This is a genomic window from Gilliamella sp. B3464 (genome assembly GCF_026536145.1).
Classification (GTDB): domain Bacteria; phylum Pseudomonadota; class Gammaproteobacteria; order Enterobacterales; family Orbaceae; genus Gilliamella.
The window spans coordinates 1-101985 of sequence record NZ_JAFNOQ010000010.1 but is presented as its reverse complement, the minus strand read 5'-3'; the positions used below and the strand labels follow the sequence as shown (position 1 = coordinate 101985).

Annotated in this window: 90 protein-coding genes, 5 tRNA genes, 1 other RNA gene and 1 pseudogene; 59 read left to right on the top strand and 38 right to left on the bottom strand. The window is 36.0% G+C overall.

All coding sequences use genetic code 11. The annotated features are described in order from the left end of the window. Window positions 1-200 precede the first annotated feature (200 nt). The 11 genes and pseudogenes from J3U57_RS10745 to gltP all read left to right on the top strand — a co-directional run. Window positions 201-578: pseudogene (locus tag J3U57_RS10745) on the top strand (pseudouridine synthase); the annotation flags it as partial. A 295-nt stretch (window positions 579-873) separates the two neighbouring features. Next, window positions 874-1446 (top strand): RNA pyrophosphohydrolase, encoded by a 573-nt coding sequence (gene rppH, locus J3U57_RS10740; RefSeq protein ID WP_065633973.1) that lies wholly within the window; start codon window positions 874-876, stop codon window positions 1444-1446. Next, the gene (lgt, locus tag J3U57_RS10735) at window positions 1443-2312 is read left to right on the top strand and encodes a prolipoprotein diacylglyceryl transferase (RefSeq protein ID WP_267344697.1); all 870 of its coding nucleotides are present in this window, start codon (window positions 1443-1445) and stop codon (window positions 2310-2312) included. Before rppH ends, lgt begins: the two co-directional genes overlap by 4 nt. Then, window positions 2309-3103: a thymidylate synthase gene (thyA, locus tag J3U57_RS10730; protein WP_267334264.1), complete on the top strand. Its 795-nt coding sequence runs from the start codon at window positions 2309-2311 to the stop codon at window positions 3101-3103. Before lgt ends, thyA begins: the two co-directional genes overlap by 4 nt. A 244-nt stretch (window positions 3104-3347) precedes the next feature. Then, a complete protein-coding gene (lpxL, locus tag J3U57_RS10725; RefSeq protein WP_267344696.1) occupies window positions 3348-4298 on the top strand; it encodes an LpxL/LpxP family Kdo(2)-lipid IV(A) lauroyl/palmitoleoyl acyltransferase in 951 nt (316 codons plus the stop codon). Window positions 4299-4344: 46 nt separating this feature from the next. Then, on the top strand, window positions 4345-5427 hold the full coding sequence (gene rlmM, locus J3U57_RS10720) for a 23S rRNA (cytidine(2498)-2'-O)-methyltransferase RlmM (RefSeq protein ID WP_267344695.1): 1083 nt from the start codon (window positions 4345-4347) through the stop codon (window positions 5425-5427). Window positions 5428-5449: 22 nt separating this feature from the next. Then, window positions 5450-7312 (top strand): penicillin-binding protein activator, encoded by a 1863-nt coding sequence (locus J3U57_RS10715; protein WP_267344694.1) that lies wholly within the window; start codon window positions 5450-5452, stop codon window positions 7310-7312. Then, window positions 7275-7646 carry a YraN family protein gene (locus J3U57_RS10710; protein ID WP_267344693.1) on the top strand — a complete coding sequence of 124 codons (372 nt, stop codon included), beginning with the start codon at window positions 7275-7277 and terminating at the stop codon, window positions 7644-7646. Before J3U57_RS10715 ends, J3U57_RS10710 begins: the two co-directional genes overlap by 38 nt. A 16-nt stretch (window positions 7647-7662) precedes the next feature. Then, complete coding sequence (locus tag J3U57_RS10705; RefSeq protein ID WP_267334269.1) at window positions 7663-8241, top strand: SIS domain-containing protein; 579 nt, start codon at window positions 7663-7665, stop codon at window positions 8239-8241. A 97-nt stretch (window positions 8242-8338) separates the two neighbouring features. Further along, window positions 8339-11038, top strand: coding sequence for a DNA topoisomerase (ATP-hydrolyzing) subunit A (gyrA, locus tag J3U57_RS10700; RefSeq protein WP_267344691.1), 2700 nt, complete (start codon window positions 8339-8341; stop codon window positions 11036-11038). Between the two features lie 91 nt (window positions 11039-11129). Further along, window positions 11130-12440, top strand: a complete 1311-nt coding sequence (gene gltP, locus J3U57_RS10695; protein WP_065634049.1) for a glutamate/aspartate:proton symporter GltP — start codon at window positions 11130-11132, stop codon at window positions 12438-12440. Window positions 12441-12721: 281 nt separating this feature from the next. Here the strand turns inward: gltP and rpmG are convergent, their stop codons facing one another. Together rpmG and rpmB are read right to left on the bottom strand one after the other, a co-directional pair. Beyond that, window positions 12722-12889, bottom strand: a complete 168-nt coding sequence (rpmG, locus tag J3U57_RS10690) for a 50S ribosomal protein L33 (protein WP_034884348.1) — start codon at window positions 12887-12889, stop codon at window positions 12722-12724. Between the two features lie 15 nt (window positions 12890-12904). Continuing rightward, window positions 12905-13141 (bottom strand): 50S ribosomal protein L28, encoded by a 237-nt coding sequence (gene rpmB / locus J3U57_RS10685; protein WP_034884345.1) that lies wholly within the window; start codon window positions 13139-13141, stop codon window positions 12905-12907. 381 nt (window positions 13142-13522) lie between these two features. Between rpmB and aroE the strand changes: the two genes are divergently transcribed. From aroE to argA, 6 genes are all read left to right on the top strand, one after another. Continuing rightward, entirely contained in the window at window positions 13523-14353 is an 831-nt protein-coding gene (gene aroE / locus J3U57_RS10680; RefSeq protein ID WP_267344689.1) for a shikimate dehydrogenase, read from the top strand. Window positions 14354-14502: 149 nt separating this feature from the next. Further along, complete coding sequence (locus tag J3U57_RS10675) at window positions 14503-14856, top strand: DUF1870 family protein (protein WP_267334272.1); 354 nt, start codon at window positions 14503-14505, stop codon at window positions 14854-14856. A 210-nt stretch (window positions 14857-15066) separates the two neighbouring features. Further along, window positions 15067-15579, top strand: coding sequence for a shikimate kinase AroL (gene aroL, locus J3U57_RS10670; RefSeq protein WP_065633983.1), 513 nt, complete (start codon window positions 15067-15069; stop codon window positions 15577-15579). 254 nt (window positions 15580-15833) lie between these two features. After that, the gene (locus J3U57_RS10665; RefSeq protein ID WP_267334273.1) at window positions 15834-17033 is read left to right on the top strand and encodes an MFS transporter; all 1200 of its coding nucleotides are present in this window, start codon (window positions 15834-15836) and stop codon (window positions 17031-17033) included. A gap of 79 nt (window positions 17034-17112) precedes the next feature. Further along, window positions 17113-18408 carry an MFS transporter gene (locus J3U57_RS10660; RefSeq protein WP_267334274.1) on the top strand — a complete coding sequence of 432 codons (1296 nt, stop codon included), beginning with the start codon at window positions 17113-17115 and terminating at the stop codon, window positions 18406-18408. 341 nt (window positions 18409-18749) lie between these two features. Further along, entirely contained in the window at window positions 18750-20078 is a 1329-nt protein-coding gene (gene argA, locus J3U57_RS10655) for an amino-acid N-acetyltransferase (protein WP_267334275.1), read from the top strand. An 809-nt stretch (window positions 20079-20887) separates the two neighbouring features. Here argA and mutH read toward each other — a convergent pair. From mutH to J3U57_RS10640, 3 genes are all read right to left on the bottom strand, one after another. Next, entirely contained in the window at window positions 20888-21556 is a 669-nt protein-coding gene (gene mutH, locus J3U57_RS10650) for a DNA mismatch repair endonuclease MutH (protein WP_267334276.1), read from the bottom strand. Window positions 21557-21629: 73 nt separating this feature from the next. Continuing rightward, window positions 21630-22178: an NADPH-dependent FMN reductase gene (locus J3U57_RS10645; protein ID WP_267344688.1), complete on the bottom strand. Its 549-nt coding sequence runs from the start codon at window positions 22176-22178 to the stop codon at window positions 21630-21632. A gap of 87 nt (window positions 22179-22265) precedes the next feature. After that, window positions 22266-22811 carry a Dps family protein gene (locus J3U57_RS10640; protein WP_065633990.1) on the bottom strand — a complete coding sequence of 182 codons (546 nt, stop codon included), beginning with the start codon at window positions 22809-22811 and terminating at the stop codon, window positions 22266-22268. A gap of 268 nt (window positions 22812-23079) precedes the next feature. Here J3U57_RS10640 and srlA point away from each other — a divergent pair, with 268 nt between their 5' ends. The 6 genes from srlA to srlR all read left to right on the top strand — a co-directional run bounded on the left by srlA (window position 23080) and on the right by srlR (window position 27234). Continuing rightward, the gene (gene srlA, locus J3U57_RS10635; RefSeq protein ID WP_065633991.1) at window positions 23080-23628 is read left to right on the top strand and encodes a glucitol/sorbitol-specific PTS transporter subunit IIC; all 549 of its coding nucleotides are present in this window, start codon (window positions 23080-23082) and stop codon (window positions 23626-23628) included. 32 nt (window positions 23629-23660) lie between these two features. Continuing rightward, complete coding sequence (locus J3U57_RS10630) at window positions 23661-24668, top strand: PTS glucitol/sorbitol transporter subunit IIB (protein WP_267334278.1); 1008 nt, start codon at window positions 23661-23663, stop codon at window positions 24666-24668. An 88-nt stretch (window positions 24669-24756) separates the two neighbouring features. Beyond that, window positions 24757-25134: a PTS glucitol/sorbitol transporter subunit IIA gene (gene srlB, locus J3U57_RS10625; protein ID WP_267334279.1), complete on the top strand. Its 378-nt coding sequence runs from the start codon at window positions 24757-24759 to the stop codon at window positions 25132-25134. Between the two features lie 2 nt (window positions 25135-25136). Next, window positions 25137-25916: a sorbitol-6-phosphate dehydrogenase gene (gene srlD, locus J3U57_RS10620; protein ID WP_267334280.1), complete on the top strand. Its 780-nt coding sequence runs from the start codon at window positions 25137-25139 to the stop codon at window positions 25914-25916. A 73-nt stretch (window positions 25917-25989) separates the two neighbouring features. Beyond that, window positions 25990-26355: a transcriptional regulator GutM gene (locus J3U57_RS10615; RefSeq protein ID WP_267334281.1), complete on the top strand. Its 366-nt coding sequence runs from the start codon at window positions 25990-25992 to the stop codon at window positions 26353-26355. A 99-nt stretch (window positions 26356-26454) separates the two neighbouring features. Beyond that, on the top strand, window positions 26455-27234 hold the full coding sequence (srlR, locus tag J3U57_RS10610) for a glucitol operon DNA-binding transcriptional repressor SrlR (protein ID WP_267334282.1): 780 nt from the start codon (window positions 26455-26457) through the stop codon (window positions 27232-27234). Between the two features lie 288 nt (window positions 27235-27522). On the opposite strand, the gene serA is transcribed toward srlR, so the two are convergent. After that, window positions 27523-28764 (bottom strand): phosphoglycerate dehydrogenase, encoded by a 1242-nt coding sequence (gene serA / locus J3U57_RS10605; RefSeq protein WP_267334283.1) that lies wholly within the window; start codon window positions 28762-28764, stop codon window positions 27523-27525. Window positions 28765-28850: 86 nt separating this feature from the next. Beyond that, complete coding sequence (rpiA, locus tag J3U57_RS10600) at window positions 28851-29516, bottom strand: ribose-5-phosphate isomerase RpiA (RefSeq protein WP_267334284.1); 666 nt, start codon at window positions 29514-29516, stop codon at window positions 28851-28853. Window positions 29517-29722: 206 nt separating this feature from the next. Between rpiA and J3U57_RS10595 the strand changes: the two genes are divergently transcribed. From J3U57_RS10595 to J3U57_RS10580, 4 genes are all read left to right on the top strand, one after another. Next, entirely contained in the window at window positions 29723-30628 is a 906-nt protein-coding gene (locus J3U57_RS10595) for a LysR family transcriptional regulator ArgP (RefSeq protein ID WP_267334285.1), read from the top strand. Between the two features lie 81 nt (window positions 30629-30709). Next, window positions 30710-31783 (top strand): uroporphyrinogen decarboxylase, encoded by a 1074-nt coding sequence (hemE, locus tag J3U57_RS10590; RefSeq protein ID WP_267344687.1) that lies wholly within the window; start codon window positions 30710-30712, stop codon window positions 31781-31783. After that, entirely contained in the window at window positions 31776-32369 is a 594-nt protein-coding gene (locus tag J3U57_RS10585) for a YjaG family protein (RefSeq protein ID WP_267344686.1), read from the top strand. Before hemE ends, J3U57_RS10585 begins: the two co-directional genes overlap by 8 nt. 175 nt (window positions 32370-32544) lie before the next feature. Continuing rightward, the gene (locus tag J3U57_RS10580; RefSeq protein ID WP_065634002.1) at window positions 32545-32817 is read left to right on the top strand and encodes an HU family DNA-binding protein; all 273 of its coding nucleotides are present in this window, start codon (window positions 32545-32547) and stop codon (window positions 32815-32817) included. 146 nt (window positions 32818-32963) lie between these two features. Here J3U57_RS10580 and ybaK read toward each other — a convergent pair whose 3' ends face one another. From ybaK to glyQ, 4 genes are all read right to left on the bottom strand, one after another. Further along, window positions 32964-33449 (bottom strand): Cys-tRNA(Pro) deacylase, encoded by a 486-nt coding sequence (ybaK, locus tag J3U57_RS10575; RefSeq protein ID WP_267334288.1) that lies wholly within the window; start codon window positions 33447-33449, stop codon window positions 32964-32966. Between the two features lie 100 nt (window positions 33450-33549). Further along, window positions 33550-34359: a hypothetical protein gene (locus J3U57_RS10570; protein WP_267334289.1), complete on the bottom strand. Its 810-nt coding sequence runs from the start codon at window positions 34357-34359 to the stop codon at window positions 33550-33552. A 66-nt stretch (window positions 34360-34425) separates the two neighbouring features. Beyond that, window positions 34426-36498: a glycine--tRNA ligase subunit beta gene (gene glyS / locus J3U57_RS10565; RefSeq protein WP_416379611.1), complete on the bottom strand. Its 2073-nt coding sequence runs from the start codon at window positions 36496-36498 to the stop codon at window positions 34426-34428. A gap of 9 nt (window positions 36499-36507) precedes the next feature. Continuing rightward, window positions 36508-37440 (bottom strand): glycine--tRNA ligase subunit alpha, encoded by a 933-nt coding sequence (glyQ, locus tag J3U57_RS10560; protein ID WP_267334291.1) that lies wholly within the window; start codon window positions 37438-37440, stop codon window positions 36508-36510. A 209-nt stretch (window positions 37441-37649) separates the two neighbouring features. Between glyQ and envC the strand changes: the two genes are divergently transcribed. Both envC and J3U57_RS10550 read left to right on the top strand, forming a co-directional pair. Beyond that, window positions 37650-38861, top strand: coding sequence for a murein hydrolase activator EnvC (gene envC / locus J3U57_RS10555; protein WP_267334292.1), 1212 nt, complete (start codon window positions 37650-37652; stop codon window positions 38859-38861). Then, a complete protein-coding gene (locus tag J3U57_RS10550) occupies window positions 38861-39682 on the top strand; it encodes a divergent polysaccharide deacetylase family protein (protein ID WP_267344685.1) in 822 nt (273 codons plus the stop codon). Before envC ends, J3U57_RS10550 begins: the two co-directional genes overlap by 1 nt. Here J3U57_RS10550 and rapZ read toward each other — a convergent pair whose 3' ends face one another. The 4 genes from rapZ to dsbB all read right to left on the bottom strand — a co-directional run bounded on the left by rapZ (window position 39683) and on the right by dsbB (window position 42548). Next, window positions 39683-40531 carry an RNase adapter RapZ gene (gene rapZ / locus J3U57_RS10545; RefSeq protein ID WP_065634009.1) on the bottom strand — a complete coding sequence of 283 codons (849 nt, stop codon included), beginning with the start codon at window positions 40529-40531 and terminating at the stop codon, window positions 39683-39685. An 84-nt stretch (window positions 40532-40615) separates the two neighbouring features. Next, a complete protein-coding gene (locus J3U57_RS10540) occupies window positions 40616-41212 on the bottom strand; it encodes an XTP/dITP diphosphatase (RefSeq protein WP_267344684.1) in 597 nt (198 codons plus the stop codon). Between the two features lie 67 nt (window positions 41213-41279). Beyond that, window positions 41280-41936, bottom strand: a complete 657-nt coding sequence (gene rluA / locus J3U57_RS10535) for a bifunctional tRNA pseudouridine(32) synthase/23S rRNA pseudouridine(746) synthase RluA (protein WP_267334295.1) — start codon at window positions 41934-41936, stop codon at window positions 41280-41282. A gap of 78 nt (window positions 41937-42014) precedes the next feature. After that, entirely contained in the window at window positions 42015-42548 is a 534-nt protein-coding gene (gene dsbB, locus J3U57_RS10530) for a disulfide bond formation protein DsbB (RefSeq protein ID WP_267334296.1), read from the bottom strand. Between the two features lie 149 nt (window positions 42549-42697). Between dsbB and rluC the strand changes: the two genes are divergently transcribed. Both rluC and J3U57_RS10520 read left to right on the top strand, forming a co-directional pair. Beyond that, window positions 42698-43681 (top strand): 23S rRNA pseudouridine(955/2504/2580) synthase RluC, encoded by a 984-nt coding sequence (gene rluC / locus J3U57_RS10525; RefSeq protein ID WP_267344682.1) that lies wholly within the window; start codon window positions 42698-42700, stop codon window positions 43679-43681. A gap of 24 nt (window positions 43682-43705) precedes the next feature. Next, a complete protein-coding gene (locus J3U57_RS10520; RefSeq protein ID WP_267334298.1) occupies window positions 43706-44368 on the top strand; it encodes a histidine phosphatase family protein in 663 nt (220 codons plus the stop codon). Between the two features lie 81 nt (window positions 44369-44449). Here J3U57_RS10520 and J3U57_RS10515 read toward each other — a convergent pair whose 3' ends face one another. The 3 genes from J3U57_RS10515 to proS form a co-directional block, all read right to left on the bottom strand. Beyond that, window positions 44450-45907 carry a M48 family metalloprotease gene (locus J3U57_RS10515; protein ID WP_065798965.1) on the bottom strand — a complete coding sequence of 486 codons (1458 nt, stop codon included), beginning with the start codon at window positions 45905-45907 and terminating at the stop codon, window positions 44450-44452. A gap of 141 nt (window positions 45908-46048) precedes the next feature. Next, window positions 46049-46234, bottom strand: coding sequence for a hypothetical protein (locus J3U57_RS10510; protein ID WP_267344680.1), 186 nt, complete (start codon window positions 46232-46234; stop codon window positions 46049-46051). 436 nt (window positions 46235-46670) lie between these two features. Next, complete coding sequence (gene proS / locus J3U57_RS10505) at window positions 46671-48392, bottom strand: proline--tRNA ligase (protein WP_267344679.1); 1722 nt, start codon at window positions 48390-48392, stop codon at window positions 46671-46673. 357 nt (window positions 48393-48749) lie between these two features. Between proS and J3U57_RS10500 the strand changes: the two genes are divergently transcribed. Further along, window positions 48750-50054, top strand: a complete 1305-nt coding sequence (locus tag J3U57_RS10500) for a serine/threonine transporter (protein WP_267334300.1) — start codon at window positions 48750-48752, stop codon at window positions 50052-50054. A gap of 254 nt (window positions 50055-50308) precedes the next feature. Further along, entirely contained in the window at window positions 50309-51676 is a 1368-nt protein-coding gene (locus J3U57_RS10495) for an L-serine ammonia-lyase (RefSeq protein WP_267334301.1), read from the top strand. Window positions 51677-51748: 72 nt separating this feature from the next. On the opposite strand, the gene J3U57_RS10490 is transcribed toward J3U57_RS10495, so the two are convergent. From J3U57_RS10490 to xerD, 6 genes are all read right to left on the bottom strand, one after another. Then, window positions 51749-52108, bottom strand: coding sequence for a helix-turn-helix domain-containing protein (locus tag J3U57_RS10490; RefSeq protein WP_267334302.1), 360 nt, complete (start codon window positions 52106-52108; stop codon window positions 51749-51751). A 55-nt stretch (window positions 52109-52163) separates the two neighbouring features. Continuing rightward, window positions 52164-53648, bottom strand: a complete 1485-nt coding sequence (locus J3U57_RS10485; RefSeq protein ID WP_267344678.1) for an NAD(P)H-hydrate dehydratase — start codon at window positions 53646-53648, stop codon at window positions 52164-52166. Window positions 53649-53725: 77 nt separating this feature from the next. After that, a complete protein-coding gene (gene mpl, locus J3U57_RS10480; protein WP_267334304.1) occupies window positions 53726-55120 on the bottom strand; it encodes a UDP-N-acetylmuramate:L-alanyl-gamma-D-glutamyl-meso-diaminopimelate ligase in 1395 nt (464 codons plus the stop codon). 122 nt (window positions 55121-55242) lie between these two features. After that, window positions 55243-56979: a single-stranded-DNA-specific exonuclease RecJ gene (recJ, locus tag J3U57_RS10475; protein ID WP_267344676.1), complete on the bottom strand. Its 1737-nt coding sequence runs from the start codon at window positions 56977-56979 to the stop codon at window positions 55243-55245. Window positions 56980-57061: 82 nt separating this feature from the next. Beyond that, window positions 57062-57760, bottom strand: a complete 699-nt coding sequence (gene dsbC / locus J3U57_RS10470; protein ID WP_267334306.1) for a bifunctional protein-disulfide isomerase/oxidoreductase DsbC — start codon at window positions 57758-57760, stop codon at window positions 57062-57064. Between the two features lie 24 nt (window positions 57761-57784). Continuing rightward, on the bottom strand, window positions 57785-58699 hold the full coding sequence (xerD, locus tag J3U57_RS10465) for a site-specific tyrosine recombinase XerD (protein WP_267344675.1): 915 nt from the start codon (window positions 58697-58699) through the stop codon (window positions 57785-57787). Window positions 58700-58941: 242 nt separating this feature from the next. On the opposite strand from xerD, the gene J3U57_RS10460 reads away from it, so the two are divergent. Beyond that, entirely contained in the window at window positions 58942-59568 is a 627-nt protein-coding gene (locus tag J3U57_RS10460; RefSeq protein WP_267334308.1) for a Pr6Pr family membrane protein, read from the top strand. Continuing rightward, window positions 59565-60215 (top strand): glutaredoxin 2, encoded by a 651-nt coding sequence (gene grxB / locus J3U57_RS10455; RefSeq protein ID WP_267344673.1) that lies wholly within the window; start codon window positions 59565-59567, stop codon window positions 60213-60215. The genes J3U57_RS10460 and grxB overlap by 4 nt, the downstream gene beginning before the upstream one ends. A gap of 158 nt (window positions 60216-60373) precedes the next feature. Here the strand turns inward: grxB and J3U57_RS10450 are convergent, their stop codons facing one another. Then, entirely contained in the window at window positions 60374-61408 is a 1035-nt protein-coding gene (locus J3U57_RS10450) for a tagatose 1,6-diphosphate aldolase (RefSeq protein ID WP_176700959.1), read from the bottom strand. A gap of 290 nt (window positions 61409-61698) precedes the next feature. Between J3U57_RS10450 and J3U57_RS10445 the strand changes: the two genes are divergently transcribed. The 3 genes from J3U57_RS10445 to J3U57_RS10435 all read left to right on the top strand — a co-directional run bounded on the left by J3U57_RS10445 (window position 61699) and on the right by J3U57_RS10435 (window position 65940). Then, window positions 61699-63018 (top strand): MFS transporter, encoded by a 1320-nt coding sequence (locus J3U57_RS10445; protein WP_267344671.1) that lies wholly within the window; start codon window positions 61699-61701, stop codon window positions 63016-63018. 271 nt (window positions 63019-63289) lie between these two features. After that, a complete protein-coding gene (gene adhP / locus J3U57_RS10440) occupies window positions 63290-64324 on the top strand; it encodes an alcohol dehydrogenase AdhP (RefSeq protein WP_267334312.1) in 1035 nt (344 codons plus the stop codon). 167 nt (window positions 64325-64491) lie between these two features. Continuing rightward, window positions 64492-65940: an APC family permease gene (locus J3U57_RS10435; protein ID WP_267334313.1), complete on the top strand. Its 1449-nt coding sequence runs from the start codon at window positions 64492-64494 to the stop codon at window positions 65938-65940. 125 nt (window positions 65941-66065) lie between these two features. Here the strand turns inward: J3U57_RS10435 and rimL are convergent, their stop codons facing one another. The 4 genes from rimL to J3U57_RS10415 form a co-directional block, all read right to left on the bottom strand. Next, window positions 66066-66617 (bottom strand): 50S ribosomal protein L7/L12-serine acetyltransferase, encoded by a 552-nt coding sequence (rimL, locus tag J3U57_RS10430; protein WP_267344669.1) that lies wholly within the window; start codon window positions 66615-66617, stop codon window positions 66066-66068. A gap of 246 nt (window positions 66618-66863) precedes the next feature. Next, the gene (locus tag J3U57_RS10425; protein WP_267344668.1) at window positions 66864-68231 is read right to left on the bottom strand and encodes a PTS ascorbate transporter subunit IIC; all 1368 of its coding nucleotides are present in this window, start codon (window positions 68229-68231) and stop codon (window positions 66864-66866) included. A 20-nt stretch (window positions 68232-68251) separates the two neighbouring features. Continuing rightward, window positions 68252-68524, bottom strand: coding sequence for a PTS sugar transporter subunit IIB (locus tag J3U57_RS10420; protein WP_065634032.1), 273 nt, complete (start codon window positions 68522-68524; stop codon window positions 68252-68254). A gap of 29 nt (window positions 68525-68553) precedes the next feature. Next, entirely contained in the window at window positions 68554-68997 is a 444-nt protein-coding gene (locus J3U57_RS10415) for a PTS sugar transporter subunit IIA (RefSeq protein ID WP_267344666.1), read from the bottom strand. A gap of 284 nt (window positions 68998-69281) precedes the next feature. On the opposite strand from J3U57_RS10415, the gene J3U57_RS10410 reads away from it, so the two are divergent. Beyond that, complete coding sequence (locus J3U57_RS10410) at window positions 69282-70313, top strand: LacI family DNA-binding transcriptional regulator (RefSeq protein WP_267344665.1); 1032 nt, start codon at window positions 69282-69284, stop codon at window positions 70311-70313. A gap of 20 nt (window positions 70314-70333) precedes the next feature. On the opposite strand, the gene J3U57_RS10405 is transcribed toward J3U57_RS10410, so the two are convergent. The 3 genes from J3U57_RS10405 to tgt all read right to left on the bottom strand — a co-directional run bounded on the left by J3U57_RS10405 (window position 70334) and on the right by tgt (window position 71786). Continuing rightward, a non-coding RNA gene (locus J3U57_RS10405) (RtT sRNA) lies at window positions 70334-70458 on the bottom strand. A gap of 41 nt (window positions 70459-70499) precedes the next feature. Beyond that, window positions 70500-70576, bottom strand: a tRNA-Pro gene (locus J3U57_RS10400). Between the two features lie 73 nt (window positions 70577-70649). Beyond that, the gene (tgt, locus tag J3U57_RS10395) at window positions 70650-71786 is read right to left on the bottom strand and encodes a tRNA guanosine(34) transglycosylase Tgt (protein WP_267344664.1); all 1137 of its coding nucleotides are present in this window, start codon (window positions 71784-71786) and stop codon (window positions 70650-70652) included. A 139-nt stretch (window positions 71787-71925) separates the two neighbouring features. Here tgt and J3U57_RS10390 point away from each other — a divergent pair, with 139 nt between their 5' ends. Further along, the gene (locus J3U57_RS10390; RefSeq protein ID WP_267344662.1) at window positions 71926-72612 is read left to right on the top strand and encodes a M48 family metalloprotease; all 687 of its coding nucleotides are present in this window, start codon (window positions 71926-71928) and stop codon (window positions 72610-72612) included. Window positions 72613-72698: 86 nt separating this feature from the next. Here the strand turns inward: J3U57_RS10390 and queA are convergent, their stop codons facing one another. After that, a complete protein-coding gene (queA, locus tag J3U57_RS10385) occupies window positions 72699-73736 on the bottom strand; it encodes a tRNA preQ1(34) S-adenosylmethionine ribosyltransferase-isomerase QueA (protein ID WP_267344661.1) in 1038 nt (345 codons plus the stop codon). Between the two features lie 185 nt (window positions 73737-73921). Here queA and J3U57_RS10380 point away from each other — a divergent pair, with 185 nt between their 5' ends. Next, window positions 73922-74683: a M48 family metallopeptidase gene (locus J3U57_RS10380; protein ID WP_267344659.1), complete on the top strand. Its 762-nt coding sequence runs from the start codon at window positions 73922-73924 to the stop codon at window positions 74681-74683. Window positions 74684-75152: 469 nt separating this feature from the next. On the opposite strand, the gene J3U57_RS10375 is transcribed toward J3U57_RS10380, so the two are convergent. Next, the gene (locus J3U57_RS10375) at window positions 75153-76367 is read right to left on the bottom strand and encodes a pyridoxal phosphate-dependent aminotransferase (protein ID WP_267334322.1); all 1215 of its coding nucleotides are present in this window, start codon (window positions 76365-76367) and stop codon (window positions 75153-75155) included. Window positions 76368-76512: 145 nt separating this feature from the next. Here J3U57_RS10375 and J3U57_RS10370 point away from each other — a divergent pair, with 145 nt between their 5' ends. The 14 genes from J3U57_RS10370 to nusG all read left to right on the top strand — a co-directional run bounded on the left by J3U57_RS10370 (window position 76513) and on the right by nusG (window position 87153). Then, entirely contained in the window at window positions 76513-76782 is a 270-nt protein-coding gene (locus J3U57_RS10370) for an ACT domain-containing protein (protein ID WP_065634040.1), read from the top strand. A 36-nt stretch (window positions 76783-76818) separates the two neighbouring features. Then, window positions 76819-78174: a PFL family protein gene (locus J3U57_RS10365; RefSeq protein WP_065634041.1), complete on the top strand. Its 1356-nt coding sequence runs from the start codon at window positions 76819-76821 to the stop codon at window positions 78172-78174. Window positions 78175-78453: 279 nt separating this feature from the next. After that, a complete protein-coding gene (locus J3U57_RS10360; RefSeq protein ID WP_267334323.1) occupies window positions 78454-78579 on the top strand; it encodes a hypothetical protein in 126 nt (41 codons plus the stop codon). Window positions 78580-79162: 583 nt separating this feature from the next. Next, a complete protein-coding gene (locus J3U57_RS10355; protein ID WP_267344657.1) occupies window positions 79163-79573 on the top strand; it encodes a hypothetical protein in 411 nt (136 codons plus the stop codon). 91 nt (window positions 79574-79664) lie between these two features. Further along, window positions 79665-80240 (top strand): hypothetical protein, encoded by a 576-nt coding sequence (locus J3U57_RS10350; RefSeq protein ID WP_267344656.1) that lies wholly within the window; start codon window positions 79665-79667, stop codon window positions 80238-80240. Window positions 80241-80351: 111 nt separating this feature from the next. After that, window positions 80352-81155, top strand: coding sequence for a tRNA cyclic N6-threonylcarbamoyladenosine(37) synthase TcdA (tcdA, locus tag J3U57_RS10345; protein ID WP_267344655.1), 804 nt, complete (start codon window positions 80352-80354; stop codon window positions 81153-81155). 289 nt (window positions 81156-81444) lie between these two features. Continuing rightward, a complete protein-coding gene (gene adhE, locus J3U57_RS10340) occupies window positions 81445-84144 on the top strand; it encodes a bifunctional acetaldehyde-CoA/alcohol dehydrogenase (RefSeq protein WP_267344653.1) in 2700 nt (899 codons plus the stop codon). A 153-nt stretch (window positions 84145-84297) separates the two neighbouring features. Then, window positions 84298-84373: transfer RNA gene (locus tag J3U57_RS10335), tRNA-Thr, on the top strand. Window positions 84374-84406: 33 nt separating this feature from the next. Then, window positions 84407-84491, top strand: a tRNA-Tyr gene (locus tag J3U57_RS10330). A gap of 56 nt (window positions 84492-84547) precedes the next feature. After that, window positions 84548-84622 (top strand) — tRNA-Gly (locus tag J3U57_RS10325). Window positions 84623-84625: 3 nt separating this feature from the next. Further along, window positions 84626-84701 (top strand) — tRNA-Thr (locus J3U57_RS10320). Between the two features lie 183 nt (window positions 84702-84884). Further along, window positions 84885-86069: an elongation factor Tu gene (gene tuf, locus J3U57_RS10315; protein WP_267334586.1), complete on the top strand. Its 1185-nt coding sequence runs from the start codon at window positions 84885-84887 to the stop codon at window positions 86067-86069. 135 nt (window positions 86070-86204) lie between these two features. Beyond that, window positions 86205-86606, top strand: coding sequence for a preprotein translocase subunit SecE (gene secE, locus J3U57_RS10310; protein WP_065633262.1), 402 nt, complete (start codon window positions 86205-86207; stop codon window positions 86604-86606). 1 nt (window position 86607) lies between these two features. After that, entirely contained in the window at window positions 86608-87153 is a 546-nt protein-coding gene (nusG, locus tag J3U57_RS10305) for a transcription termination/antitermination protein NusG (protein ID WP_065633261.1), read from the top strand. A 1550-nt stretch (window positions 87154-88703) separates the two neighbouring features. On the opposite strand, the gene J3U57_RS10300 is transcribed toward nusG, so the two are convergent. Next, window positions 88704-90629, bottom strand: a complete 1926-nt coding sequence (locus J3U57_RS10300; RefSeq protein ID WP_267344651.1) for an ABC transporter ATP-binding protein — start codon at window positions 90627-90629, stop codon at window positions 88704-88706. Window positions 90630-90880: 251 nt separating this feature from the next. After that, window positions 90881-92887: an OPT family oligopeptide transporter gene (locus J3U57_RS10295; protein WP_267333826.1), complete on the bottom strand. Its 2007-nt coding sequence runs from the start codon at window positions 92885-92887 to the stop codon at window positions 90881-90883. Window positions 92888-93125: 238 nt separating this feature from the next. Between J3U57_RS10295 and mazG the strand changes: the two genes are divergently transcribed. The 3 genes from mazG (at window position 93126) to J3U57_RS10280 (ending at window position 95154) form a co-directional block, all read left to right on the top strand. Continuing rightward, a complete protein-coding gene (gene mazG / locus J3U57_RS10290) occupies window positions 93126-93932 on the top strand; it encodes a nucleoside triphosphate pyrophosphohydrolase (protein ID WP_416379678.1) in 807 nt (268 codons plus the stop codon). Further along, a complete protein-coding gene (locus J3U57_RS10285) occupies window positions 93925-94365 on the top strand; it encodes a hypothetical protein (protein ID WP_065633257.1) in 441 nt (146 codons plus the stop codon). Before mazG ends, J3U57_RS10285 begins: the two co-directional genes overlap by 8 nt. Window positions 94366-94461: 96 nt before the next feature. After that, on the top strand, window positions 94462-95154 hold the full coding sequence (locus J3U57_RS10280; protein ID WP_267344649.1) for a glutathione S-transferase family protein: 693 nt from the start codon (window positions 94462-94464) through the stop codon (window positions 95152-95154). A gap of 79 nt (window positions 95155-95233) precedes the next feature. Here the strand turns inward: J3U57_RS10280 and J3U57_RS10275 are convergent, their stop codons facing one another. Then, window positions 95234-96646, bottom strand: a complete 1413-nt coding sequence (locus J3U57_RS10275) for an FAD-dependent oxidoreductase (RefSeq protein ID WP_267333823.1) — start codon at window positions 96644-96646, stop codon at window positions 95234-95236. Window positions 96647-96659: 13 nt separating this feature from the next. Next, the gene (gene gltB / locus J3U57_RS10270; protein WP_065633254.1) at window positions 96660-101117 is read right to left on the bottom strand and encodes a glutamate synthase large subunit; all 4458 of its coding nucleotides are present in this window, start codon (window positions 101115-101117) and stop codon (window positions 96660-96662) included. Between the two features lie 677 nt (window positions 101118-101794). Here gltB and J3U57_RS10265 point away from each other — a divergent pair. Further along, the coding region (locus J3U57_RS10265) for a hypothetical protein (RefSeq protein WP_267344648.1) at window positions 101795-101985 on the top strand (191 nt) is incomplete at its 3' end.

Sequence of the window (101985 nt, the reverse complement as noted above, 5' to 3'; positions counted from 1 at the left end):
CGATGGTAGTGTGGGTATTACCCATGTGAGAGTAGGGTGCCGCCAGACTTTTAAATTAGCGCGAGAGCCCAGCAGAGATGCTGGGCTTTTTTGCTTTTTACAACGGAATAATTATGACTAACAATGCTAGAAAATTGATAATGATTTACTATATTATTAAAAGTATTGTTATTGAACATTGTTAAATGGATAGGAAAAAAATGCGCTCATTAATTGCTTTTAACAAACCGTACAATGTAATTACGCAATTTTCTCCCCATGAAAAATATCAAACATTAAAAGATTTTATTTCATTACCCAAATTTTACCCGGCAGGTCGACTGGATACTGACAGTGAAGGATTATTATTACTGACCAATGATGGTAAATTGCAGTCAAAAATCAGCTCACCAAAATTTAAATTACCAAAAACTTATTGGGTACAAGTTGAAGGCATAATTAGTCAACAAGCTATAGATAAACTCGCTCAAGGTGTTCAGTTAAAAGAGTTCTATACAGCCCCAGCTATAGCGACTAAGCTGGAAGCACCGACTAATCTATGGCAACGCGTTCCCCCTATTCGTGAACGTAAAGCTATTTCCAAATTGGTACAACATCAGTAACCATATGTAATATTTAAATCACAACAATAGAAGATGCGATTTCATATTTTTCTCAGTAGTGCATTATGAAGTATTTATAACTTATGCGGCTTTCTTGGTAGTTTAGTCATATAAATTCACTTTGCTATAATAAGCATTGTTATAAGAGCTAAATTATCTAAAAAATAGCTGATTAAAAGTATATTTGCTTGATAAATTCATTTTCCTATTTATTTATTTCTGTATGTATGAAACAATTTAGATATAGAAAAATAATTTTTTGAGGTAGTCAGTGATCGATAATGATGGCTACCGTCCAAATGTAGGAATAGTTATTTGTAACAGGTATGGTCAAGTTCTTTGGGCTCGTCGTTATGGACAAAATTCTTGGCAGTTTCCTCAGGGCGGAATTAAACTAAACGAAACGCCTGAGCAGGCAATGTTTCGTGAATTAAACGAAGAGGTAGGATTATTACCCAAAGATGTGAAAATTTTGTCTGTAACTAATGGTTGGTTGCGTTATAAATTACCTAAACGAATGATTCGTTGGGAAAATCAACCTGTATGCATAGGGCAGAAGCAGAAATGGTTTTTATTAGAATTGATTTCTGATACATCAGTAATTAATCTTAATACGTCTTCGACTCCAGAATTTGATGATTGGAAATGGGTGAGTTATTGGTATCCTATTCGTCAAGTTATTGCCTTTAAACGTGATGTCTATCGAAAAGCAATGAAAGAATTTTCTTTACCAGTTTTTACTATACAGTCAGAGATAGAAGTGCCAACAGTTAATGTTTCTAAAAAGAAACGATTTAATTTCTTTGCTCATAAACGAAAAAATAAACAGCGTATAAAAAAATGAATCAATACTTACAATTTCCTAATTTTGATCCAATTGCTTTTTCAATTGGTCCTATTTCGCTACATTGGTATGGTGCAATGTACTTATTTGGTGTATTGGGCGCGCTTTATTTAGCTAAGCGCCGCGCAAGAAAGCCAAATAGTCAATGGACTACACAACAGGTTGAAAATTTATTATTTTGGGGTTTTTTAGGACTCTTTATCGGTGGCCGTCTTGGTTATATTTTGTTTTATAACTTTGATGCGTTTATTAAAGATCCGGTTATTTTGTTTAAAGTTTGGGAAGGCGGCATGTCATTCCATGGTGGTTTAATAGGTGCGATTTGTGTCATTGCGATTTTTGCTAAAATAACACACAAAACCTTTATGCAAGTAGCTGATTTTGTTGCACCTTTAGTTCCTATTGGGTTAATGTTTGGACGTTTTGGTAATTTTATTAATGGTGAATTGTGGGGACGCGTAACGCACTCACATATTGGTATGCTATTTCCAACCTCGTCTCATGCTGATTTTATGTATGTACAGTCTCATCCTGAATGGTTTTCTCTTTATACTCAGCTTAATGGTATTTTACCAAGGCATCCTTCGCAGCTTTATGAAATGTTGTTTGAAGGAATAGTATTATTTATTATTTTGAATTTATTTATCCGTAAACATAGACCTGTTGGTGCTGTATCTGGTCTATTTTTACTTTGCTATGGTTTATTCCGGTTTGTCATAGAATTTTTTAGACAACCGGACGAACAAATAGGCTTATTCTTAAATATGATAAGTATGGGACAAATTTTATGCCTACCAATGATTATTGGAGGTATTTTGATTCTGTTATATGCATATAGATTTAACCGTAAGGCGATTAAACGATGAAACAATATTTAGCGCTGATGCAAAAAATTTTAGCAGAAGGTACACCTAAATCTGATCGAACTGGAACGGGTACATTATCGATCTTTGGTCATCAGATGCGATTTAATTTGCAAGATGGCTTTCCATTAGTCACGACAAAAAAATGTCATTTACGTTCTATTATTCATGAACTACTTTGGTTTTTGAAAGGGGATACTAATATCCGTTATTTACAGGATAATAAAGTGACTATTTGGGATGAATGGGCCGATGAAAATGGTGATTTAGGCCCAGTATATGGTAAACAATGGCGGGCTTGGGGAGCTGCCGATGGCCGTCAAATAGATCAAATTACTCAATTAATTGAACAAATTAAAAATGATCCTGATTCAAGACGTATGATAGTTTCTGCATGGAATGTCGGTGAACTTGATCAAATGGCATTAGCACCATGTCATGCATTTTTTCAATTTTATGTTGCGCAAGGTAAACTTTCTTGTCAACTCTATCAACGCTCATGTGATGTATTTTTGGGATTACCGTTCAACATTGCAAGTTATTCACTCTTAATACATATGATTGCTCAGCAGTGTAATTTGGAGGTTGGTGATTTTGTTTGGACGGGAGGGGATACCCATCTATACTCAAATCATATGGATCAAACTAAGCTGCAATTAAGTCGAGAGCCAAGATCATTACCAAAATTATTGATAAAGCGTAAACCGCCAACAATTTTTGATTACGAATTTGAGGATTTTGAGATTGTTGATTATGATCCTTATCCTGCCATCAAGGCGCCAGTCGCAGTGTAAAGTATGTTGAAGTATTATGATAAAAAATACGTTTAATCTATTTTTTTACTCATCCATAAGTTAACAATAGTATTATTGGGATTAATCAAATTAATCCCAATATTTTTTTTAATCTCTCTTTTTATGATTGAACGCATCATGTAACAATAGCCGATTTTGTCAATCGGAATGTTATTTTCCTGCATATTGAGCCAAGATTGGTATATAATAGTTAACTTTGTTTAAATCATTAATTGATCTTAATATGAGTCAAAATCAGGAAATTCGTCCCGTTTTTACTAAGCATTTATTACATCCTCGTTACTGGTTAACGTGGTTAGGAATTGGTTTGTTATATTTATTGGTATTGTTACCCTATCCAATAATTTATCAACTAGGTAAATCATTAGGTTTACTTTCAATGAAGTTAATTGGGAAGCGAAAAGAAACTGCAAAACAAAATCTTAAACTTTGTTTTCCCGACAAATCACAACAAGAACGCGACGCGCTACTGCGTGATAATTTTATTTCGACTGGATTAGCTATTTTTGAAACGGGTATGGCTTGGTTTTGGTCCGATAGACGTTTAGCTAAGCATTCTTCTATAGTGGGTGATGATTATATTACAAAGGTACAGCAATCAGGACAAGGTGTTTTATTAATTGGAATTCATTTCTTAACACTCGAATTAGGTGCTCGAATTTTAGGTATGAGTCACCCAGGTGTTGGCGTTTATCGACCTAATGATAATCTGGTAATGGACTATGTGCAGCTTAAAGGCCGACTAAAATCAAACAAATATATGTTAGATCGTTACAATACCAAAGGTATGATTCGGGCATTAAAAAATGGTGAATTACTTTGGTACGCGCCAGACCATGATTATGGTCCTAAAAATAGTGTATTTGCACCATTATTTTCTGTTGAAAAAGCAGCAACCACAATCGGAACTCGCATTCTCGTTAAGTTGGGGCAACCTGCAATTATACCGTTTACACCTAAACGTGAAAAAAAAGGTCACTATATTGTTGATGTAACGCCTGTGCTTGAAGGTTATCCAATCGATGATGATGTACTTGCTGCCACGTTTATGAATAAAGCCATTGAGCATGAAATTTTAAAAGCACCGGAACAATATATGTGGTTACATAGACGTTTTAAAACGCGCCCTAAAGGTGAAGCTCCTTTATATACAGATAGTGTACAATCTGATTAATATCCGCTCATTAAATCGTGTTGAGAAGAAGAGTAAAAATTACAATATGCAAAAACTAAATAAAATTATTTTGTATTGTCGCCAAGGATTTGAAAAAGAGTGTGCGGCTGAAATCACTGATGAAGCATCACAAAAAGCAGTATTTGGTTTTGCTAAAGTAAAAGAAAATAGTGGTTATGTTATTTTTGAATGCTACCAAGATGGTGATGCTCAACACTTGATTAAAACGTTATCTTTTCGAACATTAATTTTTGCGCGGCAAATGTTTGCAGCCGGTGATTTATTAACCGATCTACCTAACCATGACCGTATTTCTCCCATCATAGATTCATTATCAGGCTTAATAGAGAAAGCCGGTGATTTACGGGTAGAAGTAGCTGATACTAATGAAGGAAAAGAACTGATAGGATTTTGTCGTAAATTTACTGTTCCTCTTCGTCAAGCTTTAAGACATAAACGTATTTTATTGAAAGTGGAAAATCCATCAAGGCCCGTCATTCATCTATTCTTTATTAATAGTCAGAGTTGCTATATTGGCTATTCGTTAAGTCAAAATAATTCGCCATTTTATATGGGAATACCTCGGCTAAAATTTCCAAGCGATGCGCCTAGCCGTTCAACCTTAAAATTGGAAGAAGCTTTCCATATTTTTATTCCATACGAAGAATGGGATGAACGATTAAAAGGTGGTTTAAATGCGGTCGATTTAGGTGCTTGTCCAGGCGGTTGGACTTATCAACTCGTTAAACGAAATATGATGGTTTATGCCATTGATAATGGTCCAATGGATAAAAAATTGATGGAAACAGGACAAGTAAAACATTATCGTGAAGATGGCTTTAAATTTGTGCCAAAAAAGCATAATATTTATTGGTTGGTCTGTGATATGGTTGAAAAACCAACTAAAGTGACACAATTAATTGCCAAATGGCTTATTAATGGTTGGTGTCGAGAAACCATTTTTAACCTGAAATTACCAATGAAAAAGCGATATGAAGAAGTAACACAAAATTTGCTGCTACTTCATGAAGAATTAAATGGTAAACAAATTAACGTCCAAATTCAGGCTAAACAGTTATATCATGATCGCGAAGAAATTACTGTGCACGTACAGCGGATTTGGGGATAACAAATTACAAGAGAATAGGTGTATGAATTTAAAACGGTCCTTTTATGCAATGCTAATACTTACATTGTTTACCTTATTGGCTGGATGTCCTGCCAATAAGCCACAAGTAATGACTGATTATGACCAGAATAAAAATTCTAGTTATTATTTATCACAAGCTGATAAAAGTTCTGGTTACGCCAAAACCAATTGGCAGTTAATGGCTATTCAGGCTTTAGTGAAAGAAAATCAACTAGCTAAAGCTGATGGATTACTATCGCAAATATCATCCCACCTTGATGCTAAGCAACAACAAGAGCGAACATTATTACTTGGTGAAATTGCAGTAAAATCAGGAAAGTCATTTGATTTTAATCAATTTTCTACTCAAGGCTTAACTCAAGCTCAGTTATACCGTTACTATACTATTAAACTCAGTAGTGATGAAAAAAATAAAGAGATTAATGCACAAGCTCATGACTATACTGAATTAGAAAAATATGCGCCAGAAAATCAAAAAAAACAGATATTAAATAATACTTGGAATTTCTTTAGCAAGTTAAACGTAAATGAAATTAATTCAATTGTTGTCAACGAAGATGACAGCATTTTACAAGGTTGGATTAATTTAAGTTATGCGTACACAAACAACAGTAAAGCTCCCACTACGCAAGAAGGTGATACACCAGAAGTGATAGCCGAGAAAACGCAAAAACAAAAGCAAGCATTAAAACAAGCTGTTGCTGATTGGCTAACCCAGTATCCAGATCATCCAGCTAAAAATATCCTACCAATATTGACTGGTGAGCAGACCTTAGCTGCCGCAGACACGAATGCGAAAAAAGTAGCTTTATTATTACCATTAAATGGTTCATCACGTATATTCGGCGACACAATTAAGCAAGGTTACAGTGATGCAATAAAGTTCTTCCCGCAAGAACCACAGCAAAATGTCGTTTTACTCGACACAACAAGTGCGCCAATGGATACACTTATTCAGCAAGCAAAAGAGCAAAATGTTGAACTCATCGTTGGTCCTTTGCTCAAAGATGAAGTTGTTAAAATAAAACAATTAGCACCAAGCATACCGGTTTTAGCACTCAATAAAGTTGATAATAATACAATATCGACGAATAAAATGTGCTTTTTTGCACTATCACCAGAAGATGAAGCAAAGGATGCTGCCGATCATATTTATGCGCAAAGTAAGGTGAACCCCCTACTGCTTGTGCCACAAAATGATTTAGGCAAACGTGTCGCGCAAACTTTTGCTAAACAGTGGTCACAATTATCTGCTAATAATTCTCAAGCTTATGTGCAATATTTTGGCAATAAAAGTTCATTAAGTGCGAATATGAATCAAAATAGTGGAATCAGCCTGAGTGGCTCACCTATTTTAATCAATGATGCAACTACTCAGCCGGTACCGCCTGAACAATCAGCTAGTTTTGATGCTATTTATATCTACTCTTCTTATGATGAACTAACCCTAATTAAACCTATGTTAGATATGGGGGCGGCTAAATCGGGAACTAACTTATCTCAGATAATGATTTATACCAGTTCAAAAAGCCATGTAGCCAATGCATCTAATGATTTTAACTACGATATGAATAAAACGGAATATGCTGATATTCCAATGATCATTAATCGCACCGATAATATGTTAGAAATAATACCAAGCAATATTCAGAAAGATTATTCATTATTGCGTTTATACGCGATGGGCATTGATGCATGGAGACTGGCAAACCGCTTTAATCAATTAGATTCTTATCAACCTAATTTTTTAGATGGAATGACAGGAAAATTATCGACAAGTAATCAGTGTGAAGTGACAAGAGCATTGTCTTGGCAACAATATATTCATGGTTCAACTCAAACTACCACAACAAGCGAAGAATAAACAAATTGGCAAGCATTATGAAAATATCGCTTGCCAATACTTACTTAAACAAGGGCTTTTATTAATTGCTAAAAATAGTCAATATCCCTTAGGTGAAGTTGATTTAATTATGCAAGATAAGCAATGTCTGGTTTTTGTTGAAGTACGTTATCGAAAAAATGCTAATTTTGGCGATGCTGCGATGACGGTAACGTTAAGTAAACAAACGAAAATTAAGCAAGCAGCACAACTCTGGATGCTATCTGAAAATTTGAATATTGAAGATACCGAGTTTAGGTTTGATATTTTTGCCATAACAGGTAAAAATCAACAATGGATTATTAATGCGTTTTAATTATTAGGTGAAAAACGTGCAAGATTTAATTAAAAATTATTTTACTGAAAGTATTCAAACACAAATTGTAATGGCGGAGTCTTTAGGTTCATCAATCGAAAAAGCAGCCAATATCATTGTTCAAGGTTTACTTAATGGCAATAAAATTATGAGTTGTGGCAATGGTTCTTCCGCTGCAAACGTTCAAAGTTTTACCTCACGATTGATGACTAGCATTAATATAGAAAGACCCAGTATTCCTGCCTTAGCTTTAGTTTCTGATAATGTATTATTAAGCGCTATTGCCACTCATGAAGAAGTTTACGCACGTCAAATTCAAGCCTTGGGTCAACAAGGTGATATTTTGATTATAGCAACTAGCCAAGGTAACAGTCGATCAATTATACGGGCGGTACAAGAGGCGGTGATTAAAGATATGAAAATTGTTGCACTTACCGCTTTTGATGGTGGTGAAGTGATTGGTTTACTTAGCCAAAATGATATTGAAATTAGAGTTCCCTCCTATAAAAAAGTGATGGCTTACGAGATGCATGCAATGATTCTAAACTGCTTGTGCCAATTAATTGAAAATACATTGTTTATTCATGGTGAATAAGTTGAAATAAAAACAGTTTAGTTCTGCATTAATAGTGTTTTTATGCTATAATTATAAGCTATTTTGATGATCTAAATTAATAAGAGAACATGGTGTTATGACCGAACTAGCCAAAGAGATAACCCCCGTTAATATTGAAGATGAATTAAAATCCTCTTATCTTGACTATGCAATGTCTGTCATTGTTGGGCGTGCTTTACCCGATGTGCGTGACGGTTTAAAACCGGTTCATCGTCGGGTTTTATTTGCCATGAACGAAGCTGGATATGATTGGAATAAACCTTATCGAAAATCAGCGCGTGTTGTTGGGGATGTCATCGGTAAGTATCACCCTCATGGTGATTTTGCTGTTTATGAGACGATTGTGCGTATGGCACAGCCATTTTCATTACGCTATATGTTAGTTGATGGGCAAGGAAACTTCGGTTCAGTTGATGGTGACTCTGCTGCTGCAATGCGTTATACCGAAATTCGTATGCAAAAATTTGCAGGTGCATTATTGACGGATCTTGATAAAGAAACCGTTGATTTTTCACCTAACTATGATGGATCCGAGATGATTCCAGACGTGTTACCAACACGTATCCCTAACTTATTAATTAATGGTTCATCAGGAATTGCAGTTGGTATGGCAACGAATATTCCACCACATAATTTATCTGAAGTGATTAATGGTTGCCTTGCTTTTATTGAAGATGAAAACATTTCTGTTGATGGTTTAATGGAGCATATTCATGGGCCTGATTTTCCAACGGCAGCGTTAATTAATGGTCGTAAGGGTATTGAAAATGCTTACCGTACCGGTCGAGGCATCATTTATATCCGCTCAAAAGCAACCATTGAAGTTGATGACCATTCAGGTCGTGAAACGATTATTGTTAATGAAATTCCATATCAAGTTAACAAGAAAAAGTTAATAGAAAAGATAGCTGAGTTAGTCAAAGATAAAAAAGTAGAAGGTATTTCAGCACTACGCGATGAATCAGATAAAGATGGGATGCGTATTGTGATCGAAGTTAAACGCGATGCTGTTGCTGAAGTGGTATTAAATAATCTTTTCTCTTTGACGCAGCTACAAGTTTCATTCGGTATTAATATGGTTGCTTTACATAAAGGGCAACCAAAACTATTAAACTTACGTGAAATGATTGAAGCATTTGTGCTTCATCGCCGTGAAGTGGTTACGCGCCGAACGATATATGAACTACGTAAAGCTCGTGAACGTGCCCATGTTTTAGAAGGTTTAGCAATAGCACTTGCCAATATCGATCCTGTTATTGAGTTAATTCGTGCTGCATCAACGCCAAGCGAAGCGAAAACTAAATTATTGGCGCAAGCTTGGCAGTTAGGTAATGTCGCTGCAATGCTTGAAAAAGCGGGTAATGATGCTGCGCGACCAGAAGAATTAGCACCAGAATTTGGTATTCGTGATGGTCACTATTATTTATCTGAAGCACAAGCGCAAGCTATCTTAGATCTACGCTTACATCGCTTAACAGGTCTTGAACACGAAAAAATTCTTGATGAATACAAAGCGTTACTTATTCAAATCGGTGAACTATTGCATATTTTAGCAAGTCCAGAAAGATTGATGGAAGTCATTCGTGAAGAGCTCGAAGCGGTTCGAGATCAATTCCAAGATGCAAGACGAACTGAAATCACAGCTAGCAGTGCTGATATTAATATTGAAGATCTTATCGCGCAAGAAGACGTGGTTGTTACCCTTTCTCACCAAGGCTATGTGAAATATCAACCGCTTTCTGATTATGAAGCACAACGTCGTGGTGGCAAAGGTAAATCGGCGACCAAAATTAAAGAAGAAGATTTTGTTGAAAAACTACTGGTCGCCAATACGCATGATACAATTCTTTGTTTCTCTAGCCGTGGCCGATTGTATTGGATGAAAGTTTACCAATTACCTGAAGCAAGTCGTGGTTCTCGTGGTCGTCCAATTATTAATCTATTACCACTTGAAGCGGATGAGCGTATTACTGCAATTTTACCGGTTCGGGAATTTGATGACGAACATTGTGTGTTTATGGCAACGGCACAAGGTACAGTTAAGAAAACCTCACTAATTGAATTTAGTCGTCCTCGTAGTGGTGGTATTATCGCCATTAACCTACGTGATGATGATGAACTTATCGGTGTGGATCTAACAAGTAATGAAACATCAGATACCGTTGATGATGAAGAGCTCAATGATGATGTAATTGTTGATGAGACAGATAATGATGACGAAGTCTCTCAAATCTCTAATACAGAAGACATTATGTTATTTTCAGCTAATGGTAAAGTTGTTCGCTTCCCGGCGAATAAAGTTCGCTGCATGGGACGAACTGCGACCGGTGTTCGGGGTATTAAATTAGAAGGTGATGATAAAGTAGTCTCACTCATTGTTCCTCGAGGTAATGGCGCAATTTTAACTGCTACTCAAAACGGTTATGGTAAACGTACTGAACAAGAATTATATCCAACTAAATCACGCGCAACTAAAGGCGTAATTTCTATTAAGGTCAGTGAGCGAAATGGAGCAGTTGTTGGAGCTGTACAAGTTGAAGAAACCGATCAAATTATGTTGATCACTGATGCAGGAACGTTAGTTCGCACGCGTGTATCAGAAGTGAGCATTGTTGGTCGAAATACGCAAGGTGTTATGCTTATTCGAACGGCTGAAAGTGAAAAAGTTGTCGGATTGCAGCGAATTGCTGAAACAGAGGATGACGATAACGAGTCTGAATTTCCCTCGAACCAAGGTGAACAACGGACTGATTCATTAGAGGAATCCGAAGAATAATTTTTAATTATTAAAAAGGATTAGTTAATATAGCTAATCCTTTTTTATTTTAGAAAATCAGGAAAAGGAACAGTATTTGATGTCATTTTTTATAAAAAAAATTTTAACAAATCTTGCGTGGCAAATTTTAATTGCCTTGATCTTAGGTGTAGCAATGGGGGCTTATCTGTTCGAACTTTCTGTTCCAACTCACCCTTTACATTCTTATTATCAATTCTCTATCGTTAATATTTTCCAACCTGCGGGTGATATCTTTATTCGTTTAATTAAAATGATTGTATTACCTATTATATTAAGTACATTAACACTTGGTATTGCAGGTATCGGCGGCTCAAAACGATTAGGGACGTTAGGATTTAAAACAATACTCTATTTTGAGATAATTACTACCATCGCTATTTTATTGGGTCTTTTATGGGGCAATGTTTTCGCGCCAGGTGCAGGTATTGACTCTTCAACTTTAGCCACAACTGATGTGAGTAAATATGCAAAAGCAGCGGAGGAACTAAGTGGAAAACCTCATGGCCTTATTGTTATGATTTTAGACATGATTCCTGCCAATATTTTTAAAGCAATGACGGATGGCGCGGTTTTACCTGTAATTTTCTTCTGTGTGTTTTTTGGTTTAGGTTTAATGTCTTTACCAGATAAACAACGCGAACCATTTGTATTCTTCTTAAAAGTTGTTTCTGATACCATGTTCAAAGTGACAAATATGATCATGCGTTATGCACCAATTGGGGTATTTGCTCTTATTACTGTCACGGTGGCTAAATATGGATTCGAATCTTTATTACCACTATTCAAACTAATTTTGACCGTATATTCGGCAATGATTGTTTTTACCATAGTAGTATTAGGTATTGTGTGTAAACTCTGTAAATTTAGTATTTTTAAATTACTGAGAATTTTAAAAGAAGAATTAGTCATTGCATTTTCAACGGCCAGCTCTGAAACAGCATTGCCAAAAATCATCGAAAAAATGGAAGCTTATGGCGCGCCTAAAGCGATAACCAGTTTTGTTATTCCAACCGGTTATTCATTTAACTTAGATGGATCGACTTTATACCAAAGTATTACCGTTATCTTCTTAGCTCAGCTATTTGGTATGGATTTAAGCATTATAGATCAAATTATTATTGTTATTACTCTAATGATAGCCTCTAAAGGTATTGCTGGCGTACCTGGTGCTTCAATATTAGTGCTATCTGCAACACTCGGAAGTGTCGGTATACCACTAGAAGGTATAGGCTATATTATGGGAGTCGAGCGTATTTTAGATATGGGTCGAACTGTTGTTAATGTGGTTGGTAATGCATTAGCGGCAATTGTTATTGCACGTTGGGAAAATGCATTTGATGATACAAAAGCCAGAGCTTATGAACAAAAATATTTAAAATAATCTAGGTATTAGTGTATTACTATCAAAAGCTTCTGTTTATAAAAATGGAAGCTTTTATTTTAACTAGAAAAATGATGATTCATCATAAATAGCCGTCTAGTCAGGTAGTAATTATAAACTGACTTAAAAATAATACTATTAATAACGGAAATAGTGCTCGGTTATTTTCTAATAGAAGATAAAGATCAATTGATGTAATATTTTTGATATTAATTATATTTTTTGTTTTTAGATAGATATAAAAAAACCCAGCATTTGCTGGGTTTCTCGTTTATACAAAACTATTTAATTTTAGCTTCTTTATAAACAACATGCTGACGAACAACAGGATCATATTTTTTGATCTCCATCTTTTCAGGCATGGTTCTTTTGTTTTTGCTAGTGGTATAAAAATGACCGGTACCAGCAGAAGAAACTAATCTAATTTTTTCACGTACACCTTTAGCCATGATATGGTTTCCTTATTAGTACTTTTCACCACGGGCACGAAGTTCAGCTAAAACTGCATCAATACCCTTTTTATCGATAGTACGCATACCTTTAGCTGATACACGTAATTTTACAAAACGTTTTTCACTCTCAATCCAGAAACGGTGAGTTTGAAGGTTTGGTAGAAAACGACGTTTAGTAGCATTCATCGCATGAGAACGATTATTTCCCACTAAAGGACCTTTTCCTGTTACTTGGCATACTCGTGACATGTCAATAATTCTCCGAAATTTCTATGCTTAAGCCTTGGGCGTAATATGTTAATGGAATTAACCTCGTCAGGCTTTTAGTTTGCTGCAGTTCTATTTGAGAAGCAGTCTAACCTCTCACACTACACCCATAATAATGAGGTAGCGAAGTATACGCTGTTATGCAAAGATTCTCAAGTATTATCTTATTTTAGACTAAAAATAAGTTCACTATGAGCAACGATTGATATAAAAAGATAAAGGTACCTATCAATTTGCTTCTATTTTATAACGAGCTTTACTTTAGTTAAATACAAAAATCGTTTTATTTTATAATAAATATGCTTTAATACTAAATGATAAATATATTTTTTGATTTAATTTTCTAACTTTCAAGGAGATTATATGAACCAGTTTAAGCCATATGACATCTATGGCATTATCGGTTATCCGTTAGGGCATACAATGAGCCCATTAATTCACACTACTTCGTTTCAAGATTATAATATTCCAGCTATATTAGTTGCATTTCCAACGCCTCCAGAAGAGATACCTAACCTGTTCAAATCGGTTCGATTACTAAATATTCGCGGTTTATGTGTCACTATTCCTCATAAACAAACAATTATTCCTTATTTAGATTATGTTACTGATCATGTTAAAAAAGCAGGCGCAGCAAATTTAGTTTATTGGGATGGTGACAAGCTTTGTGGTGACAATACTGATATTGTTGGTTTTATGGAGCCATTAAGACAAAAAAAATTACCTGCCGAATATAAAAAGGTTTTATTGTTAGGCGCTGGGGGCGCAGCTCGCGCTGCTGTAGTGGGTTTGCAGGATCTCGGTTATACCGATATTACCGTTAGTGATATTTCTAAAGAACTACCCGAAGCACTAGCCAAAGAGTTCAACCTTAAAATTGTTGATTGGGAAGATCGTAGCAAAGTTGAGGCTCAAATCATTGTTAACTCAACCCCATTAGGCATGCAAGGAAAATTTGAAGACCAAACACCTTATGAACAAGCATGGTTTAAAGGAAAGGGATTGGCTTATGATATTGTTTATACACCCTATAACACAAAATTTAGACAAGAAGCTCACAACGCGGGCTGGGAATCAATTTCTGGTCGTGAGATGTTTATTGGTCAAGCAAATGCACAATTTAAAATTTGGACAGGAAAAGAACTGTCTCAACGAGCAAAACAAGCGGTAATAGACGCGCTAGCAGCAAAATAAATATTGAAAAAATAACATACATCTTATCAATGTTAATTTGATGTATGTTAGAACATTGATCATATTGTTCTATTATTCTGACATATTGATTGCCTGGATATAAATTTAATGAATTTTGTAATTTCACAATGTGAATACAAGGAGTATTTATGACAAATCTTGAATTGCAAGCTTATCGTCGTTTTTTGATGTTAAAAGTGCTAGAAGCGAGTGAATATATTGGTAAAACAGACATTAAAACTTGGCATGACTGGGAAAGCGGTAAGTTGCCTGTTCCTGAATTTGTAGCAACAGCGATGCAAGAATTAAAAAAAATTCGCCACGATAAAATCAATCTTATCATTAAAGGCATTAATGATCGGGTTGGCAGTAATACTATTCGTTACTTCATGACATATGAAGAGTTTAAAAAAGTCAATCCAGATCTTGATGTGATTCAATGGCGATTACACCAATCCATTGCCACTGAACTTTATTTTCGAGGTCTAGAAAAACTGTGCTAGCGGTTATTTTTTGTAATATGAATGACTTAATAATCTTATTGGTGTAAATATTATTTTACATTCTTTGACAGTTTTATGAAAAACATATTCATATAAATCAATAGTATTTATTTTTACAAGATTAAATGTAAAAAAAATGTTGCAAAAGATAAAGTGAATCACTAGCATAGACAAAATATTCTGAGATCTGTCAATCTGAAAGGACCCAATATGAATAAACCAATTTTTCTCGTCGGCGCAAGAGCAGCTGGCAAAACAACAATGGGAAAAATGTTAGCAAATAAGCTATCGTTTTCTTTCATTGATACAGATTGTCATTTACTCGAAACCACCCAAAAAACAGTGGCCGAAATTGTTGAAAAAGAGGGCTGGGAAGGGTTTAGGGCAAGAGAAAGCCAAGTACTGATTGATACAGCAAAACCTAATCGGGTCATTGCTACAGGTGGTGGAATGGTTTTAGCGGATCATAATCGCCAATTTATGAAACAAAATGGTATTGTTATCTTTCTTTCTGCGCCAGCGGCGACGTTAGCAGCTCGTTTAATGAAAGATCCAAATATTGCTCAGCGTCCTTCTCTTACGGGTTTATCAATTGTAGATGAAATGGAAAAAGTCGTAGCGGAACGATTGCCTTTATATCATGATGCCGCCCATTATGTTGTTAATGTCGATCAAGATGAACATCAAATTTTAAGCCAAATGCTTGAAATGTTGAATAATTAATCAACTTGTTTTGCCTAAACCTAGATAAAATACCACATTATTATGTGGTATTTTTTATGAAAAGTTATCGGGTTTTATTAATTTATCTGCCTCATCTATTGGTTTTGTTTACCATCATAGAGTTGGTAAAGTAATATCAGTAAAATATTCTTAATAAATTAATAGTTATCGCTTTTAGATTAATATTAATACTTGTATATTGAATTCGATTAACAGTTTAGTTTTAAATATATTTCAAATATGGAGTACGACAAATGGATACGTTAAAAGTCAATTCTTATGGAATTGTCGGGTCTATTTACGCTAATTATATCATTCAAAGTATTGCACTAATTGTGATTATGCAATTTTCCATTGATCTTACAAAACAGCTTAACACTGATCTTATTGGATTAGGCTATGTTGCTTCAGGTATAGGTATTGGAAAAATCTTTTTAATGTTTGTTGGTGGAATACTTTCAGATAAATTTGGTCGTAAGCTTTTTATTTTCCTCGGTATGGCGTGTTACGCGGTTTTCTTTATTGGTATGATATTTTGTACCAACATTCATCTCGCTTTTTGTCTGGCCATTGCAGTTGGGGCGGGGAATTCTTTTTTAGACACAGGTTCCATGCCTGCATTGACTGAATGCTTTCCAAGTTCTGCCGGTTCAGCAAGTGTGTTAATAAAAGCGTTTATTTCTATTGGGACTTTAGTACTTCCTTTTATCGTTACTTTTTTTGACACTAATCAAATTTGGTATGGTTGGGCTTTTCTTGGCTTTACGGCCTATTTAGTGATAAATGGCATATTATTATTACCTAAAAAATTTCCTCACAAAGATACTTCAATTAAAGGTGGCCAAGGTTCAGAGAACTATTTCAAAAGCCATCCTAAATTTGCATTTGAAGGCATTTTATTGATCATTATGGGATTTACTACAACAGCAACATTTGTCATTATTTTGCAATGGTTGCCAACTATTGCAACTGAAGGCGTAAATATGAGTGACCTTGATGCTAAACAATTAATTAGCTATTACAGTACCGCATCGATTATATCGGTATTTGTGACTGCTTTTGTCGTTAAACATTTTTTGAAACCTATCTTTTGCATCATAATATTACCTGCATTGTCAGCTATTGTTCTGATTATTTTTTATTTTAATATTTCACCTGTTATGTGCGTTATTGCAGCAATTGGTATGGGATTTACCGCAGCCGGTGGTGTACTTCAATTAACTTTAGTGGTAATGCAACAAATGTTTCCAAGCCGTAAAGGACTTGCTGTTGGTTGTATGTATACTTTTAGTGGATTATCTTTTGTGGTTATTCCACTGATTGTGCCAAAACTTGCTATGATTGATGTTAGTTATGCAATTTTGATTGATTTTTTTATTGCGTCATTAAGTTTAATCTTAGGTTCAATTGTTTTTTATCGATTTAAAAACGTTATTGATATTACAAAAATATAATGATTGATTTAAGTATTTGTGTTCAATATTAAAACAAAATTAAAAATAATACCTTTTTGATATATATAGGAATTGAGGAATGAAAAACCGATATTGGGGCACAGCAAGTTGTTTATATATCAACTACTTTGTGCATGGAATGGGCGCGATTATTTTGGGATTAAATATTGATTATTTAGCTGCTCAATTTAACCCACAATCTGCTTATCTGTTTACTTTAAATAAAGAGGTACTCACGGCAGTACAATTAAATTTGATCAGCGAAGCAAAGCAAAGTGTTTACAACGTGATGATGGGATTGGGTATAGGCCGATTATTAGTATTATTTATTATGGGATCGTTATCCGACAGACTTGGTCGTAAACCCTTCATTGTTTTAGGTGGATTGTTTTATATCGGTTTTCTACTAGGAATTTTAGTTAGCCCGAGTGTACAAATTGCCTTTATGTTTGCTATTTTAGGTGGCATTGCCAACTCAACACTTGATGCCGGTACTTATCCAGCGCTTATGGAAGCTTTTCCTAAATCACCGGGCTCAGCATCTATTTTAATTAAAGCAGCTATTGCAGCAGGGCAATCCTTGTTGCCTATCATTGTCGGCATGATTATGGCTAACCAAGCATATTATGGTTGGTCATTCATTTTTTGTTGCGTTATTTTAGGGTTAAATGCATTGATAGTGTTTAAGATGCCTTTTCCAAACCACAAACTCACGCCAGAGCAAGAGCTAGAGAATCTAGAAAAAAATGAAAAAACAACGCCTGTTTTAAAACAAAAGGCTAATTTTTGGATAGAAGGTATCTGTTTTATCATCATTGGTTTCACTTCAACCGCGACCTTTTATCTGGTTTCGTCTTGTTTAAAAGATTTTTCACAAACAGTTGCGGGTATGGATTCTTCGGGTGCAGTACAAGCTTTTTCTTCTTATGGTATTGGGACACTTGCCAGTGTATTTTTAACTTCACTTTTGGTGAAAAGCTTAATTAAACCTGTGTATATTGTTGTGTTTTATCCACTACTTTCAACTATCATGTTGATAGTAATGTATTTTAACCCAACCCCTGCATTATGTATGATCGGTGGTTTTGTACTTGGTTTTACTGCGGCAGGCGGCGTTTTACAACTTGCACTCACCACCATGGCTGAATTTTTTCCATCAGGTAAGGGTAAAGTGCTGGGTATATTTTTTACTTCTTCCAGTATTGCAACCGCCATAATCCCGTTTTTAATTGGCTGGGTATCAACTAATTTGGGTTTACGTTATGTTATGTTGAGTGATGCCATAATAGCGGGGATTGGTACCATATTGGCTATTGTTGTATTGATGCGTTACCGAACCGTTTTTAACGTATCGCATACAATTACGGATAAATAATTAAAAAGTTGCTCAATCAAAAAATAATTTATAGATCATTTCTTAAACCTATTGGGTTGTCTGTCTAATAATCATGAAACATGATAAGGCATGCTTAAAAAAAGCATGCCTATTTGATGCTATGGTTTAAAGTTCAAGTTTATCACTGCATTTGTTAATCAATATGGTTGGTCTTAGTGGTTATTGTTAAATACAGTTATGATCAATTTATGTTCGTTGATCTTAATTTGTCTAATTTTTAGCTTTTAATCGATTTTGAAAATATTACTTGCCATTAAATTAAAAATAAATAAAATTACAATAAATATGAATAAATATTCATTTTGATAACGGTGATTAAGATGAAAGAAAGAACAACTGAATTAGTCGAAGGGCTAAGACATTCAGTACCTTATATCAATGCTCATCATGGAAAAACGTTTGTAATTTTATTAACAGGCGCGGTATTAAAAAGTAATAATTATTCAAGCATTATTAGTGATATCGGGTTGCTTTACAGTCTTGGTATAAAACTGGTCATTGTTAATGGTGCACGTAATCAAATTGACGAATCACTTAAACATCATAATATTGAACCTAACTATCATAAGAATACGCGAATTACTGATGCCAACACGCTAGATATTGTTAAACAAGTTACAGGGCTATTGCAGCTCAATATTACAGCCAGTCTATCAATGTGCTTAAATAATACGCCATTACAAGGTGCGCATATTAATGTGGTAAGTGGCAATTTTGTTATTGCTCAGCCACTTGGTGTTGATGATGGTATTGATTATTGCCATACAGGCAAAATTCGCCGAATTAACTTTGAAGCGATAGATGAGCAATTAAATCGCGGTTCAATTGTATTACTTGGACCTGTGGGGGTATCGGTAACAGGGGAAAGTTTTAATTTATCTTCAGAAGATGTTGCAGCCGAAGTTGCAATACGTTTGAAAGCCGATAAATTAATTAGTTTTTGCGCTGAACAGGGTGTGCTTGACGAACAGGGTAAAGTAATTACAGATCTTTTTCCTATTGATGCTGATAACTATGTTAATCAAAAAGAACAGCATGGAAAGCCACTTTCGAGCGAAGCTCGATTTTTACGGGCAGCATCGAAAGCTTGTCGCAATGGCGTAAGACGAAGTCATTTAGTCAGTTATTTAGTCGATGGCGCAATTTTGCAAGAACTATTCTCGCGTGATGGCATTGGTACACAAGTAGCAATGCAACATTCTGAACAAATTCGCACAGCAACAATCAACGATATTGGTGGTATTTTAGAACTTATTCGTCCACTTGAAGAACAAGGCATTTTAGTTAAACGTTCACGAGAACAGTTAGAGATGGAAATTGATAAATTTACAATCATTCAACGTGATAATATGACTATTGGTTGTGCAGCACTTTATCCATATCCCGAAGAAAAAATGGGCGAAATGGCTTGCGTTGCTATCCATCCGCAGTATCGAAATTCATCGCGCGGCGATCTGTTGATCGAAAAAATCGCTGAAAGCGCCACTAATCTAGGATTGGAAAAAATTTTTGTACTCACAACCCGGAGTATTCATTGGTTTAGAGAAAAAGGGTTCAATCCAGCTGAAGTTGATGATTTGCCGATTAAAAAGAAACAACTTTACAATTATCAACGCAACTCAAAAATATTAATGTTCAATATCAAATAAATTAATTCACTATAAATCGACTTTTGGGTCGGTGATTTGCCTAATCATTAGATGTATTTGAGTTATCAGCTTAATAAAACTGATAACTCTTTTACTGTCACTTGAATAATTTAACTAATAATTTTATGAACAACGATAAGCTTGCACAATCCGTTTTTGGTAAAACTTTTTCTTTAATGCCTGATAAAACAAAAAATGGCAAAACCAGCACCGTAAAATATACAATGGCAAACCACTAATAACAGCGGCAATAATGTACCTTTAACATTAGCAGTAAAATTACCAAATATGGACGCTGTTTTATCTGTTATAAATAAAATTTGTTATGCATTTATGCAGCATATCAATGCGATAGTGAAAATGGTAACAACGCTAATAATTTTAGTAAAAAGCATACAATACAACCAACAGTAACTTGTTAGTAAAAAAGACCATTATAGTGATAGCCGCAACACGTTTTGAGCTAATAATTTAAACACATTGTTTAAATGTTGGAATATTTTTTTAGTGAAAATAACAATACCTTTTTTAGCAATAGATAACTTTTCAGCAATACCGCTGATAGTCCTAAGGTAAAAATCAGACAAGTATTATGCTTAAAAATATCCTTAGTCTGTTTTTTGTTGACACAATTGATCCCACCTAAATCGCTTTCGTAAAAAATAAGGTGTAGTTAAATAACAAAGTGAGAAGATTGGTAAAAAATAGGACAGAGAGTTTGATAATCATTACAGTGTTATCAATCATATTGTTGGTGGTAAATTAATGGTATTTATTACTGCATTTATTAAAATAACTGAGTGGTAATATTATTTAATTGCGTTATTTAAAATTTTCCAAGTAAATGACTTTTTTAAATAAAAACCGCGAGGTCGAGTTAAAATAATTTGACCATTTTCACCAATTGCTTCTGTTAATGCACGACCGTTAGCCGCTTTGGGGCGAATTTGTAAATAGGTTCCATAGCGAGCTGTAATTTTTTCAACTTGGCCAAGAGTGATCATATCCATCAGTTCTTGCCAATCTTGTTTTAGCTGTTGTTCTTGTTGAGGGGATGGCATCCACAAAATAGGACGACCAACTTTGCGATCTGCCAATGCAATAGTTCTTTCTCCTTGTATTGGGATCCAAAGCACTTTAGTCAATTTATATTTGACATGACTTGTTTCCCAAATGACCCCGTGGTTTGCCATCAAAGGGGCTACACTAACAAAAGTGGTTTCTAAAGGTTTTCCTTGGTTATCAATGGGAATGGTTTTAAGTTCAATGCCTAAACTAGCAAAATCCCGTTCGGCCTTACTACCTGCATTTGCTCCCAAAAAAGTTTCAATTAGATTGCCAACCCAACCTTTTTGTTTAGTAAGATTTTGTGGCATCGGCATATTCAAATATTTTGCGATATCAGCAAAAGTATAACCAGCTGCTAATTCAGCTCGTTGTAATAATTCTTGTTCACAATTAGGAAAAAATATTGGCATGTAAAGGCATTAACTTAATGGCGAAATATTCACAGCCAATTATATTGGCTGTGAATACGGAAATAAAGGACTATTAATTGAGTTTTTCAACCCAACTTGCATAGCTATTAATGATTAGAGAAAGGAATTCTTTAGTTTTTGCCGTTATATTGCCGTTTTCATCGAATGATGAATTGATATTACCAATATAAGCTTCGGGTTGTTGTAGTGTCGGCATATCTAAAAATACTAAAGATTGGCGTAATTGATGATTTGCACCAAATCCACCGATTGCACCTTGTGAAACAGAAACAACTGCTGCTGGTTTTTTCGACCAAACGCTTTTACCGTAAGGACGAGAACCCACATCTAAAGCATTTTTGATAACAGCTGGTAAGCCTCGATTATACTCAGGTGTGACAAAAATAACGCCTTGGCATGCTGCGATTTCTTGACGAAAACGGGTGTAAGATGAAGGTGGTGTATCGGTGTCAATATCTTCATTATATAAAGGCAAATCACCAATAGAAATTAGTTTTAATGAGAGTGATGGAGGTGCAATTTCTTGAAATATTTTTGCGACTTTTAAGTTAAAAGAATCCTTGCGTAAACTACCTACTAATACCGCAATTTTTTTACTCATTTTCTATTCTCCCTAATATCTTATAAAATTAAGAGACACAGTTTGTGTCTCTTAATTATTGTTATTTATTATTAAATATAACAAATATTAATGACCAGAAGAATCCATTTTACGACCTGTTTCAAATAAGAACCAAGCACGTCTTTCAGTTTGATCGATCCACTCTTCGATTAAGCTTGCTGTAGCGGTATCATTATATTTATCGCAAATATCGTGTGCTTCACGCATACGAGATGTAAGTTTAATATTATCTTGGCAAAGTTCAGCAAGCATATCTGATGGTTCAACAAAATCAGCATCATTATCAGAAATACTTTGTAATTTTGAAATATGACCGATTGAACGAAGGGTGGTTCCACCTAATTTACGCACGCGTTCAGCGATAGGATCAGTCATCGCAAATAATTCTTCACCATGATCATCTAACATTAAGTGATAATCACGAAAATGAGGACCGCTTACATGCCAATGGAAGTTTTTAGTTTTTAAATATAAAGCAAATACATCTGCTAATACTGAATTCATAGCACTAGAGATATCTTTTGATGCTTTTTCACCTAAATCAGTTGGGAATAAAATTGCTGCTTGTTGAAGTTTTTTGGCGCTTTTTGTAGAGTTAGTCGTTTTAGCCATAACACATTCTCCTCGGTTAAATAATAAATAAATTTTCTTATATAAAATTACGCCAACTCAGCGTTAATGTCCAATGAAAATCAACTATTTTTAGCTATTACTGCTATTTCAGCAAACTATTATTTTTGTCTTGTTTTATGTTCTCCCATTTTTTTTGAAACATTTTCTTTCAAAATGAAAGAAAATGTTTCAAATTGTGATCTATATAAAAGTTTTTTCTTTTAATGTTGTTAATATGTCGACAAAGTTTAACTTAATAGGAGGCAATATGATTGACGCTATTTCATTTGGTGCTGAATGGTTTATAGGGCTATTCCAAGAGGGAGGTAAAGTATTAGTAGGAATGGTAACAGGAATTTTACCGTTATTAATCTCTTTACTGGTTGTGATGAATGCAGTAATTAAATTTATTGGGCAAGATCGCATAGAACGCCTAGCACAGGCTTGCGCTGGTAATCCAATTTCTCGGTACTTACTACTACCATTAATTGGAACCTTTGTTTTTTGTAATCCGATGACATTAAGTTTAGGGCGTTTTATGCCAGAGTATTACAAGCCAAGTTACTATGCTGCTTCTTCTTATAGCTGTCACTCGATGAATGGACTTTTTCCTCATGTTAATCCTGGTGAGCTGTTTGTGTATTTAGGTATTGCTGCTGGACTAACAACGTTGAATCTTCCATTAGGTCCATTAGCGGTTAGTTATTTTCTTGTTGGTTTGGTCACAAACTTCTTTCGAGGTTGGATTACCGATTTTTGTACTGCCGTCTTTGAAAGAAAAATGGGGATTAAATTAGATAGAGAAGTGCATCTATAACATTCATCTATCAAGATAAAGAGGAAACGAAAATGGCTAAATTTATTCGAATAGAAAAAGGCGAAGCAGGTTGGGGTGGCCCTTTGGAACTACCTGTAATCGAAGGAAAAAAGATTGTCTACATTGCAGCAGGAACAAGACCGGCAATCGTTGATACTTTAGTTCAACTAACGGGTTGGGAAGCGATTGATGGTTTTAAAGAAGGTGAGCCAGCAAAAGAGGAAATCGGTGTTGCAGTAATTGATTGTGGTGGTACGTTACGTTGTGGTATTTACCCAAAAAATCGTGTACCTACGATTAATATTCATGCTACAGGTAAATCCGGTCCCTTGGCTCAATATATTGTTGAAGATATTTATGTTTCTGCGGTAAAACCTAATAACATTAAATTAATCGATAAGGACTCACAGACAGTTAAAGAGAGTTCTGTCACGCAAACGCAGCAAGCTAAAGCTAATAAAGATTCTGAGTTTAAACACTATGACAGTAGTAAAAAAATTACTGAACAGAGTGATGGTTTACTGGCCAAAATCGGCATAGGAATGGGATCGGGAGTGGCCGTTTTTTTCCAAGCTGGTCGCGATACTATCGACACTGTCCTTAAAACGATTTTACCTTTTATGGCTTTTGTATCAGCTTTAATCGGTATCATTATTGCATCAGGATTAGGTGATTTTATTGCTCATGGTTTGGTTCCTTTAGCCAATAACCCCATTGGGTTAGTCATTTTAGCTTTAATTTGTTCTTTCCCATTGCTTTCGCCATTTTTAGGTCCTGGAGCCGTTATTGCACAAGTCATTGGTACCTTAGTTGGTGTACAAATAGGGCTAGGCAATATTCCGCCGCATTTAGCTTTGCCTGCGCTTTTTGCAATTAATGCACAAGCTGCATGTGATTTTATTCCTGTCGGTTTATCACTTGCCGAAGCTAAACAAGACACGGTTAGAGTTGGCGTACCGTCTGTTTTGGTTAGTCGATTTTTAACAGGCGCCCCAACCGTGCTTATTGCTTGGGCGGTATCGTTATTTATCTATCAATAATTTGTGGGAAAAACTAGATATTTAAGCTGTGATCTTTTGTCTAGTTTGAAATGAATAAACGCACATTAAAGAAGAAAGAAGGTTAATAATGTCAAAGGTTATTTATCATTCAACTATTAATCAAATTGGTGACTTTGCGCAAGCTACTTTAGCTGATGGGATGCTGATATTATTCAAACAAGGCGCACCAGCAGATTTAGCTGATTACTGTTTTATTCATAATCATGATGATTTAAAACAGGAACTCGCCGTGGGTCAATCATTACAATTAGGTAATCATATTTATCAAATCACCTCTGTTGGTGATGTTGCTAGCGTTAATTTTCGTGAATTAGGTCATATCACATTAAGGTTTGATGGTAATCAGCAAGCGGAATTGCCAGGTACAGTGCATGTACAAGGTAAACTGCCAATTCAACTTAATGTAAATGATGAAATTAAAATTTTAAGTAATGAAGGAATATAAAAATGAAACAAGTCGCGGTCATTATAGGTGGTGGGCAAACACTCGGTGAATTTTTATGTCATGGTATTGCTGATGCTGGTTATCAAGTTGTTGTCGCTGATTTAAATATAGATAATGCTAATAAAGTAGCTCAAGCAATTAATCAAAAACATGGTTCAGGTACGGCTAAAGGTTTTGGTGTCGATGCGACCAACGAAGAAAGTGTTATCCAATTAGCTCAAGATGTTAATAGTTGTTTTAAACGTCTTGATTTGATGGTTTACAGTGCAGGTATTGCCAGAGCAGCGCCAATTACCAATTTTGCATTAAATGATTTTCAATTGTCAGTAAATGTTAATCTCACCGGTTATTTTTTATGTGCGCGGGAATTTGCCAAAGTAATGATTGAACATAAAACAGCGGGGCGAATTATTCAAATTAATTCCAAATCAGGTAAAGTTGGAAGCAAACATAATTCAGGATATAGTGCGGCTAAATTTGGTGGTGTTGGCTTAACTCAATCTTTGGCCCTGGATCTTGCTGATCATGGCATTACTGTTAACTCATTAATGTTAGGTAATTTGCTTAAATCACCTATGTTTCAATCGCTAATTCCACAATATGCTAAAAAATTAGGCATTCCAGAGAGTGAAGTTGAGCAAGTATATATTGATAAAGTGCCACTTAAACGGGGGTGTGATTATCAAGATGTGCTCAATGTACTGTTATTTTATGCAAGTGACAAAGCCTCTTATTGTACTGGGCAATCAATTAACATTACTGGCGGTCAAGTGATGTTCTAGTTAAAATAAAGTGCGAAAGCAAGTTTAATGCTTTCGCACTCTGTTTAACTCAATCAATACTGGAAAAGCGCATATGAATATGACAACCACTTTTATTATTGTTGCTTTAATTGCTTGGTGTATTCAAATTGTATTTAGTTGGTTGCAAATTCGCCGTTTTAATCAAGCTTTTTTAGCTTTAAAAAAAGGGGCGTATTTAGGCGTTGGTCGAAGTAAAACCAAACGTTTTAAACCAAGGGTTTTAATTGCGGTATCGTTAGACAAAAATCAGGTCGTGATTGATTCAGTCCGCATGAAAGGTATTACCGTGTTTGCTTTACCTAAACCCATTCCACAGTTACATGGGATGTTGGTATCGAATATTATTCCAGAAAACATTTTTCCCTATGATCTTGCCTCACAAAGCGCGCTTACTATTGCATTAACAACAAATAAATAACTTTTATTTTGAAAAGTATTTTCTTTCATAATGAAGTATAATATTTTTTAAAATAAATTTATTTTGTTGGTTAACAATGATAAGTGGTGGTAACTGGGTATGAAAGTAAAGCAACGGCAAACAGCTATTTTAGAATATCTACAAAATCATGGGCAAGTCAGTGTTGATGAATTGGTCGCCCATTTTAAAACAACAGGTACCACTATTCGCAAAGACCTTACACAACTAAATGAAAGTGGTTTAGTCCTGCGTACTTATGGTGGGGCTATGTTAAATAGGGAAATTGGTGATAGGGCGATTGATCATAAAACTTATATCAATACTGCGCAAAAAAAAGCGATAGCTAAAGAAGCGGCAAAATTGATTCATGAGGGCGATTCGATTATTTTTGATGCAGGTAGTACCGTTGCCCAGATGATTCCAATGCTTGCCCGATTCAATAATCTTACTATTATGACCAATAGTTTACATATGGTTAATGAATTAGTTGCTAATGATAACGACCAAACCATAATATTAACGGGGGGCACTTTCCGGCGAAAATCGGCATCATTTCATAATAATAATGCCTCAGCAATTGCAGCCTTTGAATGTTACACTTTTGATAAACTTTTTATGGGGGCTGATGGTGTAGATTTAGTTGGAGGTGTAACCACATTTAATGAAAGTTATCATGGCAGTGTTGCCATGAGTAAAGCTGCTGCTAAATTAATTTTGTTAGCAGATTCTTCAAAGTTTGGGCGACGTAGCCCCAATGTTGTATGTGATTTAAGTGCTGTTGATACTATTATCACTGATGATAACTTAGATGATAAATACTATGATGCATTCGTTGAGCGCAACATTAACGTTATCAAAGTAAAAGTAATGGATAACTAATTTGCTATACAACCACAACCCAAAAAATAACGTTATTTTATTAAGATAACTTTTTTAAAATTGTATTACTTATTAGTAGTCATTAAAAACTACATTTTATATTTAATGGTAAGCGCTGATTTCACACAGCTTTACAAGCTACTGAGTTTAGCCAAAAAAGAATCATGTTATCGTGATTTTAGATTAGGCTAATTTCATTGATTAAGGGGATTTAGAATTCATCAATCCCCTTTATACTATAAATAGACTATATTTTATTCTAAGCACGTTATTAGCCTATTTTATTATTTAAAAGAGTAATCTTGCTCTAATTGTGCCTGGTACACTTTTGAGTTTAACTAATAATTCTTCAGCTTTATTTTGTTCTACTCTTTCAATATCAATAACAACATAACCAATTTTGGGATCGGTCTGTAAATACTGAGCCGAGATATTCAATCCTTGTTCTGCAAATAATGTATTAATTGCTGTCAATACGCCGGGTTGGTTATTGTGTATGTTGATAAAACGGCTAGATCCTTTTGCCGGAATCGGTAATGATGCTTCAGGAAAATTTACAGCGGACAAGGTAGCACCTGTGTCGGAGTATTTAGCCAGTTTTGTTGCCACTTCAATACCAATGTTTTCTTGAGCTTCAGTGGTTGAACCACCAATATGAGGCGTTATGATGACATTATCAAATTTGCACAAAGGTGATTCAAATGGATCGCTATTGGTGGCCGGTTCAGTAGGAAACACATCGATAGCCGCGCCACTTAATTTATGACTTTGTAGTGCTTGAGTTAATGCATCAAGATCGATAACTTTACCACGAGAGGCATTGATAAGAATGGCGTCGGACTTCATCATATCAATTTCATTTTGACTAATCATATTAATTGTTGTTGAATTTTCGGGGACATGTAAGCTAACAATGTCACTTAATTGCAACAACTCCTTCATGGTTGAAATTTGTTTGGCATTACCTAATGGTAATTTGGTTTCAATATCGTAAAAATAGACGTTCATCCCTAAAGATTCCGCTAAAACGCTTAATTGACTGCCAATATGCCCATAACCAATGATGCCTAAATTTTTACCACGAGCTTCATGAGAACCAGTTGCAATCTTATTCCACTTTCCTTGATGTGCTTTAGCATTGGCTTCGGGTACACGACGAAGTAATAAAATTGCCTCGGCTAATACCAGCTCAGCAACCGATCGAGTATTAGAAAATGGTGCATTAAATACCGGAATACCTTTAACGGCAGCTGTATCTAGATCGACTTGATTGGTACCAATACAAAAACAACCAATTCCGGCAAGTTTTGGTGCTGCATCTATGATGTCTTTGGTTAAATGCGTTCTTGATCGGATTCCAATAAATCGCGCATCTTTTATTGCTTGTTGAAGCTCCGATGGCGATAGGGCACCTTTATGATATTCAATGTTGGTAAAGCCTGCAGATTTTAATGTATCAATTGCACTTTGATGGACACCTTCGAGTAATAAAAATTTATTATCATCTTTGCTTAACGCCTGAACAACCATTTTTTTCCTCTCTTTATTTAAGCATATCTATTGCTGCTTATTGTTATATTTTTATTTTTTAAATTAACGTATTAGCTAAGCGATAACTAATAGCTCGGTGTAATTTCTTTTACACCTGAACGGGTTCCAACCAGTGCTACATTAGCCCCTTTGTTGGCAAATAGACCTACTGTTACAACGCCAGCAATATTATTAATTCGATTTTCTAATTCCATTGGTTTTGCAATGATAAGATCATGAACATCTAAGATAACATTGCCATTATCAGTGATTACACCTTGACGATAAATTGGTTTACCGCCGAGTTTAAATAGTTCACGTGCAACATAAGAACGCGCCATAGGGATCACTTCTACCGGTAATGGAAATTTGCCAAGCACATCGACAACTTTTGATTCATCAACAATACACACAAATTGTTTGGATAATGCTGAGACAATTTTTTCACGCGTTAACGCGGCTCCTCCACCTTTTATCATCTGCAACAGATGATTAATTTCGTCGGCACCATCTACATATACATCTAAACTATCAACTTCATTACAATCCAATACGGGAATCCCATAATCTTTTAATTTTTGGGTTGATGCTTCGGAACTAGAAACCGTTCCTCTAATCTGATCCTTTATTGTTGCTAAGGCATCAATAAAATATGATGCAGTTGACCCTGTGCCTACACCAACTAATGAATCGGGTTTGACAAATTTTAACGCTGCAAAGCCGACGGCTTTTTTTAATTCATCCTGTGTCATGGTATCACCGTATTTAGAATATAATTTTCTCGAAAAAATAAAATTTTAAAAGCAAAATGATTGAAGATATGGCATAGTAACCAATTGGAAAGCAAAAATCATTAGTATTTTTTAGAAAATATTTTAAGTTTTAGATCTATTTAAAACTTTGCCAATTAAAATAGCTCGATTATTCAAGCAATGAGCAATTTATTAATAAAGAGATTATGAAGCGTCCAGATTATAGAGCATTACAAGCCTTAGATGCAGTAATAAAAGAGCGAGGATTTGAGAGAGCGGCAGATAAATTGTGTATCACACAACCTGCGGTGTCACAACGTATTAAACAGTTAGAAAGCTTTTTTGGTCAACAACTATTAGTGAGAACAATCCCCCCAAAGGCAACTAAACAAGGGGAGCATCTGTTAGGATTATTGCATCAGGTCGAATTATTAGAACAACAATGGTTAGGCGATAATGAACAAAATACCACGCCTTTGTCATTGTCTATTGCGATTAATGCAGATTCTTTGGCTACATGGGTGTTACCGGCTTTAAAACCAGTTTTAGATAAAAATATTCTTCGATTTGATATACAAATTAAAGATGAAGAGCATACTTTAGAGCTGTTGCGTTTAGGTACGGTCGTTGCTGCAATTAGTATTCAAGCTAATCCTTTACCTGGTTGTTTATCTGATTTACTTGGTGCTCTCGACTACATTTTTGTCGCTTCGCCTGATTTTGCCAAAAAATACTTTCCAAATGGTGTGACACGATCATCTTTACTCAAAGCACCAGCTGTTGCTTTTGACCATTTAGATGATATGCATCAAGCTTTTTTACAGGAAAATTTTAACTTAACACCGGGTAGTGTAATTTGTCATATTACCAGTTCATCAGAAGCGTTTGTACAACTTGCTAAACAAGGTTCAGCCTGTTGTATGATTCCTATGTTACAAGTTGAACAAGAGTTAAAAAATGGTGAATTAGTTAACTTAACCGAAGGCTTGTATCAAAGACGTATGCTCTATTGGCATCGTTTTGCGCCAGAAAGTAGTGTAATGCAAAATATTTCTGAAACTTTAATTCGTTATGCTAAGCTCACATTATCACAACCTCAAGAACACAAATAAACGCTATGATTTTTTACTGATACGTGATGTTAACGTTGCATTGCTTGACATAATATAATAGTTACTTAAAGAGCGGATATCATGAGCCAATTAAAAAATGATCGTTATTTACGCGCATTACAATGTCTACCTGTTGATTATACCCCTGTTTGGATGATGCGTCAGGCTGGGCGTTATTTACCTGAGTATAGACAGTTGCGCGCAAAGGCGGGTAATTTTATGACTATGTGCCAAACACCAGAACTGGCATGTGAAGCGACTTTACAACCCTTAACGCGTTTTGATCTTGATGCGGCTATTATTTTTTCTGATATATTGACCATACCTGATGCAATGGGATTAGGTCTGTATTTCGAGCCGGGTGAAGGACCAAAATTTCGTCAAACAATATCGAGCTTGTCTGATATTGAGCAGTTACCTATTCCCGATCCAAATGATTCATTAAGATATGTGATGGATGCAATAAGCCTAACCAAAAAAGAACTTAATGGTAAAGTTCCGTTGATTGGATTTTCGGGTAGCCCATGGACATTAGCAACTTATATGATTGAAGGGGGAAGTAGTAAAACGTTTACTAAAATAAAAAAAATGCTGTATAGCAAACCGAAAGTTTTACATTTACTTCTTGAAAAGCTTGCCGAAAGCATCGCGTTATATTTAAATGCCCAAATCGAAGCGGGCGCTCAATCGCTCATGATATTTGATACTTGGGGTGGCGTTTTAAGCCATCAATGTTATCAAACGTTTTCACTGCATTATATGCAGTTAATTTTATCAAAATTAAAACGAGGTCATAAAACTCAAGCTATTTCGTCCTATGTGCCAGTCACACTTTTCACCAAAGGTGGTGGGTTATGGTTAGATAGTATTGTGAATACAGGATGTGATGCAATTGGTGTTGATTGGACTGTGAATTTGAGCCATATTGCCCAAAAAGGACGCATTGCGGTACAAGGCAATTTAGATCCATCTGTGTTGTATGCCGGAAAGTTAACAATAGAATCAAATGTTGAAGCTGTGCTTAATGAATTTGGATTCCATAATGGTCATATTTTTAATTTAGGGCATGGTATTCACCAAGATATTCCCGTAGAACATGTACAATATTTAATTGAGGCTGTACACGAGCGGTCTAAAAGGTTTCATTATGATTAAAAATCCAGTTCAGTTAAGAGTTGAAAAATTAGCACCATGGCAACAATATTTATTTATGGTTTGCTTATGTGAACGAATGTACCCAAATTATGTCTATTATACTAAGCAACAGCATAATGAGGATGATGCTAAAAGCTATAAAAACATTCTTGATTTAATGTGGGAGTCATTATTAGTTGAGAAAGTTAAAATTAATTTTGATTTACAATTAGAAAAATTAGAGGCGATTATTCCCACTGTGAATGAAGATAGCGCTTATATGATCTATCCTGCGATTGATGCTTGTCAGGCCTTAAGTGAGCTTATACATGCTCATCTAACGGATGATATTGCCGAACATACAGCAAAAGTTAGTAGTATATCGGCAACCACGGTAGCTGAATTCGAAATGACAAAATTAGATACTTATCTTTCCAAAGATGAACAGTTAAATTTACCGGGTGTGATTGAAGAATTTGATTTGCAATGGGAAATATTTCGATTATTGCGCGAAGAATCTCATGACAAGATTGATCTAATAAAGGGTTTAAAAGACGATATTAGGGCGGCTCAAATAAGCAATATTGGTGTTTTTTTGAGCAATTAAGCCGCTGAATGCCCTATTTTTTTATTTTTTACTAAATTTTTCTTTAACATTGGATGAATATAGACTACATTTAACATCAATGTAATCTAAACATTGTTTACAGGGGCAAAGTCGGTTATTGACATTGCTTATAATGTTAACTTTAACAATAAAATAATTATGTAAGGATATCTCCATGAATAAAACAGAACTTGTAGATGCAATTGCTAGCAAAGCGGATATTACTAAGGTTGCAGCTAAAACTGCATTAGAAGCAACTTTAGCAGCTATTACTGAATCATTAAAAGCTGGAGATCCAGTGCAATTAGTTGGTTTTGGTACATTCAAAGTTAATCATCGAAATGCTCGTATCGGCCGTAACCCTAAAACAGGTAAAGAAATCAAAATTGCTGCAGGCAAAGTACCAGCGTTCGTATCAGGTAAAAGCTTGAAAGAAGCAATTAAATAATTTTTTTCTGTCGATATTTACTTTTGACAGGGTATTTTAGGCCTTAAGGTAATCCCTTAAGGTCTTTGTATTTTCCCATCATTCTATTTTAAGTTTTAAATTACCATATAAATATTAAACTAACCCAACATGATATGATCAGCAAATTAGGCTTTAATATCAACCAATTGTGCAGGTAATGCGTTAACAAGATCTTGTGGTTTAATTTCGATTTCGAGACCTCTTTTACCGCCAGATATCAACATTGAGCTAAGATCATTAGCACTAAGATCAATAAGTGTGGTGAGCTGTTTTTTTTGTCCCAATGGACTGATTCCTCCTACCAAATACCCCGTGATTTTTTGCGCTAAATGGGCATCGGCCAACTCTATTTTTTTACAATTTAATGCTTTTGCCGCTTTTTTTAGATCCAAATGGTAATCAACAGGTACAACACAAACTGCTAATGTTTTATCATTGCCATTTAAAGTTACGACTAAAGTTTTAAATATTTGGTTGGATGTAATGTGTAAACTTGGATCGAGTTTATTTGCTGCTTCTTGACCATAATGGGTCTGATTAGGATCATGATCATATTGATGAATTTTGAATGGAATTCTCAATTTTTTTAGTTGGTCAATTGCGGGCGTCATCGTGTTTTCCAAAAGAATTAGATAATAGAAATGATTGTCTAATTTTAATCACTCTATTCACATTTGTTAATAGAGTGATTAAGAATAAGCGTAAATAATGTTAGATAGTTAAATTATTATTTTGCTCAGGTGTGTTATGTGATAGTTGCTCATTCTTTGACAGAATAGTTAGACGATAGAAGAAACAAATACAAAAAATACTTGTGAGTATTTGCAAAGTTGAGCTGATGATATTTATTACAAGGTTATTAAGTGCACTATCGACAATAGAAAAGAGAATTGATACCGTGCAATAAATTAAAACCATTGGAACGGTTAAACGCCAATAAGAAATGGCATATTTATGACTTTCTACAAAATGTTGAATAAACGTTTTTGTTGAAGGTGCAATAATTGAACCTTGAAAATAATAAGAAATTGTTACTATCAGCAATATTGCGGCAATGATTAATACACCAAACAAAAACGTTACCATTTTAGCGGGTAAAATAAATTGCAACATCATAAATATCAATGTTAAAAATATCATAGCAAACAGAATGATAAACAAATAAGTTAGGTAAAAACTTATGATATTAAGCGCATTTGGTAACATTCGAGATAAGATAAGATTAAAATCGAATTTATCGTGGATTGAATAGTTATAAACAACAGCAAGTAGTATCGCTTGCATGATGAAAGTGATGACCAAACTAATTAACGCAGGTTTTAATACATACATTAATAATTGATCGACTGTCATAGTCGTGCTCGATAATTGTTTAAACATTTGTGGATCAATTAAATAACTACTGATACATGTTGTAATTAAACTGACGATAAAACTGATAATAACGAGTTGTAAAAAACGGTTTTTGACAAAATTAGTTGTTTGATTAAATACTTGAGAAAAAGATACTTCGATTTGCATGTCTCGTTCCTACTAATAAGGTGGTAACCTAATTGGTTACCACTATAGTGATAAATAAATTACAAATTACGATTGTAGTAATGAAATATCCGCAACTTTTAAAAATAAATTTTGCAATTTTTTCAGCAATGCTAACCGATTAAGTTTAATTTTTTCATCATCTGCCATGACCATGGTTGAGGCAAAAAATGCATCAACAGGTGCTTTAAGTGCAGACAATTCTACTAAAGCTTGTTGATAACGACCTTGAGTAAAATAAGGGGCTAATTTATCGGTTAATACTGCAACTTGCATAGCAAGTTCACCTTCTGCGCCTGCTTCAAGTAGTGAGGCATTCACCGCATCAGGTATCACCAATTCTGTTTTAGAGAGGATATTTGATACCCGCTTGTTAGCTTCAGCAAGCGAAGAGGCTTCTGGCAGTGTTCTAAAATGTGTCACGGCTTTAATGCGCGCATCAAAATCAGCAGGCTTGGTTGGATTAAGTGCGAGTACTGCTTGTATGGTATCAATGGTAAAACCTTGCTCTTGATACCAGGCTCGGAATCGACCTTGCATAAAGCTGACAATATCTTCCACAACCTGTTTATTGTTGAGTTTGTCACCATATAATGAAACAGCAAAATTTGATAATTCGACAAGATCGAGCGGTAAGTTATTCTCAACAATAATACGCAAAATACCAATTGCAGCGCGGCGTAAAGCAAAAGGGTCTTTATCACCTTTAGGATGTTGCCCTATACCAAAAATACCGGCTAACGTATCCATTTTTTCGGCAATTGATACCGCACTTGATACATTTGTGCTTGGCAACTCATCCCCAGCAAAACGTGGTTTGTATTGCTCTTCAATCGCGGTGGCAACTTCAATGCTTTCACCATCTTTTAGCGCTAAATAACGTCCCATTATTCCTTGTGTTTCGGGAAATTCAAAAACAGTATTGGTGACTAAATCGCATTTAGTAAGTTTACCTGCACGTTTAGCTTGTTCGACATTAGCCCCAATTTTGTCGGCTATAAAACCAGCTAGTGACTCAATTCGTAATGATTTGTCTTTGACTGTTCCAAGCTGTTGTTGGAATAACACCGTTTCTAAACGAGGTAGACGATCTTCCAAGCGCTGTTTTAAATCTGTTTTGTAAAAAAATTCAGCATCGGCTAAGCGTGGGCGTACTACTTTTTCATTACCTGAAATGACCACTTGCGGATCTTTTGATTCGATATTGGCAACAAAAATAAAATTCGGTAATAATTTTCCTTGTTTATCATAAACAGGAAAATATTTTTGATCGCCTTTCATCGTATAAACCAGTGATTCGGCTGGTACATCTAAAAATCTTTCTTCAAATTTAGCCGTTAAAACAACAGGCCATTCAACCAATGACGAGACTTCTTCTAACAAGCTTTCGGTTAAATCAGCTTTACCATTTAATTTTGCTGCGGCTTGCTCTGCTTGCTGTTTAATAATTGATTTTCGTTTGTCATAATCGGCAATAACTTTACCACGTTGCTCCAACATTTCTGGATATTGGTCGGCATTATCAATGGTGAATTCCTGTTCACCCATAAAACGATGCCCACGAATGATGCGGTTTGACTCAATGTCTAAAATTGTGCCCGGTACTAATTCATCACCATATAACATCGTTACCGTATGACTCGGACGAATAAATTCAACTTGTCGAGCTGCCCAGCGCATTGGTTTTGGAATAGGTAATTTGCTTAACGCACCTTTAACCATATCACACAATAGGTTAACAACAGGTTGGCCTTTTTGGTTTTGGGTATAAGATAACCATTCACCTTTATCTGTTTGAATACGCTCTGCTTGGTCAACAGTAATACCACAACCACGAGCCCAGCCTTCAGCTGCTTTAGTTGGTTTACCATTAGCATCAAATGCTGCACTAACAGCCGGTCCTCGTTTAACAATTTGGCTATCGGGTTGAGTATCATTTAAATTTAGAACTTTTAATGCTAAGCGTCGCGGTGAAGCATACCAAAGTACTTCGCCATGTTCTAACTTGGCATTGTCCAGTTGCTCAATAAAATTTGCCGCAAAACTTTCAGCTAAAGTGCGGAGTGATTTAGGTGGTAGCTCTTCGGTACCAATTTCCACTAAAAATGTTTTTTGCATAATATTAAAATCCTACTTTGATGCACTTTGATTTGACGGTGAATGTTGGCACATTGGAAAACCAAGCGCTTCACGTGATGCATAATATGCTTCAGCAACCATTTTGGTTAATGTTCGAATGCGCAATATATAACGTTGGCGTTCAGTTACTGAAATAGCTTTACGCGCATCAAGTAAATTAAAACAGTGTGCAGCTTTTAAAATACGTTCGTAAGCAGGTAGTGGCAGCGGTTTTTCTAATTCAAGTAACATTTTTGCTTCTTTTTCATGTTGTTCAAAGCAATAAAATAGAAAATCAATATTGGCATATTCAAAATTATACGTTGATTGCTCAACTTCATTTTGATGGAACACATCACCATAAGTGGTTTTACCAAATGCGCCATCACTCCAAACCAAATCATACACACTATCGACACCTTGAATATACATCGCAAGGCGTTCTAAACCATAAGTGATCTCACCAGTGACGGGTTTACACTCAAGACCACCCACTTGTTGGAAATAGGTAAATTGAGTCACTTCCATCCCATTTAACCATACTTCCCAGCCAAGCCCCCAAGCACCTAATGTAGGGTTTTCCCAGTTGTCTTCTACAAAACGAATATCATTAACGGTTGGATCGAGCCCTAACTCTTTTAATGAACCCAGATAGAGCTCTTGAATGTTGTCTGGAGAGGGTTTTAAGATAACTTGAAATTGATAGTAGTGTTGTAACCTATTAGGGTTTTCACCATAGCGCCCATCAGTTGGACGGCGAGAGGGTTGAACGTAAGCAGCATTAATGGGTTCAGGTCCAAGAGCGCGTAAACACGTCATCGGGTGTGAAGTACCGGCCCCAACTTCCATATCCAATGGCTGAATCACCGTACAACCTTGATTAGCCCAGTAATCTTGTAACGTTAGTATTAACCCTTGAAAGGTTTTGACATTAAACTTTTGCATGATGTTATCTTTATGGTTGAATTGATTGTTCGATAATTTAAATAGTGTTGTATTTTATACTTTTTATTGGAGCTTGTGAAATGCCTAATTACTATCTGTTGCAATTACTCTCAATGCTTATCTAAATAGTTTTGGTTTTGCATCTTTATGCATTTCTAGGTATAGTGTTTTATCCCTTTTGCTTGGTTATCAATACTTATCATAATGCCATGGCTATTTATCGATATTTTCTAACGTTTATTTTTATTGGACTTACACAAGTTAATGTTTTGTATGCTGCTGATGATAATCAGCAGTTACAGACTTTGCGTCGTTCAATTCAAGAACAAGAAAATCGTTTAGCTGAGCAAAAAAAAGAGCGAAACCAATTAGTTAACGATCTTAAACAGCAAGAAACAGAAATTGCAAAATTATTGACTTCAATTGAGAAAAACGATTTAACTTTAAAAAAAATCGATAGTGAAATTAATCGGTTAATTAAACAAATTGAACAATTAAATATTAAGCAACAACAACAGCGAGATGCATTATCTAAACAACTTGAAAGCGCATTTAAATTAGGAAAAACAACAGGATTATCGCTGATTTTTGCCAGTGAACAAAGTGAGCGTAATGAACGGCTGATTAATTATTATGGTTATATTAATCAAGCTAGACAACAACTGATTAATGCACTTCGTGAAACGCAATTACAGTTAAATGAAAAAAAATTAACGTTACAAAATAAACAAATTTCACAGCAAGCATTACAAACCAAACAGAAACAAGAACAAGTTGGTCTTGAAAAAAACCGTCAAGATCGACAAAAAACCATTACTTCGCTCGAATCATCCATGCAGGTCAATCAACAAAGATTGGCTGAACTGCGTGAAAATGAAACCAAGTTACAAGCAAAAATTGCTCAAGCCGAAAAAGAGAGTCGACGATTAGCCGAAGAAGAAGCAAGACAGGCAAAACATATTGAGCAGAAACAAAAAAACACCAACTACACTTTAAATTCTGATGAACGGGCATTAATGGCACGTGTAAGTGGTATAGGCAAACCACAACACCAATTTAATTGGCCGGTCACAGGGCCAGTCGTACATCGATTTGGTGAGTCATTGCAAGGTGAACTGTATTGGAAAGGTATGGTAATTAATGCGAAGGATGGTACCCAAGTTAAGGCAATCGCTGATGGTCGAGTGATACTGGCCAGTTGGTTGCAAGGTTATGGTTTTGTGGTTGCACTTGAGCATGGTAAAGGCGATATGAGTTTATATGGTTATAACCAACGTGTTTTAGTCGATGTAGGCGATAAAATCTCCACTGGACAGGCCATTGCTTTAGTTGGTTCAAGTGGAGGGCAAAATAGTTCAGGACTCTATTTTGAGATTCGCCGAGATGGTAAGGCGTTAGATCCTAAAGGTTGGTTAAAATAATGTATCGTTTAATCATTCACATACTTATTAGTCTGTTATTTTTTAATCCAAGTCTAGTTTTTGCGGCACAATTAGCTCTGGTTATTGATGATTTTGGTTATCGGCAACATAATGAAGAGCAAATTATAAAATTATCAACCGATATAACAGTTGCGGTTTTACCCCATTCACCTAATGCAAAACGTATCGCTAATATGGCTCATGAACAGGGGAATGATGTGATTATACACTTACCCATGGCACCAATGGGTAAGCAGCCACTGGAAAAAGATACATTGTTCCCCACTATGAGCGAAACTGAGATTAATCGCATTGTGAATAATGCTATTGAGCGTGTACCTCATGCTATTGGTGTTAATAATCATATGGGCAGTTTAATGACATCCAATCTTAATGGTATGCAATATGTTATGAAAGCACTTAGCCCACACTCTATGTTTTTTTTAGATAGTAAAACGATTGGCAAAACAGCCGTCAAAACAGCAGCGAGCGCCTATAATATACCTGTAGTTGTGCGTGATGTATTTTTAGATGATCAGCAAAATGAACATGCTATTAGCCAGCAATTTGAATTAGCTATTCAAGTTGCTCGTAAAAAAGGGGTTGCCATTGCCATTGGTCATCCTCATCCACAGACACTCAATGTGTTAAAAAATAAATTAGCGCAATTGCCTTCAGATATAACATTAATCAAAGTCAGTGAGCTTGTTACACCACAACCTGAACCAATAAAGCCAAAAGCAACGTTAAAAGAGATTATGGACAGATATAAACAGCGCTGCGATCAAGTTTGGCATTTTTATCATACCGAAAACGAATAATTATTTTTTTTCTAAGGTTCGGTGCCGGATTTGTACTTGCTTATTTTGTGCTTTGAAAAATTCAGCCAGCTGTTCAGCAATAAAAACGGAGCGATGTTGTCCTCCGGTACAACCAATAGCAATGGTTAAATAACTACGATTGTTTTTTTCTAACATCGGTAACCATTGCTGTAAATAACTGGCTGTTTGATAGATAAAATTGGTCACTTCATCATGCTGAAATAGATATTTTTTTACTGGCTCATCTAATCCAGTTAGGGGACGTAGTGCAATATCCCAATGGGGATTAGGTAAAAAACGGACATCAAAAACAAAATCGGCATCGACTGGCAAACCATGTTTAAAACCAAAGGATTCAAAGATCATGGTTAATTCACGTTCTTTTTTACCTAAAATACGTGTTCGTAAAATGTCTGATAGTTGATGTACTGAAAGATTATCAGTATTGATGACTAAACTTGCATTGGATTTTAATGATTCTAAATATTTTTCTTCAAGATCGATTGCTTCTTCAAGCGAGTATTTTTGATTGGTCAAGGGATGGATTCGTCTGGTTTCGCTATAACGACGAATTAGGGTATTGCGGCTACAGTCAAAGAAGATAATCTCGGGTGTGACAGAGTTTGGCAGTTGTTGCAAAATGTCGCGGTTAAAATCAAAATTTGGCGGTAAATTGCGAATATCGATGCTAACAGCAACGGGGGTATTATTGTTTTTTAATGAGTCGGCTAATTGTGGCAATAGCACAACAGGGATGTTATCCACACAATAAAAACCCATATCTTCTAGTGCACGTAGTGCAATCGATTTTCCAGAACCTGAACGGCCACTAACGATCATCAGAATCACAATGTTAACTCCAATATGCTAATTAACTTAAGTATATACCGTTTACTCAACAAGATGCAATTTCATATATCGATGATATTGCTATTAATATTCGGATTTTATTTTAGTAATTAACTGTTTTAACGCTTGACCACGGTGTGAAATCTGGCTTTTATGTTCTTTGCTAAGTTGGGCAGCTGTGCAATCTAATTCTGGTATATAAAACAGTGGATCATAGCCAAAGCCGCCTTCTCCTTGTTCTTGATTTAGGATTAATCCATGCCATTTGCCTAAACAAATAATCGGTGTTGGATCGTTATCATGGCGCATAAAAACCAAGGCACAATAAAAATAGGCAATGCGCTTTTCTGCTGGGACATTGTGTAGTTGTGAAAGTAATTTTTGATTATTTAATTTATCGTTACCATGGCAACCCGCATAACGCGCGGAATAAATGCCTGGCGCACCATTAAGGGCATCAACCACTAAACCTGAATCATCAGCAATAGCAGGTAGTCCTGTTAATTTTGCGGTATGCCTTGCTTTTAAAATGGCATTTTCGATAAAAGTTAAACCTGTTTCATCGACATCGGGAACATTAAATTCTTTTTGTGCCACAATATTAAAGCCAGCATCGGCTAAAAGCGTTTGCAATTCGTTGACTTTGCCTTGATTATTGGTTGCTAAAACAATTTTTTGCATCTTTAATTCCTTACCATAAAATTATGTTGATAACTATCGTTAACCGTTGTTCGATTTATAAGTTTCGTTAAAAATCGGGATCGCAGTTAAAGGTCATACTTTCACCTGTCTTGGGGTGGAGAATTGTTAACGATTGCGCATGGAGTAACAATCTTTTAGACCGAGAAAAGGCTTCAGGATGTGCATAAAATTTATCGCCTAAAATAGGATGTCCCAGTGCTTGCATATGCACGCGTAATTGGTGTGATCGACCCGTAAAAGGCGATAAGCTAACCCGAGTTGTGTTATCAGGGTTTCTTGAAATGACTTGATATAACGTCAGTGCAGGCTTGCCATTTTCTAAATCAACCATTTGTCGTGGACGGTTTGGCCAATCACAAATCAACGGTAATTCAACTTGACCGCTATCCTCTTTAATATGCCCATAAACTACGGCAATATAATTTTTTTTGGGGATTCGTTCTCGAAATTGCTTTTTTATTTCTCGATCGGCGAGTTTAGATAAAGCGGCAACCATAATGCCACTGGTTGCCATATCTAATCGATGAACGGACTCGACGTAGCTAAATTTTTGCTGTAAACGATGAATAATGCTATCGATAAATTGAGGTTTGTTGCCCGACACCGATAAAATACCGGGTTGTTTATTGACAACAACAATATGATCATCTTGGTATAAGATAGATAGCCAAGGGTCAATAGGGGGATGATATTCCAAAAGCATTTATGTATGACAATTTATAAGATAAAATTGCCACACATTCTAACAAACTCAACAAAAAGTGCCAGTTTTATAGCGCACCTAATTTTTCCATAAGGTATTTTTGTTTACTGCAAAAAATTGGGCAATAAACACGAATAATCCAACTATAAAATAGCAAGCAAAAATAATGATCATCCATTGTGACATTTCAATGGTTAAAAAAGACCAAATTTTATCTGCACACGAGCCGTAAGCATTAAACAGGCCCGGTATCCACTCGTTTAAAGGTAGCCATGATGGAAACTGAACATTAATAGCGCAAGTGTCACTAAAGTTTGGTTCGAATTGTAAATGGGCGTGAAATGTTGCTAAGTTAAAGCCTTTATATGCACTAATTAACCAAATGGCGATCCCCATTATTCTAAAAATAAAATTATTCGGTGCAATTAAGCCAATAATACTGGCTAACATGATGCCAAAAATGGCGCAACGTTGATAAATACACAGTGTGCAAGGCGCTAGTCCTAAGCTGTGTTGAAAATAAAGTGCAGTTAACTCGAAAATAAGGGTTGAAAGGAAGAGTAAAAACCAAGCAAATCTTGCGCGAGAGTATTGATTAAGTAACGATAACATACTGTTTTATTCCTCCATATTCGGCTATAATTAGCTATCTTTAATTATATCGAAAATAATCTGTCTTTATTTTTAATTAGTGGTAGTGTAGTTTATTTTCGAATAATGTAAACGACTTTTATTTATTGATGGCGGATTAATCATTTCTTATGGATTCAAACGTTCCACAAACAAAATTACAGGTCTCATTTGTTATCATCACTGAAGAAAATGCGACGCAGCGAATTGATAACTTTCTTATCACACACTTGAAAGGTGTGCCCAAAAGTATGATTTATCGCATACTGAGGAAAGGTGAAGTACGCGTTAATAAAAAACGCATTAAACCCGAGTATAAGCTCAATATTGGGGATGAAATTCGTATACCGCCTATTCGCGTAGCAGAAAAAACCTCACCTGAAATCTCAACTAAATTAAATAAAGTTGCCGATTTAGAAAAAGCCATTATTTATGAAGATGATGTGATAATGGCTATTAATAAACCCTCGGGTATTGCTGTTCATGGCGGTAGTGGTTTAAGTTTTGGGGTCATTGAAGGACTTCGAGCATTAAGGCCTGAAGCAAAATTCCTGGAATTGGTTCATCGAATCGATCGCGAAACATCAGGTGTGTTACTCATTGCTAAAAAACGTTCAGCATTAAAAGCACTGCATGAACAACTGCGTTTAAAACAGATGAAAAAGAACTATTTAGCATTAGTAAAAGGTGATTGGCCTTCTGAATGCAAAGTTATACAGGCACCGTTACTTAAAAATGTTTTGAAAAGTGGCGAACGAGTGGTTAAAGTCGATAAAGAAGGTAAACCTTCAGAGACACGTTTTAAAGTTGAAGAGAGATTTAAGTTTGCAACGTTGATTAAAGCCAGTCCTGTTACAGGCCGTACACATCAGATTCGTGTACATACTCAATATGCCAATCATCCTATTGCATTTGATGATCGTTATGGTGATAGCCAATTTGATAGGTTATTAGCCAATACTAAACTTAATCGATTATTTTTGCATGCTGCCAATTTGACCTTTATTCATCCTAAAACGTTACAAGATATGCAGTTAAGCGCAACAATGGATGATAAATTACAAGCATGCTTAAGTTATCTTAGAACAGAAAAGCATCATCAAACCGAATCTTAAATTGAAAAAAAGTAGTGAGGACGAATGAAAGATCTTAATTTATACTTAATTAGACATGGCCAAACCGAGTGGAATATTAAAGATCAGATGCAAGGATCGCAAAATTCACCGTTAACTGAACAAGGTATTTTGGGCGCGAAGATTACAGGTCAATATTTAAAGCATATCCCTTTTATGCAAGCTTATTCAAGCCCACAGCTACGCGCTAAAGAAACACGTGATTATATCGTTCACGAAAATGATAATAAAATTCCAACCTTTGAATTAGCCGATTTATGTGAGATGGATTTTGGTCTTTGGGAAGGAAAATCTGTCCCTTATTTGAAAAAAGAAGTGCCTGAATTTAATACTTATCTAACCGATCCAGCTAACTTTGATGCTTCTGTTAATCACGGTGAAAATTATCTTGATACACTGGTACGAATGAAACGTGCACTGCATACCATTACTCAAAATGCCAGTGAAGATAAAGGTAATATTTTAGTTGTTTCGCATGGCACCGTATTACGTTTATTACTTTGTGTATTAAATGGTGGTGATTGGCGTTTACATCGGGATGAAGACTATTTTCCACGAATGTTAAATACCAGTGTCAGTGTTGTAAATTATCAGCAACAAGATGGTCAATCTGAAGGTAAATTTACGGTTAACTATTATAATAATGTTGATCATTTAGCTGATAAATAACCAGCAATTTACCCCATTTTTATTTCTCGACTAATGCCTTTTATAACGTTAGTCGAGAAATATTGAGCCTAATTAGTAAACTTATCTATTTTTACTATAAGGGGCGTAACGTTTTTGAAGTTGTTGTAACTGATTTATTCTGGCATCAATCTTCGATATCATTGTTTGATCGCCATTAGTTTGTTTTTTGGCATTTTGCAGTAATTGAATAGATTGTTGAAATTGCCCCTCTAATGCAACAAGTTCAGCTCTTGCACTCATTTCTTTTGCCCTTGAGTTTAATCCACCATAAGCTGTAATTAGCAGATCCCAACCATTTGTATCATCACTATGATCAAAGGTATAACGGTGTAATAAGCTCACCGCTTGTTGATAATTACGATTTTTAACGTATGCGTTAGCCAAGTTTAATTGTAATGCTGAACTATCTGGGGATTTTTTTAAAGCAGTTTGTAACCGATTAATCGCTGCTGCATTATTATTCATGTCCAGATCAATATCTGTCATTAAATCGATGTACCACAGATTATTTGGATCATTATCTAGTAATGGTTGAAGTTGCTGTTTGGCTTTTTGGTAATTGTTATTACGATAATCAAACAGAGCATTAGCATAGACTAAAGCAATCTTACTTTGTTCATTATTCAACTTTTTATAATCTTCAATTAATAATTTACCGGTATTTTGATTATTAGTTATTAAAATAGCCAAACGCGCTTTTGCTAAATAGTAGTTTAGAGAGGGAGGTAGCTCTTTTTTACTATATTGCATAGAACGGCTACGGATATCAGATAAACGGCTATTTGGTAGTGGGTGAGTGAGTAAAATCTCAGGTGGTTTACTGCTAAACCGTGTTTGATCAGCTAATTTTTGTAAAAATTCGGATGAAGCATAAGGATCAAATCCTGCCTTAGCCAATGTTCTAAGCCCCACGCGATCGGCTTCTTGTTCATTAGCTTGTGTAAAACTAATTGTGTTTTGTGCAGAACCTGCCATCGTACTTGTCATCGCGGCCATTCCAGCATCAGGATTCGCCAGCGTAAGTAGTAATGAGCCTAATGCTGCACCCCAAACATAAGGACTATTACGGTTTTGGTTTTCCATTGCTCTGGCTAAGTGACGTTGAGTCACATGGCCGATTTCGTGCGCCATAACTGAAGCTAATTGACTTTCATTATCAGTGTCTAAAATCAGTTTAGAATGAATCACCACATTACCGCCAAAAAAGGCAAACGCATTTAAGACATCACTGCGCATAATATAAAAATGAAAAGGTGTTTGGACTGATTCCGCTTTTGACACGAGTTTTTTACCTAAATCATTAATATATTGATTGAGTACGGGATCATTGATGATAGGGGCATCGGCTCGTAGCAAACGCATATAATAATCCCCCATTTCCATCTCTTGACCGATGCTTAAGGTTGATGCAGCAGCGGTTCCCATATCAGGTAGGTTAATGTTATCAGCAAAAACTAACGGTGAGTTTTGCAACAATAATGAGGTAGTGAGTGCCAATGCGATTGCTTTTTTTAACATTATTTAGACCACTTAAATTAACAATTAAATTGCCTTATTTTAGCTGAAAAAAAACGCAATATCACTGTCAATTTTAATTCAATACGAATATTAAAAAGAGATTAACTTACGCGTGTAATTACTTAATTAGGGAAAGTTATTTTAAACTAATTTATTAAAAAAATTATTGAAATACTGCGTGGCAAATTTTTCAATATCAACTGTTTTATATACATTAATAATGTTCGGGTACACATTATAGTGATGATCGAATTCAGGCTGCATTAATTGATTAACAACTTTAGCTTTACCCAATTGAAAAACTAAACGGTATATAGCACCGGTCATGCTAGTTCGTCCACTGCCATGCCAACAATGAACTAATATTGGTTTGGTGATTGTTTAAAGGCTTTAAGTATTACAATGATTTTTCGTCGGTAATCTGACTAGTCCGTATCTTAATCCAAACTTCGGTAAGATCGGTATTATTCAAGCTATCCCGATCACTATGCAATACATGCAAGTTGATTATGGTTTTAAAACCTAGCTTATTCAGATATTGTATCTACTTTATAGTCGGCTGTTTTGTTCGACAAATATTATTCCAATTTGATAAAAATTATTGGGGTATTGTGAATGAGGTTTCACTTTATATTGATAGTCAACTATGAATAATGCTAGAAAACACAACAATAATATCTCCCTATTTTTTTAAACTCAAACATTAAGAGTGATTAAGTGTTGTGCTTTCTTTAACATTATTAAGATTAAATCAGTAATGGTTTTATGCTTTACTTTGACGATTTTTGATAAATTCTACAATATCGTTAATTTTTATCATTTGCTTATCACCACCACAGCGATGTTTATATTCCACTTCACCATTTTCTAGATTACGTTCACCAATAACAATAGTATGTGGAATACCAATTAACTCTGCATCGGCAAACATCACACCTGGTCGCTCTTTACGATCGTCAAATAAAACTTCAATGCCAGAAGCTTGTAAATCAGAATACAGTTTTTCAGCAGTTGCTTGCACTTTTTCTGATTTATGCATGTTCATTGGGATGATGACCACACTAAATGGGGCTATAGCTTCTGGCCATACAATACCTCGATCATCATGGCATTGTTCGATTGCAGCTGCAACAATTCGGCTAACCCCAATACCATAACAGCCCATAATCATTACGTGGTTTTGTCCATCTTCGCCTTGGACCGTTGCTTTCATTGCCTCTGAATACTTCGTACCAAGTTGGAAAATATGCCCAACTTCGATACCACGTTTAATCTGTAATGTCCCTTTACCATCAGGGCTAATATCGCCTTCCACCACATTACGGATATCTTCAACTCTTGGTAACGCAACATCACGCTCCCAATTGATATTAACGTAATGTTTATGGTCGATATTCGCACCGGCACTAAAGTCACTCATCACAGCCACATCGCGGTCAATAATGATTGGCATATTAAGATTCACAGGGCCTAATGAACCTGGCCCAGCATTGACAATTGCTCGAATTTCCTCTTCAGTTGCAAATTCAAGTGGTGATGCCACAATATCAATTTTTTCTGCTTTGATTTCGTTCAACGTGTGATCACCACGAACTAATAAAGCAACAAGTTGGTGCCCACTCTCTTTTGTCGCCTTAACCATGAGTGTTTTAACTGTTTTTTCAATTGGTAAATTGAATTGTGCAACTAATTCATCAATCGTTTTTGCATTTGGTGTATCAATGCGTTCCATCACCTTAGTTGGTGCTAAGCGGCTTTGCGTTGGTGCTAATGCTTGTGCCATCTCGATATTAGCGGCGTAATCAGATTCAGTTGAAAAGACAATATCATCTTCGCCACTATCGGCTAATACTTGGAATTCGTGAGACCAGTTACCGCCAATTGAGCCTGTATCGGCACGCACCGCTCTAAAGTTTAATCCGGCACGAGTAAATACTGCACTATAGGCTTTATACATATCATCATACGTTTCTTGTAATGATTCTTGTGATGTATGAAACGAGTAAGCATCTTTCATAATAAATTCACGCGAGCGCATTACACCAAAGCGAGGTCGCACTTCATCACGAAATTTGGTTTGAATTTGGTAAAGATTAAGTGGTAATTGTTTGTATGAGCTGACTTCATTACGTAACAAATCAGTGATGACTTCTTCATGAGTTGGACCTAAAACAAAATCACGATTACCACGGTCTTTTATCCGTAATAATTCAGGACCATATTGTTCCCAGCGCCCACTCTCTTGCCAAATATCGGCAGGTTGAACAACCGGCATTAATACTTCAATTGCACCTGCTTTATTCATCTCTTCGCGAACAATATTTTCGACTTTTTTTAGTACACGATAACCAGTGGGTAACCAAGTATACAATCCTGCTGCGACTTTACGAATCATGCCGGCACGTAACATTAATTGATGGCTAATCACCTCTGCATCTGCGGGTGTCTCTTTTAATGTAGAAAGAAGATATTTACTGGTTCGCATACATTTATCCTGAAAAATAATTTATCTATAAATATAATAAAAATGTTAGCTAGTTTAGCAGTACAGCGCGTAACACTAAAGTAATTTTATTGTTATTTTTTTAGCATCGGCGTAATGAACCTAAAGAGATTGAGCAAACAGACTCACAAATTTATTCACTAGCAATAATGCTTTTTGTGTATTTTGTATCAAAATTGATACTTTATTGATTTTGCGGTTGGCTAGGTATCAAAAGAGATATCTTTATCTTATTGATTATATTTGATTTTTTGTTAATTTGTGTGATGTAGATCACTTTAGTAACGTTTTTAAATTGATATCATACGCACAAATTTTTAGGTATAGGAGAATAGTAATATGGATAGTGCCATAGCCAATAAAAAAGCTAGTGAGGTAAAAAGTGAGGCAAAATTACCCAAGTGGCGTAAAAGTGATACGTTATGGATGCTGAGTCTGTATGGAACAGCAATCGGTGCAGGCGTACTGTTTTTACCGATAAATGCAGGTGTTGGGGGGTTAATTCCATTATTAGTAATGTTAGTGCTTGCCTTTCCGATGACATTTTTTGCCCATCAAGCATTATGTCGATTTGTTTTATCGGGTAAAAAACCTGAAGGCGATATCACCGTTGTTGTTGAAGAGGCATTTGGACGAACTGCCGGAAACTTTATCACGGTGCTCTATTTTTTTGCTATCTACCCCATTTTATTGGTTTATAGTGTTGGGATCACCAATACCGTTGATAGCTTTATGGTACATCAATTAGGCATGGCATCGATACCTAGGGCGTTATTATCCTTTATATTGGTCGCTTTTTTAATGTCGATTGTTCACTTTGGTGAAGAGCTGATTGTCAAAGTGATGTCGATTTTGGTGTTTCCGTTTATTGCTGTACTGATGATTTTAGCGTTATTTCTAATTCCGGAATGGAATGGTGAGATTTTTTCCAACGTTTCACTCACCAGTGCTGGCAGTGAAGGAAGTCAAAGTATTTTAATGACGCTGTGGTTGGTTATTCCGGTTATGGTGTTTGCATTTAATCACTCTCCAATTATCTCTTCTTTAGCTGTTGCTAAACGCAAAGAGTATGGCGATGTTTATGCTGAACAAAAATGCTCTAGAATTATTGCAGCAAGTAATATAATGATGGTCGTTACTGTCATGTTTTTTGTGTTTAGTTGTGCACTATGTTTGACCCCTGCTGAGTTATTGGATGCAAAAGCACAAAATATTTCGACATTATCTTATTTGGCAAACCGATTTAATTCACCTGTGATTGAGTATATTGGTCCTCCAATTGCGTTTATTGCAATGGCTAAATCATTTTTAGGGCACTATTTAGGGGGTAAAGAGGGCTTTAATGGGGTGGTGAATAAATTACTACGTAGCTGTGATAAAACAATTTCACCAGCAAAATTAGATAAAATTGCCATTGGTTTTATGTTTATCACTGCTTGGGGAATAGCAACACTCAATCCAAGTATTTTAGGTTTAATTGAATCATTGGGAGGACCAATTTTAGCAATACTTCTGTTTTTAATGCCAATGTATGCAATTCACAAATTACCGGCATTAGCTAAGTATCGTGGCAAATTAAGCAATGTGTTTATTGTCATTATGGGATTGATTGCTATTTCAGCAGCTATTTATAATTTGCTTTAAGCTTGAATTTATCCGTTATGATGACCATCTAAAGAAAAAATCCGCTTAGGTTAATAGGCGGATCAATATTTTTCGAGTTGATATCAGTTGTGTTTTTAATCAATCTTGATTTTCATTTTAAGGATTAGGCGCGTTGCCCTAATTGCTGGTTGTTAAACGTTTAACACAGATATTTATTATCTAATTTGATTGAGTAATCTATAAAGTATCTATCAATGTGGTTTAGTTACATTGAGTTTTGAAAAGGGAAAAATATGAGTTCGGTATTTGAAATATTTAAAATCGGTATTGGGCCGTCAAGTTCACATACAGTCGGACCAATGCGAGCCGGAAAAGCATTTGTCGATGAGCTGATAAGTAAAGGGTTGATGCCGTCTGTGACAAGAATTGTAGCGGACGTTTATGGTTCATTATCATTAACAGGTAAGGGACATCAAACCGATATTGCCATTATTATGGGACTGGCAGGTGAAAAACCCGATACCGTAAATATTGATAACATCCCGATATTTATTGAAAAAATTAGCCAGACTAATCGATTACCGATTTATAACAATCGTTATGAAATTGATTTTCCGCTAGCTGAGTGTATGATTTTTCACTCTAAGTTTTTACCATTGCATGAAAATGGTATGACACTCAGCGCTTATCATGGTGATGATTTGCTGTTGCAAAAAACTTATTACTCTGTTGGTGGTGGCAAAATTGTTGAAGAAGCACAATTTGGTCAACAAGATCAAAATCCAGTTTTATTGCCTTACCCATTCTCGACTGCTGCGCAGCTATTAAAATCGTGTGAAGATAATTCGTTATCCATTTCCAGTATTATGATGAAAAACGAGCTGGAACTGCACTCTTATGAAGAGATTGAAAACTATTTTCATCATGTCGGGCAAACCATTTTAGATTGTATAAAACGGGGAATGAATACCGAGGGGCTATTACCAGGTCCACTTAAAGTGCCACGTCGTGCGTTTTCGCTATACCGTCAATTATCGACCACTAAAGATAATATTATTAGCGATCCTATGGTGATTATTGATTGGGTCAATATGTTTGCCTTAGCGGTGAGTGAAGAGAATGCTGCTGGTGGACGGGTGGTAACAGCGCCAACTAATGGTGCATGTGGGATTATTCCTGCTGTTCTTGCCTATTATGATAAGTTTATTAATCCTGTTACGCCTGAAATCTCAATGCGTTTCTTTTTAACTTGCGGAGCAATAGGGCAACTTTACCAAAAAAATGCCTCAATATCGGGAGCAGAAGTCGGTTGCCAAGGTGAAGTGGGTGTTGCTTGTTCAATGGCTGCTGCTGGTCTTGCCGAGCTTTTAGGTGGAAATCCACAGCAAGTTTGTATGGCCGCTGAGATTGCCATGGAACATAATTTAGGTTTGACTTGCGATCCGGTTGCTGGGCAGGTACAAGTGCCGTGTATTGAGCGTAATGCAATTGCCTCGGTTAAAGCAATTAATGCGACTCGAATGGCGTTAAGGCGCACAACAGTTGCCAAAGTGTCGCTTGATAAGGTGATTGAAACAATGTATGAAACCGGTAAAGACATGAATGCTAAATATCGTGAAACATCACGAGGCGGGCTGGCAATTACCGTTTACTGTAATTAATTCGCCGTTAACTGCGATAGATTAATCCTTCAATTTGCCGACTAGTCATTTGGTGAATTGAAGCGATCAAAGTTAATATTTCCAGCGCATGGTATTCGCCTTGGAACGTAAAAAGTCATTATTAACCAGCATATCGACTTTTTCACTTTTTATTGAACGTAACTTTCTTTTTCGTTTGGCTTGATTGGTTGATGTGCTATGCATTAGTTCATTGTAGGCGAGTAAATTATTGAGTTGATCAAGTTCGTCTAATCCTCGTAGAACGTTTATTAGTGTATGTAAAGTAATGGATTCACCATTTTCTATACGTTTAATTGTTGCTATGCCAAGTTCAGATTTTTGAGCAAGTTCTTGTTGAGATAAATTTTTTTCAATTCTTGCCAATTTAATTCTGCGACATAACATTGCAACAATTTCAGTTGTTTGATTCATGCGTGATCCTCAATATAAACATAATGCATTGAGTTTTGAGCCTATTGTATCGGGGTTAATTGGGTAGTATATGTGTTAAACCTTCGATGATATCAGAAGCTAATAAACTGTATTTATTTAATTTTTCAGCTGCCTTATTACCAGCCAAACCATGCAAGTAAACACTTACTGGGGCTGCTTGAGCTGCGGGTAAGTGACCGGCAATGAGTCCAGCTATAATACCAGTTAACACATCACCTGATCCAGCAGTTGCCATACCATTATTGCCTGATTGATTAATATAGGTTGGTTTGTTAGGGTGGGCAACGACGGTCTTAGCATCTTTAAGCACACAAATGACATTGTGTTGTTGCGAAAATGCTTTTGCTGTTGCGATTAAATTATTTTTAATCTTATCGATAGGTAGCTTTGTTAAGTTCGCCATTTCACCTAAATGTGGCGTAAGAATAAGGGTTGATTTTGCCTGTTCAAGTAATGACAAATCTTGCGATAAAACATTAAGCCCGTCAGCATCAATAATTATTGGTACGGTTGCATGGTGAACAACATAAGATAAAATCTTATAAGTATCATCAGATATCCCCATACCGGGACCGATAACAATTACTGATGCCCAATTTATCCCTGTTTCAAGTTCAGTAAAATTAACTTGATTCGGCGTAAAAGGCGATAATAATGCTTCGGGGAGTTGAGATAATAAAATACCGCTATTACAACTTGGTGTGTAAATACGTACTAACCCAGCACCAGCTCGATAGGCGGCTTTAGCCGAAAAGTAAGCGGCACCGGACATGTTTTGCGAACCGGCTATGGTCAATACTCTACCATAAGAGCCTTTATGGGAATCATTTGCTCGCACAGGTAACAAGTTATCCAGATCATCTTGCTCAAAGGTATAATGCGCTGCTGGTTTGTCAGCATAAATGCCAATATCGGCAATGGTTATTTTGCCGGCTAGTTCAATGCCAGGATAAAAAGATAATCCGAGCTTAGCATAGGCAAACGTTACTGTCTGTTTCGCGTTTACCGCAGCACCTAATATTTTACCGGTGTTAGCACACACGCCGGAAGGGATATCAATAGCGAGTATATCGCCATGACTTTGATTAATCAGCTCAATCGCTCGCAAAAAATCACCACTAACATCTCGATTAAGGCCAATACCAAAAATGGCATCCACAACTGTTGTATAAGATGAAAGTGAATCAGGTAACGATATCATGATAGGGATTTGATAGTGCTGAGCTATTTTGATTTGTTGTAATGTTTCGGTCGAAGCATTATCAGCATTACCGACTAAATAGATAACAACATCAATTTGTTGTAATTTGAGTAGCCGAGCAACGGCAATACCGTCTCCGCCATTATTACCATAACCACATAGGAGCGCAACTTTGTTTAAATCAAATTCACCAGATTTAAGTTGTTTGATAACAGCAAGGGCAGCGCGTTCCATAAGTACCAATGGGGGTAAGCCCACATCCGAAGTTGTATAAGTATCGAATTGTTTCATTTCAGATGAGGTGACCAAGTATTGCATACTGCCTCCGTCTTGCCTTTAAAAAATAGCCACATTATGTGGCTAAATTATTATGGTGAGTTAATCTAATTTCTGTTTTAGATCAATAATTGTTCTTCTTGCTGATCTTTGAGTTGCTGCCTTTCTAAACTTTCTAGAATTTTTTTATGGATGCCACTAAAACCACCATTGCTCATAATCAAAATTGCATCAGTCGGTTTAGCTGATTTGCTGATCATCTCAACTAATAGATCGATATCCCCAGACCAATGTGCAGGCTGGATGCAGGCATCAACCACATCTGCAACTAACCAAGGTAAATGTTCAGGTTGAAAGATGAAAATTTCGTCAGCTCGTCCTAGTGAAGGTGCTAATTCATCTTTTGATACACCCAATTTCATGGTATTTGATCGCGGCTCAAGTACGGCTAATATTCGACGATTAGCCCCAATTTTGCTACGTAATGCTTCTAATGTAGCCAATATTGCTGTTGGATGATGGGCAAAATCATCATATATTTCGATATTATTGACTTCTCCATACAGCTCTAAGCGTCTTTTAGCGTTAACAAAAGTGCTTAATGCCTCGCATGCATCAGCAGGTGCAATTCCGACATTATGCGCAGCTGCAATCGCCATTAATGCATTATGCATATTATGTTCGCCAACAAGTGAATATTGCACTTCACCGACTTTTTGATTATTAAAATAAACCGCAAAATGACTTGCATCATTATTAATGCGTTGTGCAAGCCAGCCATTTTCAGATTCAGTAAATGTTTGTTCACTCCAACAGCCTTTAGCGAGTACTTGTTTTAAGTTGACATCGTCTTGTGGTGAAATGATAAGCCCTTTACTGGGTACTAAGCGCACTAAATGATGAAATTGTCTTTGAATTGCACTAAGATCATCAAAGATATCGGCATGATCAAATTCTAAATTATTCATTATCAAGGTTTTAGGACAATAATGCATGAATTTAGAACGTTTATCAAAAAAAGAACAATCATATTCATCGGCTTCAATAACAAAAAAGTTGCCTTCCCCCAGTCTTGCTGATACATCAAAATTACCCGGTACACCACCAATAACAAAGCCTTGATTATAACCTTGCTTTTCTAAAATCCAGTTAACCATACCTGCTGTTGTTGTTTTACCATGAGTACCGGCAACGGCTATGACCCAACGGTTGCATAAAACGTTATCGTGCAGCCACTGTGGTGCAGAAATATAAGGGATATTGTTATCAAGAATATATTCAATACAAGGATTACCCCTTGATAAAGCGTTACCAATAATAACTAAATCTGGTGTAGGTGTGAGTTGTACTGGGTCGTACCCTTCAATAATCTCTATATTTTCTTTTTGTAAGAGAGTACTCATGGGTGGGTAAACATTTTTGTCTGAACCAGTAACTTTATGGCCTAGTGATCGGGCTATCAAAGCAATTCCTGCCATAAATGTGCCACAAATCCCTAGAATATGAATACGCATTTTTAATCCTTAACTTTTATAAAATATATCGATGATAATAATTGTTTATCACTATAGTCGTTTTGAATGGTAATGAGATTCAACACCGATAGGTAAAGTTTATTATAGACGATTTTAAATCGTTATGCGATAGGCCATATATATCGAATCATTAACTTTGCCGCCTGATTACCTCGAAAATCATCTACAACTAAATGGTAAACAATTTTGACTTTTTTTATTGATTGATCCGGCCATTGTTGCAAATTAGCATTAAATAATATGCCTTCTATCAGACTACCACCATTTTGGGGTTCTAACACTAATCTAAGGTGTTTTTCTGCAAATAGGCGTTGCTGATGGATAATAAATTCCCCATCAAAAATAGGTTCATCAAACCCCTCACCCCAAGGTCCTCCCTCTTTCAATTGCAAAGCTATTGCATAATTAAAATCTTGTCCATCGATCTCACCATCAGTTTCTATTGTTGGTTGTAATACCTCATCACTTAATTTGTCATTTAATAGCGTTTCAAAACTGTCTCTAAATAGCTCGATGTCTTGTTCACGAATCGTTAAACCAACCGCCATTGCATGACCACCAAAACTCACGATTAAGTTCGGGTGTTTTTGATCCAGTTCATCAAGTACATCACGTAAGTGAACACCTGGAATTGATCTGCCTGAACCTTTTAAATGCCCATCTTGGGTTGAAGCAAAGGAGATAACCGGGCGATAATATTTATCTTTTAATCGTGCCGATAAAATACCGATAATACCTTGATGCCACTGTGGGTGGTAAACGACAATAGCATTTGGGATGGATGTATCTTGTTTTTCAAGCTGTTGAATATATGCTAATGCTTCTTTCTGCATTGTTTGTTCAATTAGCTTGCGATCAGTATTGAGTATATCAAGATCTGTTGCTTGCTGAACTGCTAAGTCAAAATCATCACAGAGTAGTAGTTCAACACCTAGTGCCATATTATCCATTCTGCCTGCTGCATTGAGTCTTGGTGCAACATAGTAGGCTAAATCAATCGCTGTGAAGGAAATTGCTTCTTTTTTCGCGATATGTAACAGCGCTTTAATGCCATTACAACAATAGCCAGATCGTATTCTATTCATGCCTTGGTGCACTAATATTCGATTATTATGGTCAAGTTTGACAACGTCAGCAATGGTACCTAAAGCGACTAAATCTAATAGATTGGCGATATTGTACTCGGTTAGATTATTCTTAAGGAACCAATTTTCTTTGCGTAATTTAGCTCTTAATGCCAGCATAAAATAGAATGCAACACCGACGCCAGCAAGATGTTTAGATGGAAAAGTGCAATTAGGTAAATTGGGATTAATTATTGCATCTGCAATAGGTAACTGTTCAGGGCATAAATGGTGATCGGTAATAATCACTGTTAAGTTAGCTTGCTTGGCAAATTTTACGGCTTCTAATGCGGCAATACCGTTATCAACAGTGATAATGAGATCTGCGTGTCTTGACATTGCTTTTTCAACAACACCTACACTTAAGCCGTAGCCATCTTCAAAACGATCTGGGATGATATAATCGACAAATTGGCAGCCCATCTTTCTTAGTGCAGTAACCGTTAATGCGGTACTTGTGGCTCCATCGGTATCAAAATCGCCAACAACGATGATACGTTGATTATTTTTTATTGCAGAATAAAGAATTTCAACAGCAGTGGTTGTTCCATCTAACTTATCATAATTGCACAAATTACGCGTAGAATAGTCTAGCTCTTGCATTGATTTGATATCTCGCATGGCATAGACTCGTTGCAATAATGGCGGAATATCTTGCGAGAATTCAGGAAGCGTTTGTGGTAATTGTCGATGTATTATTCTATTTTTATTCATATTTAAAATGTTAGCGCTAAAGCGCTAACACAAGTTGTTATAGTGGTTAGTTCGAATATTAATTGTTGTGATAAACGACTAATTATTTAACAGATTTTTTATTCAAAATATCAAGCAATTTATCAGCCGGGACATAACCTGACACCAGTTGGCCATCAGCTAAAACAATAGCTGGGGTTCCACTAATACCGAGTTGCTTACCAACATTAAATTGTTGAGTGACATAAGGTACCATACTGCTAGCGGGTGAAATCGTATTACCTTTATAGGCATTATCAAAAGCAGCTTTACGATCGGCAACACTCCAGATTGATTGCATGTTTTTGCCTACTTCACTATCCGCTCCCGCACGTGGGAACGCAAAATAGTGGATTGAAATGCCTGCATCTAAATATTTATCAATATTTTCATGCAGTAATTTACAATAATGACAAGTATAGTCAGTAAACACCGAAATAACATATTTTTCGTTTGGTGCTTTATAAACAATTGCATCTTTCTCAATAGATTTGATTAATTTAACATTGTTACTATTAGCGATGTTAACCGGTTCGTTACCTTCTAAGTTATAGAAAGGACCTTGCGTTAAATATTTACCATCATCAGAAACATAAAAAATACCATCAGGTGTATTAACACTTTTTAGTCCTTTTACAGGGCTGTCGGCAATTTTTAAGTCTTTTTCAGTATAACCTAATTTGCCGAGTGTTTTGGCAATATCAGCATTACTTGCCAGTACTGATGTTGAAATTAATGCTAAACCTAAAACTAATTTTTTCATTCAATTATCCTTATTTTTTAAGCATTATGCTCGAGGATGATGCTTACTGTGTAACTGTTTTAATCTTTCTGTTGCCACATGGGTATAGATTTGCGTTGTCGATAAGCTACTATGACCCAGCAACATTTGCACTACCCGCAAATCTGCACCATGGTTAAGCAAATGTGTTGCAAACGCATGTCGCAGTACGTGGGGTGAGAGTGCTTCAATATTAATGCCGGTTAGTATGGCATAATATTTGATTCGATGCCAGAATGTCTGTCGAGTCATTTTTTTACCTAATCGGCTAGGGAACAGCACGTCAATCGGCCCAGATTTTAAAAGATCATTACGGGCATATTTGAAATAGTATTCTAACCAATAAATGGCTTCTTCCCCCAGTGGCACTAAGCGCTCTTTATTACCTTTACCAATTACCCTTATCACCCCTTGCCGCAAACTGACATCACTGATTTCTAAATTGACTAATTCACTAACCCGTAATCCAGTTGCATAAAGCACTTCTAGCATAGCTTTGTCGCGTAGTTCGATAGAGTCATCAGTACTGGGCGATTCAAGCAACGCATCGACTTGTGATTCGGTTAAATCTTTAGGTAATTTTTTGGGTAATTTGGGCGATGACAAAACGGCAGAAGGATCATCGGTGCGATAATTTTCTTGATACAAATATTGAAAAAAACGTTTAGTTGCACTTAATAAACGTGCCGAGCTACTGGCTTTATAACCATCTTGCACGCGCTGCATTAAAAAATTTTGTAAATTAATGGTCTGCGCGCTTAGCATTGTGACATTTTGTTGCTGTAATGAGTGGCTAAGTGCAAACAAATCGAGTTTGTAAGATTCTATCGTGTTTTCTGCTAGATTACGCTCTAGCCATAATGAATCTAAAAACTGTTCAATTAACACTTTACTTTGTGTCGCAATACTTTTATTTGACATTCATGGTCATCTCTATATTCAATTTATTTACGTCATTATATACCAACTTGCTGACCGTTGCAGTTTAGACCAAGTAATGGCATGTAAATGAAAGTACCTTGTTATATTTATTGGGTAATGGTTTTTTAGGTCGATTTATGCAAACTTAATTATAGCAAGTCAATTAACACATGATTCTCTTTTGTATTTTTAATAATATCTGATATATATTTGCATTAATATTTTATTTTGTGATGATGTGTATGTTAAAACGCGCTGTACCTCTTTTTATTGGGCTATATGCTTTTTTTGTTATTGGTATAGAAACTTATCTTTATTGGCATGCTCAACTTCAACCTTGGCAACCAGCGACGCCAGTTGGTCGAATCATTTTTTATTATAGTTTTTTTACTGTGTTATCGAATTTGATGTTGGCGGTGAGTTGTTTATGGCTATTTTTTAATCCTAGTTGCCATCGTTTTAGCTTTAAAATTATTCGGTTAAATGGGCTAGTAGGCGTGATAATCACTTCTATCGTTTATAACTTAATGTTACGCGCTATTCATAAACCGCCAAATGATTTATTAAAATTCACCAATGAAAGTTTACATGTTGTTATACCGTTACTCGGTGTTTTGAGTTGGTTAATTTGGGGACCGTTTCGACGCATTAATTTTCGAGTGATAATGGGTTCATTAGTCTGTATGTTAGCTTATGGCATATATATTTTTGTCAGAGGATACTATACTAATTTATATCCTTATCCTTTTATTAATGTTGTGAAAATAGGCTATCCGAAAGCGTTGTTTGCTGTTGGTATGGTTTTTTTATTGTTTTTAGGTTCAGCCTTATTTTTATGGGTAGTTGATTGTTTGAGGAGAAAAACATGAAGCTGTATATTTATGAACATTGTCCTTTTTGCGCCAGAGCAAGAATGATTTTTGGTTTAAAACACATACCAGTTAAATTAGAAGTATTTTTGAGTGATGATAACAAATCACCTGAAAGTATGATTGGTGAAAAAATGGTGCCAATTTTACAAAAAGATGATGGTAGTTATATGCCTGAAAGTTTAGATATTGTTGATTATGTTGATAATAATTATGGCGATAGCCCTATATTGATTGGTTCTAAATCAGCGAAAATTGCCGAGATAATAAAAAACATACAGCAGTATGATTATAAATTAGAGTGTCCGCGTTATATTAAACTGGGTTTAGCTGAGTTTGCTACACAAAGTGCCATTGAGAGTTTTGTCGCAAGTAAAGCTAAAAAGATGGGATCATTTGATGAATGTTTAGCGCAAACAAGTTCACTGGTTTTAGCTGTTTCCCAGTTGCTTGACCAACTAGATCCTTTGATTGTTTCACCACAAGCGTGTAATGGTCAATTGTCTTTAGATGATATTTGTCTATTTCCAGTATTACGTAATTTAACCTGTGTAAAAGATCTATCTTTTCCACCAAAAACGTTGGCTTATGTAACGGCAATGGCTAAATTGAGTCAGGTTGATCTATTTTTTGATCGCGCAATTTAATCAATCACTAAGTGAGTACGATAGCATGAGGCATTTTGACTGAGTTTGGTAACAGGGAAGATATTTAACGAGAGGTTGAAGAATATCACTATCAATTTTGTTCTTTCATTAATTCACTCATCACGTTTAGGTGATGAGTGTTAATTTATTGATTTACATTAGTCACCTAATTTTAGATCAATTACTTCAATACTGTCTTTACCACCATAGATATCATACCAAGGTGTAGCGTATTGTTTTAAAATTTTGTTAAGGTGCTCAACATTTTCACGACCAGTTTGATCTAACCAGCGTTTTAAACCCTCTTTACCGTCTTTAGCATAAGCCGCAACGCCTTCAAACCATGTTGCACGACCACCTAAAATACCACTATATTTAGCGCCATTCTCACCAGCAAAAATTAATTCTTGATGGAACGTTTTTGTTGGTACGCCCGCACTTAAATAGATAAATGGACGAGTTGCCGCATCGCTAGCTTGTTTAAAATAATCGGCAGCTTGTTTTTGAGTATAGACAACTACGTTGTTATCATTAAATCCTTCTACATTTTTAAACAACACGGGTACTTCAACTTTAAGTACATCAATGAAATATTGGTTTTTAGTGAATTCTTTAATGGTGTTAATCACTTTTTGTGGTTTTATTTTGGCAAACTCAGGGCTTTTATCATCGGTCACGACATTATCATAGACAATTGGTTCGACAAATAATGGAATATCGGCAGCTCTGGCTTCTGTACCAACACGTTCTAGAAACGCATGTTTTTTCTCTAAAATATCTTTAGGATCATCGGGATTATAATAAACTAATACTTTTGCTGCATCAGCCCCTTTTTTCAATAATCGTTGTAGAGAGTCTTCAGGTAAAACATCAGGTAAACGGCCAGGCGTGTTTGCATCATAACCGGTTTTCTCATAAGAAATGATTAATCCCGCATCCTTATTTTTTTTAGCCATACCTTTAAAGCCATATTCTTCATCTAACAAAATTGCACTCACATATTTTGTTAATTCTTGTGAAACAAGTTCTTTAAATTCATAGACCATTTCAACATTATAACGATCTTTACCAACAGCCGCTTCCATCATTTTTACCATTGAACCACGTTGGTCGATTGCTAGTGCCGCAATAACGCCATCTTGGTTTGATAACTGTTGCATGCGAGTGAATTTTCCACGAGAAATACGTTTTATACCCATTTTATAACTCTCCATTTAAAAAGATTTTATGATTGTAGTTTCTTTTCGCGACGATTTATTAATCATTTAGTGCTAGTTTAGATTATATACATAATTTAATAAATTGCAGTTTATTATCATCATTTTATCAGGACAATAAAAGAGCAATATGCACAAGTTAGTTTTAAGCGTTATACAATGTAAATTGGCGTATTATTTGATATTTTTCTTCCAAAAAAATTGTGTTGAGGTATATTAGTACACAATAATAGACTATGTGTAAAATATACTTTACAAGGATAATCATGTCATACGCACAAAACGCGACGCCAACTCGAACCTTAAACAATCAAGACTATAAAACTTTGGCTTTATCAGCACTAGGTGGTGCATTAGAGTTTTATGATTTTATTATATTTGTCTTTTTTTCCATTATTATTAGCCATCTTTTTTTTCCGGATGATATGCCAGCATGGTTAAGTCAAGTGCAAACATTTGGGATTTTTGCGGCAGGCTATTTAATTCGTCCATTTGGTGGCATTGTTATGGCACATTTTGGCGATTTATTTGGTCGCAAACGGATGTTTACGTTAAGCATTCTTTTAATGGCATTACCTACACTATTCATTGGTTGTTTACCGACTTATACTAATATTGGCATTTTAGCGCCTATTTTGTTATTAATTATGCGACTGTGCCAAGGTCTTGCTGTGGGCGGGGAGGTGCCTGGTGCTTGGACGTTTGTTGCCGAGCATGTTCCCAATAATAAAATTGGCTTAGCTTGTGGAATATTAACTAGTGGTTTAAGTTTGGGCATTTTACTTGGTTCACTGGTTTCAACTGTAATGAATAAAAGCATTTCACCCGAACAAATGAGTGATTGGGGGTGGCGGATTCCATTTATTATTGGCGGGATATTTGGTTTAATCGCCATGTATTTACGTCGTTGGTTGAAAGAAACGCCAATTTTTCTAGAAATACAAAAACGAAAGCAACAAGAATTAGCAAAAAAAATTCCAGTTATAACAGTATTAACTCAGTATTTACCTCAAACTATTTTATCTATGCTACTTACTTGGGTATTATCGGCAGGTATTATGGTTATTATGTTAATGACCCCAATTTTATTGCAAAAGCAGTTTGGATTTTCCGCTATTGATGCATTGCAAGGTAATATACTCGCTATTATTGGACTAATCATGAGTTGCACTTTTTATGGCATGATGATGGATAGATTTGCTATGGGTAAAGTGTTATTTATTGGCTGTCTTATTGCTGTCGCTATAATTTCAATTTTCTATTTTTCATTAGATAACCCGTATCTTTTATTAATCACTTATCCTTTAGCTGGTTTTGGTGTTGGTATTGTTGGCTCGTTTGCTTATTTTATGGTTAAAGTGTTTCCTGCTGAAATTCGTTATAGTGGTGTTTCATTTTCGTTTAATATGGCCTATGCAATTGCCGGAGGATTAACACCTTTATTTATATCGTTCTTTAGCGATTTTGTTAGCAAAATGGCGCCTGCAATTTATGTGGTAGGGCTGTTTGGCTTAGGTGCGTTAATTGGCTTGTATTTATCCATGAAAAATAATAGCCAAAAATATATCGCTAAAGATATTGCTTAATATTCACTTTTCTCAATTTAAAATTAGAGGAACAATAAACACAGTTTTGTTCCTCTTTTTTATCAACTTATCCATTTATTCATCTACTCACGTTAACGGCTTTATTTTATCATTTTTTAATCTAATTTGGCTTGATGGCATTTTTTTATAAAGATTATTTAATAATCCTATTCTTTTGCAAATTTGTGAAATTAATCAAATTTTTAGAAAAAATTTAGTTTAAAATGAAAATCATTACATTTTAAACTTAAAACTTTTCAAGGAGAATATAATGAAAGCTGCTGTTATTAGACAAGAGTGTGATGGGCAAGTTGACATCAAAGATATTTCTCTTCGCCCTTTAGAAGCAGGTGAAGCTTTAGTCGATGTTGAATATTGTGGACTTTGTCATACCGATATTCATGTTGCATCGGGTGATTTTGGTAAAAAACCGGGGCGGGTTATTGGGCATGAGGGTGTGGGGATTGTGACTAAAATTGCACCTGATGTAAAAAGTTTAAAGATAGGCGATCGCGTCAGTATTGCATGGTTTCATGCCGGTTGTGGTACATGTGAATACTGTATTTCGGGTAATGAAACATTTTGTCGCCATGCGCTTAACTCGGGTTATAGTGTCGATGGTGGAATGGCAGAACAATGCATTGTTAAAGCTGATTATGCCGTTAAAGTCCCCGATGGGCTTGATCCTGCTCAAGCCACCAGTGTCACCTGTGCCGGCGTTACCACTTATAAAGGTATTAAAGTTGCAGACACAAAGCCCGGTCAATGGTTAGCCGTGTTTGGCATTGGTGGGTTAGGCACACTTGCTATTGAGTATGGAAAAAAGGTTTTTAATAACAAAGTTGTCGCAATTAGCAATAGTGACAGTCAGTTAGCGTTATGTAAAACATTAGGAGCTGATTTAGTGGTTAATCCGAAAAAGGTTGACGATGTGGGCGCTTATATTAAAGAACATACTGATGGCGGGGTTCATGGTGCGGTGGTGACTTCAGTAACTAAAACAGGCTTTAATCAAGCAATTAATTCTGTGCGTCCATTAGGACGAGTTGTTGCGTTAGGTTTACCTTCCGAAACCATGGACTTAAGCATTCCCAAAACAGTATTAGATGGTATACAAGTATTAGGTTCGCTTGTTGGTACGCGCGAAGATCTGGCGGAAGCATTTCGTTTTAGTGCTGAAGGTAAAGTGGTGCCTATTGTTGAGAAAAGGCCGCTCGAAGATATCAATGAAATGATCGAAGAAATGAAAGCAGGTAAAATTCGCGGTCGTATGGTGGTTGATATGAAAATGAAAAAGAAAAACTAATATTCATTTTACCAATTAATAAAAAAGTTAGTGTTTAGCTAACTTTTTTATAACCTTGATTTTTATGCCTTTCCAATTTTTTAAAATTAATCTTTCTTGTGTTTTATAAATAAATCCCTAATATAAGCCCATTTTGTAGATGTATTTTTATATTCAAGGGAACAGTTATGTCAGAACATAATCTAGAAAGTAAATTAAGAAAAGATCTTGGTTTAGTTTCTGCATTGTCGTTAGTTGTAGGAATGGTATTAGGGGCGGGCGCTTTTATGAAACCACCAGCCGTATTAGCCGTAGCTGGTGATTATAATTATGCGCTGCTAGCTTGGATAATTGGTGGTATTTTTTCTATTTGTGGGGGATTAACGCTGTGTGAATTGGGGGTTATGTTTCCAAAAACAGGTGGCATGCTCGTTTATTTAGAAAAAATCTATGGCCCTAAAATTGCTCATCTTTATGGCTGGATGATAACTGTGTTATTTGCGCCTTCTTTAGTTGGTGCGTTAGTTGGTTATTTTAGTTCAGTTTTTTGTTTGTTATTTAATATAGATGATAGTTATCGTATGGCGGTGAGCGCTGGCGTATTAGGCTTTATTGCATTTATTAATGCAATTGGTGTTAAACAGGCTGGGTATTTACAAACGCTAGCTACAGTTTGTAAATTAATCCCAATATTACTCTTAGCTGTATTTGGATTATGGAAGGGCAATGGTCAAGTTGCCTTATTTGGGGCTAGTGGACAGGGTATTGAAACTTTTGCACCTTTCGCTGTAGCGATTTTGGCGACCTTGTTTGCTTATGATGGATGGGCACAAGTTGCTTCGGTTGCTGGTGAAATTCATAATCCGGCAAAAGTTTTACCTAAAGCAATTATTTTAGGCATCATATTTTTAGTTATTGTTTATGCTTGTATAAATATAGCACTGTTTAAAATTTTTCCAGTTCAAGAAATGGTCACCCTTGGCCATGATGCTTCGGCTGTTGCCTCACAACGAATGTTTGGTCATTTAGGTGGGAATTTAGTGGCAGTAGGCATAATGGTATCAATTTTGGGTGGGATTAATGGGTATATTATGACATTATCTCGTACTATTTTTAGTATGGCTGAACGAGGTACGATTATTGGCGCTCGTTATCTTAGTACACTTGATGAAGCGAGTCGTTCACCAGTTAATGCGATCTCGGTATTAGTGGTGTTTGCCTTTTTATATTCAATCTTGCTTGATGCAGATCGCCTATCCGAGATATCCATGTTTTCAATATGGGTTTTTTATTTGCTGACGTTTATTGGCGTTATTATAGCGCGAAAAAAATATGCAGATATACCGCGTTCTTATAAAGTGATTGCTTATCCGATAGTTCCGATTATGGCGATCATTGGTGCAATTTATGTTATTTATGGCATGTTGGTTTATCAAACGTTTAATGGCATAGCATCAATAGTACTTACTCTACTTGGGTTGCCATTATACTATTATTATCATAGCAAGAATAAAAATAGAGAGCTCTCTCTTGGCGAGATGAAAAAATATCGAACAAAAACACAATACCTCATCGCTATAGCAACTGTATTTGTGGTACTGCTGTTAGCAATTTGTGGTTATATCATCAATAAATAATTATTGCATGAGTGCATATTGAACGAACAGGCTATTACTTGATCAACACCGGCAATTGCCGGTTATTTTATTAAAAATGACAATCGTTGAGTTTTCAGTTTTACTGACAGATGTTCATTGTTGTTTTACATATAAGTTGAAATCAGTCCATAAATATTTTGGTCATGATAAATCCCATTTAAGTATTCGGCTTGTTTTAATCTTCCTTCATAACTAAAACCACAACGCTTTGCTACAGCGTTGCTTTTTATATTACTAACAGCACATTTAATAACAAACCGTTTAATAATTTTTTGTGATGCATAGTAGTTGGTAAGCGCTTGGACTGCTTGAGTCATAACACCTTTTCCTTCAGCTCGACTATCAAGCCAATATCCAATATAAGCTGTTTTATTGTTAGCATCGATTTGATTGAAAGACAATATACCGACAGCCCTATCATTTTGTATAATGACATAGGTTTTACTCTGATTTTGTTGATGTTTTAACTCGCACTCTTGTAAAAATTGAGCTGTATCTAACTCGTTTATCACAAATTTAGGCCATGCCATAAATTGGCTAAAATAGTTTCGATTGAAATCAATGACATTATATAGATCTTTAGCATAACTGTTATTAGCAGTTTTTAGTAATATATTGGGATTGACTAGAATACTCTCAGCTTGGCTAGTAGTCATTATTTGTTCCTTATTTCTTATAAATATATTGTCCGTGTCATTATTCTAACCGTCAAACACTCAAGGCAAATATAGCTTATCGATAGTAAAAAAAGCTTATCATGGTGCTTTGTGCATAGCCGAATGTAAGGTAATAATGATTAACTATAAGCGATAAATTATTAGTAAGTCTATAATGCACCCATAAAAAAATACCAGACTATGGTTTAGTCTGGTATAGCTTTTGAATAAAATAAAGCATATTGGTTATGCTTTATCGTTTTTGCTGTTTTTAGGTTTTATCGTATAGTTAAAAATAACGAGTAAAGCGAAGATAGCTACAATAATTGCCATTATCACATCTTTATTAAACCATTTTGCCATATTACCGAGGATGATACCGACACCACAAAAATCAACATCAGAAAACGTAGTATTTGAAAAACCAAGTGAACCTAAAACTGGTAATAACATCACAGGTAAGAATGTTACCAATAATCCATTGGCAAATGCACCAAGCATGGCACCACGACGGCCGCCCATTGCATTACCAAATACTCCAGCGGTTGCCCCACAGAAGAAATGCGGTACAACGCCCGGTAAAATTAATACTAAGTTTAATTGTCCAAGTACAAATAGTCCGACTAATCCACCTAAAAAACTACATAGAAAGCCAATTAATACTGCATTTGGTGCATAAGGAAATACGACAGGGCAGTCTAAAGCGGGTTTAGCATTCGGCACTAATTTTTCAGAAAAACCAGTAAATGCAGGGACAATCTCAGCTAGAATTAAGCGTACACCTTGTAGGATGATAAATACACCTGCGGCAAAAGTAATGGCTTCTATAATGGCATAAACGAGATAGTTATCACCTTTACTTAAAGTCGTTTCGACGTAGTTAGAACCAGCAAAGATAGCAAGAATTAAATAGATAATCATCATGGTTAATGAGATTGAAATCGAACTGTCACGTAAAAAACTTAGATTTTTAGGTAGATTCATCTCTTCGGTTGAACGAGATCCTTTACCAACTGCCATTCCAAGCCAACCCGCTAAAACGTAACCTAATGTACCAAAGTGACCAAAAGCGACATCATCATTACCGGTTATTTTACGCATTTGCGGTTGTGCGAGTGCAGGGAAAAAGGCCATAATTAAGCCAAGTACTAATGATCCGGTGAAGACTAATTGCCATCCCTCAAACCCCGCTACCGTTAATATAATACTTATCATGCAAGCCATATAAAAAGTATGGTGACCGGTCAAGAAGATGAATTTTAAACGAGTAAAACGCGCAACGATAATATTGGCAACCATACCAAAGGCCATAATTAACGCTGTTGCTGCACCATACTCGTTAAGTGCCATTGAAACAATAGCTTCATTATTTGGAATAATACCCTGTAATTTAAACGCTTGTTCAAACATCATGCCTAATGGGGTAATAGCACTAATGAGTACGGTTGCCCCACCACTTAATACTAAAAAACCTAAAATGGTCTTAATGGTACCTTTGACGGTGTCAGCAAAGGATTTGCGCTGAGCAATAAGCCCAACCATGGCAATAAGTCCAACTAATATTGAAGGTACTTTTAAAATATCAACAATAAACTTTACTATTTCTTGTATCATAGCAAGTCCTCATAATATCATTAATGTTTAGCGAAATGTTCAACGAGTTTTGCTTCTAAATCGTTGATATCGATAATATTATTTAAAATAACTAATTTGTCCGCTGGAATGCCAGAGCTTGCCGCTAAATCCTTGGTCATGACAAATAAATCCGCTTGATCTGGGGTTGCTGAAGCAAGATCCGCATGGGTAACTTCAGCATCAACATTTAATTTTTTCAGAACTTTTTTGATATTCATTTCAACCATAAAACTACTACCAAGACCTGAACCGCAAACTGCCATAATTTTCATTTTGTTTATCCTTTTATTTTTTATTAAAGTTAATAGTGTTTAACTACAGCCAAAATTTCATCGCGTTGTTGTGCTTGAAAAATTCTCTGCATATCTTTTGATTCGCCAAATAGCGCGGCTAATTGGGTTAACATTTCAATATGACTGGTACTATCACTCGCGGCTAATAAAGTAATTAAATAGACGGGATCATTTTCTTGCGAATTAAAATCAACGCCTTGTTTAACTAATAGCATAGATAGACCTAATTGATTCACCCCTTGCTCTGGTCTAGCATGTGGCATGGCAATACCTGGTGCTAAAACATAGTAAGGTCCAATGGATTGGTGTAGTTGAAAAATAGCTTGGATATAACTAGGTGAAATGGCATTACTTTCTAATAATGGCTTAGCACAAAGTTGTATTGCTTCTTTCCAATCATCAACGGAATCGACAATATTAACTGTCTGGTTAGTTAACCATTTATCTAACATTTTTCCTCCATTAAAATCGATACCTTAAGTATTTTTTATAAACTAACATATTGGGAAATAATAAAAATTAAAAAATAATAGAAATGTGATAGCGCTATCAAAGTTAATTAAAATTTTATTGATTTTGTGATGTAGATAACATTTTCAACTAAACACTCATAAAATTATCATTCAGACAGATTACTATGTATAGTATTGGGGCTTATGTCCTCTTTTTTGTTAACAAGTATGTTATGAGTCGTGTGTTAAATAACAGCTTTGATAATATTCAATTGGGATAAGAAATGCAGGATATAAAAAAACGTAGGAGTACAGGACAAATAACCTTATTTGATGTAGCTAAACATGCAGGTGTTGGCGCTATGACTGTATCGCGAGCGCTGCGAACACCTGAAAGGGTGTCTGATAAGCTACGCCAAAAAATTCAATTATCTGTTCAGACGCTTGGTTATAAACCCAATGTGGCAGCTAGCTTGCTAGCATCAGCGTCCGATAATCAAGTCATTGCAGTTGTTACTGACCAAATCTATGATAACTCTACACACATTTTACTTAATACCTTACAAATTCAATTAGCCAAACAGGGTTATACCACATTAATCATTGAAGCTTGCCATTACTACCATCGTGAATCACAATTATTAGAAACCTTATATAATCAAAATCTTAAAGCGATTGTACTATTTTATATCAACAATGATGCGTTAATTAATCAAGTGATTGATAATAAAGCCGTACCAATTGTTAACATAGGACAACAAATTGATGAATTAGACAATGCCCATATTGGCCTAGATGATAGCCTTGCGATGTATGTATTGACCGAGCACGTTATAAAAAAAGGTTATCGCCATATTGGTTTACTTTGTGCGAATCAACAGTATCAACTATTTCAACAACGTTTACATGGTTGGCATAAAGCCATGCTAGCTTATCATTTACCCACTCATCGCATCATCAATGCGGCTAAACCGGCTAACTTTACTACTGGTAGTGAATTATTACCCGATATGCTACTTAATTGGCCAGAACTTGATGCACTAATTTGTACAACCGATGAATTAGCTTGTGGCGTATTGTATGAGTGCCAACGTCGACACATTCGCGTGCCTTATCAATTAGCAGTAAGTGGATTTGGTAATAATGAATTTAGTCAAGTCAGCTTTCCAACTTTAACAACAGTGGCTTTACCATCAAAGCAAATTGGTCAATACACCGCTGCTATATTGTTAAATCGATTAAATAAACAGCTAGAGTATGCAAAACCTGATTTATCAACATTAGTACCGGTGATTCAATCAAGAGCAAGTTTATAAAGTGAAGATCATAAAAAAATTGATCAGTGAGAGAGGATGACTCGCATTTTATGCTCGCCCGTTGGGCCGTTGCTAAAGCAACGTTGTCTCGCTGCGCTCGGCTCGAACCTCCGTCGGTTCTTATCCTTTAAGCTGAAGCGAATAATAAAAAAGCCCACTCAATGAGCAGGCTTTTTTATTTAAAATTGGTCGGCGAGAGAGGATTCGAACCTCCGACCCACTGGTCCCAAACCAGTTGCGCTACCAAGCTGCGCTACTCGCCGTTAGGATGCGCATAATACTTTGCTAACCATAAACTGTCAATAGTTACATTAAAAAATTATGCGCTTTGCTTAATTATATAGAGAAAGGTGCTGGTGTTTTGCCAATACGTTGATAAAATTCGGTAACAAATTCTTCATAACGTTTGTTAGCAACTGCTTCTTGAATCTCTGCCATTAAGCGTTGATAATAGCGTAAATTGTGAATAGTATTTAAACGAGCGCCTAAAATCTCACCACATTTATCTAAATGATGAAGATAAGATTTGGTGTAATTTTTACAGGTGTAACAATCACAATGTGGATCAAGTGGTGTTGTGTCATCTTTATATTTAGCATTACGGATTTTTATCACACCATCAGTCACAAATAGATGACCATTACGGGCATTACGTGTTGGCATGACGCAATCGAACATATCAATACCACGGCGGACGCCTTCAACTAAATCTTCTGGTTTACCCACACCCATTAAATAGCGAGGTTTATCAGCAGGTAATTGTGGACAAGTCCCTTCTAAAATTCGATGCATGTCGGCTTTTGGCTCGCCAACAGCTAATCCGCCAACAGCATACCCATCAAAACCAATTTCGGTTAATCCTTTAATTGAAATGTCTCGTAATTCTTGATGGATGCCACCTTGGACAATACCAAACAAGGCATTTTTATTACCGAGTTCATCAAAGCGTTGACGACTCCGTTTTGCCCAGCGTAAAGACATTTCCATCGATTTTTTGACATAGTCCCACTCTGCTGGAAAAGGGGCACATTCATCAAAGATCATGACAATATCTGAACCAAGATCATATTGGATTTCCATCGAAATTTCTGGCGAAAGAAAAATAGAATCGCCATTAATTGGATTGCGAAAATAGACACCTTCTTCTTTAATTTTACGGATATCACCAAGGCTAAATACTTGAAATCCGCCTGAGTCGGTTAGAATCGGACCTGGCCACTGCATAAAATCATGTAAATCACCATGTTTACGCATAATTGCTTGTCCCGGTCTTAACCATAAATGGAAAGTATTTCCCAATAGGATTTGTGCGCCGGTTGCAGCGACTTCTTCGGGAGTCATACCTTTGACGGTACCATAAGTACCCACCGGCATAAATGCTGGTGTTTCAACTGTATATTCAACGCCACGGCGATCGAACTTCATTCGTCCACGGCGCGCTAAGCCGTCGGTATTATCTAATTCAAATTTCATTTTTTTGTTAACCTCTTGCGACCAAATAAACAGTTTGGCACGAATTATTGATATAATACGTCATTGTATTATGATTTTTCGGCGCCTAGTTTAGCGTGGCTGACCGTATTAGACAATATTTAGAAGGTTTTTGACGTTTGTGAAAAGTTTTTTGTCGTTATTTTGGCTCGTTTATGTATTGCTATTTTGTTTGGTAGGTTGTCAAAGTCACAATAAAAGTACCTTAAAATTAATTTCTGCTGATGTAGCGAGTCGGTTATCGCCTTCTGATATTATGGCAATGAGCCAGCTTGCTTGTATGGAAATGGATGAAAAAGCAGTAATTCCTGCTAGTTATCATAAAATGAGCCAACGATTAAATAGAGTCGCCTTAACATTACCACAAACGATTAATCATATTAAATTAAATTATAAAGTCTATCTTGATACTGAGCCAAATGCATGGTCCACAGCCAATGGTTGTATTCGCATAAATAGTGGTTTAATAAAACTATTAAATGATGCTGAATTACAAGCAGTTATTGCTCATGAACAGGCTCATATTGCTTTACAACATTTTGTTAGTTCGTTTCAACAAGCTTCTTACATCGAACTTGCTGACAAAGTGAATGAAATTGTTATCTTCCAAAAAGAAGCTGTTGCTCAGCAACATGAAATAGAGGCAGATAATTATGCTTTTGACTTATTAGTTAACCAAAACATTGATCCTATTGGTTTAGTTGGTATGTTATCTAAAATGCCTATTCATGCTGTAAAAGATCCAGCTTCACATCCTTCAACTTTAAAGCGTATCAATAATATTTTAGATAAGATGAGTGGCAAGTAACTTTGACAACTTGTTTAGTTAAAAAAGACCTGCCTAATTTTGATATTCAATCGGCAATAGGTAAAAGATTGAAATAATTCTAACTGTTATTGTTGATTTTGTTTAGTAATGAACATAGCATCGCCATAACTAAAAAAACGATATTGTTGTTTGACAGCTTCTTGATAAGCATTCATTGTATTTTGATAACCAGCAAACGCAGAAACCAGCATAATTAATGTTGATTCAGGTAAGTGAAAATTAGTAATTAAGCTATCGATAACATTAAAGTGATAACCAGGATAGATAAATATTTGAGTGTCATTAAAAAATGGTGCAATTTTACCGGTTTTTTGTGCCGCGCTTTCCAGTGCTCTAACCGAGGTTGTTCCAACTGCTATGACTTTATTGCCTCTTGCTTTGCATGCTAAAACAGCGTCAACTACTGATTGTGGGACTTGTGCATACTCAGCGTGCATCACATGTGATTCTATATTTTCTACTCTGACGGGTTGGAATGTGCCGGCACCAACATGTAAGGTTACAAAAGCCATCTCAATACCTTTTTGTTTTAATTTTTCTAATAAAGGTTGATCAAAATGCAATCCGGCAGTCGGGGCGGCAACCGCTCCCGGTATTTTACTGTAAACGGTTTGATAAACTTCACGATCATGGCTGTCATCGGGCCTATCTATATAAGGCGGTAATGGGATATGGCCAATTTTATTTAAGATTGTCAGCACATCATCAGGAAATTGTAGTTCAAATAAACTATCGTGCCGAGCGAGCATAATTACATTAACCGATGCATCTTCGCCTAATATTAATTCAGCGCCTTCTTTAGGTGATTTTGATGCTTTTATGTGGGCTAGCGCGCGATGATTATCTAACAATCGTTCAATTAAGATCTCAATTTTACCACCAGAGGCTTTTTTACCATAAACCCGAGCAGGAATTACTCGAGTATTATTAAAAACCAGTAAATCGCCAGGATTGATTTTATCGATAATATCGGAAAAGACGCCATGTTCTATCTGACCTGTTGCACCATCAAGTGATAACAGACGGCATGCACTTCTTGTTTCTGACGGGTGCTTGGCTATAAGTTCTTTGGGAAGAGTGAAGTCAAAATCAGATAATTGCATAATTATATACCTCAAAAAAATGACCCAATAGTCTAAGCTTCCTGATATAGGTAAGCAAGTAATTCTTTTTTCTAGTATAAAACAAGCAATTATTTATTGATTATTACGCAAGTTAGTTTAAAATTTTTCGAAACTCACTAAAAATTAGATAAAAGTTGATATATTTATAATATAAGGAAAATGATATGAAAAAACATCAAAAAACATTATTAGTTACGCTACCTTTGGTTGCAGTAATGTCTCTAGTTGGTTGTAATATCAACCCAAATGATGCAGTTAATTTGGGGATGAAAGGTCTTAAAGCGGTAACTTTAAGTGATAATGATGTTAAGCAATTAAGTCAAGAAGCTTGTGCTCAAATGGATGCTCAATCAAAAATTGCACCGGCTAATAGTACTTATACTAAACGACTCAATAAAATTGCTAAAGCGCTTGGTAATAATGTTGAGGGTACACCAGTTAATTATAAAGTTTATTTAACTAAAGATGTTAATGCGTGGGCAATGGCAAATGGTTGTGTGCGTGTATATAGCGGTCTGATGGACTTGATGAACGATAATGAAGTTGAAGGTGTACTCGGTCATGAATTAGGTCACGTTGCTTTAGGTCATAGCAAAAAAGCAATGCAAGTGGCTTATACTACTGAAATTGCTCGTGATGCTGCTGCGGCATCAGGAAACAGTGTAGTTTCATCAATTTCTCAATCACAATTAGGTGATTTAGCTGCAAAAGTTATCAATTCACAATTTTCACAAAAACAAGAAACCGCTGCAGATGACTACTCGTTCGATTTCTTAGTGAAAAGAAAGATTAATCCAGCAGGACTTGCTACTGCATTTGATAAATTAGCAGCTCAAGGTGATAGTTCTTCAATTTTAAGTACACACCCATCGTCAAAAGATCGTGCAGAAAATATTCGTGCAAAACTTGCTGGAATCAAAAAATAAATTTGATTCATTTTTCGATTAAAGCGCTTTTGATAGCGCTTTTTTTATAATACATTGAGTTAAAAACTCAACTTTAGCGTCTTTTTTAACAAAATCTGCTGATAGTGATTACCCTATATCATCATGCTATTTTAGATGTTCTTTTAGCAACTAATTCAAACAATTAGAATGTTAGTCTTCGCGGCAAGCTGATTTATTGGCGTTAGCATAAATTGGCAGTGAATATTGGCATCATTTCTTAAATAATCTTGTTGAGCAAGTATCAGTACAGCTGGTGTAACGAGATTTGAGACAATAAGTTTAAACCGTAATATATAAATTTAGTTAGTGATAATTTGTGTCGATTAAAATTTATTAATAAACGATTTTAAGTTAATTAAATATGATTGTAGTGTTTTTGTTTAACCCCTCTAATTCTCAAGCAGCAAAAAGAGGGGGGGGGAGAATCATAAAGTAGATAATTTTTTGTTTATTGTTTATAACTAGATAAGAATTTAGCAAATCGTCCAATAGCATCTTCAAGCTGACCAGTATGAGGTAAAGCCACAATTCTAACATGATCGGGTTTATGCCAGTTAAATCCAGTTCCTTGTACTAACAATACTTTTTCTTGCAATAAAAAGTCTAACACTAATTTTTGATCATTATGGATATTGAATTTTTGTTGATCAAGTTTTGGAAATAAGTATAAAGCGCCTTGTGGTTTAGTACACGAAACACCGGGTATATCATTAAGTAAACGCCATGCCAACATGCACTGGTCATAAAGTCGACCACCCGGAACAATAAATTCATTAATACTTTGGTAGCCGCCAAGCGCACCTTGAATAGCGTGTTGTAATGGTACATTAGCACATAGTCGCATTGAAGCGAGCATATTTAAGCCTTCAATATAGCCTTTTACATGTTGTTTAGGGCCACAAAGTGCCATCCAACCTTGTCTAAAGCCTGCAACACGGTAAGTTTTTGATAAGCCGCTCATGGTGACAACAAATAAATCAGGGGCTAATGCAGCAATAGAATAATGGACTGCATCATCATATAAAATTTTGTCATAAATTTCGTCAGCAAAAATAATCAAATTATTTTGACGGGCAATTTCGGCAATTTCTAGTAATACTTCTTTGCTATAAACCGCACCTGTTGGATTATTTGGATTGATGATAACAATCCCTTTTGTTTTTGGCGTGATTTTTCGTTTGATATCTTCTAAATCGGGTGACCAATTGGCCTCTTCATCGCATAAATAGTGAATGGCATTTCCGCCAGATAGACTAATTGCAGCTGTCCATAATGGGTAATCTGGCATAGGTACTAGCACTTCATCGCCACTATTTAGTAAGGCTTGCATTGATTGTACGATTAATTCTGATACACCATTACCAATATAGATATCCTCAACATCAATATTTGAAACCCCTCTTGCTTGATAATGTTGCATAACTGCTTTACGGGCTGAGTAAAGACCTTTGGAATCACAATATCCTTGCGAAGTTGGTAGATTACGAATTACATCAACAAGGAGTTCATCAGGCGCATTAAAACCAAATGGGGCGGGATTTCCAATATTGAGTTTAAGAATCGTTTGTCCTTCTTCTTCTAGACGTTTGGCATGATCGAGAATAGGTCCTCTAATATCATAACAAACATGATCCAATTTATTTGATTTTTGAAAATTTACCATAATGCAGCCCTTTCAATTTGTTGTAATCGTCTTTATTATTTCTAAAAAAAACAATCTACTCCTATTTCGATAATTTTTGAAGATGTTATTATAATCAACGCTATAAATATTTTTTAACTGTGTAAAAATTGTGCTGGAGAGTGTTATGAAAACCATTTTAACGGTTATAGGTAAAGATCAAACAGGGATTATTGCAGGTATTAGTCAAAAGCTTTATGAATTGGATATTAATATTTTAGATGTAAGCCAAACTATTATGGATGAATACTTTACCATGATTATGTTGTTAGATTTATCTAAAATCAAAGTGAGCTTTGATGAGGTAAAAACGGCATTAATTCAATCGGGTGAAAAACTGAAAGTTAAAGTCAATATTCAACGTGAAGAAATCTTTGATGCTATGCATCGCCTATAATCTAAATTTGATACTCATTACTGAAGGATAATACTAATGGAAACAAAACAGATCCTCGAAACCATTAAAATGATAGAGGAAGAGAAGCTTGACATCCGCACAATAACCATGGGTATTTCCCTACTAGATTGCATTGATAGTGATGGTGAAAAAGCGCGTCAAAAGATCTTTGAAAAAATTACTCGTCTTGCCAAAAATTTAGTTAAAGTTGGCGATGAGATCACTTCAGAATTTGGTATTCCTATTATCAATAAACGCATCTCTGTTACACCTATATCGTTAATTGCAGGTGCAAGTGACGATAAAGATTATGTTGAGTTTGCAAAAACGCTTGATGCGGCAGCTAAAGCTGTTGGGGTTAACTTTATTGGTGGATTTTCGGCTTTAGTGCAAAAAGGTTACCATAAAGGCGATGAAATTTTAATTAACTCCATTCCGCAAGCATTAGCTCAAACAGAACGTGTATGTTCATCGGTTAATGTGGGCTCAACTCAAACTGGTATCAATATGGATGCAGTTAAGCAGATGGGGCAAATTATCAAACAAGCAGCTAGTTTAACTGCAAATAATAGCAGTATGGCTTGTGCAAAATTAGTGGTTTTTGCTAATGCGGTTGAAGATAACCCATTTATGGCTGGGGCTTTTCATGGCGTTGGTGAGGCTGACTGTGTTATTAATGTTGGTGTCAGTGGCCCAGGTGTGGTTAAACGCGCACTGGAAAAAGTAAAAGGCCAATCTTTTGATGTCGTTGCCGAAACGATTAAAAAAACCGCTTTTAAAATTACCCGCATGGGGCAACTTGTTGGTAAAGAAGCTTCTGAGCGTTTAGGCGTAAAATTTGGGATTGTTGATTTATCATTAGCACCAACACCGGCTATTGGTGATTCTGTTGCTCATATCTTAGAAGAAATGGGACTGGAAGTTGTTGGTACACATGGCACTACAGCAGCACTCGCTATGCTTAATGATGCTGTTAAAAAAGGCGGTGTTATGGCTTGTGGTCATGTGGGTGGTTTAAGTGGTGCATTTATTCCGGTTTCTGAAGATGCAGGTATGATAGATGCAGTTAATAATGGCGCACTGAATTTAGAAAAACTCGAGGCAATGACGTGTGTTTGTTCGGTAGGACTTGATATGATTGCGATTCCAGGCGACACGCCTGCCGAAACTATTTCGGCAATCATTGCTGATGAGGCTGCAATTGGTGTTATCAACCATAAAACGACTGCTGTCAGAATTATTCCGGCTGTTGGGTTAAAGGTTGGCGATAATATCGAATTTGGTGGTTTACTTGGTCATGCTCCCGTTATGCCGGTTAATAAATATAGTTCATGCGATTTTATTAATCGTGGCGGCCGTATTCCTGCGCCAATTCACTCCTTCAAAAACTAAGCGATTATTTTGTGATGCCTTGTATATCGAAAAAGACAAGGTATCACATAACTTTCTGTCTATTATTTCCATCTGATAATCTAAAACGCGATTTTCTTGTTCTTTTTTTTATGGTTATCCCTATGACGAGCAATCACATGGATACTATTTGGTAACAAATCAATTAGCCTTATTTTTTCTTCTCTAAAATTAACTATATAAAAAATAAGTTGATTTAATTTAGGTGGTAACCAGTAAAGCCTGCGTTTGGCAATTTGCTTTCACAATATGGAGGATAAGATGGCAGATAAATCTAACTACCAACTATTTTTTGAAAATTTCATTGTGTTAGATGAACGCGTCGACAATGCCGATCAATTTTTTGATTTTACGTTTCCTATTTTAAAACTAGAAAGCTATGGGTAAGACTCCTTTTTACTCGCTATTAAGCATCGAGAATCGTTATATTCAACCGTACTACTGACTGAACCTTATGTTGTGGCTATGTCACATACCGATATCGAATATGTGATTAAACCTTTTATTTTTTAGCCGGGTTAAAGCGCCGATTGAATGGTGTAAAATGGCAAATAATATCCGTTCAATTGCTCATCATAGGGAGAAAGATTTCTATTTTCAAATTGGTAAAAACAATGATGGCACTCTTGTAGAGAAGTTTTAGGAAATATATGCATTTAAGTATAAAAATAAAAATAAAGTTAACTAATAAAACGGCTAATTTTACGTTAAATGCTTTCGTTTAGTGATAATGAATAATCAATTGTTTACAGACTCAAAAAGTTTATAATCAGCATAAAGGTATGGTTGTTAAACAAACAAATAGGATGGTGTATATGAAAAGATTTTTAATTATTATTACAGCATGTTTTGTATTAAACATATCATTTAATCAAGTATTAAGTGCACCTCAATCAGATAAAACTTTTATTCTTCGCTCCGATAAAGCATTGCCATCCATTCAAGTATCTGAGCAAAAAAATTTTTCAATGTGAATTTTAATAAAGTAAAAACAGATAAAACAGAAAAAACACAGCAATCCAATGAAAGACAGATCGTGCTTTATAGTAATGATGTAGATAATGCTCGGATTTTTATTATGTATGAAGTTGTCAATAATGAACAAGATGCGATGACAGTTTTTTTAACGCAATTAAAACTACGAGATAATGAAAATCCGGAAATTAAATCTTACAAAAATGTGAAATATGTTGAAGGTATTGATTCCAAAGTAAATGGGCGCTATATCTATACTCAACAATTTGACCAAGCAAAAGGCTTTGTTGTAATAAAGGCTTTAATGTATCACATTGATGCAAAAAATAGTGATTTTTACCAAACAATAAATCCAATTCAAACCACCAAGCTAATAGATGAATTAATCAAATTTTCTAAACCATAACAAAAAAGGATAGCAAATCAGCAAGTAAGTAAAGTCGTAGTAAAATTTTATTATTTTATTGTGTTTTTACTTAGCTCATGAAGGAAACAAAATGAAAAAAGTTATAATCAGTTTTATATCAATATTATTGTTTGGTTGTGGGACCTTAGAAAGTAATTATCAACCTAGCAATTATGGTCCGATGTTAACGGTAATTAATCAAAAATTACCAACTTATGATTTACCCAAAAAATTAGATTTCCACAATAAAACCTATTATATATATAATCAAAGTCGTGATAGTGGTTCAGGTAATCCTAATGATAAGCGTGCAATTATGTACATGCAAGATCCTAAATCAGCAACCTATTATGAAGATTATTTCATCATTATGGATGATATCGTTGCCAATGCTCAAGATGCTCAAAAACTCTTTAAATTGCAAATCGCAATACGTTCATCTGATCCGAAAGTCACTCAAGAAGGTAACGTTTATTATGCCGTAGGAACTGATGAAAAAAATGGTATAGGTTATTTAATTGTCAGTACTTATGATGAATCAACCCATCTGGCTCGTAATCGTTTTTATCTCATTCTACTTAATGAAAAAAATGACCATTTAGTAAAATATATGCAAACCCATACTAAACAAATGGTAGAAGAGATATTGAAATTAGGACGTAAATAGTTAATTTACCAGTCTAATACTGATAACATCAATGACAAGAATAGCAGCGTTAGTTGCGTTAATCGTTATGCACTGCTAGTATTGCAAAATTTCGATATAACAATGGTGATTATGCGTAACACATTTTCTGAAAGTTACTTTCAACGTTTTAGCGGAATTGCGCGGTTATATGGTGAATCTGCATTGGCTTCTTTTGCTCGTGCCCATATCTGCGTGATAGGCATAGGTGGGGTAGGTTCTTGGGTAGCTGAATCACTAGCGCGTAGTGGTGTGGGTCAAATTACATTGATTGATATGGATGATGTTTGTGTCACCAATACCAATCGTCAAATTCATGCCTTAACAACAACTATCGGCAAAGCCAAAACAGCGGTTATGGCTGATAGAATTTTGCAGATCAATCCTGAATGCATTGTTAATGAGATCGATGATTTTATTAATGTTGATAATGTTAGCGACTATTTAGGCAGCAAACAGTTACCACGTTATGATTATATCATTGATGCAATTGATAGTGTCCGTGATAAAGCTGCGGTATTGGCATATTGTAAACGCCAGAAGTTAAAGGTGATAACGATTGGTGGGGCTGGCGGTCAAAAAGATCCTACCCAAATTAGGATCGTTGATTTAGCCAAAACGATTCAAGATCCATTAGCGGCTAAGTTACGCGAACGCTTAAAAAACGATTATAAACTCAATAAAGACAGTAAAGGTAAATATTCAATTCCTTGCGTTTTCTCAACCGAACAACTCACTTATCCAGCTAAAAATGGTCAAATTTGCTTTACCAAAAGTGATGCCGACGGCGCGAAAAAAATGGATTGTGCATCGGGTTTTGGGGCAATTACAACCGTTACAGCAACCTTTGGTTTTGTTGCAGTTAGTTATGTGTTAAATAAATTGTCTAAAATATAACGATACACCCCTCTATATTATTAATATTAAACATTAATTGTTAACTCATGACCATTTTTGTCTAAAAATGGTTTTTTATCAAAAAAATAACCGATATTTGTTGTTATTTATTCTGTTAATCACTTTCATTTTGTCTGCTATATTTATTTTTTGTGCAATATTATTGTATAAAGTAAAAAACTGATTTAGGATAACGACAATTTCGTTTAGTTGTTATGCTGAAGCATTTAAAATTCAAGGAAGAAGCCAAACGATCCAGATTTATTTTTTTAATTTCAAGGAGAAATCTATGGCAGTAACCAACATGAATGAGTTAAATGAGTTAATGGCCCGTGTTAAAAAAGCACAGGAAACTTATTCAACTTATACTCAAGAGCAAGTCGACAAAATCTTCGTCGCAGCCGCGACAGCAGCTGCAGCAGCTAGAATCCCACTAGCCCAACAAGCTGTAGAAGAATCAGGCATGGGAATAGTAGAAGATAAAGTCATTAAAAATTTATTTGCTGCTGAGTACATTCTAAATAAATACCGACATGATAAAACATGTGGTGTTGTTGCAGAAAATGAACCATACGGAACAATAACCTTAGCTGAACCTTTAGGTATTATTTGTGGTATCGTTCCAACAACCAACCCTACTTCTACCGCAATTTTCAAATCTTTAATCAGCTTAAAAACTCGTAACGCCATTGTTTTTTCTCCACATCCTAGAGCTAAAAAATCAACTATTGAAGCTGCTCGAATCGTCTTAAATGCTGCAATTAAAGCTGGTGCACCGAAAGATATTATTGGCTGGATTGATGAACCTTCTATTGAATTATCGAATGCATTAATGCATCACGATGATGTTGCTGCTATTTTGGCAACCGGTGGTCCAGGTATGGTTAAAGCGGCTTACAGCTCAGGTAAACCAGCACTAGGTGTTGGGGCAGGTAATACGCCAGTTATTATTGATGAAACGGCTGATTTAAAACGTGCTGTTGCCTCTGTACTTATGTCTAAAACGTTTGATAACGGCATGATCTGTGCATCTGAACAAGCGATTGTTGTTGTTGATTCTGTGTACGATGAAGTTAAACGTTTATTAACACAATATGGTGCATATGTTTTAAATGCTAAAGAAACTAAAGCCGTTCAAGGCATTATTTTAAATGATAAGGGTGCTTTAAATGCTAACATTGTTGGTCAACCAGCAACCAAGATTGCTGAAATGGCTGGCTTTAAAGCCCCGGCAGGTGCAAAAGTCCTTGTCGGTGAAGTGACTAAAGTTGATTTGTCAGAACCTTTTGCGCATGAAAAACTTTCACCAACATTGGCTATGTTCAAAGCAAAAGATTTTAATGAAGCTGTCGAAAAAGCCGAAAAATTAGTTGAAATGGGTGGTATGGGTCATACCTCTGTTCTTTATACTGATCAAGATAGTAATCGTGAGCGAATTGCTTATTTTGGCAGCAAAATGAAAACGTGTCGTATCTTAATTAACCAACCAGCTGCACATGGTGGTATTGGTGATTTATATAACTTTGATTTAGCGCCATCTTTAACATTGGGTTGTGGTTCTTGGGGTGGTAACTCGGTATCTGAAAATGTTGGACCGAAACACTTACTTAACAAGAAAACCATCGCTAAGAGAGCAGAAAATATGTTATGGCATAAATTACCAAGTTCTATCTATTTTAAACGTGGCTCACTACCTGTTGCTTTAAATGAAATAATTGAGCAAGGAGCAAAACGCGTCTTTTTAGTTACTGATAAATTTTTATTTAATAACGGTTATTCAAAACAAATTACTGATCAATTAGAAGCACAAGGCGTAATTTGCGAAACCTTCTTTGATGTTGAAGCTGATCCAACCTTAAGTATTGTTCGTAAAGGAACACAATCAATGACAGACTTCCAACCCGATACTGTTATTGCTTTGGGTGGTGGTTCGCCAATGGATGCGGCTAAAATCATGTGGGTACTTTATGAACACCCAGAAACAAAATTTGATGAATTAGCGCTGCGTTTTATGGATATTCGTAAACGTACTTGTCACTTCCCTAACATGGGTAAAAAAGCTAAATTAATTTGTGTAGCAACTACATCGGGTACCGGTTCTGAAGTAACACCATTTGCCGTGGTAACAGATGATGCAACTGGTCAAAAATATCCATTAGCCGATTATGCCATTACGCCTAACATGGCAATTGTTGATGCTAATTTAGTAATGAATATGCCAAAATCACTTTGTGCTGCGGGTGGTTATGATGCAGTAACTCATGCTTTAGAAGCTTATGTGTCTATCATGGCGAGTGAGTTTTCTGATGGTCAAGCATTACAAGCATTAAGTTTGTTAAAAACTTATTTACCTGCAAGTTATAAAGATGGTGCGAAAAACCCTGTTGCGCGTGAAAAAGTGCATAGTGCGGCAACATTAGCGGGTGTCGCTTTTGCTCAAGCATTTTTAGGTGTTTGTCACTCAATGGCGCATAAAATTGGCGCTGCTTTCCATATTCCTCATGGTTTTGCTAATGCAATGCTTATTAGTAATGTAGTGCGATTTAATGCAACCGATAAACCAACTAAACAAGGTACGTTTAGCCAATACGGTTATCCTAAAGCGGTAAGTCGTTATGCAGAAATTGCCGACCATTTAGGATTAACATCCGCAAGTGATAAAGATGAGAAGAAAGTTGAAAAACTGATCGCTTGGCTAGATCAACTTAGAATAGAGCTTGATATACCGTTTTCTATTAAAGAATTTGGTGTAGATGAAAAAGCATTTTTAGCGCAAGTTGATCAACTTGCTGTGGATGCCTTTGATGACCAATGTACTGGAGCAAATCCACGTTATCCTTTAATTGCTGAATTAAAACAAATTCTACTTGATACTTATTATGGACGTCCATATCAAGATAAAGGTGACATCAGCGAGGATGTTGCAATGCATACTGCCGCTAAAGGTGTAGTAGTTGAATCAAAGAAAAAAGTCGCTAAGAAGAAATAATTTAAAATATTATTTTTGATTAAATAAAAACCTGAAATAGCTTAAATTTCAGGTTTTTTTTATGTTTTTGATTTTTTTTTAAGCAAACAAAATAAAATTTGATTTTTTTGCTTGCAAGCTTAAATGTTCTAGTCCATAATGCGCAGCACTTAGGCCGGCTTAGCTCAGTAGGTAGAGCAACTGACTTGTAATCAGTAGGTCGCCAGTTCGATTCCGGCAGCCGGCACCATTTTCCTAAGTAAACAAAATTATAAAGATTCGGGGTGGGGTTCCCGAGCGGCCAAAGGGAGCAGACTGTAAATCTGCCGTGTCACACTTCGAAGGTTCGAATCCTTCCCCCACCACCACATATCTAATATTAGCAATAGCTAATTGAAGCATTTAGGTAGCCGAGTTTGAACATGCGGGCATCGTATAATGGCTATTACCTCAGCCTTCCAAGCTGATGATGCGGGTTCGATTCCCGCTGCCCGCTCCAATTGCTGATATAGCTCAGTTGGTAGAGCGCACCCTTGGTAAGGGTGAGGTCGGCAGTTCAAATCTGCCTATCAGCACCATTCTTGTTAATCTCCTAAACTTCTAAAAATATCGAATTTGACTGCTTTAAAGCTTGTCACTCGATGGCTTTATCTGTTATCATTCAGAGCTAATTTTAAGTTAGTATTATATTGATATTAAATATGATACTTGGTTAATGTGGTGATTCACCACCGATTTGTATTACATTTGAGGGACGATAAATGTCTAAAGAAAAATTTGAACGTACAAAACCCCACGTTAACGTTGGTACAATCGGCCACGTTGACCATGGTAAAACAACTTTAACTGCTGCAATTACGTCTGTACTTGCTAAAAAATACGGCGGTCAAGCTCGTGCATTCGATCAAATCGATAACGCACCAGAAGAAAAAGCACGTGGTATTACCATCAATACTTCACACGTTGAATACGATACACCAACTCGTCACTACGCACACGTAGACTGTCCGGGCCATGCTGACTATGTTAAAAACATGATCACTGGTGCGGCACAAATGGACGGCGCTATCCTAGTAGTAGCAGCAACTGATGGTCCTATGCCACAAACTCGTGAGCACATTCTATTAGGACGTCAAGTAGGTGTTCCTTACATCATCGTATTCTTAAACAAATGTGATATGGTTGATGATGAAGAATTATTAGAATTAGTTGAAATGGAAGTACGTGAACTTCTATCTCAATACGATTTCCCAGGTGATGACACACCAGTTATTCGTGGTTCAGCGTTAAAAGCGTTAGAAGGCGATGCAGCATGGGAAGACAAAATTGTTGAATTAGCTGAAGCGTTAGACAGCTACATTCCAGAGCCAGAGCGTGATATCGACAAACCATTCCTATTACCAATTGAAGACGTATTCTCAATTTCAGGACGTGGTACAGTAGTAACAGGTCGTGTAGAGCGCGGTGTAATCAAAGTAGGTGAAGAAGTTGAAATCGTTGGTATCAAACCGACTACAAAAACAACTTGTACTGGTGTTGAAATGTTCCGTAAATTACTTGACGAAGGTCGAGCAGGTGAAAACGTAGGTGTATTACTACGTGGTACTAAACGTGAAGAAATCGAACGTGGTCAAGTATTAGCTAAACCAGGTTCAATCACACCACATACAGACTTTGAATCAGAAGTTTATATTTTAAGTAAAGAAGAAGGCGGACGTCATACTCCATTCTTCAAAGGTTACCGTCCACAGTTCTACTTCCGTACAACTGACGTAACAGGTACTATCGAGTTACCAGAAGGTGTAGAAATGGTAATGCCAGGCGATAATATCAAAATGACAGTATCATTAATTCACCCAATTGCGATGGCAGAAGGTTTACGTTTTGCGATTCGTGAAGGTGGTCGTACTGTTGGTGCGGGTGTTGTTGCTAAAGTTATTAAATAATTTTATACACTAGCGACAATAAGAAGGGTGTCGTTTGATACCCTTTCTTATCTAGTCTGTTTAGCAAAATGTTTTTCTTTAAAGAGCATTTTGGAAAATAGATATTATTATAAATAACATAATCATAGGTTTTATATGCTAGTAAGTAACGAGAGTCAAGATACAAACACGAATCTAGACAAATTCAAATGGGGTTTAGTTCTAGTACTGATTGCGTTTATTGTCTGGGGGAATTTCTATTTTGCTGGACCTAATGATATATATCAACCAAATACTATCGTGCGAATTATTGCGGTTGTTGTAATTTCGTTGTTAACTTTATTTATTGCCTTTACAACAAATAAAGGTAAGGCATTTTATGTGTTTTTACAAGAATCTAGAAAAGAGCTAAGAAAGGTAGTTTGGCCAACACGTAAAGAGACCGTACAAACAACTTTACTCATTGCTGCAATTACTGTGATTGTCGGCTTAGCACTTTGGGGAATGGATTCTTTATTCCGTTCAATAGTCTTTTATTTAACATCAATAGGACGTTAATATGAGCGAAGCACAACAAAAACGTTGGTATGTCATTCAAGCTTACTCAGGTTATGAAGCGCGTGTTGCACAATCATTACGTGAATATATCAAATTACATAATATGGAAGACGCATTTGGCGAAGTATTAGTTCCTACAGAAGAAGTCGTTGAGATGAAAAGTGGTCAACGCCGTAAAAGTGAACGTAAATTCTTCCCAGGTTACGTACTAGTTGAAATGATAATGAACGATGCGACTTGGCATTTGGTCAAAAGTGTACCAAGAACAATGGGCTTTATTGGTGGTACATCGGATAGACCAGCACCGATCAGTCAACGTGAAGTTGATGCAATTATGAACCGCTTACAACAAGTCGGTGACAAACCTCGTCCTAAAACGTTGTTTGAACCGGGTGAGCTTGTGCGTGTTAATGAAGGACCATTTGCTGACTTTAATGGTGTGGTTGAAGAAGTTGATTACGAAAAAAGTCGCCTAAAAGTTTCAGTTTCTATTTTTGGTCGTTCAACACCTGTTGAGCTTGATTTTAGCCAAGTAGAAAAAAGCTAATTTATTTGAATATTTTTAATTCAATGACAACAAAAATCACAGAAATTATTCTGTGATTTTTTTTTATGCAAAAAATCTGCCTTAAAAATAACAATTACTATTTTTTATTCGCTATTTAAATGTAATGACGTAGATAGCCTTGTTTGGATCCACGTCAACGTTTTATCCTTTCGATAAAATGATAGGATAAACATAAAGGTGAATTTGTTCATCACCGACAGACATGATTTGTATTGCGTTTTAGTTTTTTGTCTATTTTTACTTCATTAGTATATTTCTACTAGCTACTCTTCTCATTAAGTATCTTCGCTTAAAAATATTTTTATAGCTCATAATGGTGTAATTAACTTTATGTTTTAAATCAAATCTTTCATTTTGATGCTATTTATACATTATTTTGTATGGTATTGACTGTAACCATCTTATGGTTTGTTATCCTCGTATAGGCTATGCAATAATATTTTTTGGTTTGAAATGATGATGATGCATAAGTTTGCTGGCCTTAAAAGTATGGAAGGTGATTGCTTTGTCATTAAAACAATAATAACAATTACCATAGTAGTATGTGCCGTATACCCAACTTCGGCTATATTTTGACGATGTTCATGGACAGAAAAATTTATACCGTTTCAATTTATTAATATTTTATCAACGATCTATTTATTCGAGTTATTTTTAACGCAATTTTATTAGGTATTGCTGTTGGAGTTAATGCGGCATTTGGGGGTAATTTGTGCACCGCATAGTGCTAGAATATGCTAAGCATATAATGGTTATAGGTCGAACTTTTTATTATCAATTATTACCCTGACTGTTGTTGTTAGACTTGTGTTATGCCGATGATGGGATGTTACGGAATTTGCTACCAACTATTTAGGTTTATCAAAAACTAATTTTTATGGGTGTGCTAATATTTTCTTAGCACATTATCACTATGATTATATTTCAATTTTAGATTAAAAACTGAAATGCCAAGATCAAATCAAACTTAAATCAACACAGTGTATTGTTGGTATTGACTAGAAACTATTGAGTTGATGACCAAAAAAGCTGAAGATTGCCAAAAATATCATGCCGAAAATATAGTGTGCAGGGTGGCTCAGTATGAGATTTCAGTTAACTGGCATGATCAAATCTTACTTTTAAAAGTTAATTCCATTTAATTTAAAGCCAAAAGACGGCGATGAATTTTATCTAAAAATTCATCGAAAAGGAATGTTGGTATTAGATGAGTAAATTGCCAAGACAAATTCAATAAATTATTTTTAGCAATACAATTTGATTTGTTTAACTATTTCTATTTTTACTAAGGATAAAGTATAAGACTACCTTTCATAAGGCGATCTTATTTTATCTTTTACATCATTTGCTTTTGTATTGGTTGCTTTAGTCAACAGCGACCAAACAAGGATATATTTGTGTGCGAGGTTGCTTTTATTACAATATTCAAAATTAGCCATTTACAATAAAATGCGTTTCAATGTTGCTCTTTAGTAAAGATTATTATGGCTATATGTTAATTAGCAAAAATAAAAGGTCGAAAAACAATATTAAACCTCACAGTTAAAATCTTCTAGTTGCTGCTGTAAATCTAACCATTTCATCTCTGATTCTTCTTGATCACCTTTAAGTTGGCTCTGTTTAAGTAATAATTCGGTTAATTGTGATTTATTTTCTGTTTCGTAAATAGTTGGATCAGCTAATTGTTCTTCAATCGCTTTTAATTGTTTTGTCAGGTGTTCAAGAACTTGCTCTTCTTTTTGCAACAATTTTTTTATTGGCTGCATTTGTGATCTTAATTCCGCTTCACGACGTTTTTGTTCTTTGCGCTCTTGCGAAGAAATATTTTGAACACTATCTTTTTTAGCCGTATCTTGATCGGGTTCAGACTGATTTTCAGCTTTCTGTTCTTCAGCAAGCCATTTTTGGTAGTCATCAAGATCGCCATTAAATGGTTCGACTTTATGATTGTGGACTAAATAAAACTCATCAGTTGTTGAACGTAATAGATGACGATCATGTGATACAACAACTAAAGCTCCTTCAAAATCAATAAGGGCCTCGGTTAGTGCCTGACGCATATCTAAATCTAAATGGTTAGTGGGTTCATCAAGTAACAATAAATTGGGTTTTTGCCAAACAATTAATGCTAACACTAATCGCGCTTTTTCACCGCCTGAAAATGTTTTTACAGGTTCATTGACTTTATCACCATGAAAATCAAAACCACCTAAATAGTTACGCAGTTCTTGTTCTGTTATTTTAGGATCAGCAAGTTTGGTTAGATGCCAAAGTGGCGATTCTTCACCACGCAAATACTCTAACTGATGCTGAGCAAAATAGCCTAATTGAACACCTTTGGCTAAATTAATATGGCCTTCTTTAGGTTGTAGTTCGCCCGCTAATAATTTAATTAAGGTCGACTTACCCGCTCCATTGCGTCCTAATAAACCAATTCTTGAGCCTGGCACAAGATTCAATTTAATTTTTTCAAGGACAATTTTATCTCCATAGCCGGCAACCACTTTATCCATCATCAATAATGGACTTGGTAAAAATTCAGAAGGTTTAAAATTAAAATGGAAAGGATTATCCACATGAGCCGGTGCTATCAGTTCCATTTTTTCTAGCATTTTAATTCGACTTTGCGCTTGTTTCGCTTTGGTTGCTTTAGCTCTAAAACGGTCGATATAACTTTGCAAATGAGCGACTTTCTGTTGTTGGCTTTCGTATAATGATTGTTGTTGTGCCAGTTTTTCTGAGCGCTGTGTTTCAAATGAGGAATAATTGCCTGTGTATTCAAATAATTTCTTTTGTTCGATGTGAATAATTTTATTCACTAGCGGATCTAAAAAATCGCGGTCATGTGAGATTAAAATTAGTGTACCTTGATAATTACTTAACCACTTTTCAAGCCAAATTACAGCATCTAAATCAAGGTGATTGGTCGGTTCGTCCAGTAGCAGTAAATCAGAACGACACATTAACGCTTGTGCCAAATTTAGTCGCATTCGCCAACCGCCCGAATAGGATTTAACCGGTAACAGAAGTTGTTCGTTAGAAAATCCTAAACCATGTAATAGTGTTGCAGCTCTTGCCTGTATTGACCAAGCATCAATGGTATCGAGTTTTTCATGAATAATTGCAATTTGTTCACCATTATTTTCTTGATTAGCAATGGCTAATTTCTGTTCTAATTGGCGATACTCTCGATCCCCATCAATAGCATACTCAATAGCAGGCACATCTAAAGCGGGTGTTTCTTGATTAACCCAAGCAAGTTGCCATTGTGCAGGAATGCTCAAGCTACCACCATCTGCTTGAATTTCACCTTTGATTAGCGAAAATAAGGTGGATTTTCCACAACCATTCTTACCAACTAATCCCACTTTTTGTTTAGGATTAATAGTAGCGGAAGCATTATCTAATAGTAGATTAACACCTCGGCGAATTTGGATGGAATCAAAAATAATCATGATATTGTGATCTATTATTCAAAATAAAATGCGCTATCCTAGCAAAAATTGAAGTTCAAGTAAAATCAAAATAGGATGACCAAGATGGTAATGAGTCCTTATAATCTAACGCCTAAAATTGCACAACAAATTGTTGATATAACCATGAAAATCATTGATTGCAATATCAATGTGAGGGATAGGTAGGTAAGGCTTTCAGATAAATGAAAGCCCTTTATGATTGCTAAAGGGCTTAACGTTATTTAGTTCTATTATGATTGTTTGATTGCTGTTAACGATCGACGAATAAAGTACAAACAGATCGCCACAAATACCGCTAATCCCAAATATTGTGGTAATGTACCTAAGTCAGCCGATATAGCCAGTGGTGCATCACTACCGCCACTGGCAATACTGATAACAATCACTACCGCTAATAACACACCAACTAAACTTTCACCCACAATTAATCCCGAAGCAATTAACGCCGCTTTACGATCAACTTTTTTATATTGCGCTTGAGGATCTAAATTTTGTTTTTTTGCTTTAGCATAAGCGCTACGCTTAATTAACCACGATAGTATGGTGCCCACGAAGATTGGCATAGTAATGGTGGGCGGTAAATAGATACCTAAGCCCACCGCTAGTGCAGGTAAACGGAAGCGACATTTTGATTTTGCTAAAATTAAATCAATGATGATAATCATTGTACCAACCGCCAAACCGATTATAATCATAGTCCAATCAAGTTGATGAGAGAATATTCCTTTGGCGATAGTTGTTATTAAGGTTGCTTGCGGCGCAGCTAACACTTGTGACTGATCCATATCTGCTCGTGGTAATGCCCCAGTAAAACCATATGCGTTATAGAGAATCTCAAGAATAGGTGCGATAACAATAGCACCAACCACACAACCAATGAGTAAAGCAACCTGTTGTTTCCAAGGGGTCGCTTTAACAAGATAGCCTGTTTTAAGATCTTGTAAATTATCATTAGAAATACAAGCAACGGCTAAAACTGAACTGGTAGTAAATAGTGCTAACGCAGTCGCAAAATTGGATCCTTCAACGGAAGCTAACATACCATTGGCTTCACCTAAACCTAATAAGATAAGCGAAATTACAATAGCTGCGACAATGGCAATGCCTGATATTGGACTTGCGGACGAGCCAACTAGTCCAGCCATGTAACCACAAGCGGCAGCAACTAAAAAGCCCATAATAAAAGCAAATAGCACTGCACAAAATACTAATGCCCATGCAACGCCTGTTGATAACCCACTGCCAGAAATAAATGAATAAAAAGTCACGATTAAGATAATTAGTATCCCACCCATTATCAAAAAGATTGATTTAGGCGAGAGATCGCGATCTGTTTCGGCGATATCATTCGCTGAAACATCAGAACGTAAAGTGCTGAATGATATTTTTAAGCCTTCAATAACTGGTTTGATTAATGTTAATAATGTCCATATTGCAGCAATTGCAATTGTACCCGCACCAATGTAGCGAATGTCTTTTGCCCAAAGTCCCATAGCAATTTTAGATAAAGGCTCATTAGTATCATAATCGGTTATAAGACTTAAAATAGGAATACCAAATCCCCAACCAATAATTGTCCCAACTAACACAGCAATACCCGAAATAATACCAATCAAATAACCTGCGCTAAGTAAAGCTAACGAAAAACCCATTGGTAATTGAAAGATTGATTTACCACCGGTAAACCAATAAGAGATACTTTCAGATAGTAATCGAAAACCATTGGTACAAACGCTGACTACAGAAGCGATGACCCCACCGACTAAAATATCTTTCAGCCCTTCATTGGTATCGTTATCCCCTGATTTTGAGCCAGCTTTTAAAATTTCCGCAGCGGCGATTCCTTCGGGATAAGGTAGTGTGCTTTTTACTACCATAACATGACGCAATGGGATTGAAAATAATACGCCCAACATCCCTCCTGCAGCACATATGGCAAAGGTTTGTAAAAACGGAAAACCTTGCCAGTAACCAATCATTAATAATCCCGGTAACACAAAGATAATTGAAGACAGGGTACCCGCTGCTGATGCTTGGGTTTGCACCATATTATTTTCTAAAATGGTTGAGCCAGAAAAAAGCCTCAATATTGCCATAGAAATAACGGCTGCTGGAATAGCAGAAGAAAATGTTAATCCAACTTTTAAACCTAAATAGACATTAGATGCAGTAAAAATAATCGTTATAAAGGCACCTAGAATAGTGCCTCTTAATGTAAGTTCACGTAAGTTATTCATTTTTATTAATGTAATTGATTTATCATACCGACATTATATACTGAAATTTACTTTATTTGTTGTTTATCTGTTTTTGTTTGTCTTATTTGGATTTTTTTTTGCTTGTTAAATTTTTTTTAGTGTAATTGTGCTTGAATTTATTATGAATATTTTGAGTAGTAATAGGCTAGTAATATTAAAAAAATAACTGTTTTATTGTGAATATATTACAATATGCGCTTAGATCAATTTAATTGAGATATCTACCGTGAATGGATTAAAGCGTCTACAAGCTATTACAAAGCAACTTCGTGATCCGATTAATGGTTGTGAATGGGATCGCGTACAGACTTTTACCTCATTAAAGCCTTATACTTTAGAAGAAACTTACGAAGTTTTAGAGGCTATCGATCAACAAGATATGCAAGAACTGAAAAATGAATTAGGCGATCTGTTATTTCAAATTGTTTTTTATGCTGATTTGGCTGACGAACAAAAGGCGTTTAATTTTGATGATATTTGCAATGCGGTTGCTGATAAATTAGTCCGTCGTCATCCACATATCTTTTCAGATAATTCTGCTGCAAAACCCAATTGGGAGCAGCTCAAACAACAAGAGCGTAATGAGCGAGCACAGTTCTCGATACTCGATGATATTCCTAATTCTCTTCCTGCTTTGATGAGAGCTGAGAAAATCCAAAAACGCTGTGCATCTGTTGGTTTTGATTGGTTAGCGTTGCAGCCTGTCTTAGATAAAGTAAAAGAAGAGCTAATTGAAGTCGAGCAAGAGCTAAATAAATCAACACTTGAACAAGAAAAAATTGAAGAAGAATTAGGCGATTTGATTTTTGCAACGGTTAATTTAGCACGTCATTTGAAAGTTAAATCGGAACTTTGCGCGCAAAAAGCAAATAACAAGTTTGTTCGTCGATTTAAACAAGTGGAATCACTATTAAAACAAAAAAATCTGGCTTTAGTTGATGCAACACTTGAACAAATGGAAGACGCGTGGCAAAGTGTTAAGCAATTAGAAAAATCAAATAGCGAAGTAAATAAAAATGACTGAACAAAAAAACGAACTGTATCAAGAAATAGAAGCATGGGCACAAAATGCGATATTACATAGTCCAACATGGAGCATTAATCAGCTTGATTACTCTGAAAAGAGCATCACTGTTGTAGAAATGATTATCAGTGAAATTGCCGAAAAAAACTTTAGTATTCCTGAAGAACAATTAAATATGATTGCTCAAGAGTATGGATGCTATCTATTACTCACCGCACATAAAATATATGGTGGCGAGTTTTATTATAATGAAGAGTTTGAACAACCTATGCTGATTTGCTGTGAACCCGATGCAATGATTGTGCTAATGACCTGGAATAAAGTGAAAGGGCGTTTATTGGGTGATAAAACTGATCATATTGCTTATTTTCTTGATGAGTTTGGTAAAGCGACTTTCCAACCTGAAAAAGGCACGCATGTGGTTTATTTATAACTTCATAAAGTGTATTGTTTAAGATTCTTAATGAAAAGGTTAAGTAAGATTAGCGCCTAAAGCTAAACTTAATCTTTATTCCAAGGATGGCTGAAAATGAATTACACACTTTATATCGGCAATAAAAACTACTCTACGTGGTCTATGCGGCCTTGGGTGGTGATGAAATACTTTGATATTCCCTTTGCTGAAAAATTGGTTAAATTTGATAGTTTTGATGAAGATTCTATATTTAAAACTACGATATCATCCATTTCAAAATTTGGAACTGTTCCGATACTTGTTGATAACGATCTTGTCATTACTGATTCTTTAGCGATTTGTGAATACTTAGCTGAACAGCATCGCAATTTAGCACTATGGCCAACGGATATAAAACGTAGGGCAATGGCTCGTAGCTTAGTTGCAAAAATGCATTCGGGATTTCAAGCGATTCGAAATTATTTACCCATGAATATCGAGGCTGAATTGCCAGAAGTTGGGCAGATAATTTTACGTGATCACCCCGAAGTTAAAAAAGAGCTTTTGTTCTTAGATGATTTATTAACGTCTTTTTTATCTTCTAACAAATCAAATGATCGCTATTTATTTGGTGATTTTAGTATAGCTGATGGATTTTATGCACCTTTATGCTTAAGATTAAAAAATTATCATATTCAGACAAGCTCAACTTTAGCTAATTACATTGAAACGATTTGTTATACTAAAGGTATTCAAGATTGGATAAATGCAGCGTTAAAAGAACACAGTTTTGTCACGATGGATGAACCTTATCGATTACACCGATAATTAAAGATTTTGCTAAAAAATAACCCCACTTAACATTGCGTAAGTGGGGGTAATCTTTGGATTTAATCTAAAAACGCAATCACACTTCTAAATAATCTAAAATTCCTTCTGCTGCTTTGCGTCCTTCGCTAATGGCAGTGACGACTAAGTCAGAGCCTCGTACTGCATCGCCGCCAGCAAAGATTTTGGCATTGGTTGTTTGATAACCTTTCATTTCTGGAGCGATAATCCGTCCTTTATCATCAAAATCAACACCATGTTCGGCTAGCCATGGCATAGCATGGGGTTTAAAGCCAAATGCCATAATTACAGCATCAGCAGGAAGAACAAATTCTGAACCTTCAATAATAACCGGTGAGCGGCGGCCTTTAGCATCTGGTTCACCTAATTCAGTCCTGACCATTTTCACGCCGGTAACGTGTCCGGTATTGCTAATTTCTATACTTAATGGTTGTACATTAAATTGAAATTGTACCCCTTCCTCTTTGGCGTTTTTAACTTCGCGTTTAGAACCCGGCATATTGGCTTCATCCCGACGATAGGCACAAGTCACGTTAGTTGCACCTTGGCGAATTGAAGTGCGGACACAGTCCATCGCTGTATCTCCCCCACCTAATACAACTACACGCTTATTTTTCATGTCGATGTATGGGGTATCTTTAGTTTGTTCATGATGCATTATGTGCTTAGTATTGGCGATCAAAAATGGTAACGCATCATAAACGCCGTTAGCATCTTCATTTTCAAGTCCTGCGCGCATTGATTGATAGGTACCTGTTCCAATAAAAACAGCATCAAACTCATTAAGTAACTCAGATAATTGAACTGTTTTTCCTACTTCGGTATTTAGACGAAACTCAACTCCCATCTCGGTAAAAATTTTACGACGGTTAATTAATACTTCCTTATCCAATTTAAATGCAGGAATACCAAAGGTTAATAGCCCACCAATTTCAGGATGACGATCAAAAACTACCGGTGTTACACCATTACGTACTAAAACATCAGCGCAAGCAAGTCCTGCAGGACCCGCACCAATAATGGCGACTTTTAATCCGGTTTTTTCAACATTAGTTAAGTTAGGTTTCCAGCCCATTTTAAAGGCTTCATCGGTAATATAGCGTTCAATATTACCGATAGTAACAGCGCCAAACTCTGCGTTTAAGGTGCATGATCCTTCACAAAGTCGATCTTGAGGGCAAACACGGCCACAAACTTCCGGTAAACTATTAGTTTGATGAGAGAGTTCAACTGCCTCTAAAATTTTACCTTCGTTAACTAATTTTAGCCAATTCGGAATATAGTTATGCACAGGGCAACGCCATTCACAATATGGGTTACCACAAGCCAAACAGCGATCGGCTTGGGCTTGGGATTGCGCAGGGGAAAATCCTTCGTAAATTTCAACAAATTCTATTTTACGAATATTCAACGGTTTTTTTGGCGGATCGACACGTTGTAAATCGATAAACTGATAAACATTTTGACTCATTTTCGTGCTCTCCTTACTGTGCTTGAACGCGTAGTTCTGCTGATGAACGACTACGATGACCAAGCAGCGCTTTTACATCGCTCGATTTAGGTTTAACTAAAACAAATTGTTTAGCAAAATCTTGCCAATTAGCTAAAATTTCTTCAGCGCGTGATGAGTGAGTAAGTTGAGCATGCTCCATGATTAAGCCTCGTAAGTGCTCTTCATGTATTGAATAATCAGCAACATTTAGCATTTCGACTAACTCTTTATTGATACGTTTATGAAAATCACCGTCAGCATCTAAAATATAGGCAAATCCACCAGTCATACCAGCACCAAAGTTAACCCCAGTTTTACCAAGTACGCAAACAATCCCGCCTGTCATATATTCACAGCCATTATCACCGATGCCTTCAACAACACTGATAGCACCAGAATTACGTACGGCAAAACGTTCACCGGCACGACCTGCGGCAAATAATTTACCGCCAGTTGCACCATATAAACAGGTATTACCGGCAATGGTTGCTTCATGGCTTAAAAATGCCGAACCTTGTGGGGGGCGAATGACTATACGTCCGCCCGCCATGCCTTTACCAACATAGTCATTAGCATCACCTGTAAGGGTTAAATCCACACCACCGGCATTCCATACTCCAAAGCTTTGACCGGCTGTACCATTAAAGTTAAGGTTGATAGGATCGGTCACTAAACCTTGATCGCCATATTTTTTAGCAATATAGCCGGATAAACTTGCTCCAACTGAACGATCGGTATTTTGAATTTCAAAATAGAAACTTTTGCTTTGACGATTATCCACCGCTTCTTGTGCTTGGGTGATGATCGCTTTATTAAGTAGCCCTTTGTCAAACGGTTTATTATCCTCAATACAATATACCGGTTTACCTTCAAGCGGTGTGGCTGTTTTAAGTAATCCTGATAAATCAAGTTTTTGTTGTTTAGCTGTTATGCCATCGAGTTCTAACAGCAAATCAGTACGACCAATTAAGTCGATGATGCGACTAACACCTAGTTCAGCCATAACTTCACGCGTATCACGAGCAATGAAGCGGAAATAATTCATCGCTTTTTCAGGTAATCCATGATAGTGCTCACTTCGTAATTTCTCGTCTTGAGTCGCAACGCCGGTTGCACAATTATTAAGATGGCAAATACGTAAATATTTACAGCCTAAGGCAACCATTGGCCCCGTTCCAAAGCCAAAACTTTCCGCCCCTAAAATAGCGGCTTTTACAATATCAACACCCGTTTTAAGGCCGCCGTCAACTTGTAGGCGTATTTTGTGACGTAAACCATTAGCAACAAGCGATTGTTGCGTTTCAACCAGACCTAATTCCCATGGTGAGCCGGCATATTTAACAGATGTTAATGGGCTGGCTCCGGTACCACCATCGTAACCGGAAATCGTGATTAAATCGGCATAAGCTTTAGCAACCCCTGTTGCAATTGTTCCAACACCCGGTTCCGAAACTAATTTAACTGAAATCATCGCTGTTGGATTGATCTGTTTCAGGTCAAAAATAAGTTGTGCCAAATCTTCAATTGAATAAATATCGTGGTGAGGAGGTGGTGAAATTAATGTTACCCCAGGGACTGAAAAACGCAGTTTAGCAATATAAGGGGTGACTTTATCACCCGGCAATTGCCCACCTTCACCCGGTTTTGCGCCTTGTGCCACTTTAATTTGGATCACATCCGCACTCATTAAATAACCTGGTGTAACGCCAAAGCGACCAGAAGCCACTTGTTTGATGCGTGATACTTTTATACTGTTATAACGAGCAGGATCTTCGCCGCCTTCCCCAGAGTTTGAAAAACCACCTAACGTATTCATTGCGGTTGCAAGAGATTCATGCGCTTCAGGACTTAACGCGCCAATTGACATCGCAGCGGAATCAAAACGTTTAAATAAAGCCTCTTCAGGTTCGACTTCATTAAGTGCAATAGCCCCACTTTCTGGTGGGTTAAGTTTTAATAAATCACGTAATGTAGCAACAGGTCGATTATTAACGATATCGGCATAACGCTTATACTCTTCATAACTGCCATTATTTACAGCTTTTTGTAATGATTGCACCACATCTGGATTATAAGCGTGGTATTCGCCACCATGTACAAATTTGAGTAATCCACCTTGTTCTAATGGTTTACGACGTAACCACGCTTTTTTGGATAGGTTGAATTGGTCTTGAGCAAAATCATCAAAATTAGCACCACTAATTCGGCTTGTGACACCTTGGAAACAGAGTTCTACCACATCCTTATGTAAGCCAACTGCTTCAAACAGTTTAGAGCAACGGTAAGAGGCGACTGTCGAAATGCCCATCTTGGACATGATTTTATATAAACCTTTATTAATCCCGTTACGATAATTAAGTATGGCTTCACGGTAAGTTTTATTAATCGTACCTTTATCAACCATTTGCGCTAAAGTTTCATACGCTAAATATGGATAGATTGCAGTTGCGCCAAAGCCTAGTAAGACAGCAAACTGATGTGGATCTCGACAGCTTGCAGTTTCAACAATAATATTGGCATCGCAACGTAAATTTTTCTCAACTAAACGTTGTTGCACGGCACCAACAGCCATTGGCGCAGGAATGGGTAGGCGATCGGCTGCAATATTTTTATCTGATAGAATCAGCAATACTGTGCCATTTTTTACTTTGGCTTCAGCATCACCACAAAGCTGTTCAATTGCATCACGTAAGCTACCGTCAATTTCATAGGTAATATCAAGCGTTTCTGATTTATAGTATTTTGACTCTAACGTCGTTAACTGCTGAAAATCTGAATACACTAAAACTGGATATTTAAATGCCACACGATGCGCTTGTCCTTCCGCTTCGGCAAACACATTCATTTCACGGCCAATACTGGTAGAAAGTGACATAACGTGCGCTTCACGCAATGGATCGATAGGTGGATTGGTTACTTGCGCAAATTTTTGTCGGAAGTAATCATAAATTAAGCGAGGACGGCTTGATAATACTGCAAATGGCGTATCATCGCCCATAGAGCCTGTTGCTTCTTGACCATTTTCACCTAAAACGCGAATGCATTGATCAAGTTCTTCATTGCTATAACCAAATTGTTTTTGGTAAGTCGCCAGTAATGTATCATCATAATCACGAGAGCCGATATCATCATCAGGAAGATCTTCAACTGGAATCAGACGTTTTACATTCTTAGCCATCCACTCTTTGTATGGGTGACGTTTTTGTAAATCGTTATCGGTTTCGGACGATTGTAAAATGCGACCTTCTTCGGTATCAATCACCAGTAATTCGCCCGGACCAACGCGCCCTTTAGTTACCACTTCATCCGGTTGGTAATCCCAAATACCGATTTCCGATGCGCAGGTAATGAGTTTGTCTGTGGTAATAACATAACGAGCAGGGCGTAGACCGTTACGATCTAAGTTACAAGCAGCATAACGACCATCCGACATAACAATGCCTGCTGGACCATCCCATGGTTCCATATGCATAGAGTTAAAATCAAAAAAGGCACGCAGATCTTCATTCATATCTGGATTGTTTTGCCATGCTGGCGGAACAAGTAAACGCATTGCACGCACTATATCCATCCCACCAACAAGGAATAATTCAAGCATATTATCAAGTGAACTTGAATCTGAACCCGTTACATTCACAAATGGCGCGGCATTTTGTAAGTCAGGTATAAGCGGGGTTTTAAATTTATAAGATCGCGCTTTGGCCCATTGGCGATTGCCCTCAATAGTATTAATTTCACCATTGTGGGCTAAATGTCTAAATGGCTGGGCAAGTGGCCAACGTGGTACAGTATTGGTTGAAAAACGTTGATGGAATAAACAGATTGCTGTTTCCATACGAATATCTGCCAAATCTAAATAGAATCGAGGTAAATCTTTGGGCATGCAAAGACCTTTATAGATATTGACCTGATTTGAAAAACTACAGACATAAAACGTATCATCTTGCACACGTTTTTCTATGCGACGCCTAACCATATATAAACGACGCTCTAAATCAATTTTTGTCCAACCCGCAGGCGCATTAACAAAGACTTGTTCAATTCTTGGTAGTGATGACAGGGCGATTTCACCCAACACACTTTTATCAATTGGTACTTCGCGCCAACCTAAAATTGATAAAGTTTCATCCGCTAACTCTTCTTCAACAATTTCACGACTAGCTTGGGCTTCGGCTTCATCTTGGCTTAAAAATAGCATGCCTACAGCATAATTTGTTGCTAAACGCCATCCGGCATCTTCAGCTACTAGCCTAAAAAATCGATCGGGTTTTTGCATTAAAAGCCCACAGCCATCGCCCGTTTTACCATCAGATAAAATGGCACCACGGTGCTGCATTCTTGCCAATCCGTGAATTGCTGTACGCACCACCTTGTGACTTGGTTGCCCTTCAATATGGGCTATCAAACCAAATCCGCAGTTATCTTTTTCATGATGCTGGTTATATAACATATCATTGCCTCTAAATCATCGCTTTTATATTTTGTGAAGGTATAGGCATTAATCCCATAATGGCTAAGAAATTAAAGAAAAAAGGTATTTTGGTCAAATAAATATTACTTATAAGTCAATCTTTTAATAAGGTCTATCAGAGTTATTAATGAAGCTAATAATTGATTTGTAGCTTGTTGATTATTAAGGTAATGATTAAGTATATGGCTTTTATTCTCAAAAAAAATTATATAATTAATATCAATGATAATTGTTATTTTTGTAAATAAGTTTAACTAAATTTAGATGTTTAAGTATGAAATTATATGAGAATTTAATTATTCTAGACAAAAGTGTTTGTAAAAAAAACTTATCCAGCAGGATTAACTTATTTTTAACCAATTAGTTAATATTATTAAATTAGCTTAATATCGCTTTTTGAATTAAAAATTCAATATAAACAAAGTGATTGCAAATTACTCAAAAATAGGTATTTTGTAATCTAATATAGTGTATTTTTTATGCTTATAACATTTAAATTAATACAGATGCTTTAAATATTTAGCAAAATAATCATCTGATTTAATAAGAAAATAATGCTGAATAATTGTGAATTTAAAGAATGTTAATCATTTAACATATATTTGAATATAACTTTATTCATAAGATCTGAATCTGATAGAGAGGATTATATGGATATGGAAAAAGGAATAGCCACTCTTATTACTCAATATGGTAAAGGTGTGAGTAATGGGCTTAATGGTGCAATCAGCCTTAATCGTTACACATTAACAATAGAAGCCTTAGGCTCAGCAATATCGGTATTAGAGGTAAGCAGTGATGAAGCCCTTAACCAGCCCTGGCATTATCGCATTTCCTTTACAAGTTC

Excerpts from the sequence above, each read along its gene's own strand:
- rimL (WP_267344669.1), bottom strand. The coding sequence starts at position 66,617 with ATGACTACTAGCCAAGCTGAGAGTATTCTAGTCAATCCCAATATATTA.
- adhE (WP_267344653.1), top strand. The coding sequence starts at position 81,445 with ATGGCAGTAACCAACATGAATGAGTTAAATGAGTTAATGGCCCGTGTT.
- J3U57_RS10595 (WP_267334285.1), top strand. The coding sequence starts at position 29,723 with ATGAAGCGTCCAGATTATAGAGCATTACAAGCCTTAGATGCAGTAATA.
- rpmB (WP_034884345.1), bottom strand. The coding sequence starts at position 13,141 with ATGTCACGAGTATGCCAAGTAACAGGAAAAGGTCCTTTAGTGGGAAAT.
- tuf (WP_267334586.1), top strand. The coding sequence starts at position 84,885 with ATGTCTAAAGAAAAATTTGAACGTACAAAACCCCACGTTAACGTTGGT.
- tgt (WP_267344664.1), bottom strand. The coding sequence starts at position 71,786 with ATGAAATTTGAATTAGATAATACCGACGGCTTAGCGCGCCGTGGACGA.
- J3U57_RS10425 (WP_267344668.1), bottom strand. The coding sequence starts at position 68,231 with ATGATACAAGAAATAGTAAAGTTTATTGTTGATATTTTAAAAGTACCT.
- J3U57_RS10490 (WP_267334302.1), bottom strand. The coding sequence starts at position 52,108 with ATGAATCAAACAACTGAAATTGTTGCAATGTTATGTCGCAGAATTAAA.
- J3U57_RS10300 (WP_267344651.1), bottom strand. The coding sequence starts at position 90,629 with ATGATTATTTTTGATTCCATCCAAATTCGCCGAGGTGTTAATCTACTA.
- aroE (WP_267344689.1), top strand. The coding sequence starts at position 13,523 with ATGAACCAGTTTAAGCCATATGACATCTATGGCATTATCGGTTATCCG.
- J3U57_RS10415 (WP_267344666.1), bottom strand. The coding sequence starts at position 68,997 with ATGTTAGATAAATGGTTAACTAACCAGACAGTTAATATTGTCGATTCC.
- J3U57_RS10295 (WP_267333826.1), bottom strand. The coding sequence starts at position 92,887 with ATGAATAACTTACGTGAACTTACATTAAGAGGCACTATTCTAGGTGCC.
- rluA (WP_267334295.1), bottom strand. The coding sequence starts at position 41,936 with ATGCTTTTGGAATATCATCCCCCTATTGACCCTTGGCTATCTATCTTA.
- J3U57_RS10630 (WP_267334278.1), top strand. The coding sequence starts at position 23,661 with ATGGCTAAATTTATTCGAATAGAAAAAGGCGAAGCAGGTTGGGGTGGC.
- argA (WP_267334275.1), top strand. The coding sequence starts at position 18,750 with ATGAAAGAAAGAACAACTGAATTAGTCGAAGGGCTAAGACATTCAGTA.
- lpxL (WP_267344696.1), top strand. The coding sequence starts at position 3,348 with ATGAGTCAAAATCAGGAAATTCGTCCCGTTTTTACTAAGCATTTATTA.
- J3U57_RS10350 (WP_267344656.1), top strand. The coding sequence starts at position 79,665 with ATGAAAAAAGTTATAATCAGTTTTATATCAATATTATTGTTTGGTTGT.
- proS (WP_267344679.1), bottom strand. The coding sequence starts at position 48,392 with ATGCGAACCAGTAAATATCTTCTTTCTACATTAAAAGAGACACCCGCA.
- J3U57_RS10515 (WP_065798965.1), bottom strand. The coding sequence starts at position 45,907 with ATGTTAAAAAAAGCAATCGCATTGGCACTCACTACCTCATTATTGTTG.
- J3U57_RS10460 (WP_267334308.1), top strand. The coding sequence starts at position 58,942 with ATGTTAAAACGCGCTGTACCTCTTTTTATTGGGCTATATGCTTTTTTT.
- srlB (WP_267334279.1), top strand. The coding sequence starts at position 24,757 with ATGTCAAAGGTTATTTATCATTCAACTATTAATCAAATTGGTGACTTT.
- J3U57_RS10645 (WP_267344688.1), bottom strand. The coding sequence starts at position 22,178 with ATGAGTAAAAAAATTGCGGTATTAGTAGGTAGTTTACGCAAGGATTCT.
- J3U57_RS10660 (WP_267334274.1), top strand. The coding sequence starts at position 17,113 with ATGAAAAACCGATATTGGGGCACAGCAAGTTGTTTATATATCAACTAC.
- J3U57_RS10585 (WP_267344686.1), top strand. The coding sequence starts at position 31,776 with ATGATTAAAAATCCAGTTCAGTTAAGAGTTGAAAAATTAGCACCATGG.
- J3U57_RS10495 (WP_267334301.1), top strand. The coding sequence starts at position 50,309 with ATGAGTTCGGTATTTGAAATATTTAAAATCGGTATTGGGCCGTCAAGT.
- gltB (WP_065633254.1), bottom strand. The coding sequence starts at position 101,117 with ATGTTATATAACCAGCATCATGAAAAAGATAACTGCGGATTTGGTTTG.
- J3U57_RS10520 (WP_267334298.1), top strand. The coding sequence starts at position 43,706 with ATGAAAGATCTTAATTTATACTTAATTAGACATGGCCAAACCGAGTGG.
- J3U57_RS10570 (WP_267334289.1), bottom strand. The coding sequence starts at position 34,359 with ATGCAAATCGAAGTATCTTTTTCTCAAGTATTTAATCAAACAACTAAT.
- J3U57_RS10510 (WP_267344680.1), bottom strand. The coding sequence starts at position 46,234 with ATGACCGGTGCTATATACCGTTTAGTTTTTCAATTGGGTAAAGCTAAA.
- J3U57_RS10275 (WP_267333823.1), bottom strand. The coding sequence starts at position 96,646 with ATGAGTCAAAATGTTTATCAGTTTATCGATTTACAACGTGTCGATCCG.
- hemE (WP_267344687.1), top strand. The coding sequence starts at position 30,710 with ATGAGCCAATTAAAAAATGATCGTTATTTACGCGCATTACAATGTCTA.
- J3U57_RS10380 (WP_267344659.1), top strand. The coding sequence starts at position 73,922 with ATGAAAAAACATCAAAAAACATTATTAGTTACGCTACCTTTGGTTGCA.
- J3U57_RS10280 (WP_267344649.1), top strand. The coding sequence starts at position 94,462 with ATGAATTACACACTTTATATCGGCAATAAAAACTACTCTACGTGGTCT.
- srlA (WP_065633991.1), top strand. The coding sequence starts at position 23,080 with ATGATTGACGCTATTTCATTTGGTGCTGAATGGTTTATAGGGCTATTC.
- grxB (WP_267344673.1), top strand. The coding sequence starts at position 59,565 with ATGAAGCTGTATATTTATGAACATTGTCCTTTTTGCGCCAGAGCAAGA.
- lgt (WP_267344697.1), top strand. The coding sequence starts at position 1,443 with ATGAATCAATACTTACAATTTCCTAATTTTGATCCAATTGCTTTTTCA.
- J3U57_RS10360 (WP_267334323.1), top strand. The coding sequence starts at position 78,454 with ATGGCAGATAAATCTAACTACCAACTATTTTTTGAAAATTTCATTGTG.
- J3U57_RS10365 (WP_065634041.1), top strand. The coding sequence starts at position 76,819 with ATGGAAACAAAACAGATCCTCGAAACCATTAAAATGATAGAGGAAGAG.
- J3U57_RS10675 (WP_267334272.1), top strand. The coding sequence starts at position 14,503 with ATGACAAATCTTGAATTGCAAGCTTATCGTCGTTTTTTGATGTTAAAA.
- srlR (WP_267334282.1), top strand. The coding sequence starts at position 26,455 with ATGAAAGTAAAGCAACGGCAAACAGCTATTTTAGAATATCTACAAAAT.
- mutH (WP_267334276.1), bottom strand. The coding sequence starts at position 21,556 with ATGCCAATATTTTTTCCTAATTGTGAACAAGAATTATTACAACGAGCT.
- envC (WP_267334292.1), top strand. The coding sequence starts at position 37,650 with ATGGCTATTTATCGATATTTTCTAACGTTTATTTTTATTGGACTTACA.
- dsbC (WP_267334306.1), bottom strand. The coding sequence starts at position 57,760 with ATGAAAAAATTAGTTTTAGGTTTAGCATTAATTTCAACATCAGTACTG.
- J3U57_RS10485 (WP_267344678.1), bottom strand. The coding sequence starts at position 53,648 with ATGCAATACTTGGTCACCTCATCTGAAATGAAACAATTCGATACTTAT.
- J3U57_RS10445 (WP_267344671.1), top strand. The coding sequence starts at position 61,699 with ATGTCATACGCACAAAACGCGACGCCAACTCGAACCTTAAACAATCAA.
- srlD (WP_267334280.1), top strand. The coding sequence starts at position 25,137 with ATGAAACAAGTCGCGGTCATTATAGGTGGTGGGCAAACACTCGGTGAA.
- J3U57_RS10710 (WP_267344693.1), top strand. The coding sequence starts at position 7,275 with ATGGTTCAACTCAAACTACCACAACAAGCGAAGAATAAACAAATTGGC.
- adhP (WP_267334312.1), top strand. The coding sequence starts at position 63,290 with ATGAAAGCTGCTGTTATTAGACAAGAGTGTGATGGGCAAGTTGACATC.
- dsbB (WP_267334296.1), bottom strand. The coding sequence starts at position 42,548 with ATGTTATCGTTACTTAATCAATACTCTCGCGCAAGATTTGCTTGGTTT.
- queA (WP_267344661.1), bottom strand. The coding sequence starts at position 73,736 with ATGCAATTATCTGATTTTGACTTCACTCTTCCCAAAGAACTTATAGCC.
- recJ (WP_267344676.1), bottom strand. The coding sequence starts at position 56,979 with ATGAATAAAAATAGAATAATACATCGACAATTACCACAAACGCTTCCT.
- J3U57_RS10640 (WP_065633990.1), bottom strand. The coding sequence starts at position 22,811 with ATGGCTAAAACGACTAACTCTACAAAAAGCGCCAAAAAACTTCAACAA.
- J3U57_RS10370 (WP_065634040.1), top strand. The coding sequence starts at position 76,513 with ATGAAAACCATTTTAACGGTTATAGGTAAAGATCAAACAGGGATTATT.
- thyA (WP_267334264.1), top strand. The coding sequence starts at position 2,309 with ATGAAACAATATTTAGCGCTGATGCAAAAAATTTTAGCAGAAGGTACA.
- glyQ (WP_267334291.1), bottom strand. The coding sequence starts at position 37,440 with ATGCAAAAGTTTAATGTCAAAACCTTTCAAGGGTTAATACTAACGTTA.
- mpl (WP_267334304.1), bottom strand. The coding sequence starts at position 55,120 with ATGCGTATTCATATTCTAGGGATTTGTGGCACATTTATGGCAGGAATT.
- rpmG (WP_034884348.1), bottom strand. The coding sequence starts at position 12,889 with ATGGCTAAAGGTGTACGTGAAAAAATTAGATTAGTTTCTTCTGCTGGT.
- J3U57_RS10665 (WP_267334273.1), top strand. The coding sequence starts at position 15,834 with ATGGATACGTTAAAAGTCAATTCTTATGGAATTGTCGGGTCTATTTAC.
- rpiA (WP_267334284.1), bottom strand. The coding sequence starts at position 29,516 with ATGACACAGGATGAATTAAAAAAAGCCGTCGGCTTTGCAGCGTTAAAA.
- J3U57_RS10550 (WP_267344685.1), top strand. The coding sequence starts at position 38,861 with ATGTATCGTTTAATCATTCACATACTTATTAGTCTGTTATTTTTTAAT.
- J3U57_RS10285 (WP_065633257.1), top strand. The coding sequence starts at position 93,925 with ATGACTGAACAAAAAAACGAACTGTATCAAGAAATAGAAGCATGGGCA.
- ybaK (WP_267334288.1), bottom strand. The coding sequence starts at position 33,449 with ATGACGCCCGCAATTGACCAACTAAAAAAATTGAGAATTCCATTCAAA.
- J3U57_RS10410 (WP_267344665.1), top strand. The coding sequence starts at position 69,282 with ATGCAGGATATAAAAAAACGTAGGAGTACAGGACAAATAACCTTATTT.
- J3U57_RS10420 (WP_065634032.1), bottom strand. The coding sequence starts at position 68,524 with ATGAAAATTATGGCAGTTTGCGGTTCAGGTCTTGGTAGTAGTTTTATG.
- J3U57_RS10540 (WP_267344684.1), bottom strand. The coding sequence starts at position 41,212 with ATGCAAAAAATTGTTTTAGCAACCAATAATCAAGGCAAAGTCAACGAA.
- J3U57_RS10580 (WP_065634002.1), top strand. The coding sequence starts at position 32,545 with ATGAATAAAACAGAACTTGTAGATGCAATTGCTAGCAAAGCGGATATT.
- nusG (WP_065633261.1), top strand. The coding sequence starts at position 86,608 with ATGAGCGAAGCACAACAAAAACGTTGGTATGTCATTCAAGCTTACTCA.
- rluC (WP_267344682.1), top strand. The coding sequence starts at position 42,698 with ATGGATTCAAACGTTCCACAAACAAAATTACAGGTCTCATTTGTTATC.
- secE (WP_065633262.1), top strand. The coding sequence starts at position 86,205 with ATGCTAGTAAGTAACGAGAGTCAAGATACAAACACGAATCTAGACAAA.
- J3U57_RS10375 (WP_267334322.1), bottom strand. The coding sequence starts at position 76,367 with ATGGTAAATTTTCAAAAATCAAATAAATTGGATCATGTTTGTTATGAT.
- J3U57_RS10615 (WP_267334281.1), top strand. The coding sequence starts at position 25,990 with ATGAATATGACAACCACTTTTATTATTGTTGCTTTAATTGCTTGGTGT.
- xerD (WP_267344675.1), bottom strand. The coding sequence starts at position 58,699 with ATGTCAAATAAAAGTATTGCGACACAAAGTAAAGTGTTAATTGAACAG.
- serA (WP_267334283.1), bottom strand. The coding sequence starts at position 28,764 with ATGGTTGTTCAGGCGTTAAGCAAAGATGATAATAAATTTTTATTACTC.
- gyrA (WP_267344691.1), top strand. The coding sequence starts at position 8,339 with ATGACCGAACTAGCCAAAGAGATAACCCCCGTTAATATTGAAGATGAA.
- aroL (WP_065633983.1), top strand. The coding sequence starts at position 15,067 with ATGAATAAACCAATTTTTCTCGTCGGCGCAAGAGCAGCTGGCAAAACA.
- rlmM (WP_267344695.1), top strand. The coding sequence starts at position 4,345 with ATGCAAAAACTAAATAAAATTATTTTGTATTGTCGCCAAGGATTTGAA.
- J3U57_RS10715 (WP_267344694.1), top strand. The coding sequence starts at position 5,450 with ATGAATTTAAAACGGTCCTTTTATGCAATGCTAATACTTACATTGTTT.
- J3U57_RS10435 (WP_267334313.1), top strand. The coding sequence starts at position 64,492 with ATGTCAGAACATAATCTAGAAAGTAAATTAAGAAAAGATCTTGGTTTA.
- tcdA (WP_267344655.1), top strand. The coding sequence starts at position 80,352 with ATGCGTAACACATTTTCTGAAAGTTACTTTCAACGTTTTAGCGGAATT.
- J3U57_RS10500 (WP_267334300.1), top strand. The coding sequence starts at position 48,750 with ATGGATAGTGCCATAGCCAATAAAAAAGCTAGTGAGGTAAAAAGTGAG.